Here is a 115,343-nt window from a genome sequence, read left to right as displayed (position 1 = left end):
TGCACTTAGATGCGAGATTATTGATAAAAGCAAAGACCTTTGGAAAAAGGAAGATGAGTGGAAAAATAGACATACTGTTTTTGAAATGATGAAAGCAAATTATGATATTAATTTGTATCATGAAAATAAATAAAAGAAGCAGATGACCATTTATCTGCTTCTTCAACAGTTAAAAAATTCTCTTTTTTCCTTGCTCTTCTTTCAAAATCTCGACTGCTTCCCTAAACCTTTGGGCATGTATGATTTCCCTTTCTCTTAAAAATCGCAGCCCATCATTCAAATCGACGTCATCACTCAAATTAATGATCCATTGGTATGTGGCTCTTGCTTTTTCTTCGGCAGCAATATCTTCATATAAATCCGCGATAGGATCACCTTTAGCTTGGATGTAAGTCGCTGTGAAAGGAACTCCGCCGGCATTTTCATAATAGAGGGCATTATCGTGATTTGCATAGTGAGCACCTAAGCCTGCTTCTTTCATTTGTTCAGGTGTCGCGTCCTTCGTAAGCTTATATACCATCGTTGCAATCATTTCTAGATGTGCAAACTCCTCAGTGCCAATATCCGTTAGAAGGCCAATAACTTTATCTGGAATCGTGTAACGCTGATTTAAATATCGCAATGCGGCTGCAAGCTCTCCATCCGCTCCGCCGTATTGTTCAATTAAGAATTTAGCAAGCCTTGGATTACATGTACTTACTCGAACAGGATATTGCAACTTTTTTTCATAAACCCACATCTCATTTCAGCCCCCTTTCGCTTTTAAACTTGCCATGGCCATGGTGAATCGTCCCAGTTCCACGGTTTTCCTGAATAGCTATGGCCAAATTGCATGAGTGGGCCAAATTGGCTTTCGAATAATCCTGCTATTTTTTTCCTTTCTTTAACATAATAATTAAATTGATTTATAGCTTCTTCATCCCCATTGTGGGTATCTAAATATAAATTAAGTTCGACTAAAACAAAATCGACTGTTTGCAGTTGTTCTAATAATTGGTAGTATTCGGCTGGCATTTGCTTCATGTTGAAGACCCCTCCCTCGCCCTTTCATATGGACTATAATAAGGATCGTAGAAAGCCTTCCATAATGTTCCTGCCCTTAATGCTTCCGATGGTGTAAATTGTGGGAGATTTGGCTGTTGGAATCCGATATATAGATGAGGGGGAGTAGAATACGTTTTAACTCGAATTGGCTTACAAGGATCAAAAGGACTCACATATGGTTCATATGCCTTTTTCGTGGTGAACATGCAATCCCTCCTTCAATATGCGTCATTTCATCATATGAGTAAAATTCTTCTTTCATGTTATATAAGGAAAGGTAATATAAATGAAACTATAGATTTAATCAATTAGAAAAGTAAACAAATCCATTGAGGTGATAGAAATGTTTGTAAAAAGCATTTTGATTCCTAGATTTTCTAGCTATACCATTGATCAAGAAGCATCCATTCAATCAGCCCTTGAAACATTAGAAAAGCATCTAATTGATGGCCTGCCAGTTTTAGATGGTGACCATTATGTTGGCTTGATAACTAGGTATACAATTTATGAAACTTTTTTTACCGCCGGCAAATCAAAGGAAGAGTATTTACAGAATACAAAAGTTAAGGATATTGCTACCCATAAGGAGAAATACCTCAAGGGAAATGAAATCTTTGAAAAAACCTTATTGAATTTAAAGGATTTTCCTTTATTAGCTGTTTTAGATGAGAAACAAAAGTTTCTAGGCATTGTTACACGATTTGATGTCCTTGCTCAATTTCAATCTGCATTCGGAATGAATAAGCCGGGAGTTAGAATAGCACTTACATCATCTGAAATAGAAGGAAGATTGGCTAAATTAGCCGAAATTGCTCATCAATTCCATGAACATATTATTTCTATTGTTACATTTGATGAAACTGATAAACTTGTACGAAGAATTGTTATGAAGGTAGAAAAGAAAAACAATATAAAAAAATTCATTCAAAAACTTGAAGATTCAGGCTTCCGTATCCTAAAAGTTGATGAAGACTGAACTATTCTCTGCCAGATTTTAAAACAAGCAATAAAGAAAAATCCCACTCATACAAATGTATGGGGAGGGATTTTTTTGTTCAAAAAAACGTGTCAGCTAGTTATTGGTTTTCTATGTGGATTATTATTTATTGAGTGGTTTCCGGCTGCAGATTTGATTAGTTTAACAGACGTATTTGCGGCTTGTATCATTAAACCATTTCATTTTTTTGCATCTGCCATTGTATTTATTTTTGGCTTTTTAACAAACGCGGATGTCATTAGCGAGGGAATCATTGTTTTTACAAAACTTCCTGTTGAACGCTATATAAACATGACTCAGTTATTATTTAGCTGTCTGTTTTTAGTAAGCTTTATTGCTTTATCCTATTTCGGGTTTTGGCAAACGCTTGTCTTTTTCTGTTTTTCGATTCTTTATGGTATTATTTCTATAGATTTTAAACAGCTAAAGACTAATAAAGCATAGAAAAAGATTGTGGGGCAGGAGACATGATTTTTGCGATATTTATCATTTTATTAACGGGGGTTGGGCTTATTGCTTATATGTATAAAGAGGCATTTGCCGACCGAGTCATTCAAAATAATCTTACCTTTACCGATTTTCCAGAAAGCTTAGGCGAGGTGAAAATATTTTTTATTTCTGATATTCATAAAAGAACCATCTCGGAGAAAATTATCAATGAGGCGCGAAATTCAAAACCGGATATTGTCATTATCGGCGGCGATTTAGTTGAAAAAGGAGTTTCCTTTGAAAGAGTAAAGGAAAATCTCCTAAAATTAAAAGCTCTCGGACCTGTTTATTTTGTATGGGGAAATAATGATTACGAAGTTAACTTCCGTGAATTAGATGCATTATTTTTAGACTGTGGAGTGAAGGTCCTAGATAATACAGCAGTTTCTTTTGAATCGACTGCAGGCGATCAGCTTATTTTATTAGGTGTTGACGATGTAAGTAGAAAGCGGGATCGAATCGATTTGGCTTTACAGGATGCCGGAGAGGCTGGCTTTCGGGTGTTAGTAAGTCATAGTCCCGAAATTATAAAAAAGATAAAAACAGAACACCGGATTCGCTTAGTGTTAAGCGGGCATACACATGGCGGACAAATACATATTTTGGGCTACAGTCCTTATGAAAAAGGAAGTATAAAAAAGGGGAAGGAAACGACATTATTAATAAGCAATGGTTATGGGACAACTGCTTTGCCATTAAGATTAGGGGCAAAAGCCGAAACACATATCATTACATTAAAAAAAGGAAACTAGAGGAGAGACATCTCTTCGGATTCAATCAATTTTATGTAGGAAACATAAGCGCATCGTATATATCAATTAGACGACTCACCATCCTTTGTTTCTAACATACACTAAATAAAAGAGTTGGTTCACGGCAGGGGGCATTAATATGCGCTTAGAACGTTTAAATTATAATAAAATAAAAATTTTTCTTACTCAAGATGATTTAACAGAAAGAGGCTTAACAAAAGATGATATTTGGAAGGACTCTTTGAAGTGGCATCAGCTTTTTCATGACATGCTGGAAGAGGCAAGTGAGGAGTTTGGCGTAGAAATTCACGGTTCTGTTGCTGTGGAAATCTTTTCGATGCAGGCACAAGGGATGATTATGATTGTGACGATGGAGGAGCAGGGCGAGGAAGATCTGCTCCAAGACGGATTTATCGAAATGCAGCTTTTGATGGATGGAAGCGAGGAAATATTATTTGAAATAAAGGATTTCGAGGTCGTCATTCAGCTTGCAAAACGTCTAAAATATTTAAACATAACAAATTCAAGCCTGTATGCTTACAAAGAAAGTTATTATTTTCACCTCTATAATCAAAATGCTGACGATGTAAATAAACTGATTGCTTTATTAGCTGAATATGGTAATCCGTCTTTACTAAGCATTCATATGCTGGAGGAATACGGAAAAGAAATCATTAAAGATCATGCTGTTGAAAAGCTAAATCATTTTTTTAGGTAAGTTAACCAGAAATCAGGGGACGATTTTTTTCCCTGATTTCTAATAAATTCTTGCCGAAGTTTAGCAGATATTTCCTTTAAGTGTTAAAGATGATGGCGGTTACATAAAATTATCAAAAAATGCGAAAAATAATTTCTTTCTATCTTGCATAAAAAAATCAAAGGTGTATACTATTGCATGGAAGCGGACAACAAATGATAGTGATTTCTAGGAGGTTTACTAATGGTAGCCCATAATGGTACTGATACAACTAAGGAAGACAAGCTTGATGTGCTAAAGTCAACGCAAACAGTTATTCATAAGGCTTTGGAAAAGTTAGGTTATTCTGATGAGGTGTACGAGCTTTTAAAAGAGCCTCTTAGAATGATGACAGTTAATATTCCTGTCCGGATGGATGATGGAACAGTGAAAGTCTTTACTGGCTACCGGGCGCAGCATAATGATGCAGTTGGGCCTACAAAAGGTGGAATTCGTTTCCATCCAAGTGTGACTGAAAAAGAAGTAAAAGCACTTTCTATTTGGATGAGCCTAAAATGTGGTATTGTAGATCTTCCATATGGCGGAGGGAAAGGCGGAATTATTTGTGACCCGCGCAATATGTCCTTCCGTGAATTAGAAGCACTAAGCCGTGGATATGTACGAGCAATAAGCCAAATTGTTGGACCAACTAAAGATATTCCAGCTCCAGACGTATTTACGAACTCACAAATTATGGCTTGGATGATGGATGAATATAGCAGAATAGATGAATTTAACTCGCCTGGATTTATTACAGGAAAACCATTAGTTTTAGGCGGTTCCCATGGCCGTGAAACAGCAACAGCTAAAGGGGTAACGATCTGTATTAGAGAAGCAGCTAAGAAACGCGGCATTGAGTTAGAAGGTGCACGTGTAGTTGTTCAAGGCTTTGGTAATGCAGGAAGCTTTTTATCAAAATTCCTTCATGATGCTGGTGCGAAAGTAATTGGTATTTCTGATGCTTATGGTGCATTACATGATCCGGATGGACTTGATATTGATTACTTACTAGATCGCCGCGATAGCTTTGGTACGGTAACGAATTTATTTAACGATACAATTACGAATAAAGAGCTATTGGAATTAGATTGTGATATTTTAGTTCCAGCAGCGATTGAAAATCAAATTACAGATGAGAACGCCTATAATATTAGAGCAAAAATCGTAGTTGAAGCAGCAAATGGGCCAACTACTTTAGAAGCTACGCAAATTTTAACTGAGCGTGGAATCCTCCTTGTTCCAGATGTATTAGCATCTGCAGGTGGTGTAACTGTTTCTTACTTCGAATGGGTTCAAAACAACCAAGGCTATTACTGGTCTGAAGAAGAAATTGAAGAAAAGCTTGAAAAGATTTTAGTACAATCTTTTGAAAATATTTATGAAACTGCACAATCTCGCCGAGTAGACATGCGTCTTGCTGCTTATATGGTCGGTGTTCGCAAAATGGCTGAAGCATCAAGATTCCGCGGCTGGGTTTAAGTTCAATATTTGAATGTTTTTCAAAAATCTCCTATCATATTTGGTGGGAGATTTTTTTGTCAGGATGTTTTCGAAAAGTTTGTTACATTAATAGTGTGATTTTAATTTATATATCTGAGTTGATTGGAGCGGAGGGCACTTGACTCCCGCGGAAAGCAAGTGCCCGCAGCGGAAATCAACGGGCAAAATTCGAAAGTGTGACTTATTTGAAGGGAGTACTAAATAAATGAATAACATAGATGCGATAATTGTCGGGGGAGGTCCTTGCGGATTGGCTGCTGCCATTTCACTCCAGGAAATAGGATTAAAACCGCTAGTCATTGAAAAAGGAAATATTGTTAATGCCATTTATAAATATCCAACACACCAAACCTTTTTCAGCACGAGTGAAAAACTGGAGATTGGCGGAGTGCCATTTATTACTGTTGAATATAAACCGAGAAGAAATGAGGCATTATCTTATTACCGAGAAGTCGTAAAACGAAAAAATATTAATATACATGCTTATGAAAAGGTATTGAAAGTGTCAAAGCAAGAAAAAGGCTTTATTGTCTTTACAGATAAAGATCAGTACGAGACAGGTCGTGTTATTATTGCGACAGGATATTATGATAATCCGAATTATATGGGCGTTCTAGGTGAGGACTTGCCTAAAGTTTTTCATTATTTTAAAGAAGCCCATCCGTATTTTCAAAAAGATGTTGTTGTTGTTGGCGGCAAAAATTCAAGTGTAGATGCTGCTATAGAATTAGTTAAGGCTGGTGCAAAAGTAACGGTAATATATAGAGGAAATGAATACTCACCAAGTATTAAGCCCTGGATATTGCCTGAATTTGATTCATTAGTCCGCAATGGTGTCATTAAGATGGAATTCAATGCGCATATCGAAAAGATTCTTGAAGATAAAGTCATTTATAAAGTAAATGAAGATCGATTTGAAATAAAAAATGATTTTGTTTTTGCCATGACGGGTTATCATCCTGATCATCGTTTTCTGCAAGAAATGGGTGTGAATATTGACGCTGAATCAGGAAGACCTATTTTAAATAGCGAAACAATGGAAACAAATGTGGAAGGGATCTTCATTGCTGGCGTGATTGCGGCAGGGAATAATGCAAATGAAATATTTATTGAAAATGGAAGATTTCATGGAGAATTAATTGCTAAAGCCATTTCAAATAAGGCATAAAGAATGAATAAAGAAATCGGCAATTTTGCCGATTTCTCTATATAACTTCTAGAACTACACTTTTAAACCATGAACATCTCTTCAATTTCTTTACGGCTTTGTGTGATCGTTAAGCCGACAAGCAGTTTTATACGGGCTTTTTGCCCGTTTAACCCATTGGAGAAAATTACCCCTAAATCTTTTAATTGTTTTCCTCCGCCGTCATAGCTATATATATCTTGGGCGATTCCATTAAAGCATCTAGACACGATAACAACAGCAATATTATTTTCTATTAATGCTTTAATTCCTTCTACTGTTGCAGGCGGTATATTACCTTGTCCTAAAGCCTCTATGACTACTCCTTGAAAGCCAAGATCTCTAATGGCAAAAAGAAGAGTAGAATCCATCCCAGCATGGGCTTTTATTAATGCTACTCGGATAGATACATCATGAATATTATAATATTCATGACTTGTTGGAAGGTGGTGGAAAAAAACCCCTCTCTTTGTCACGATCCCAATCGGTCCATATTGAGGACTTTGGAAAGTGGAAACATTGCTAGTATGTGTTTTTGTCACATTTTCTGCAGTATGTATTTCATCATTTAAGACAACAAGAACTCCTTTATTTCTTGCATCCTCACATAAAGCAACTCTGATTGATGAAATTAAATTATAGAGGCCATCTGCCCCAATTTCGTTGCTAGACCTCATTGCACCTGTAACGACAATTGGAAGACTTGTCTGAACGGTCAAGTGCAGGAAATAAGCTGTTTCTTCTAATGTATCTGTTCCATGTGTTATAACAACACCTGCAATTTCGCCCTTTTCTAAATGGTTCTGGATTAACTCCTTTAGCTTTAGCATTTCAACCGGCGTTATATGTGGGGACGGCAAGTGGAATGGTTCTTCAATAATAATATCCGCAAGTGAATATAATTCTTTCGTCTTCTCTGTCATTGGATTATTTTCCGATGGCTTAACCGCGCCTGTCGAAGCGTCCTCGCTCATTGAAATCGTTCCTCCAGTATGAACAACAAGAATTTTTTTCTTTTGCATAAATCATTCTCCTCCCAGTAAGTTTTTTATCTTTTATAGTGTAAAAAGTGTATAATTGAAGATAAGTTTACTATTTTAGCATTTTTACTTAATTGTTCATCCGAATATCGAAAATGCATTTCCATTCTTCTTACATCATGTTACGATATAGATGGTTTCGTTTTACAACTATCTTGTTAAAGAACAATGTTTAACAGCATATTAAAAAAAATGCTTTTGGGAAATGTGCCAAAATAAAACAGAAATGAGGACAGTACATGATTGGTATATTATCTGCGGGTATTGCCCCTGGACTAGCGTTATTAAGCTATTTTTATTTAAAAGATCAATATGAAACAGAACCAGTCTTTACTGTATTTAAGACTTTTTTATTTGGTGCGCTGCTTGTTTTCCCAATAGCGTTTATTCAGCATGTCCTAAAAACGGAGTACCAATTTGAATCGAGCTTTTTTAATGCCTTCCTTTCAGCTGGAATGTTAGAAGAATTTATTAAATGGTTTATTCTTTTTTATGCTGTTTATCAGCATGTAGATTTTGATGAACCATATGATGGAATCGTATATGGGGCATCTGTTTCATTAGGTTTTGCTTCATTGGAAAATATATTCTATCTCATATCTTATGGTTTGGAGCATGCTGTCGGTCGTGCTCTTCTACCCGTTTCTAGCCATGCTTTATTTGGTGTCATTATGGGCTATTATATAGGAAAAGGGAAATTTTCATCAACTGCAAAATGGAAATGGCTTGGACTTTCTTTCGCTTTTCCAGTCATTCTTCACGGAACTTACGATTTCATTCTTATCACCCAGGAAAATTGGCTGTTGCTCATGTTCCCGTTCATGATTTTCCTTTGGTGGCTAGGGTTGAGAAAAGTAAAGAAAGCACGGGAGTTGAGTGCAAGACATATAGAAAGTCAGCTATTCTACTAATGGAACTCTTCATATTAATGGAGAGTTTTTTTATTGTCTAGCTCCAGCGCCTAGCCCCAATGTACAGGACGTACTAGTGTCGACAATGCGACAGGACAAGGAAGGCTTCGGAAGCCTAATCAACGCACGATCAAAAGAGAAGCTTTTGGGAGGACGACGCGTTTTTTGTCTACCTTGAGGTCATAAGCCAAGCCGACAAGAAGGTTAAAGTACAACCTTCCTGCCGGCTTGTTTTATGCTATGCCTGGGGCTGAGCACTAAGGAAAGCTTCTTTGAATAATCATCGCAGGAACAATCTGTTGTTTGATTGTTCCGAAGTCGCTTGCGCTTTTCGAATTCTTTTGCATAAAAAACCAGCTACTACAAAATATAGAGATAATGTTATCAAGATTTACTTTGGAGGTTACTATCCATGAAAAAGACATTGTTGTTTACTAAAGTAATTCTTATTATCTCTCTTTGTATGATTGTCGTTCCGATGAGCGGAAATGAGCAAAGGGCGACAGCATTTACTAATCAAGTTGTTCAGCAAGGCGCAGTTGGAGATGACGTCATTGAACTGCAGGCAAGGCTGCAATATCTTGGTTTTTACAATGGGAAAATTGATGGGGTATTTGGATGGGGAACATATTGGGCTTTAAGAAATTTTCAATATGAATTTGGCTTGGATATTGATGGTCTAGCAGGAGCGACTACGAAAAATAAACTAGTTAAGGCTTCCAAATATAATCAGCAATTTGTAAAAGGGCAAATTGCTAAAGGAAATAAATTTACTTATTATGGCGGAGTAAGCCCTAAGTCACAAATAAAGGCAACTAAGAAGGCTCCTGCTCCTTCACCTGCTAAAACCGCTAAGCAAACTAAGCAAAAACCAACAGCGACTAATATGCCTAACGGGTTTTCGCAGAACGATATTCAGTTAATGGCTAATGCTGTGTACGGTGAGGCAAGAGGTGAGCCTTATACAGGGCAAGTGGCAGTTGCGGCTGTTATATTAAACCGTGTAAAAAGTGCATCCTTCCCAAACACAGTTTCAGGCGTTATTTTTGAACCCGGAGCGTTTACTGCAGTGGCAGACGGACAAATTTGGCTTACTCCCAATGAACGTGCGAAAGAGGCAGTAATTGATGCTATAAATGGCTGGGATCCAACTGGAAGCGCCATATACTACTTTAATCCAGATACGGCAACAAGTGCCTGGATTTGGTCACGCCCACAAATTAAGCGAATCGGGAAACATATTTTTTGTAAATAAAGAGGTGAGGAATGTTGATTAGAGGAATATTGATTACTGTACTCACATTAGGTGTAGCAGGAACAGCTTTTTGGGGGTATCAAGAACATCGCGAAAAAAATGCAATCTTAATCAATGCGGAAAATAATTATCAGAATGCTTTCCATAGTTTAGCGTATCAAATAGATTTACTGCACGATAAAATTGGAACGACATTGGCGATGAATTCCCGTAAATCTTTATCGCCTGCTCTCGCTGATGTTTGGCGGCTTACGTCCGAAGCTCATACGAATGTTGGGCAGCTGCCGCTTACATTATTGCCATTTAATAAAACAGAAGAGTTTCTTGCGAATATTGGAGATTTCAGTTATCGGACGGCGGTAAGAGATCTAGATAAAGAACCGCTAACAGACAAGGAATATGAAAATTTAAAAAAATTATATTCCAATTCTGCAGACATACAGAATGAATTACGCAAGGTCCAGCATTTAGTCCTAAAAAATAATCTTCGTTGGATGGATGTGGAAATGGCGCTGGCAACAGGGAAAGAAAATGCGGACAATACGATTATTGATGGGTTCAAAACTGTGGAAAAAACAGTAGAAGGCTATGGTGAGACTAATCTTGGTCCAACAAATGTTAGTAACCGTGAGAAAGATCAAGATTTCAGACGCTTAAAGGGTAGAGAAATTTCGGAAAAAGAAGCAGTAAATATAGCTCGAAAATATTCCGGTTTTAATAATAATGTGCAAATAAACGTAACGCAAAATGGGGAAGGATCCATTTACGGTTTTTACAGCGTTACACTATTAGATCCAAAAACAAAACAGGAAGCTAGTATGGATGTGACAAAAAAAGGCGGATATCCAATTTGGTTTATTTTATCAAGAGATATTAACAAGCAGAATCTCAGTTTAAATGAAGCGAGCAATAGAGCACTAAAATTTTTGAAAGATAATGATTTTAAGGAATTAGACTTGTTTGAAAGTGCGCAATACAATAATATTGGGGTCTTTAATTTTGTTTCGAAACAAGGTGACGTTAGAATATACCCAGATTCTATAAAGGTTAAGATTGCCTTAGATAATGGGAATATCGTTGGTTTTTCTGCGGGAGATTATTTGCAGGCCAACTATAAACGAAATATTTCAAAACCAAAAATAACACTTGAAGATGCTCGTTCAAAAATTAATCCGCAATTGAAAATTATGGAAAATAGACTGGCTGTTATTAATAATGATCTTAATCAAGAAGTTGTTTGCTATGAGTTTCTTGGTACCCTTCAAAATGATACGTACCGGATCTTTATTAATGTAGACAACGGACATGAAGAAAAAGTCGAAAAACTAAAAAATGCAGAACCCATTTACGAAAATGTGATTTAAGGAAAAGTCTAAGGCTTTTCCTTTTCTTTTTAAAGTATTGAAATTGCAAATTTGGTTGTTGTTTAGAGCGGAAATCAACAGAAACGTAAAACCATAGCCTTTGTAATAAATCTAATGTACAATACTAATTTTCCATGTCATAATAAAATGACAATAATATCCTCTATAGGAAATGGATAGTGAAAGTGTGGTCAACATGTTAAAAATTGGTGATGTACTTTTTTTAGAGCCCAGTTATTCGAATAAGATTGAAAAATACAAATGTAAAGTTGTAGAAATGGGAAACAAATATATATATATTGATTATCCAATCAATTTGAATACAGACAGAACAGTATTTCTTATAGATGGAACACTATTGAAGGGGACTTTTGTCACTGGTGATGGTACCGTTTATTTATTTGAATGTGAAGTGCTAAGGAAAGTTAAAGCAAATATTCCGATGATTATCATTTCCTATCCAGGTGATGAACAACTCGATAAAATTCAGCGTCGGCAATTTGTCCGCGTCGAGACAGCAGTGGATGTCGCTGTAAGGCCTATTAATGGGGAGTTTGTGCCCTTCGTAACGGTTACAGATGATATTAGTGCTGGGGGAGCAGCGCTTATAAGTGACAAAAGCAAGCGGTTAGCACAAAATATTATTATTCATAACTGGTTTGTTCTCCCAATGCAAAATGGGGAAACTCATTATTTAAAATTGAAAGGTAAAGTTGTCCGAATTGTCGAGCTGAATAAAACGAAATCTATTATTTCTATTCAATTCATCGACATTACTCCATTGGAAAGACAATTACTATTACGATTCTGCTTTGACAGGCAGCTTGCTTATAAGAAAAAAGGGATAGAAGTTTAATTTTTTAAAAATGCACGCATAATAAATATAAATTGAAACTTCATTCAGTGGAGTGTCTTTCTCCACTGAATGTTAGTTGAACTTATCGGGCCTTTACGGGCAGTTGATCTCCCTCCTAAACTTCTTCGATTAATCTTAAGTTTTGAGGTGGGAGTCTTACTGCCCGTTAATCTGCGATAAATTTATGGTGCGGAGCGTGAAGTATGAAATCAATTGAAAGAATTTTAATAAAAATAGTCTTGATCCAGTTTTTATTTTTATTTATTACTCAGTTGTTCTTTCATAAGCTTAATATATTCCCTGAATTAAAGCAGCTCACCGAATATGAAGGAGTAACAGATAATAACTATACAGAATTCCTTGAAACATTCCGAGGTCAATGAGGAAAGCAGGATTATTCCTGCTTTTTTTTGCGTCTAGCTTCACAAGGAATGCTTCGGCAGCATATTCATCGCACGAGTAAATGCGTCAGCATTTAGGAGGAGCGCCTATCCCCGACGTAAAGGACGTACTTGTGTCGACTTAGCGATCCGGCCGTCTCGTTTTTGTCGACCTCGAGGTCACAAGCCAAGCCACCCAGAAAGGTAGAGCTATCCTTTCTAGAAGGCTCGTCTTGTGCTATGCCTGAGGATGATCAAGGCGCAAACGCATTTGTAATTTTTATTCGGTTATTTACCCCATCATATGATAAAATAAAATGGACAAGTAAACAAAGAGATGTTTTGATACCAGGAGGCACTATGAACAAGAAGATTTCAATTGCTATCGATGGACCGGCTGCAGCTGGGAAAAGCACAGTCGCGAAAATTGTTGCAGAAAAATTATCATATATTTATATCGATACAGGGGCGATGTACAGAGCTTTAACGTACAAGGCTTTAAACGAGAACCTTGACTTAGAAAATGAACACGCCTTAATAAATATGTTAAACGACACTAAGATTGAATTGCTGCCTGGTGAGAATGGCCAGCTTATATATTTAGATAGTAATAATGTATCAGAAGTCATTAGAACAGCTGATGTAACGAATTCAGTTTCGATTGTTGCGAAACATAAGCTTGTGAGGGAAGAAATGACAGCAAGACAAAAAGCCTTTGCCGAAAATGGCGGTGTCGTCATGGATGGCAGAGATATTGGAACACACGTTCTCCCTTATGCTGAAGTAAAAGTCTTTTTATTGGCATCTGTCAGTGAGCGTGCAATACGCAGGCATAATGAAAATATTCAAAAAGGATTTTCGTCCGATTTGGAGAAATTAAAAGAGGAAATTGCTAGAAGAGACAAATTAGATTCTGAGCGGGAGATTGCACCATTAAAAAAAGCAGAAGATGCAGTTGAAATAGATACTACATCTTTAACCATTGATCAAGTGGTAGATAGAATCATGGGGCTGGCGTTAGAAAGGATTGGATGAAGGTGAATTTATATTCTTTTGCAAGATCATTTGTTAACGGTATATTGAATCCGATCTATCGCTTTGAAGTGAAGGGCAAGGAACATTTTCCTAAAGATGGCGGTGTTCTTCTTTGTACAAATCATATTCATAATTTTGATCCTCCAGTAGTAGGGATAAATGCACCAAGACCTGTACACTTCATGGCAAAGGCAGAATTATTTAAAGTTCCTTTATTAGGAAAGATTCTCCCTAATATAAATGCCTTTCCCGTCAAAAGAGGAATGAGTGATAGAGAAGCTTTACGAACAGGACTTTCCCTTTTGAAGGAAGGTAAGGTGCTAGGTCTATTTCCTGAAGGAACGAGAAGCAAAACGGGAGAATTAGGAAAAGGATTAGCGGGAGCGGGCTTTTTTGCTCTAAGAACAGATGCCGCGATTGTACCATGTGCAATAATTGGACCATATAAAGCTTTTAAAAGATTGAAAGTTGTTTATGGAAAACCGATAGACATGACAGCACTGCGTGAAAGACGCGCATCTGCAGAAGAAACAACTGAATTTATTATGGAAGAAATTCGCAAACTGATAAATGAAAATAAATAGATAAAGTGAAACTTCATTCAGTGGGACGTTCTTCCCCACTGAATGTTAGTCAAGCGGAGCCTGATTGACTTTTCTAAGGGCTGAAGCCCAAAGAAAAGTCTTATTTCACTAATCGGGCCTTTACGGGCTGTTGGATTTTCTACCTGTAAATATACGGTTCCCAAAGCTTCTAAAAGTGGAAATCTTACAGCCCGTTAATCTGCGATAAACCTTCTTGCTTGACAAAAGAACTTGTTTGTAAGAAGTTAGTAAAAAGGAATTTATTAATTTAGAGATCAAGGCACTTATGCATTTCAAATAAGGAGGAATACATATGTCTGAAGAGTTGAATCAAGTTCAAGTGAAAAGTTTTGAAGTTGGTGATAAGGTTAACGGCCAAGTGACAAAGGTTGAAGAAAAGCAAGTAATCATCAATATTAATGATAGTAAGCTTGATGGCATTATTCCGATTAGTGAATTATCAAGCTTGCATGTTGAAAAGGCAAGTGATGTCGTTGTTGAAGGAGATCATTTGGAGCTTGAAGTACTTAAAGTCGAAGAGGATGCATTAATTTTATCAAAACGTAAAGTAGATGCAGAAAAATCTTGGGAAGAATTAGAAAAGAAGTTTGATAATGGGGAAGTCTTTGAAGCTGAAATTAAAGATGTTGTCAAAGGTGGACTAGTTGTCGATCTAGGCGTTCGCGGATTTGTACCTGCATCTTTAGTTGAAGACTTTTTTGTAGAGGATTTTTCTGATTATAAAGGAAAAACAATGGCATTTAAGATTGTTGAGCTAGAAAAGGAAAAGAACCGCTTAATTTTATCTCATCGTGCGGTTGTTGAAGAGGAAAAAGGCAAGCAAAAGAATCAAATCCTTGATTCAATTGAGCAAGGTCAAGTGTTAGAAGGGACAGTACAGAGAATCACTGATTTTGGTGCTTTTGTAGATATTGGCGGAGTTGATGGGCTTGTTCACATCTCTCAGCTTTCACATGAACACATTGACAATCCATCAGACGTAGTAGAAAAAGGCCAAAAGGTTCAAGTAAAAGTGTTAAGTGTTGACCGTACAAATGAGAGAATTTCTTTATCAATTAAGGAAACTCTTCCTGGACCATGGGCAAATATTGCGGAAAAGGCTCCAAAGGGAAGCACGCTTACTGGTGTAGTTAAACGCCTTGTTTCATATGGTGCTTTCGTTGAGTTATTCCCTGGAGTAGAAGGACTTGTTCATATTTCACAAATTTCTCATAAGCATATTGCAACTCCACATGAGGTGTTAAAAGAAGGCCAAGAAATTCAAGTGAAAGTTCTTGACGTAAACGAGATTGAGCAACGTTTGTCTTTAAGCATTAAAGAGCTTCAAGAAAAAGAACCGGAATATGTAACTGATTATGAGCTACCTGAAGAATCGAAAGGCTTCCAGCTTGGTGAAATGATTGGCGATCAATTAAAGAAATTAAAATGATAATGGTGATAAATTGTGTCTAGATCGAAACGGAAATGGGATCATATTCAATTAGCCATGTCAACAGGACAAACACGGCTTGCTGGGTTTGAAGATATTAATTTTGTCCATCAAAGTATTCCTCATACTTCCTTAGATCAGGCAAATATTAACGTGGAAATTGGCGAACTTTCTTTAAGTTCGCCAATTTTCATCAATGGCATGACAGGTGGCGGGGGAGAGAGGACATGGCGAATAAATCGTGATTTGGCTATCGCAGCCAAAGCTTTAGGTTTGGCTGTTTCGGTCGGTTCGCAAATGTCCGCGCTTAAAGATCCTTCAGAAATAAGTTCATACAAAATCGTTCGCAAAGAATACCCAGAGGGCCTGATCATTGGGAATCTAGGCAGTGAAGCTACTGTTGACCAAGCGAAAGCAGCTATTGATATGATTGAAGCAAATGCTTTGCAAATCCATCTAAATGTTGTGCAAGAATTAACAATGCCTGAAGGGGATCGTGATTTTCGCTCTGCGCTTCAAAGAATTGAAGAGATTGTAAGATCTGTCAACGTTCCCATTATCGTAAAAGAAGTTGGCTTTGGCATGAGTAAAGAAACAGTTTCAATGTTAAAGTCAGTTGGTGTGGCCGCTGTCGATGTTGGCGGGTTTGGTGGAACTAATTTTGCGAGGATTGAAAATGAAAGGCGCAAAAGGGAGCTGCCATTCTTTAATGAATGGGGGATCCCGACAGCTGTATCCATCGCTGAGGCGAGAGAGGTTTCTGGCGGTATCACTATATTCGGTACTGGCGGAATTCAAACAAGTCTTGACGCAACAAAAGCGATTGCCCTTGGGGCGGATGCTGTGGGGATGGCAGGATTTATTCTTGGAATTCTCCTGAATGAAGGCATAGAAGCATTAATTGAAGAGCTGCACAATCTTCATGATGAAATAAAAATGATTATGACAGCTTTAGGTGCGAGTAATATTGCAGAGCTTCAAAAGGCTCCGCTCATTATTTCTGGTAAAACTCATCACTGGCTTACGGAAAGGGATATTAATACAAAGAAATATAGCCAGCGAAGTATATTGGGCTAAGTAAAAAGGCTCTTGCTATTTAAAATGGCAAGAGCTTTTTCGTCTTCATGTAGCTTTATAGTTTATTGTTATTTAATTCTCTAGCTTCCTCGGGGCTTTGCAATCTCGTAGCACCATCATAAGTGAGTGTCTGATCCCGATCCGATTCGACCCTTCTGCTCTTTTTCAGTTTTTTTTCTTGCCGATCTCTACCCATTCATCACACCCCCTCACATTTAACATGGACTTCCTTGTGTTTTTTATTCAGCAAAACAAGATGAATAAAGTGAAACGAATGAAATTCTATCGTTTGAACAAGATTAAACTCCTATTGTAAGAGACATAATGGGAATAAGAAAAGCGGAGGCGACTCGTTCGCAGAAGAACGCAGACTAAGGACGCAACGTCCGCATGACCCGCATCCTGCGGGCCACAAGCATAATACAAGCCGGCAGGAGGGTTGTTTTTTAACCTTCTTGTCGGATTGGCTTAGACCCAAGGGCCTCTAGGCGCCGTAGTAGACAATAAGAAATAGGAGGTGAGCATGAATGGAAGGATTGACCTTTTATTGGTTCTCATGGATGTTTTGGGTCATTACAACATTTTTTATGAAAATGAACAGTAAGCTTAGACTATTTTTATCGATTTGGGTATTAATACTAATAATCCTATCCCCATACTCCTTTTCATCTTTCGGTTTTGAAATTTCGTATGTCAGTATAATCCTATTAGGCACTTTATTTTATATGATTAGCAAAATAAAAAGATTAACAGCAGCTTATGTTTTGATAAGCTCGTTTATTACGATGATGGCTTATGTATGTTTCCAGTTATATGCTTTATTTGATCCTGTGTGGATCATTGTTTCACGCAATTGGATGTTGGCTTTACTTCTAGTTTCATTAACTTTAATTTTGCAGGCAAATAAATATTACCGTGTTATTATTATTCTATTAGGATCCATTCAAGGTGAATTTCTATACGCCCACATCCTTAAAAAATACTCATTTCCATACTTAATTGGCTCAGTTGCTTATTTAGATGTGGCTGCCCTTTCATCCGCACTTCTTTGTGTATGGACAGGATTTGAACTTTTGGCAAGCTTTTATGAAAGGTACTTTAACCAAGTGGAGAAAGAAAAACAAAAATTATCGTAAACATGCTGATTTACAAGCTATATTACATTTTTAATTGCTAGTAAGGTAGTGCTCTGATAATATTATGAGGTTAGACCCTTCTCCATATGTCAAGAAGGGTTTATCGCAGATTAACGGGCTATATGACTCCCACTTCAAAAAGTTGAGAAATAAAAAATATCTATGTGGGAGATTCAACAACCCGTAAAGGCCCGACGACGGACAGGATGTCCTAGTCAGGCGAAAGCCACAGGACAAGGAATACTGCGGCAGCTATACATCGCACGACCAAAAGCGGAGCTTTTGGGAGGACGTGGCGTTTTGAGCGTGATTGGTTCAACTAACAATTAGTGGGGGATGCAGGAAAACCCCCACTAATTGAAGTTTCACTTTATTTTTAGAAAGAAAGGGTGATGTTCATGGCAAAGCCAGTAATTGCCATAGTTGGACGTCCAAACGTTGGAAAATCGACAATTTTCAATAGAATTGTTGGAGAGCGTATATCTATTGTTGAAGATATCCCAGGTGTTACGAGGGATCGTATATACAGTTCAGCAGATTGGTTAAACTATGATTTTAATATTATCGATACAGGTGGAATTGATCTCGGTGACGAGCCTTTTCTAGAGCAAATCCGTCAGCAGGCAGAGATCGCTATTGATGAGGCAGATGTCATAATCTTCTTAGCAAATGGAAGAGAGGGCGTAACGGCCGCTGATGAAGAAGTTGCGAAAATCCTTTATCGAGCAAAAAAGCCTGTCGTACTCGGTGTGAATAAAATTGATAATCCTGAAATGCGTGAGCATATTTATGATTTTTACGCTTTAGGATTTGGCGAGCCTTTCCCGATTTCAGGTTCACATGGATTAGGATTAGGAGATTTGCTTGACGAGGCTGCCAAGCATTTTCCAAAAACCGGACAGAAGGATTATGATGAAGATGTTATTAAATTCTCTTTAATTGGACGCCCGAATGTAGGGAAATCCTCACTCGTAAACGCCATTTTAGGTGAAGACCGTGTAATTGTGAGCAATATTGCTGGAACGACTAGAGATGCAATCGACTCAGAGCTTACATATAATGGAGATAAGTATGTCATTATTGACACGGCGGGTATGCGGAAAAAAGGTAAGGTTTATGAAACGACCGAAAAATATAGTGTTCTTCGTGCCCTAAGAGCGATTGAACGATCAGATGTTGTTCTTATTGTATTAGATGGCGAGGAAGGAATTATAGAGCAGGACAAGCGTATTGCAGGATATGCACATGAGGCTGGCCGGGCGGTCGTTATTGTAGTTAATAAATGGGACGCAGTAGAAAAAGATGAGAAGACAATGAAGGAATTTGAGCAAAAAATTCGCGAGCATTTCCTTTTCCTTGATTATGCACCAATAGTCTTTTTATCAGCCAAAACGAAAAAACGGATACACACATTGATCCCCATGATTAATACTGCTAGTGAAAACCATGCGCTGCGTGTTGAAACTAGTGTCCTGAATGATGTCATTATGGATGCGGTTGCTATGAATCCGACGCCTACTGATAAAGGCAAACGTTTAAAGATTTTCTACACAACACAAGTAGCTGTGAAGCCGCCAACCTTTGTTGTGTTTGTAAATGAGCCGGAATTAATGCATTTTTCATATGAGCGCTTTTTAGAAAATAGAATTCGCGATGCATTTGGCTTTGAAGGAACACCGATAAAAATCTATGCAAGAGAAAGAAAGTAATATAAGAAATCTAATATAAAAAATCAAAGAGGAAGCGGCTTATTTACTAGTCGCTTTTTCGCTAGAAAAATATTTTTTTTAAAAGGCAGTGATTGAATGGAGCAAAGGAATGAACGAGTTGCTGTTATTGGAGCAGGAAGCTGGGGAACCGCATTAGCAATGGTTTTGGCAGATAATAGCTATGAAGTTCGCCTCTGGGGACATAAACTTGAGCAAATTAATGAAATCAATGAATACCATACAAATAAAAAATATTTACCGGAAATCGATCTTCCGCATGAAATTGTCGGTTATTTCAATTTAGAGGAAGCTTTAGCAGGTGTGAACACGATCATTCTTGCCGTCCCTACAAAAGCGATTCGCGAAGTAGTAGGTAAAATTAGTTCAATCAGCAAAGAACCTTTAACGATTGTCCATGTAAGTAAAGGAATTGAGCCTGATACATTGCTCCGAATATCTGAAATGATTGAACAGGAAATGTCGGCAGAGAAATTAGCTAGTATCGTTGTACTTTCTGGCCCAAGTCATGCGGAGGAAGTCGTTCTAAGACATCCGACAACAGTAACCGTTTCATCAAAAAATATGGAAGCAGCTGAAAGAATTCAAGATTTATTTATTAATCAAAATTTCCGAGTGTATACAAATCCCGATATCATTGGTGTGGAGATTGGCGGAGCATTAAAGAATATTATTGCTCTTGCAGCAGGGATTACAGATGGATTAGGCTACGGTGATAATGCGAAGGCAGCGTTAATGACAAGAGGGTTAGCCGAAATTGCCCGTTTAGGTATGAAGATGGGCGCGAGTCCGCTGACATTCTCTGGTTTAACGGGAATTGGCGATTTAATCGCAACCTGTACGAGTGTTCACTCTCGAAACTGGAAAGCGGGGAATTTGCTTGGGAAGGGGCATAAACTTCAAGAGGTTCTCGATAATATGGGAATGGTTGTTGAAGGAGTTCGGACGACAAAAGCTGCAAAGCAATTGGCGGAAAAATATGAAGTAAGTATGCCGATTACCGATGTCCTTTATGATGTTCTCTTTAATGATGTGAATGCAAAAGAGGCGGTAGATGTTTTGATGGCACGTGGAAAGAAGAATGAAATGGACGATTTAACAAATGTTCTTGAATGTGAATCGTAATAATTAACTAATCAACTCTAATATTTTATAAATATAGGCATTCGAGGATACGAGTTGGCTCTTTTGTGCATACAATGCAACGAAGCAAACTGGTGAAATGAACAGGGTGTTTGGGTTATTTAGTCGCTAAGCTTAAGTTAAAGAAGCGCCCCTTTCTTTAACTTAGCTTTTTTTCTGTGTCCAGCTCCAGCGCCTACCCCCTCGAGGTCACAAGCCAATCCTCCCAGAAAGGTAAAGTTCAACCTTTCCGGAAGGCTCGTCTTGTGCTTGTCGGGGGTGAACAAGGCGCTTCCGCATTTCTGTGCATACGATTCTTTTTCAAAAGGGACAAGCAGTGTGATATAATACATTCGGATAAAGGAGTTGAGATCATGTCACCATCATTAATGAAAATGTGGGTTTCCCTTGCTGCCATGGGATTCATGTTTATATCCATTTTGATGATTTATTTAAGCCGCTATAAGTTAGGTGGAATATTTAAAGCTTTAACTGCTATTATCGCTTATTTCTTAATGATTGTCTCAGGTATTATTATTGTCCTTGTCGTGTTTAGCGGTCCGACGAGTGATTAATAGCTTTCCTTCTTGATTTATACATAGACTTAAAGGATTGATTGCAATGAAAAAAAGAATGCAGCTATTAGTATCGTTGCTGCTTATTATCTCAATATTATCAGGATGCATGTATCCGCAAGAAAACTTAGCCCAAAATAAAATTCCTTATGAAGACCAGATTAAAATGGTCCAAACAGCTGTAAATTCTTATAAAGAAGCAAACGGCGGGCTTTTGCCAATTAAGACAAAGGATGAAACAACTCCGATTTATCAGAAGTATCCGATTGATTTTAAAAAGCTAGTGCCGCAATATTTAGCTGAGCCACCTGGAAATGCTTTTGAATCTGGCGGGATTTTTCAATATGTTTTAATTGATGCAGAAACTGAACCGATCGTAAAAATTTTCGATTTAAGAATGGCTGAAACGATTCGCGACATAAAGTTAAGAATAAAAACACAAAAATATCCGCCATATAAAGAGCAGCTTGCTGCAAATGTGTTTACATTAGATTTTAAAAAATTAGGGTATAAGGACGATCCCGTTGCTCTAAGCCCTTATAGCGGTAGGAATCTTTCATTTATCATAACAGGTGAAGCCGAAGTGTATGTCGATTACACAGGAGATCTTCATGAAGCGATTCAAAAGCAAGACGTTAAGTATAACGAAGGCGATGACATAAGGGGGATTCTAGTTGATGATTCATCTTTTGTTCCTGCTTATTCGCTTCCTTATACAATTGATGAAAAAACAAGAAATCCAATCTTTTTAGAGAAATAGGCATAACCCTTCTTCTGCAAAATATATTGTAGGAGAAGGGTTTTTTTATCGCAGATTAACGGGAGGTAAGCCTCCCGATCAAGAAGCCCGGTAAACAAAAATTTCTAAGTTGGAGATCCAACAGCCCGTAAAGGCCCGCCGACGGACAGGATGACCTAGTCGGGCGAAAGCCACAGGACAAGGAACACTGCGGCAAGCTATACATCGCACGACCAAAAGCGGAGCTTTTGGGAGGACGTGGCGCTCTGAGCGCGATAAGTTCAACAAACATTCAGTGGGAAAACCACCCACTAAATGAAGTTTCACTAATGCAATTTTCCACTTTTATATTAAACGTCTATGAAAAAAATCATAACATGATTGATTCTGGGGAAAAAATTAAGAAAAACTGTCATAACGAGATAGGACAACATCATAAATATATACTGTCCAAACGTAATTGATAGGATAATATTATCCCACAGATTCGGGAGGGGATCACTTGGAAAAGGTAGATATTTTTAAAGATATTGCCGAAAGAACAGGCGGCGATATCTATTTCGGAGTAGTAGGAGCTGTGCGTACAGGTAAATCAACTTTCATAAAAAAATTTATGGAATTAGTTGTTTTGCCAAATATGAGTAATGAAGCTGACCGTGCTCGCACCCAGGATGAACTCCCTCAAAGTGCAGCCGGGAAGACCATTATGACAACTGAACCAAAGTTTGTGCCTAATCAGGCAGCAACAGTCCATGTAGAAGAAGGCTTGGATGTAAATATTCGATTAGTTGATTGTGTTGGTTACACGGTACCAGGAGCAAAGGGCTATGAAGATGAAAATGGTCCTAGGATGATTAGTACACCGTGGTATGAGGAGCCAATTCCGTTCCATGAAGCGGCTGAAATTGGTACGCGAAAAGTCATTCAGGAGCATTCGACAATCGGTGTAGTTATAACTACTGATGGTACAATTGGTGAAATTCCACGCAGTAATTATTTAGAAGCTGAAGAAAGAGTCATTGATGAGCTTAAAGAAGTAGGAAAGCCGTTCATTATGATTATTAACAGTGTACAGCCTCATCATCCGAACACTGATTCACTTAGAAATCAGCTGACGGAAAAATATGATATTCCTGTTTTAGCGATGAGTGTTGAAAGCATGAGGGAATCAGATGTGTTAAATGTCATGCGTGAGGCACTTTATGAGTTCCCTGTACTTGAAGTAAACGTTAATTTACCAAGCTGGGTTATGATCCTTCATGAAGATCATTGGTTAAGAGAAAGTTATCAGGATGCTGTTAAAGACACAGTTAAAGATATTAAAAGATTAAGGGATGTTGACAGGGTTGTACATCAATTTAGCGATTTTGAATTCATCGATCGAGCAGGCTTGGCAGGCATTGAGATGGGGCAAGGTGTAGCTGAAATTGATTTATTTGCCCCAGATGACCTTTATGATGAAGTGCTAAAAGAGATTGTCGGTGTAGAGATTCGCGGAAAAGATCACTTATTAGAACTAATGCAAGATTTTGCCCATGCCAAAAGGGAGTTTGATCAAATTTCAGATGCATTGAAAATGGTCAAACAAACCGGGTATGGGATTGCCGCACCATCGCTTGCTGACATGAGCCTTGATGAACCAGAAATCACACGCCATGGATCAAGGTTTGGTGTCAGACTGAAGGCGGTAGCGCCATCCATTCATATGATTAAGGTTGATGTGGAATCAGAGTTCTCGCCAATCATTGGAACAGAAAAGCAAAGTGAGGAACTTGTTCGTTATTTAATGCAAGATTTCGAGGATGATCCATTATCAATCTGGAATTCCGATATTTTCGGACGCAGCTTAAGTTCAATCGTTAGGGAAGGAATTCAAGCAAAGCTTGCGATGATGCCTGAAAATGCCAGATATAAATTGAAAGAGACATTAGAAAGAATTATTAACGAAGGTTCAGGCGGTTTAATTGCCATCATTTTATAAGACTCCATAAGGGGTCTTTTTTGTATTACCCATTTAAATGGGTGAATAAACAATATTTAAGGCATAAATTTGGGTGATATAAGAAAACTTCCCATTAAATCACGATTTATTCTTGATAACAGGTTTTGATTATGATAATCTTTTAACAGAATTACCGTTGTAACTCGTCAAACCCTTAATAATAAAGGACTTTTCGTGAAAAATGGATTGAAAACTTACCCATTTTGATTTATTATGAGGCATGTTAAACAAAAATACGTTACAACGTTTAGAAATTAGTAATTTTGTTTACAAATGTAAGTAAGAATGCTTATTAAGTCTAACTTCTTAAGTTGTTTACTTTCTAGCTGCAGCGCCTAGCCCCTCGAGGTCACGAGCCAATCCGTCAAGAAGGTTAAAGAACAACCTTCCTGCCGGCTCGACTTGTGCTTGTCGGGGCTGACCAAGGCGCTTCCGCTTTTAATTTTTGGGAGGAGGTGAAAGGCATGAACAAAACAGAACTAATTAACGCAGTTGCTGAAATGAGCGAGCTTTCTAAAAAGGACGCTACTAAAGCAGTTGATGCAGTATTTGACGCAATCTTAGATGCTTTAAAAGCTGGTGATAAAGTTCAATTAATTGGTTTCGGAAACTTTGAAGTTCGTGAGCGTGCTGCACGTAAAGGGCGCAACCCACAAACAGGTGAGGAAATCGAAATCGCTGCAAGCAAGGTTCCTGCTTTCAAACCAGGTAAAGCATTGAAAGATGCTGTAAAATAAGTACATATAAGTGCTTTAAAATAAGTATCAAACTAAAACCGCGAATATTTCGCGGTTTTTTTTCTGTCCACAAAGAACGCTACGACAGGATAATCATCGCACCTCCTGAAAGCGTTAGCTTTTAGGAGGTGCGCCAAGGGGCACTAGGTCAAAAGTCAGTCCATCAAAAAGGTGAAGTGCGACCTTCCTGCCGGCTTGTCTTGTGCTTGTCGGGGGTGAACGAGTCGCTTCCGCTTTTCTATTTTGCACAATGAATTTATTATGCTAATATGGAAATATTGGAGTTTATTTTAGCTTAAGATTTTGAGGGGGAAGTTTTATGTCAAAAGTAAATCGTGCGCAGATTGAGGATGCGGTGCGTTTAATATTAGAAGCAGTTGGAGAAGACCCGAACCGTGAAGGTTTGCTGGATACACCGAAAAGGGTAGCGAAAATGTACGAAGAAGTATTTATGGGGCTAAACCAAGATCCTAAAGAATATTTCGATACTATTTTTAGCGAGGAACATGAAGAGCTCGTATTAGTTAAAGATATTCCGTTTTATTCAATGTGTGAGCACCATCTAGTACCTTTTTTCGGAAAGGCTCATGTAGCCTATATACCTAGAAATGGACGCGTAGCAGGCTTAAGTAAGTTAGCTAGAGCGGTTGAGGCAGTTGCAAAAAGACCACAGTTGCAAGAACGGATTACTTCGACTGTAGCAGATGCTATTATTGAAAAGCTTGAGCCACATGGTGTGATGGTCGTTGTTGAAGCCGAGCATATGTGTATGACAATGCGCGGAGTGAAAAAGCCAGGTTCGAAAACAGTGACAACGGCTGTAAGAGGAAAATTTGCTGAAGATGATAAAGCCCGTTCTGAAGTCTTATCTTTAATAAAGTTTTAAGCAGCTCTTTATGCGAGTCTCCTTCATGCATAAAGTGAAACTTCATTCAGTGGGGGGAGCCCTCCCCCCCACAGAATGTTAGTTGAACTTATCACGCTTAAGTCGCACCACGTCCTGTGGCTTTCGCCTATTGTTTTTATAACTTCTTGTAGTGGGAGTTTTACAGCCCGTTAATCTGCGATAAATAATCGGCAAAGGGTGTTAGTATGGATAAAAAAAATCCGAATGGAAATGAATATGTCGTTATTAAGGCACAGGAAGACGGTGTCAATGTCATTGGCTTAACAAGAGGAACAGATACAAGATTTCATCATTCAGAAAAGCTTGACCAAGGCGAGGTTATGATTGCGCAATTCACCGAGCATACTTCGGCAATTAAAATTAGAGGGAATGCAAAAATATTGACTTCCTTTGGAGAAATTGACAGCGAAGCTAAAAAATAATTGGTAGAAATAAGAGACGAACTTTAGTTTCATCAGCTTTTCGGGAAATACAGCTATCAAGGTGTACTAAGTTATGATATAATTGTCCTGCCTTATGGATAACGATATTTTTTATTTACAGATTTTTGCATTAAAATATGAAGAGTTGAAGAATTCTTAAGAAAAACAAGGGTGATCGCATGCTAGACACGAAGGATAAAGTGGCAGTTGTTAAGGAGCAAATCGAAGAGAAAATACGGCACCCTTATTTACTTAAATACATACAATCTCCATATATTGATGAAGACAAGGTTTTGCTTTTAGTTTCAATTTTAGATCACGTGAATCTTTCTGGGGATAAACTTAAAAACTATGCGATTACAACGATGCTTATTCAAATTGCCCTTGATACACATGAGCTGGTCACGAAAGAAAAATTAGATGCTGCTGAGCTGAAAAATAGACAGCTAACCGTTCTTGCTGGTGTCTATTATAGTGGTTTATACTATAAAATCCTTGCAGGTCTTGATGATATTCATATGATTCGTTTACTTGCTACGGGGATTAAAGAGGTCAATGAACATAAAATATCTGTTTATCAGCAAGCGTCTGAAGCCGTTGATATATTAATGGATAGTGTAAGAAGGATTGAATCGTCATTGTTTGAGAAAATAAGTGAATTATTAGATGATCCGAATTGGAGCGAATTTGTTTCCAATCTTTTATTTCATAAACGATTAATGAAAGAAAAGGTGTTATTTTTACAAGGCGGTTCATCTGTCGTCTTTGAAGCTCTAAAAAATTTGTTATTCCCCAACAGTGATTATTCCAACGCATGTACAGATCAGAGGCATGTTTTGATTCATACTTGTGATCGATATATTGAAAGCTCAAAGCGAATGCTTGAAAAATATATGAGTAAACTCCCGATGATGAATGAACTGCTTGCCCATAGAGTTCAAGCGATTATTAATCAGCATCATCCCGCAGGAAATATATTTGTGGAGGAAGGTTAAAAGCATGCAACAATCAAAAGAAGAGCGCGTCCATCATGTTTTTGAGAAGATCTATGATAATTATGACAAGATGAATTCAGTGATTAGCTTTCAACAGCATGTAAGATGGCGCAAGGACACGATGAAACGGATGAATGTCCAAAATGGTGCAAAAGCTTTAGACCTTTGCTGTGGGACGGCTGATTGGACGATTGCATTGGCTGAAGCGGTTGGCAAAGAAGGAGAAGTCGTTGGTCTTGATTTTAGCAAAAACATGCTTAAAATCGGTGAGGAAAAAGTAAAGGATCTTGGGTTAAAGCAAGTATCACTCGTGCATGGAAATGCGATGGAACTTCCTTTTCCCGACAACTCATTCGATCATGTGACAATTGGTTTCGGATTAAGAAATGTACCAGACTATATGCAAGTATTAAAAGAAATGCGGAGAGTGCTAAAGCCGGGAGGAATTGCCGTTTGCTTGGAAACTTCGCAGCCAACGATGTTTGGGTATAAGCAAGTGTATTATTTTTACTTCCGTTTCATTATGCCGTTGTTCGGGAAAGTTTTTGCTAAAAGCTTTAAAGAGTATTCTTGGCTGCAAGAATCTGCCCGAGATTTCCCGGGAATGAAAGACCTTGCAAGCATGTTTGAAGATGCAGGATTTCACAATGTAAGTTATAAACCGTACAGCGGTGGAGTTGCAGCGGTTCACATTGGCTATAAAGAAATATAATTTTTTCTGAATGCTTTTTTCATAGAAAATCATGTTCAATAATGAGATATGAGAGCATCATGCTCGAAATTTTGAACAACCTCTAATGTATGGAAGCTGCAGACAGGATTTTAAGCTGGGTGAGTATGAGAAATGAAATTAAAAATGATGTATTCATTTCTAAATTCAGATTTAAAAAATATAGAGCAAACACTTGAGGAGACAGTTAACGCAGAGTCCTCTTTATTACACGAGGCATCCTTGCATTTATTGAAAGCTGGGGGAAAAAGGATTCGCCCTGTTTTTGTTTTGCTTGCCGGCAAATTCGGTACTTATGACATCAATAAAATTAAAGATGTCGCCGTTGCTTTAGAACTCATACATATGGCCTCGCTTGTTCATGATGATGTCATTGATGATGCAGAGCTAAGGCGGGGAAAGCCGACGATTAAGGCAAAATGGGATAATAAAGTGGCTATGTATACTGGGGACTATATTTTTGCCCGTTCTCTAGAACTGATCACCAATATTGAAAAGCCATGTACACATCAAATTTTGTCTAACACATTAGTTGAACTTTGTATCGGTGAAATTGAACAGATTAAGGATAAATATAATTTTGAACAAAATATTCGAGATTATTTCCGCAGAATTAAGCGTAAGACAGCCATTTTGATCGCTGTCAGCTGCCAGTTGGGAGCAATTGCAGCCGATGTAGATGACAAGGTTCATCAAAAGCTTTATCGTTTCGGGTATTATGTTGGCATGTCGTATCAAATTATTGACGATGTTCTTGATTTTACAGGGACTGAGAAAGAGTTAGGGAAGCCTGCAGGAGATGATCTTCGTCAAGGAAATATTACATTGCCTGTCTTGTTTGCGATGGAAGATGCAGATATTCGTAAGGAAATTGTGAAAGTAAGAGAAACGACGCAGCAAGCTGAAATTGAGAGAATCATTACATTAATAAAAAGCTCTGGCGCAATTGAAAGATCTCTTAAAGTTAGTGATCAATACTTAAACAAAGCATTAGATAATTTAAAGGATCTTCCGCAAAATCGTGCGAAGAAAACCTTAATGGATATTGCAAAGGTCATTGGAAAAAGGAATTTTTAATCCTTTTTTAGCCCGTTTCCCCATTGAACTTGTATTCTTAGCAAAACAATGTTAATATTTTTTTCGTGGATGATCGAAAATAGATGATTCACTATACATAGCTTTTAGGAGTTGAATTTCATGGAAAAAACATTTTTAATGGTTAAGCCTGACGGCGTACAACGTAATTTAATCGGCGAGATTGTTGCTCGTTTTGAAAAGAAAGGTTTTCAGCTTGTTGGCGGAAAACTTATGAGCATTCCAAAGGAGCTTGCTGAACAGCATTATGGCGAGCATAAAGAGCGCCCTTTCTTTGGTGAATTAGTTGACTTCATCACTTCTGGTCCAGTTTTTGCAATGGTTTGGGAAGGTGAGAACGTAATCGCAACAGCTCGTCAAATGATGGGTGCTACTAACCCGAAAGATTCTGCACCGGGCACAATTCGTGGTGATTTCGCAGCTACTGTTGGAAAAAATATTATTCACGGATCTGATTCACCAGAAAGTGCAGAACGTGAAATTGGCTTATTCTTTAAACAAGATGAATTAGTTGAGTACACAAAATTAATGAATCAGTGGATTAACTAATAAGAAAAGCAGAAGCGCATTGCTTAAGCTCTGACAAGCATAAAGGCAAGTAGGCGGGAAGGCTGTAATTTAACCTTCTTGACTACTTGACTTATGACCTCGAGGGGCTATGCGCTTTAGCTGGACATAACAAAAAGCGTTCGCAAACTGCGAACGCTTTTTGTTATGCATAGCTTAAAAAAGTTATAAATAATTCACAGTGCATTTTGCAAAAAACACCAATTTATGATTCATTTCAGCTATACTTACATTATGTTAGAATAATGTAAAGAGGAGAAGGCCATATGTCTTGTGATTATCAAAACTTTGTTTTGAACATAAAGAGAAAAACAGGGATTGATCTTTCATTATATAAAGAAGCACAAATGAAAAGAAGGCTCTTATCTTTATATGAGAAAAAGGGTTTTCAAAGCTTTCATGATTTTTTTGAAGAAATGAGAAAAGACGATGAACTTTTAAATGAGTTTCTAGATCGGATGACGATTAATGTATCTGAATTTTACCGGAATTCAAAAAGATGGGAAGTGCTTGAAAAGAAAATACTCCCCAAGCTGCTAGCGAATAATAAACGTTTGAAAATATGGAGTGCAGCATGCTCAACTGGGGAAGAGCCATATACAATTGCGATGATTATGTCTAACTTTATGCCGTTATCGCAAGTACAAATATTAGCGACAGATATTGATGAAAATGTAATTGCCCGAGCAAAGATTGGTACATATCCTGAAAGATCACTGAATGAAGTGCCAGCCGAGATGAAAAAGAAGTATTTTGTCAAGGAAGGTAACTTTTATAAAGTTTCTGAAGAAATAAAGAAAACTGTTACATTCAAAAAGCAAAACCTGCTCTCTGATCCTTTTGGAGGACCATTCGATTTAATCGTCTGTCGAAATGTCCTTATTTATTTCACAGAAGAAGCGAAAGAGCAGCTTTATCACAAATTTAGCCGTGCCTTAAAGCCAGATGGCATATACTTCGTCGGCAGCACCGAACAAATCTTTAATCCAACTAAATATGACCTTGAAACGGAAGATACATTCTTTTACCGGAAAGCTAATAATAAATGATATTGTTAATATTGCTATTTGGTTGTTGATTGGAGCGGAAGGCGCGAGATCCTCAAAATGCATACGCATTTTTTCATTGAGGTGCTAATTCACGGATGTTTATTCAATGTCCTTCGGGAAAAGCGTGTACAGGGTAGACCCCGCAGGAGCGATAGCGACGAGGAGGCTCCCCGATCGCTAAGTGCCTGCAGCGGAAATCAACAGAACAAAATTGGAGTTTTATTAATTACAGGCTCCTTTCCATATTTCAAGTATTGCGTCTTAATCCGTAAAAAATAAAATGAATTTTCTTTTTTTACTATTCATATTTTGGTCGATATGTTATATTGGTACATAATTCTTTAATGAGTTGAAGGGGGAAAGAGTTTTGAGGTACTTAACTTCAGGGGAATCACATGGACCGCAGCTAACAGCTATTATTGAAGGGCTGCCTGCAGGTATGCCATTAGCAGCGATCGATATAAATTCAGAATTGGCTAGACGTCAAAAAGGGCATGGCCGCGGCAGAAGAATGCAAATTGAAAAGGATACCGTTCAAATTACTGGCGGAGTAAGGCACGGGTATACATTAGGCTCCCCAGTAGCATTAGTCGTTGAAAACAATGATTGGAAGCATTGGACAAAAATTATGGGGCAAGAGCCACTGTCACCTGACGAAGAAGATGAAATCAAAAGAAAAATTTCTCGCCCTCGTCCAGGACACGCCGATTTAAACGGAGCGCTCAAATATGGCCATCGGGATATGAGAAACGTGCTTGAACGTTCCTCAGCAAGAGAAACAACGGTTAGGGTTGCTGCTGGTGCCGTTGCAAAGAAGCTACTAGAAGAGTTAGGGATTAATATCGCCTGTCATGTAATAGAGATTGGCGGAGTGAAATCATCTGTTAGAGAATACAAATCCCTTGATCAATTAAAGGAGATTACAGAAAACTCCCCAGTTCGCTGTATTGATCCGGAGGCTGAGAAACAAATGATGAAGGCGATCGATGAAGCAAAGGAGCAAGGTGACTCTATCGGCGGGATCGTTGAAGTAATTGTTGAAGGCATGCCTCCTGGAGTAGGAAGCTATGTTCATTATGATCGGAAGCTTGACGCTAAACTAGCGAGTGGAATCATGAGTATTAATGCCTTTAAAGGAGTAGAGATTGGAATTGGATTTGAGGCTGCGAGCAAGCCTGGAAGTGAGGTACATGATGAAATTGCCTGGAGCGAGGAGCAAGGCTATTTCCGCAAAACAAATCGTTTAGGCGGCTTAGAAGGCGGCATGTCAACTGGTATGCCAATTGTCGTTAGAGGGGTAATGAAGCCGATTCCAACATTGTATAAGCCACTCCAAAGTGTAGATATTGAAACAAAGGAACCCTTTGCAGCCAGTATCGAACGGTCTGATAGCTGTGCAGTTCCAGCTGCAGCCGTTGTTGCTGAAAGTGTTGTTGCATGGGAATTAGCAGCTGCAATTGTCGACCAGTTTTACTCTGATCGCTTTGAAGCATTAAAGGAAAATATTGAACAGCAAAGAGTATTTGCGAGGGAATTTTAATGGACGTTCTTACCATTGAGACGGCCTCCAAAACATATCCCGTTTATGTAGGAACAAATATACTAGATCAATTAAGTGTATTTATTAAAGATTCAATTCCGGATTTAACAACGATTATGGTTATTACAGATGAAACGGTTGCCAAGCTATATTCAAATGACATTCGCGCAGCTCTGGAGAATTTTAATACAGAATTCTGTATCGTTCCAAGCGGAGAAAGAGCTAAGACTTTCGATGTTTATTATCAAGCGCTAAGCTTTGCGTTTGAAAAGAAGCTTGATCGGAAATCATTAGTGATCGCTTTTGGAGGAGGGGCTATTGGCGACTTAGGGGGATTCGTTGCTTCTACTTATATGAGAGGTATACCCTTTATCCAAGTCCCAACAACCATATTATCTCATGATAGTGCAGTTGGCGGTAAGGTTGCGATTAATCATCCGTTAGGAAAAAATATGATTGGTTCTTTTTACCAGCCTGAAGCTGTCCTATATGATTTAACATTTCTTCAATCTCTGCCGCAAAATGAAAAACTGTCTGGCTTTGCTGAAGTCATTAAGCACAGTTTGATTCACGATCCGTCATTTTATGATTGGTTAGTGACTAACATTAATTCGATTGAGGCACTTGATGGAGAAAAATTACACCATTCCTTAAAAAGAGGAATAGAAATAAAAAACCATTTTGTATCTAAAGATGAAAGAGAGACTGGCATTCGTGCTTATTTAAACTTTGGCCACACACTTGGCCATGCGATTGAAGCCGAAATGGGCTATGGCCAATGGACACATGGAGAATCAGTTATGGTCGGTATTCTTTTTGCTTTGCAATTAAGCAAGGATTTTGCAGGTCTTAACTTTCAAACAGAGCCTTTGAAAGAGTGGCTTCATCAGCTTGGCTATGAGACAGAAATACCTCAAGAGCTATCAGTACAAAATTTAGTCAGTCGAATGAAACAGGATAAAAAATCGATTGGCCAAAAAGTGAATTTTGTCCTGTTAGAAGAAATTGGCCGCCCTAAATTATATGAGGTTTCCGATGAGGAAATCGAGAAACAGCTTCTTATATTTCAACAATAAAGGAGGGATGCTTGTGATTCGCGGGGTTAGAGGAGCTACAACTGTAAATGAGAACGATGAATTAGAAATTGTCGAGGCAACTGAAATATTATTGAGAAAAATGATTGAAGAAAATTCCATTGAGGCAGAAATGGTAGCATCTGTCTTCATTTCAGTGACCGAGGATATTACAGCTGTATTTCCTGCAAAAGCAATGCGGTTTATTGATGGCTGGAAGTATGTTCCCGTCATGTGTATGAGAGAAATTCCAGTCACAGATTCATTAGATAAATGTATTCGTGTCATGATGCATGTGAACACAAATAGCCCCCAACAAAATATTCAGCATATTTATTTAGGGGATGCAGTTAAATTACGTCCTGATTTAAATACTGTCGACCAATCATAAAAAAAATTTAACTAAATAAAGAAAAGGTGAAAAAATAAATGAAGTGGAAAGAGCAGCTATTACAATTAACTCCTTACCAGCCTGGAAAACCAATTGAAGATGTTAAAAGGCAATATGGTTTAGAAAAAATCGTTAAACTTGCTTCAAATGAGAATCCATTTGGATGCTCCGAAAAAGTTGTTGCTTCCATCCAAAGTTCTGCAGCTTCAACTCCATTATATCCAGATGGCAACGCTACAAATTTAAGAGAAGCGTTAGCGAATCATTTCCATTTTAGTCCTTCCCAGTTCATATTTGGTAATGGTGCGGATAATTTAATTCAAATTATTTCACGGTCCTTGCTTAAACCAGGTATGAATACGGTAATGGCTGCTCAAACCTTTTCGCAGTATAAGCATAATGCCATCATTGATGGTGCGGAGATTAGGGAAGTCCCGCAAATAAACGGGGAGCATGACCTAAACGGAATGCTAGAAGCTATCGATGACGAGACTGCTGTCGTATGGGTTTGTAATCCAAATAATCCAACGGGAACGTATATTTCCGAAGATTCTTTAGTATCATTTTTGGAAAAAGTGCCTAATGATATTTTAGTTGTTATTGATGAGGCTTATGCTGACTATGTCGTGGCCAACGATTATTGTGATTCCATTAAACTGTTAGATCAATTTCCAAACATCATTATTTTACGGACTTTTTCCAAAATTTACGGGCTTGCTAGCCAGCGTGTTGGGTTTGGAATCAGTCAACCGGAAATTATTAAAGCATTGGAGCCTGCGAGAGAACCATTTAATGTGAATTCGATTGCTCAAAAAGCAGCCATTGTGGCACTAAAGGACCAAGATTATGTTCAATATTGTAAGCAAAAAAATCGTGAAGGACTGGAGCAATTCTATTTATTTTGTAAGGAAAAGGGCTTGAATTACTATCCTTCACAAGCAAACTTTATATTAATTGATTTTGATAAAGATGGAAATGAAGTGTTTCAATATTTACTGGAAAGAGGATATATTGTTCGTTCTGGTATGGCCCTTGGATTCCCAACTTGTGTAAGAGTCACCGTCGGCTCCAAAGAGCAAAATGAAGGTGTTATTCGCGTAATGGAAGAATTATTATCTGAAAACGCGGTCGTATCATAAAGTGAAACTTCATTCAGTGGGGGGGCGCCTTCCTACCTCCACTGAATGTTAGTTGAACTTATCGGGCCTTTACGGGCAGTTGATCTCTCACCTAACCTTCTCCGATTCATCTAAAGTTTTCAAGGTGGGAATCTTACTGCCCGTTAATCCGCGATAAAGTTTATTGTTCAGAGGCTGAAATAAGCCTCTGAACTTATTTCTAATGCTTCATAATAAATTTCTGGAAAATAAGGTGGTGAACCTCGTGCAAAGACGTGTTTTGATCATTGGATTAGGATTAATTGGCGGATCATTAGCATTATGTATAAAACGAGCGCATAAAGACGCTATTATTATTGGGTTTGATGTGAATGAGGAACAAACGAAACTAGGCAGGATGCTAGGAGTCATTGATGAAGTTGCCCCTTCGATTGAAGAAGGAGCAGAGCATGCTGATTTAATACTAATCGCAACCCCTGTGAAAGTCACCGAAATAGTAATTGAAAGATTAGAAAAGACCCCCCTTAAAAGTGATGTGATTATTTCTGATGCGGGCAGTACGAAAAAAGAAATTGTACAGTTAGCAAAAGGCCTAAAGCATAAGGGAATCACTTTTATTGGCGGCCATCCGATGGCTGGATCTCATAAAAGCGGCGTATCAGCCGCGAAATCGATTTTATTTGAAAATGCATTCTATATATTGACACCAGACGAACATTTATCTGAAGACCAATTGCACGAGCTGCAAAGTTGGCTTTCTGGGACACGGGCTAGATTTATTACACTTACACCAGATGAACATGACTACTTGACAGGGGTTATCAGCCATTTTCCTCATGTAATCGCCGCCTCTCTCGTTCATCAAGCAGAAAAAACAAGCACAAAGCAAAAGCTTGTGCCAAGTTTGGCTGCAGGAGGTTTTCGAGATGTGACAAGGATTGCATCAAGTAATCCAGAAATGTGGCGGGATATACTTTTACAAAATAAAGAAGTCATGTTAAATCTATTAGAGGATTGGCAATTAGAAATGCAAAAGGTTTCTGAAATGCTGGCAACTGAAAACAGTGAAGAAATATTTGACTATTTCCATCGGGCGAAGCAATTTCGTGATGAGCTGCCGCAAAAAGAAAGAGGGGCAATCCCTTCTTTTTATGATTTATTTGTTACTATTCCTGACTATCCAGGGGTCATTTCAGAAATTACCGGCTATTTGGCGAAAGAAGAAATAAGCATTACAAATATTCGTATATTAGAAACACGAGAAGATATTAATGGGATCCTTGTTATCAGTTTCCAGACGGAAGAGGACCGAACTCGTGCGGACCAGTGCATTCATTATTATACAAACTATGAAACCTCATTAGGACTTTAAAAAATACTGTAATAAGGGGTGTTTTATTTGAGGCCAATGCTATTAAAGACAAATATCCCTTCATTGAAGGGTACCATTGCTATTCCAGGGGATAAGTCGATCTCACATCGCTCAATTATGTTTGGCGCTATTGCAAAGGGCGAGACGACCGTTACAAACTTTTTACTTGGTGAGGATTGCTTAAGCACCATTTCATGCTTCCGTAAATTAGGCGTATCCATTGAGCAACTTGAGGATAAAGTGATTATCTATGGGAATGGAATCGATGGACTAAAGGAGCCATCTGACATATTAGATGTAGGCAATTCAGGAACAACGATCAGATTATTATTAGGGATCCTCGCTGGACGCCCTTTCCATTCCGTTTTAATTGGCGACGAGTCTATTGGGAAAAGACCGATGACAAGAGTAACAAAGCCATTACAAACGATGAGGGCCGTTATTCATGGAAGGAAGAACGGAGAATTTACGCCTATTTCAATAACGGGTGGAGACTTAAGTCCACTGGAATACGTATTACCGGTAGCAAGCGCCCAAGTTAAATCTGCTATTTTATTTGCTGGGCTGCAAGCAAATGGTACAACTACGATAATCGAGCCCGCGAAAACGAGAGATCATACCGAAAGAATGATTCAGAAATTTGGAGGATCCTTTGAAGTTGACGGTTGTACCGTGAAAATAAAAGGCGGTCAAGTTTTAACTGGCACAGAGATTCATGTCCCAGGAGATATTTCATCAGCAGCTTTTTTCCTAGCCGCTGGGGCTATTGTTCCTAATAGTGAAATTACTTTAAAAAATGTCGGCTTAAATCCAACAAGAACAGGGATCATTGATGTTTTGAAGGAAATGGGAGCCGATTTTACAATCCTCCCGTACGATAAAGATGCTTTTGAGCCAAGTGGAGATATCATTATCAAAACATCAAATCTGAAGGGAATAACGATTGAAGGCGAGTTAATACCAAGACTGATTGATGAAATTCCAATTATTGCTCTATTAGCTACACAAGCTGAAGGGGAAACGATTATTAAAGATGCCGAAGAGCTGAAGGTGAAAGAAACAAATCGAATTGATACCGTTGTCGGAGAACTCTCAAAGCTTGGAGCAAATATAAAGGCAACCGATGATGGTATGATTATTCAAGGGAAATCTGAGCTTATTGGCGGAACGGTTTCAAGTTATGGCGATCATAGAATTGGCATGATGCTCTCCATAGCTGCTGCAATCTGTAAAGATAAGGTATTTCTTGAAAATGAAGAATCTATTTATATCTCATACCCGGACTTTTTCAAGCATTTGCAAAGTCTAATAAAAGCAGATTAACCATTTTAGGGCTGTATCTTCAGCCCTTTTTACGTTTAAAAGAATGCTTTATCAATGTACTATGTTGATTGGAGAGGAAATCAACAACTACATCAAACACAGCAAAATAAAAAATAATCATAAATACAAATATTTTTCATAGCTTGTCATAAGACTGTAAAAAGGGTGGTTTTATGACGTATATAATTGAAAATGCCAATATTCTCAAAGAAAAGCAAATTATAAAAGCCTCCATTTTAGTTGATAATGGAATAATATTATCAATAAGACCAGCCTTTAAAAGGTATCGGTATATGAAAATGAATGCTGAACCTTTTATTATGACCCCCGCTCCAATCCTATATGAACAGGAATTTCCATCTGAAAAAACCTTTCAGGAATTGAAAGCTTACTTTATCGAGGAGTTTATTCTGAAAGGCTGTACAGCATTTTTAACAGTTGTAAAAATAAAGCATGAGTATGAATTATCGCATGAGCTGAAACGCCTTAAAACACAACTATTAAATAGCCCGATTGATTACATAATTGGAGTAAGAATCCCAGTCCGGCTATTAACACAATCTTTTGTGAGAAAATGCAAGAGGGAAAATATCCCAGCCATTTTTGTTGAAGTCGATCAAGTGGACGAGCTCAATCACATTCCTTGGGGCTGGCTTCGAGATGCCATGTTCCCATATAATAGTCCGCTAATCCCAATCTTCTTACATGCTAATGAAAGGGACAAGAGCCATGCAGAAAAAGAGTGGAATCGAGTGATGGAAACTGAAAAAATGCCGTATGTAAAAGACGAACTACTCGAAAAGGAACCAATTTCCCATTCCACATTATCAAAAATAGGAGTATATCCTTTTAAAGCAAGCATTCACCAAGGATGCGAATTGTCCTATAATCTTTATTTAAAGTCAAGGGAATTTAGAAAGATTGAAGAAGAGCAATTGTTTCACTATCATAGAAATAAGCTCGTTGTAACTGTTCATAAAGGAGATGTAATCCGGGCAGGGGAGAAGCTCTTTTTTAGACCAGGAAGTGGTGAGCATGTTAAAATAAATACACCATCTTTTTTTAAGATCGAGGTTTGATCGAAAGGAATCTATTATGGACAAAATTAATAAAATTATAAGTTTGTTAGAAAATGGTCATCAAGATGAAGCGTTAGAACAATATCGGAACATTTTAATAAATGGGACACATGAGGAAAGATTTATTCTTGGAGAGGAAATGCTTCAATATGGGTTCATGGAAGAAGCAAAGAATTTATTTGAAAGATTGCTTGAAGCTTATCCGGGGGAAGGAGAATTACTCGTTCTTTTAGCTGAAGCTCATATTGACCTTGGGGAAGAAGATGAGGCTATTCTTGTACTTGAGCAAATAAATGACGATGATCCAAGCTACCCGGAGTCTTTATTGCTCATAGCTGACCTTTACCAAATGCAAGGTTTATATGAAGTAAGTGAACAAAAACTAATAAAAGCGAAGTCGATTTTGCCGAACGAAGTGATCATTGATTTTGCACTCGGGGAGCTGTATGCTGAGCAGGGAAAATTTCTCGAGGCTGCCCGAGTTTATGAAAAGGTACTTGAAACGGACGATATGATTGCCGGTGTCAACGTAAATCAAAGAATGGCAGAAGTGCTTAGTGTCGGGGGAGCATTCGAACAAGCCTTGCCTTTCTATGAGAAGGCAATGGATGAAAAAGTAGAAATTCATACATTATTTGGCTATGCTTTCACTGCGTTGCAGGCAGGATACAATCGGACAGCCATTGAGAAGTTCAATGAATTAAAGGAGCTAGATCCTGAATACCATTCATTATATTTGAATCTGGCAAAAGCCTATGAGCGTGAAGAAGATTTAGAAAATAGTCTTCAAACAATTCAAATAGGAATTCAATATGATGAATTTAATAGAGAACTTTATTATTTTGGCGGAAAGCTTGCTCTAAAGCTAGGGAAAGAGGAAGTAGCTGAAAAATTACTGCGAGAAGCACTTGCATTAGATCCAGAATATGTTGCCGCGGCTTGTGACTTGAATAAATTGCTTCTTCACCAAGAAAGGTTTGAGGAAGTTATCGAAATCACCTCATTGTTAAAGGATTTCGAAGAAGAAGAGCCTCGCTTCATTTGGGATGCAGCAATTGCTTATAAACATCTCGAAGAATATTCATTGGCATTAAACAAATACAATGATGCATATACTTTCTTTAAAGAGGAGCCAGAATTCCTTTCGGATTATGGAAATTTCCTAATAGAAGAAGGAAAAACATCTGAAGCTGCCGAAGTGTTTAGTATATTAGTTAAAATGGAACCAGGAAGCATTGAATATCAGGATATATTGCAAAGAATTTTAGAAAGTTAATCTAGGCGCTTCCGCATTCTAAATAGCAGAGGAGGGAATCGAACATGTCAGCCCCTGTATCTGTCAACGAGAAAAAAGATTTTATACGCTGGTTTCTTAATCATTATCAATTAAAAAGACGGGAATGTGTCTGGATTCTAAACTATTTAATGAGTCATGATCAATTAATGGAAAAGGTTCATTTTGTTGATCATGCACAATATTGTCCGAAAGGTTTAGTCATGTCAACACATTGTGTAGACGAGGTTCCGTTTCGTTTTTACAAGGAAAATGTCATGACAACGGATGCTGAGAAGTCTTTTCATGACATCAGATTAAATCGTGAGGAAGATATTTTTATCCAATTAAATTTCCATGCAGCCAATAAGGCTCATCAATATGCGGCTGTCTTAGAAGAGAATCCGTATGTGCCGAACCGAATGGAAATTAGTGAAAAGGACAGAATGGTTGCCGAAAGATTCCTTTGTGATAGTATAAAGAATTTTCAGCGAGAGAGTCTATTAAGAAAAATTGACGAGGCACTAGATAATCAAGATGAAACTGCATTCTTACATTTAACTGAAGAGCTCAAAAAAATAAAGTATTAGATTTTTGCTTGCTATCATTAGCAGGCTTTTTTATTTTGGATGAATAATAACTTGAGATGAAAGCAATAACCTAAAACTTTTGTCGTAAAATATTAATAGTGTTAAAATAAATAGGATAAATTAGAAATATGGAGTGAATTGGATGAAGTGGATTTCCCAGGATATTGATATGTTCCAGCAGTCAAAAGAATATGTGGACACCGTAGTGCTGCCATTATTGCCTGTTTCTCTTAGCACCGATATGAAGCAAACGGCTTCGATGTCAGAATTTATTTCATTATTAAGTGTGCCTCTTGAGAGGCAATTTAGAGGCAGACTTCTCATGCTGCCAGGGTTTTCATATCTTAATTCCGTTTCAATGGACAAGCTTAAAGAGGAAGTACTTTCATGGGAATCTGAATTTTTAGCAAATGGTTTTAAGCATGTTTTCTATGTCACATCAGATAGCAATTGGAAAGCTATTGAAGGGGAACTAGAAGGAAATCTCCTTTGGCTGCCTTCATTGCCGCTTGAGAATATGGAGGAACAAAGCCGTAACTCCATTCTTGAGAATCAAGTAAAGCAGTTATTAAATTTATTCCTTCAAAAATGGCAAAAAGAAGATTGAATGATTATTTATTGATTCTGTCAAATTTTTAGCACAACTTTGCTAGAGGTGATAAATGGCGTAAATTGATGACGCTATTTCAATAAAACACTAAAAATTGTCCGAAAACTCAAATCTGTCACATATCTACATGTTTTTACCAAAGGATTATATTGACCTTCATTAGAGATTGATATATCATGATTATGTCCTAGTTTTATATTGTGTTGAATTGTGTCCGTTGGACTGAACTTCATAATAGAGGGGGGAAAAGTATGAGCAAGAATCGTGTATCTAGACGTCAATTCCTTAGCTATACTCTAACTGGTGTAGGCGGTTTCATGGCTGCTGGCATGTTAATGCCAATGGTTCGATTTGCTATTGATCCAGTATTACAAGCTAAAGCTGCAGGTGATTTCATTCCAACTAAACAAAAAGTTGCCGAAATTACCAATGTTCCAACTAGGGTTGACTATACATTTGAACAGCAGGATGCTTGGTATACTTCAGATGTAACTGGTACAGCATGGGTCTACAAAGATGAACAAGGGGAAATTGTTGCTTTATCACCTGTATGTAAACATTTGGGGTGTGTGGTTGACTGGAACACTGACAAAACGCATCCAGAGCATTTCTACTGCCCGTGTCATGGTGGTCTTTATACTAAAGACGGTACGAATGTTCCTGGAACTCCGCCAATTGCATCATTGGATGTGTTTCCTTACATTGAAAAAGACGGCTTCCTTTATTTAGGAAAAGCCGAGCCGCGAAAGGGGGCGTAATGATTGTTAAACAAAATTTATGATTGGGTAGATGAACGTTTAGATATTACGCCTTTATGGCGCGACATTGCAGATCACGAAGTGCCTGAGCACGTAAACCCAGCACATCACTTTTCTGCTTTTGTTTATTGTTTTGGTGGTTTAACGTTCTTCGTTACTGTTATTCAAATCTTATCTGGAATGTTCTTAACGATGTACTATGTTCCAGATATCAAAAATGCATGGGAATCAGTTTACTACTTGCAAAACCATGTTGCTTTTGGACAAATTGTTCGTGGAATGCATCACTGGGGAGCAAGTTTGGTCATTGTAATGATGTTCTTACATACACTTCGCGTTTTCTTCCAAGGAGCTTATAAAAAGCCCCGTGAATTAAACTGGGTGGTCGGCGTACTTATTTTCTTCGTTATGCTGGCGTTAGGTTTAACAGGATACCTACTGCCGTGGGATATGAAAGCGCTATTTGCAACAAAAGTTACAATGCAAATTATTGAGTCAACTCCACTTATCGGGATGCAATTAAAAACATTAATTGCCGGAGATCCGGATATTGTTGGTGCTCAAACGATTACTCGTTTCTTTGCGATTCACGTATTCTTCCTGCCGGCAGCATTATTTGCGTTAATGGCAGCACACTTTGTAATGATTCGTAAACAAGGAATTTCAGGTCCGTTGTAAAAAAAAACGATTACGATAATTTAGAAAAAGGAGGGGAATCGCCCAATGCATCGTGGTAAAGGTATGAAATTCGTAGGTGACTCTCGTGTTCCTGCTATGGATCACCGTAAGCCGAATATTCCGAAAGATTATTCGGAATACCCTGGAAAAACAGAGGCGTTCTGGCCTAACTTCCTTTTAAAGGAATGGATGGTTGGTGCCGTTTTCTTAATCGGATTTTTATGTTTAACTATCGCACACGAGCCACCGTTAGAAAAAATAGCTGATCCGAGTGATACAGCTTATATTCCGCTTCCAGACTGGTATTTCTTATTCTTATACCAATTACTAAAGTACACTTATGCATCTGGTCCATACAACGCAGTAGGAGCGTTCATCATTCCGGGACTAGCTTTCGGTGCATTATTATTAGCACCATTCCTTGATCGTGGACCTGAACGTCGCCCATCTAAGCGTCCTTTAGCAACAGGTTTTATGCTTTTAGCAGTAGCTGCGACTGTATTTTTAACTTGGCAGTCTGTAGCAACTCATGACTGGGAAGCTGCTGCAAACCAAGGGAAAATTGTCGCTGAAGTTGATATTGATACAAATGCTGAAGGGTATAAACTTCTTGAGGCTAACACTTGTACATCTTGTCATGGCGCTGAGCTTGCAGGTGGAGGGCCTAACCCAGCATTAATCGATACAGGATTAACTCCTGAAGAGATTGCTGACATTGCAAAACATGGTACGGGCAACATGCCTCCTGGAATGTTTAAAGGTACTGACGAAGAATTAAAAGTACTTGCTGAATTTATTTCAGGACTAACAAGTAAGTAATAACAAAAGCGGAAGCGCCTTGTTCACCCCCAACAAGCACAAGACAAGCCTTCTAGAAAGGTTGTACTTTACCTTTCTGGGAGGAATGGCTTGTGAACTCGAGGTCGACAAAAACGCGACGTCCTGTCGCATTGTCGACACTAGTACGTCCTGTACTTCGGGGGTAGGCGCTGGAGCTGGATGATAAAAAAGCTGACGTGTTTGCGTCAGCTTTTTTTGCTAATTAATTAAGGATGGGGGGAGAGAGTATATGAAGTGGGTATATCCGATTTTAGCTAATCGTGCAACCCTATGGCTGCTTTTAATCGTTAATATCGCTGGAACCATTTACGGATATATTTGGTATAAATGGCAGCTGGTAGACACACCGCCGATTTTTTTACCTTTCGTTCCGGATAGTCCAACAGCTAGTTTATTTTTTGTTTTTGTTTTGATCGCGTTCTTATTAGGAAAAAACTGGCCGCTATTCGAAGCATTGGCAATTGTTACACTCGTGAAATATGGTATTTGGGCCGTTGTGATGAACTTGCTAGTATTCAAAGTTACTGGAGAACTTGATCCAATTGCTCTCATGCTTATTTTTTCTCACGGTGCAATGGCCGTGCAGGGAGTACTGTATGCGCCATTTTATAGAATTAAGACTTGGCACTTAGCTGTTACAGCAATATGGACATTACATAATGATGTGATTGATTATGTGTTTTTTATGCTTCCGCGCTATCCTATCCTAGACTTATATATCCCGCAAATAGGGTATTTTACTTTTTGGTTAAGTATGTTCTCTATCGGTATCACATATTTCCTCTGTTTACGAAAAAAACGTTTTAACTTAAAGCTGAATTCGTATTGAATAGGTCTAACCTTGTCCCATCTCTCATAAATATTTAATAGTAATTTGAGGGGGGACAAGGATGAAAGCTAGATTGATCGTAACAGTTATCATTATTTTTCTATTATTGCCTATATCAGTAATCGCAGACGAAACCTCACCTGTTGATAGATTGGATCAATTATCAGATGAAGCCTTGCAGATGATAAAACTTCATCGATATGAAGATGCCAAAAAGCTGCTAGATTATTTTTCGGAACAATTTGTTGAATTTTCGGCTAAGGGCAGATCTTTTACTGCGGATGAGTTAAGGATTGTAACGATTTCTTATGATGAAGCAGTTCAAGCAGCTGCGAATGCCACAATAAAACATGAAGAAAAAATTAATCGGGTGACTAAATTTAGACTTGTTATGGATGCAATTACTTCGCCGTATGAGCCATTATGGACTGAAATGGAATCGCCAATTTTGACTGTTTTTGGGCAAGTAAAGGAAGCTGCTTATGAAGGGAATAAAGACCAATTTCATACATCATTAAATACATTTTTATCTTTATATGACATGATCTATCCTAGTATGAAGATTAATGTAGAGACGGAGCGTATTCAAAGGATAGATGCACGGGTTCAATTTCTTGATAAGTATCGCTCTCAAATTTTAACAGAGACAGCTAGTCACATGGAACTTGAAGCATTAGAAGCGGATTTGCAGATGTTATTTAATGATATGACAGAGGATGAAGCAGATCCATCATTATGGTGGGTGATCATCTCTACAGGAAGTATTATCATTCTGACTTTATCCTATGTTGGATGGAGAAAATATAAAGGAGCCCGAGAGAAAGAGAAGCCGCTTTCTAGAAGGCAAAAAGATTGACGCCATCCTTAAGCAAAAATACAATATAGATAAGCTGGACAATAGTAACTTAGCTTATTAGCATCTTAACTGATGCAGCTTCTGGAGACTGCTGAAAAGGGGGTATAGCATTGGGAGGATATTTAATATACTTCGCTATCATTATTTTAGTTCCGCTTTGGGCTCAAATGAGAGTAAAAGGGTCATTTCGTAAATATTCGAAAGTACCGGCTTCCTCACATATGAGAGGTGCTGAAGTGGCAAGACAAATTCTTGATTCAAACGGCTTATATCATGTTGGCATTGAAGAAGTAAGAGGTCATTTATCAGACCATTATGATCCGCGATCAAAAACGGTGAGATTATCATCTGATAATTTTCATGGTCATTCTGTAGCAGCAGCGGCAATTGCTGCCCATGAGGTTGGACATGCCATTCAGGATCAGCAAGACTATGCGTTTTTGCGTTTTCGCCATACACTTGTTCCAGTCGCAAATATCGGATCGAATTTCTCTTGGATCTTGATCATGATTGGCTTTTTTGCGGGAATAAGCGGTTTTGTATTGCTCGGAATTCTTTTCATGGCAGCTGCTGTTGTTTTCCAATTGGTTACTTTACCAGTGGAATTTAATGCTTCAAGCAGGGCGATGGACCAGGTCGTTTCACTTGGCATCATTCGTAATGATGAAGAGAGAGAAACAAGGAAAGTATTAAATGCGGCTGCGTTAACATATGTAGCTGCTGCTGCAGTTGCAGTACTTGAACTACTTCGCTTAGTTCTTATTTATACAGGAATGCAAAGAAACGATTAAAACCAGCCGCTTGGCTGGTTTTTCAGTTAATTAAGCAATGCAGCATTTAGATTAATGGTGAAGTGGCTTTTTATTTTCATCTAATGTGAAGCCTTCTCCTAAAACATCATGAACGACTGTTACTGACACAAAGGCATGAGGATCAACTGAAGTGATGACATTTTTCAAACGGACAATTTCATTCTTCCCGACAACACAATATAATACTTCGCGATCTATTTTTGTATATGATCCATATCCTCTAAGGACTGTTACTCCCCGGTCCATTTCTGTCATAATTTGTTCGGCAATTTTTTCATTTGAGTCGGAAATAATCATTGCCCCTCTTGCTGCATAGGCTCCTTCTTGCATAAAATCAATGACTCTCGCACCGACAAATACTGCAACAAGAGTATACATCGCTTCATGGTAAGTTAAATAGAAAATTAACGATAATGTAATAACAACAGCATCAAACATAAACATCGTTCGTCCCATGCTGGCGCCTGTATATTTGTTCACTAATCTTGCGATAATATCCACTCCGCCAGTCGTTCCGCCAAAACGGAAGATTATCCCGAGACCGACTCCGATCGAAACGCCGGCAAATAAGGCGGCAAGGGTTAAATCATCACTTAGAGGCATATGTATTTGATTGCGCTGAAAGATCCATAAAAAGATTGAAACACTTACTGTCCCGAGTATTGTATAATAAAATGAAGTTTTCCCTAGTAATTTCCACCCGAGAAAGAAAAGCGGGATATTTAACAGTAAATTTGTGTACGAAGGATCCCATTTAAAGAGAAAGTATAAAAGAAGTGTAATACCTGTAAATCCGCCTTCAGATAAATTATTTTGCATATTAAAATGAACAATTCCAAATGAAAAAATGGCAGAGCCAAGTAAAATAAATAATATATTTTTCAGTCTCATACATATCCTCCGCTTCCTGAATTCCACAATATTAATTGTGCCTGTTAAAAGACAATAAAGTCAAGGCTATACGAAAGGCTCAATTAATATACTTTGTTGATTGGAGTTGAAGGCACGAGACTCCTCCAAAATGCATATGCATTTTGGCGTGCGGTGTTTATTCAGAAATGACTATTCAATGTCCTGCGGGAAAAGCGTACCAGGGGAGACCCAGCAGGAGTGATAGCGTCGAGGAGTCTCCCTGACCGCCCGCGGATAGCTAGTGTCTGGAGCGGAATTCAACGGTTTGTATAACAAAGATATAAAAATAATTGTAAAAGCACTTTTGTTTAGCTAACATGGAAAGAAGGAAAAGTTTACTGCTATCTAAGAAGGGATGTTGTAAGACGTGCAAGACAAGACAATGAAAGAGCTTCAAGCAGAAGTGGATGCATACATAGGCCAATTTAAAGAAGGGTATTTTAGTCCACTAGCAATGCTAGCAAGATTAACAGAAGAACTAGGGGAGCTTGCGAGAGAAGTAAACCATCAATTTGGCGAGAAGCCGAAAAAAGCTTCCGAGGCTGAAAAAGCCATCGAAGAGGAATTAGGGGATATGTTGTTCGTCCTCATTTGCTTAGCTAACTCTTTAAATATTGATCTTGAAGATGCTCATAATATGATTATGAATAAATTTAATACTCGCGATAAAGATCGTTGGACAAGAATTGATCAAAATGGGGGAAAATAAAATGGAGAATATTAATATTGTCATTGCGGGAGCAAGAGGCAGAATGGGAAGGGAGGCCGTTCAACTCGTTCAGCGCACAGAAAATTTTCAATTAGCTGCAGTTGTTGATCATAAGAATGATGGTGGTCGTCTAAGTGATTTTGATGGCTTTACTGGAATTGATGTGCCGGTTTATACAAACATGGCCAATTGCTTCCAGGAAATAAAGGCCGATATCCTCATTGATTTAACTACTCCTGAATATGGTATGCTTCATACAAAAACAGCATTAGAGTATGGAGTTCGTCCAGTTGTTGGCACAACAGGCTTTTCAAAAGATAATCTTATCGAACTAGAAGCACTTTGCCGCGAAAAAGAACTTGGATGTATTATTGCACCTAACTTTGCAATTGGAGCTATTTTAATGATGAAATTTGCCCAAATGGCAGGCAAATACTTCCAAGATGTGGAGATTATTGAGCTGCATCATGATCAGAAACTTGATGCACCATCGGGTACAGCTGTTAAAACGGCTGAAATGATTGCCGATGTGCGAAAAACTAAGTTGCAAGGTCATCCAGATGAAAAGGAAACGATTTCTGGTGCAAGAGGGGCGCAGTTTGAAGGAATGCATATCCACTCAGTTCGATTGCCTGGATTAATCGCTCATCAGCAAGTTATGTTTGGCGCGGAAGGACAAACGTTAACAATACGTCACGACTCATATAATCGGGGCTCATTTATGTCAGGTGTAAAGCTTGCGGTTGATACAGTCCTAAAAATTGACACACTTGTTTACGGACTTGAAAACATTTTGGAATAGAATTGAGGGGTAAGATGAATATTGCATTAATTGCACACGATAAGAAAAAGGATTCACTCGTCGGCTTTGCAACGGCGTATAAAGACATTTTGGCAGAGCATCAGCTTTTCGCAACTGGAACGACTGGTTCGAGAATCATTCAAGAAACGGGTTTATCTATACATAGATTTCAATCTGGTCCTTACGGAGGCGATCAAGAAATTGGTGCCTATGTAGCGAATAATAAAATGGATATCGTCATTTTTTTCAGAGATCCATTAACCGCACAGCCTCATGAGCCAGATGTGTCTGCATTAATGCGCTTATGTGATGTTTATTCTGTTCCACTTGCAACAAATATGGGAACGGCTGAAATCCTTCTTAAAGGGCTAGAAAGAGGCGATTTATCCTGGAGAAATATTGTATATGGAAAAAGTGGTGATCAAGATGGCCGAGATAACTCTTGATATCCTTGCTTTTGGTGCCCATGCTGATGATGTCGAAATTGGCATGGGTGCTTCAATCGCAAAATACGCTAAATTAGGCAAAAAAATCGGCATTTGCGATTTATCAAATGCTGAACTATCTTCAAATGGTACGGTCGAAATAAGAAAAAAAGAAGCGCAAATAGCTGCAGACATATTAGGGGTCACTGTAAGAGAAACAATAGGTTTACCAGACAGAGGGCTATTTCCTAATCCGGAATACATAAGAAAAATAACAGAGGTCATCCGAAAATATCGCCCGAAGCTTGTCTTTGCCCCTTATTTCCAAGATCGGCATCCCGATCATGGACAATGTGCTCGGCTAGTAGAAGAGGCTGTTTTTTCAGCAGGAATAAAAAAATATGCCAGTGAAGATGGATTCGAACCTCATCGCGTTAAAAACCTTTATTTTTATATGATTAACGGCTTCCATGAGCCAGACTTTGTTATTGATGTTACAGGTTACATGGATAAAAAGATAGAAAGTCTCAATGCTTATGCTAGCCAGTTTATTAAAGATGAGAAAACATTTAATACCCCGCTTGTTAACGGGTATATTGAAACGATCGAGGCAAGGGAACGGCTATTTGGCAAAGAAGTAGAAGTGGCATATGCAGAAGGCTTTAAACGGAAAAAGCCAGTAATTATAAATCTAGATTTATTTGGTGAGCGTGAATGAAGACAAAATTAAAGATTGGTATCACTTGTTACCCAACTGTAGGCGGGTCAGGGGCCATAGCAACAGAATTAGGTAAACAGCTTGCAGAAAAAGGGCATGAAATTCATTTCATAACCTCTAGTCTGCCTTTTCGTTTAAATAGAATGCATCCGAATATTTATTACCATCAAGTGGAAGTCAATCAATATTCAGTTTTCCAATATCCTCCATACGATATTGCTCTTGCCAGTAAAATGGCCGAAATCATTAATCGAGAAAATCTTGATTTACTGCATGTGCATTATGCGATTCCACATGCTGTTTGTGCTATCCTTGCTAAACAAATGAGCAAAAGTGACGTTAAAATTGTTACAACATTACACGGAACAGATATTACCGTCCTTGGATATGACTCCACATTAACAGGTGCCATTCGTTTTGGTATTGAAAAATCGGATGCGGTCACCGCCGTTTCTAGTTCATTGACGGCTCAAACATATGATGTAATAAAACCAGAAAAAACAATTGAAGTGGTTTACAACTTTATTGATGAACGGGTCTATCGGCTAACTGATTCCTCCTACTTGCGCGAGGAATATGGAATTAAAAGGCATGAAAAGGTCGTCATTCATGTATCGAATTTCCGAGGTGTGAAAAGAGTGCAAGATGTCGTAAAGGCTTTTGCACGAATTTCGGAAGAGATTCCTTCTAAGCTGCTCCTCGTCGGCGATGGTCCAGAAATGACGGTCGTTTGTACTCTCGTTAAGCAACTAGGTATTGAAGATAAAGTATTATTACTCGGTAAGCAGGATAATTTAGAAGAACTTTATTCACTGAGTGATTTAATGCTATTACTATCAGAAAAAGAAAGCTTTGGACTTGTTGCACTAGAGGCAATGGCTTGCGGTGTCCCTTGCATTGGTACAAATATTGGTGGCATCCCGGAAGTGATTACAAATGGAATCAATGGCTATTTATGCAAGCTTGGTGACATTGAAACGATTGCCAAAAAAGGGATTAACTTACTCAGCGATCAAGAGCTGCATGCAAGATTTTCAAAAGAGGCAGTTAATTCGGCATACACAAACTTCCGTTCAGAAATTATCGTCACTCAATATGAGAATATATACTACGAGCTTTTAAAGAAGGTGCAATAATTGAAGGAGACTTTTCAAAAAGCTGCTCCCCTATTATTAAAAATTGAAGAAGCTGGCTTTGAAGCTTATTTTGTCGGCGGATCCGTGAGAGATCATATTTTAGGAAAGGCAATAGCAGATGTCGATATCGCGACCTCCGCCACTCCTGAGGAAATTAAGAGGATTTTTCCAAAAACAATTGATGTCGGCATCGAACACGGTACAATTATTGTGTTATTTAATGGCATTTCATATGAAGTGACGACCTTTCGAACGGAAGCGGAATATGTTGATTTCAGGAGGCCAACTGAAGTTCACTTTGTCCGCTCATTGGAAGAGGATTTACGGCGCAGAGATTTCACAATGAATGCCATTGCTATGGATAAAGATGGGGAATTTATTGACCCGTATGAAGGGGCCCTAGCAATTAAGAAACAAGTCATAAAGACGGTCGGACGAGCCGGAGACCGTTTTAATGAAGATGCTTTACGCATGATGCGAGCCGTTCGTTTCCATAGTCAGCTTGGCTTTCGAATTGAAGAGGCAACGCTTCAAGCTTTGGAGTCCTACGGATCTTTGCTTGAAAAGATTTCTGTTGAAAGAAAGCTAGCTGAATTTGAAAAACTACTTGGTGGAAAATATCGCAAGAATGCTTTACAGCTATTAGCTGATACAGGTATTTTAAACTTTTTGCCGGGCCTATCTCCATATAAGAAGCAAATTCAGCAAATGACTCAGCTTGATTGCATAGAGCTTTCTATCGTTGAAATGTGGGGGCTTATTCTTTTTCAAATTCAAATTAGTATGAACAAAGCTGCGGAATTTTTGAAAGAATGGAAGCTGCCAGTCAAAAAAATAAAAGCGATTCAGCAATTATTATTTTATCTGAATGATCGAATGAAAAATCCTTGGTTTACGAAAGCAATGTTTGATGCGGGAGAGGAAATTTTAATCGGCACAGAAAGAATTTTTAACGTTTTACATAACGATGAGATTAACTTAAATATTGAGAGTTTATTAACAAAATATCATTCACTCCCTATTAAGCAGCGGAGTGAGCTTCAAATAACAGGAACCGATGTGCAAAATTGGTTTCAGCGAACACCTGGCCCATGGATAAAAGAAATATTAGAAGAAGCCGAAATGGCTGTATTAAACGGTCATGTAGAAAACCACAATAATTCTTTAAAGGAGTGGCTGCTACGTTGCAATCAGAATTAAGGAAAAAACTACTTGATGCTTTTTCTAGAAGTGAAGATGAATATGTTTCTGGACAATTTTTAGCTGATACTCTCGGCTGTTCAAGAACTGCTATTTGGAAGCATATTGAGGATTTGCGTAAAGAAGGCTTTGAGCTTGAGGCAGTCAGAAAGAAAGGTTATCGCATTACAAAAGTTCCAGAAAGAATAACAGCGGATGAAATTAGGCTAGGGCTCTCAACAAAATTTTTAGGTACACAAATACATTATGAAGAAAGTGTTGGCTCTACCCAAAAAATTGCTCATCACCTAGCAAATGAAGATGCCCCGGAAGGAACAGTTATTATTGCGGAGGAGCAGCTTTCTGGAAGAGGAAGAATGGATCGTAAATGGCATTCTCCGAAATATACTGGTGTATGGATGAGTGTGATTTTGCGTCCAAATATTCCACCGCCGAAAGCGCCGCAGCTTACATTAATAACGGCGGTCGCTGTCGTTCAGGCTATTGAGGAATTGACCGGGCTTTCTCCGCAAATAAAATGGCCAAATGATATTTTAATTAATGGCAAAAAAGTGACTGGGATTTTAACGGAGCTACAGGCTGATGCTGACCGAATTATTTCAATCATTATTGGCATAGGCATTAATGTAAACCAACAAATTGAAGATTACCCAGATGAAATAAAAAATATCGCCACTTCATTATCCATTGAAAGTGGAAAAAAGCTACAAAGAGCTGAATTAGTAAAGCTACTCTTACATAAATTTGAGAATTTATATCTTTTATACTTAGAAAAAGGCTTTTATCCAATCAAGCTGCTTTGGGAAAGCTGCGCTATTAGCATCGGAAAAACGATTACCGCAAGAACAATTACAGGCAGTATTCATGGAAAAGCTTTAGGTATTACGGAAGACGGTGTACTTATGATCGAGGACGAAGCGGGAAAAGTACACCATGTTTACTCCGCAGATATTGAGCTTTCTTGAAAATAGATTTGTACAAAAGTTTATATAGTCAGACATTCCTCTGTTTTGGTATACTTAATTTGTCTAGCGTATATGCGCTATGCGATTGGGCAGTATCCTCTAGTTGAACTGCACCGTGTATGATTAGGTGGCTAATGAATCTATATTAATTTATTAGAATGATACCTAAAATTGAAGAAATTCTGCCTAGATCCGCTACGGGACCGGGACAGAGGGATGAGATGTTAACATGCAAAATTCGGAATCCTTCTGTAATCAGAAGGATTTTTTTTTCACCCTCTTCCTTACAAAATTTGAGGAGGAATTAGGATGAAGCAAACAACTGATTTTCTGAAAATGAAGCAGAATGGGGAAAAAATTGCTGTTTTAACAGCTTATGATTTTCCAGCTGCGAAGCACGCCGAAAAATCTGGAGTAGATATGATTTTAGTTGGCGACTCACTTGGAATGGTAGTGCTTGGCTATGATTCAACCATTCCTGTTACGCTAGCTGACATGATTCACCACACCAAAGCAGTTAAAAGAGGAGCCGAGCGTACATTTATTGTCGTCGATATGCCATTTTTGAGTTATCACTTATCGATTCGTGATACGCTTTTGAATGGAGCAAAGCTTATTCAAGAAACAGGTGCACACGCTGTAAAGGTTGAAGGTGCAGGAGAAGTCATTGCGAGTATTGAGGCATTAACAAATGCAGGTATTCCGGTAATGGCTCATCTCGGACTAACACCGCAATCTGTTGGAGTTTTAGGCGGCTATAAAGTACAGGGGAAAGATGCAGAGGCAGCAAGAAAACTAATTGAAGATGCCAAAAAATGTGAAGAAGCAGGTGCGTTTGCCGTTGTTTTAGAATGTGTGCCAAAACAATTGGCGAAAGAAGTTTCGGAAAGCATAAGTATTCCAACAATCGGAATTGGCGCAGGGATTCATGCCGATGGACAAGTCCTCGTCTATCATGATGTCCTTTCCTATGGGGTTGACCGTGTACCGAAATTTGTTAAAAAATATGCTCATATAAATGAAATGATCGAGCAGGGTATAGGTGCCTACGTTAATGAAGTGAAAAATGGGACATTTCCTGAAGAAGAGCATAGTTTTTCGATGAAAGAAACAGAGCTTTTAAGCTTATACGGGGGAAAAGCATGAAAGTAATTCCGACAATAAGAGAAATGCAGCAAACGATGATTCAAGCAAAATCTACCGGGAAATCGATCGGATATGTTCCAACGATGGGATTTTTGCATGAAGGTCATTTAACATTAATAGATAAAGCTCGTGAAGAGAATGATTTAGTTGCATTAAGTATTTTCGTTAACCCGCTGCAATTTGGGCCAACTGAGGATTTATCCTCTTATCCGAAGGATTTTGCGCGTGATCGCGCTCTAGCAGAAAAGCATGGAGTTGACATTATTTTTTACCCATCAGTTGAAGAAATGTACCCGGTTCCATTATCTGTAACCGTAAATGTAAAGGATCGAACGGATGTATTATGCGGAAAATCCCGTCCCGGCCATTTTGATGGGGTTGTTACTGTATTAACCAAGCTATTTCATATTGTACAGCCCAATAAAGCTTATTTCGGGACGAAGGATGCCCAGCAATTAGCAATTGTCGAAGGGCTAGTCAATGATTTTCATTTTCCAATTGAAATTGTCCCAGTTGAGACTGTTAGGGAAGAGGATGGCCTTGCAAAGAGCTCACGAAATGTAAACCTTATTCTTGAAGAAAGAGAACAAGCACCTGTTCTTTACGAAAGCTTGCAAGCAGCGAAGTCGATCATCGAAGAAGGCGAAAGAAATCCTGAAAAAGTAATTTCATTTATTCAAGGGTTGATTCGTGAAAAGTCGAACGGGGTCATTGACTATGTTCAAATATACTCCTACCCAAACTTAAAAGAGCTTGAGCGGCTAGAAGGCAGAATCATTATCGCCTTAGCAGTAAAGTTTTCGAAAGCTCGATTAATTGATAATTTGATTTTTACTATTGGCTAATTTAGTGAGTATGTTGACTATTAGCCATATGTGCATGTGAACGGGTTTTATTCGGTACGAATAACTTAGTGAACATTACGCATATGGCGGTTAGTGCGTCAACAATATGAATTTACAATGCCTAACTTATAAATAGGGGGAAACACCATGTTTCGCACCATGATGAATGGAAAAATTCATAGAGCAACAGTGACAGAAGCCAATTTAAACTATGTTGGAAGCATCACTATTGATACAGATATCCTTGATGCTGTTGGGATGATTCCTAATGAAAAAGTCCAAATTGTAAATAATAATAATGGCGCAAGATTCGAAACATATATTATTCCTGGTGAAAGAGGCAGTGGTGTAATCTGTGTAAACGGTGCAGCTGCCAGACTAGTGCAAGAAGGAGATATCATTATTATCATTTCATATGCATTAGTCGCTGAAGAAAAAATAAATATGCATCATCCAAAAGTGGCAATAATGAATAAAAATAATCAGATTAAAGAAATCTTAAACAAAGAACCAGAAAAAACGATCATTCAATAATATGGTAAAATCAAGGAGGCTGACAGTTATTAACGATGTCAGTCTTTTTGTATATATAGATAATCATGCTAAATATTGCCTAAAATATATATTAGGAGTCAATATTTCTTTTTCTTTTTCCGTTTTTATGATACCGTTTGATTGACTGAATGTTAGAGGTGTGTAGTATGTGTAATAAATTTGTTGTGATCGATTTAGAAACGACAGGTAACGCTCCTAAAAAGGGCGATAAAATAATTCAATTTGCCGCAGTAGTCATTGAAAACGGAAAAATTATTGAAGAATATTCTTCTTTAGTAGACCCTGCTCAGCCCATTCCGCCTTTTATTGAGGAATTAACGGGCCTAGATGATGAAGCGGTCAAAGATGCCCCTAGTTTTTCTGAAATTGCACCAAAAGTTCTGACTCTTTTAGAAGACGCATATTTCGTGGCGCATAATGTGCTTTTTGATTTATCGTTCTTGCAAGAAGAATTGCTTGAAGCAGGGCTCAATGGCTTTTATGGACCTGTTTTGGATACAGTCGAGCTGGCAAGGGTGCTAATGCCAACAGCTGATAGCTTTCAATTATCGGAGCTTGCGCTAAGAGAAGGATTGAAGCATGATCGCCCCCACCAGGCTGATAGTGACGCATATGTAACGGCAGAGCTTTTATTGCTGCTAATAGAACGGCTTAACCGATTGCCGCTTGCGACAATTAAGCAAATTCATAAGCTTTCTGGCGGGCTCAAAAGTGATTTAGATTTATTTATCGATACCATTATCATTAAAAAAGAAGCCGTAGTTGAAACGCTGCCAGCTGACTTAGAAATTCATCGGGGAATTGCCCTTAAAAAGCTTCAAGATGAGGAAGAAACTTCTTGGGAACAAGAAATAACTTACCCAATTGATCCTACTGTTAAATCTGGGCTTTTTGCGAAAGCATTCCTTAATTATGAAATTCGCTCAGGCCAATTTACAATGATGGATGCTGTTTATAAAGCTTTTACACATAAAAAGCATGCTTTAATTGAGGCTGGAACAGGCGTTGGTAAATCATTAGCCTATTTAATTCCGGCTGTTATTTATGGAATGGAAAACAGCAAAATAGTCATTATCAGTACATTTACAACACAGCTTCAGGAGCAGCTTCTTTCAAATGATATTCCTAAACTGCAGCGGATGCTTCCTTTTCCCATTCAGGCGGTCATACTTAAAGGAAGAAGCCATTATATAAGTTTGGCTAAATTTGAGCAGTCTTTATTGGATTTAGAAGATAATTACGATACCATATTAACAAAAATGCAAATCCTTGTTTGGCTGACAGAAACAATGACTGGTGATATCAATGAAATCAATTTATCGAGCGGAGGCTTCATTTTCTGGAATAAAATCAAAAATGATGAAACTGTCTTCCTCCAAAAGAAATCATGGCTTTCAAGAGATTTTTATTTAAGAGCAAGAAGCCAGGCTGCAAAATCTAATATTATCATTACGAATCATTCCTTGCTTCTAACTGATCTAGTTGCCAGTCAGTCTATTTTGCCGAAATATAGCCATGTTGTCATTGATGAAGGACACCATTTTGTTAAGGCAGCTAGTCAGCATTTTGGCTATTCCCTTGATTATTTAACGACAAGGTTTTTATTAAGCAGAATCGGACTGCTCGAGCAAAAACAAATGTTATTCAAGCTTGAAAACATCATAGAAAAAGCAGAGACAAAAAACAGTCAATTATTGCATTCGTTTGAAATCAATCAGATGGTTCAAGAGCTTGTTTTCGAAACGGACGAACTGTTTAAGATTATTGGGCTGTTTGCGAAAAAAAAATCAAAGTCAAGAAAAGGCTATCACCGAATTAACAGCCGTTTTCCATTAAATGATTCCAGTCAAGAGTGGAAGGCATTAAAAACGAATGCGGAAAGATGTTATTTTCATCTTAAAGATTTCATTCATGCATTAGAAAATAGATTAAATTTCATTAGTCTGTTTAAAGACAATTTATCTGCTCGTGACAAAGCATTTTTAGAAGAGCTTGTATCGATAAAAGAAAAATTTGAAGAATTAATAAAAGTGATCAAGCATATTTTTATCCTTCCATCTGAAGACTATGTTTCATGGATTGAAATGGATATAAGATCTATGCAAAATGCAACGACGGTTTATTCTCAGCCATTAAGCTCAGGACAATTTTTGAAAGATACGTTTTTCAGCAAAAAAGAATCAGCTGTTATTACTTCTGCAACATTATCAGTGAAAAATTCATTCAACTATATGTTAAATGAACTCGGATTAGCTAAGGAAAACTGTTCTTTGGAGCAAATTCCATCGCCATTTGATTATAAAGAGCAAGTAAAATTGATTGTTCCAGAGGATCTCCCTGAAGTGAATCATGTAACATTGGAAGAATATGTTTCTGCGATTAGTGAACATATTATTTCAATGGCAGAAGCAACAAAGGGGAGGATGCTCATATTATTTACTTCTCATGAAATGCTGAAAAAAACTTATGAGCTAATAAAGGAATCAGGATTTTTAACTGATTATGCAATTATTGCCCAAGGTGTGTCGAGTGGCAGCCGCTCAAGACTGACACGTAATTTTCAAAAATTTGAAAAGGCAATATTATTAGGGACGAACAGCTTCTGGGAAGGGGTTGATATTCCTGGGGAGGATCTTACATGTTTAATCATTGTCAGATTGCCTTTCTCACCTCCGGATGAACCGTATACAGAAGCGAAATCTGAATTAATTAAACAAAACGGCGGCAATCCTTTTTCGGATTATTCATTGCCTGAGGCAATTATTCGCTTTAAACAAGGATTTGGCAGATTGATTCGTACACAAATGGATAAAGGATTTATTATTATCTTTGATCGAAGAATAACAACGACTCAATATGGAAAGGCCTTTTTAGAATCCATTCCAAAGGTTCCTCTAATTAAAAGCAATATACAAGGGATTGTTGATTTAATTTACGATTCTCAAGAAAAATAAAAAGGCTGCGCTCTAACAAGCGCAGCTAAAACGTGAGTGGATTAGAAGAAATTTTAGATTTTTTATTCAAGCTTTTTTCTGTAGCTGTTATACTAAGATAAAATTAAACTTCAATTAGTAGGGGTTTTTCACTGATTATTAGTTGAACCAATCGGGCCATTACGGGCAGTTGAAACTCAACATTTTCTTTGTTTATACACGAATCCTTAAAGTGGGGTTCTTACTGCCCGTTAATCTGCGATAAAGTTGTTTCGTACATATAGTTTGTCCCAAATCTAGTTGTGTATTAATTACAAATTTTGTTGTACTTGAGGAGGAATTCCAGCATGGAAAGTAAAATTGAGGTTTTATCGACGGTGAAAATTCAGGCTAGCCCAGACCTCTATAAGGTTGTTGATGCATTAAACAGAACACTGAAAGAAAGCGATTTAATGTTTGGGCTTGCATTAGATAAAGAAGATAAAAATAAAGCTATATTTTCAATTTATCGTACATAAGAAGAGTGACAAATGTGAAAAAAGTAATTATTATAAGTTTATTGATATTTGTAATTTTTTTAGGGTCTGGGATTTTTGTGTATTTTAATGCTGTTGAGCCAGTGAAAGCAGCAGAAAAAAAAGCAGTTGAGATGGCAATGAAAGAAACGAGACTTATTCATGTTGAAGATTTTCAGCTTTATCATGGACAGGAAACGTATTACATTGTTAAAGGGAAAAATAGAGAAGGAAAGAGCATTTACGTCTGGATACCTGAAAAAGACGGAAAAATCATAGTTCGAAAGGTAGCAGATGGAGTTACAAAAAAGCAAGCTATTGATAAGCTGAGACAAGAAAAAAGTCCAAAAGAGATCATTTCCGTTCGTTTAGGTATGGAAAAGAATATCCCATTATGGGAAATATATTACCGGACAGATGGAGATTTAATAAATTATTATTATGTAGATTTCAAAACAGGTGAGTGGCTGAAAAAGATTGAGAATTTATAAAGTAAAACTTCATTCAGTGGGGGGCTTTATCCCCACTTAATGTTAGTTGAACTTATTGGGCCTATACGGGCTGTTGGATCTCCTACTTGAAAATCTTTGTTTTTCACAATTTCTTGATGTGGGATTCTTACAGCCCGTTAATCCGCGATAAACTGCTTCTCGAACCTTTAGGCTGCTTGAGAGTGAGTGGAGGAAAAGTAAATGAACGTTCAATTAGCTCAAAGAGTAAAAGCTTTAACCCCATCAACAACGCTTGCCATTACAGCAAAAGCAAAGGAATTAAAGGAACAGGGACATGATGTGATTGGTTTAGGAGCAGGTGAACCTGACTTCAATACCCCACAGCATATTATCGATGCAGCATTTGCATCCATGAATGAAGGACATACAAAATATACGCCTTCTGCAGGATTGCCTACATTAAAAAAAGAAATAATAAAAAAATTTAAAGCTGACCAAGGAATTGACTTTGATGTAAGTCAAATCATCGTTGCTAGCGGTGCAAAGCACGCTCTTTATACATTATTCCAGGCTATTCTAGATGAAGGGGATGAGGTCATCATTCCTATCCCTTATTGGGTAAGCTACCCTGAGCAAGTAAAATTAGCTGACGGTGTACCGGTATATGTAGAAGGTAAAGAGGAAAATGAATATAAAATTACGCCTGAACAATTGGCAGAAGCTATTACTGACCGAACAAAAGCAGTGATTTTTAATTCACCGAGCAATCCAACAGGGATGCTTTATACAGAAGACGAACTGAAAGAATTAGGTGAGATTTGCTTAAAGCACAATATTCTCATTGTTTCTGATGAGATTTATGAAAAGTTAATATATGGTGATCATGAGCATATTTCAATTGCACAGATTTCTCCAGAACTTAAAGAGCAGACGATTATTATTAATGGCGTATCGAAGTCTCATTCTATGACTGGCTGGAGAATTGGCTATGCGGCAGGAAATAAAGACATTATTAAAGCAATGACAAATCTTGCAAGCCATAGTACATCTAATCCGACTACGACTGCCCAATACGGGGCGATTGCAGCTTATGCGGGTCCGCAAGATATGTTAACCGAAATGCGCGAAGCCTTTGAACAAAGGCTAAATATTATTTATGACAAGCTGATTGCGATTCCAGGATTTACTTGTCTTAAACCACAGGGAGCATTCTATCTTTTCCCGAACGTAAAACAAGCTGCAGAAATAACAGGCTATGCAAATGTTGATGAGTTCTCTCAAGCCCTGCTTGCAGAAGCGATGGTAGCTGTTATACCGGGCTCAGGCTTTGGTGCCCCAAATAATATTCGTTTATCTTATGCAACATCATTAGAGCTTTTAGAAAAAGCAGTTGATAGAATCCATCGCTTTGTTGAGAAAAAAATGAAATAATATGAAAGCGGCAACTGAAGAGATCAGCTGCCGCTTTTCGGTGTTGCTTGTCTCTTGTATAAAAAGGTATAATATATAAGATGCAAAAGTGATTTGTTAGTTTTTGGAGGGAATTTAATTGTTAAAAACAACGATTTCTGAAGTATACAAATATGTTGATCAAGAAGTGAAAATTGGTGCTTGGGTCGCGAATAAACGTTCAAGCGGAAAGATTGCTTTCCTTCAGCTTCGTGATGGGACAGGCTTTATTCAAGGCGTAGTCGTTAAGTCAGATGTTCCGGAAGAAGTTTTCCAAGCGGCAAAAGCTGTAACCCAAGAATCATCTGTTTACATAACGGGAAAAATTCAAAAAGATGAGCGCTCCCCATTTGGATATGAAATGCTTGTTACTGGAATTGAAGTGATTCAAGCAGCGGTTGATTATCCAATTACACCGAAAGAGCACGGAACTGAATTTCTAATGGATCATCGCCATTTATGGTTGCGCTCTCGCCGCCAGCATGCGATTATGAAAATTAGAAATGAGATTATTCGGGCAACTTATGAATTCTTTAACGAGCAAGGATTCGTCAAAGTGGATCCTCCAATTTTAACAGGAAGCTCGGCTGAGGGCGGATCAGAATTATTTGCTACTAAATATTTCGATGAAGATGCCTATTTATCACAAAGTGGACAGTTGCATTTGGAAGCTGCTGCAATGGCTCTTGGAAAAGTGTTTTCATTCGGCCCGACATTCCGTGCAGAAAAGTCTAAAACTCGCCGCCACTTAATTGAGTTCTGGATGATTGAGCCTGAGATGGCTTTTTATGACCATGAAGATAACTTAAAGGTTCAAGAGGAATATGTATCTCATATTGTTCAATCTGTTCTCAAAAATTGCGAATTGGAATTGAAAACATTAGGCCGTGATACGTCTAAATTAGAGCAAATTAAAGCACCATTCCCTCGCATTACTTATGATGAAGCAATTAAGTTTTTGCATGAGAAGGGATTTGACGATGTTCAGTGGGGAGATGATCTCGGTGCTCCGCATGAAACAGCGATTGCTGAAAGCTATGACAAACCAGTTTTCATTACACATTATCCAACTTCTCTTAAAGCATTTTACATGCAGCCAGATCCGAACAGGGAAGAAGTTGTCCTTTGCGCAGACTTAATTGCTCCTGAAGGTTATGGAGAAATTATTGGCGGCTCAGAACGGATTCATGATTATGAACTTATGAAGCAGCGTATTGAAGAGAATAATTTAGATTTGGACACATACAAATGGTACTTAGAGCTGCGTAAATATGGTTCAGTCCCACATTCCGGCTTCGGACTTGGCCTAGAAAGAACAGTAGCTTGGATTAGCGGTGTAGAGCATGTTCGTGAAACGATCCCATTCCCACGTCTAATAAATCGACTTTATCCATAAGAAAAGCGATTTTTGTATTATTTAAAACATTTTTTGTTGTTGATTGAAGCGGTAATCAACCGCGCTACTTTCGATTAAATAGCAACGAAGTTATGAAAACGCCATTTGTAAAAAATATAGGTATACAGAGGAATCGTTCAAAAGACGATTCCTCTATTAATTAACAAGCAAGATTCAATGTCAATTAAATGAGCCAGGAAAAGTTACCTGTTTATTCTCCTAACAACAAGGTCTTTGTTCATGATATACTTATATGGAGGTGTCAGGAATGTCCAAAACAAGTATGTTGAAGTGGCTCCAGGAAGGAAATATTACAATCCCTGGGGTTTTATTATCTAACTACAAAGAAATGAATTTAAATGAACATGAACTAGTATTAATCCTGCATGTCATCTCCTTCATTGAAAAGGGGAATGCATTTCCTACTCCAGTTCAATTATCTTCTAGCATGACGATCTCCGTTTCAGAATGTACGGCAATACTCAGAAGATTAATCCAGAAAGGCTATATCGAGATTAAAGATAGCTACTCTACAGATGGAATACGCTATGAACAATATCATCTCGAACCTTTATGGGAAAAGCTCATCGATTATTTTCTTCTTAAAGAAAAGCAAGAAGCAGCTAGAGTGAACGGGCAGAGTGAAACTGATTTATATACATGCTTTGAACAAGAGTTCGGACGGCCATTATCTCCATTTGAATGTGAAACGCTTGCCTTATGGATGGATGACGATCATCATGATCCCCATATTATTAAAGCTGCATTAAGAGAATCCGTTATTTCCGGGAAATTAAATTTTCGCTATATCGATCGAATATTGTTCGAGTGGAAGAAAAATGGAATTAAAACGATTGAACAAGCAAAAAGCTATGGAAAGAAATTTAGGCAAAACCAACAGCAGCAAAGGCTGAAGCCAAATGAAAGCCAAGTACAGCAAACAAAGTCCATTCCGTTTTACAATTGGTTAGAGCAATAATTTTTTAATATATAATAAGTGGTGAAGAAAGTTGTTGAATAACAGTCAAATTAGATTTTGTCTTGATAAAATGGGTGAAATGTTTCCAGATGCCCATTGTGAATTAAATCATTCTAATCCGTTTGAACTTGTCATTGCTGTCGCGCTTTCTGCACAATGTACAGATGTTCTAGTAAACAAAGTAACGGCAAACTTATTTCAAAAGTATAAAAATCCACAAGATTATTTAAATGTTTCATTAGAAGAACTGCAAAATGATATTCGCTCCATTGGACTTTATAGAAATAAAGCAAAAAACATTCAAAAATTATGTCAATTACTAATAGAAGAGTATGATGGAAAAGTTCCCCGTGATCGTGATGAACTAACAAAATTGCCTGGAGTCGGCCGAAAAACGGCCAATGTTGTCGTGTCCGTTGCATATGATGTTCCAGCTATCGCGGTTGATACACATGTTGAGCGTGTCAGTAAACGATTAGGCATATGCCGTTGGAAAGACTCCGTATTAGAAGTTGAAAAAACGTTAATGAGAAAGGTTCCGATGGATGAATGGTCCGTTACCCATCATCGAATGATTTTCTTCGGTAGATATCATTGTAAAGCGCAAAATCCGCAATGTGAGACATGTCCATTACTTGATATTTGCCGTGAAGGGAAAAAACGCATGAAGAGGAAGATAGAAGAATGAGCGGGCAAGTCGTGATTCCGGTACCCAATGAATTAAAGAACCCGTTTTTCTTTTCTAATGAACATATTATCGTTAAGAGGGATGAGCTGATAGATTTAAATGTCTCTCATCCTTTTCTTTATGAGGCAGCTTTTTTTTCGCGTGTAGAAGCGGTTAAACCGTGGGAAATTCAAGATCAAAGCTTATTAGCAGTAATAAATGAATGGCAATTATTAAAAATCACGATCGAAAACTATTATAAGAATAAAGAACAAGCTAAAGTATTGGTACCAATGAAAAGAGGAATTTGCTTATTTCTTCAATATGTTTATTGGGCTAATGGTCTTCCAGTCACTCTTTCAAATGATCATGCATTCCAGCAATTAAAAATACAGCCAATCAACTTGTCAGAGCGGCTGCAATTCATTATGAAAAGACCAACATTATTTCAATCTTATAAACAATTAGTAGAACTTATGGTTGAGACAAATAAACAATATGTAAAGGAATTGGCAATCAAAAAGGCGTCTAAGCATAAAGCTTAGGACGCCTTTTTTTTGCATACATTTCTATTGCCCATCAGTACCTGGTGGATTGACAATAGGTGGGTTAGTCGGTTCGGAACCAGGTTCACCATCACCGTTACCATTGCCATTTCCCTGACCATGATCGTTGCCTTGACCGTGCCCATTACCGTGCCCATTACCTTGGCCATTACCTTGGCCATTACCTTGGCCATTTCCGTTTTCAGTATCCCCAGGATTTTCATTGTCAGAATCTCCAGGGCCACCAGGAACCCAAGGGTTTTCTTCATCAATGCCCTTATCGATCTCAGGAGCTGGTATTTCCACTCGAACTGTGGCTGCATCACTTCTTTGACCATCTTTTATCGCTGTTACTTTAAATTGATAAATGCCCCCAGGAACAGGGTTAGCAATTCTTATTCCTTTATCAGAAACTACCTGTAATGGCTGATCACCACCATCATTAATGGATACTGAAACTTCGTATTGAACATTTTCCATATTATCAGGATAATCCCATGTTAAAGTAATTTCATTTGCATTTTCATCATAATTAGCGTTTAAGTTTGTAGGTGATGCAAGTTTATCGTATTTCTCAGAAACCTCAGTAGGGGCATTGCCCTTAATTGCATATTCATAAATGATTTGATCTTTCGGTGTAAAGTGGCTCGCTAGCTTTGCCGGCTTGGAGCCTTTTTCAATCGCAATCTTTTCGACACTATTTGGAACAGGGAAGTCAGGTGTATTATCACCTTGAGAAACATGCTCCATTAAATTTTTGAAAAGGAGCTGGGCAAGCTTTTGATCCTTCGGTGCAATTGAGTTTCTACGATCTTTATATCCTGTCCAGACAGCTGCAGTATAGTTTGTTGTATATCCGGTAAACCATGCATCTGGTATACCGCCAGATTGAACATCCCACTTCTGAAGTTCATCGGCAGTATAATTTGTCGTCCCCGTTTTTCCAACAACATGCAGATTAGGAATATTGGCTAATTTTCCAGTTCCGTATGAATCTTTCATAACACTTTTTAGCATATCTGTAATCATGAATGCTGTATAATCTTTCATCACTGGCTTAGAATCAGGTGTCACATCAATCTTGGAACCGTCGCGCATGCCGATCGCTTTAACGGCATAAGGCTCTGTATAAATCCCGTTATTTCCAAATGCACTATAAGCTCCAGCCATTTGCATAGGCGAAACCTCGTATGCACCAATAGAATAGGATTCTAACACATCTTTTATTTGAAAACCTAGGTTATTAGCAAATTGTTTCGCATTTTCTGGGCCAACTTGCTGTAGGGCTTGCAGAGCCGGAATGTTTCTAGAGCGTGCTAGCGCTTCACGCATGGACATGAGTCCCATATGCCTACGATCCCAGTTATTAATTTTAGCACCGTTAGAGTATGTGTACGGTTTATCATCAAGCGTATAATACGTACCCCACTTTAAATACTCAATGGCTGGACCGTAATCCATGATTGGCTTAAAGGTGGAACCAGCTTGTCTTCTCGTATCCTGTGCAAAGTTAAAGCCCCGTTTAACAGTAAGATTTCTACCGCCGCCAATCGCTCTAATTTCCCCAGTCTTCGTATCAAGGAGGGTAATCCCTGCCTGGAAGGCATCATCTGGAAATTGAACAATCTCATTCGTATTTAACATTTTTTCCATATAATCTTGGGCTTTCGTATCTAAAGTTGTATAAATTGTTAAACCGTCTGACGATAGATCAAGATCCGGATATTTTTTATGCACTTCATCAATGACAATGTCAACAAAGGAATCATAAGGTGCATCGTTGTGCTTACGCTTATCTTCAGGTAAAAGACTGGATTCAACAGAAACCTTTTGCGCTGCTTCCATTTCCTCTTTTGATATAAATCCATGCTGATGCATTAAGGAGAGAACGATATTCCGTCTCTTTTCAGCACGATCCGGATGCTTGAAAGGATTATAATTAGCCGGACTTTGCGGCATTCCTGCAAGCATTGCGGCTTCAGGAAGAGTCAGTTCATCAAGGTTTTTCCCAAAATATGTTTGGGATGCAGTTAAAACCCCATGACTGCGATTTTCCATCCAAATTTTATTCACATACATCTCAAAAATCTCTTGCTTTGTATATTTACGCTCAAGCTGAAAGGCGAGCCATGCTTCTTGAGCTTTTCTGCTAATTGTTTTGTTATTGTTAAGGAAGGAATTTTTTACTACTTGCTGTGTAATCGTACTAGCTCCTTCAGAACCGAATCCGCGTGTAAAGTTTGCTAGAATAGCCCCACCTAAACGCTTAAGGTCCATACCATGATGCTTGTAAAAACGAACATCCTCCGTTGCAAGGAAGGCGTTTTCGACTAGCTTTGGAATATCCTGATACTCAACGTATTCCCGCCGCTCAGAGCCAATTTCAGTTATCAGATTATTGTCTTTATCTAATATTTTTGAAGGGATTGGATCCCTTAATTGCTTTTCATCCAGTTTAGGTGCATCCTTTACCATATAGGCAAAGGTGCCAGCACCGGCAAGCATGCCTATAATTCCAAGACCAATTAAAATGAAGAAGATCCGTTTAAAAATCCCTTTAGATGGCTTCTTGCTTTTTTTGTCTTGCTTTGCAGCTTGCTGTCTTCGGCGCTCCTCTCTTGATTGGTATTTTTCTGTCATTTATGTTCATCCTTTCTGACGATAAGAAGAGTTATAAAGTAAAATCGCTGGTCTGCCTTATGCTTGTAGCCCCTGATCAAGGCGCTTCCGCATTTCATTCAAGGTAATAAAGATAATCGATTTTATTAATATAGTCAATTCTGGGGTTATATCCTAAGGGGATTGAATGCCCGTGATTTTCAATCTCTTCCTTTGAAATTGACTTTCTTCCGCCATCGATCATCCTCTTCCAAAACATAAGTAAATGCTTGGCTTCAAGAAGGAATATTTCCTCTGAAGCTGAAAACCGCAATAGCACAAAGCATATTCCATCATGATGAAGAATTGTCTCCATATGCTTTATTTGATGATCATGGAAATTTTTTAATGGAAATGATGTAAGATTTTGCGTCTCCTTTGCTTCAAAGTCAATATATCTACCTTTGTATATCCCGTTATAGTCGGTTGTTGATGCCTGTTTAAAATAGGCTTCTTTAATGACAGCGGCACTTCTTTTCGGATAATCAACCTGAACAATTTGAACAGGTGTCGGCTTTTTATGAATGGAAGCAATTCCATTTGTTAAATAATACTCATTCGTCTCATTGATATCTTCCTCCAAAGTCATCCCGCGGTTGCTGTAAGACCACTTTTTTTCCTGCTTCGTACGAACAGTTTCCCGCTTAGCTGGAATATACTTTTTGCCGTTTGGATAATGGAACTTCATGAATCTCACCTCACAAGCTATTACCTATCATAACAAATCTGCGTGTTCTTTGGTTGAATAAAAAGCACCGATTTGCAAATGTTAAGCAATATGTCTTTTGGAGGCAGAACCAAGATGTTTTTTAAGAAAACAAATATACTCGAACAGTTGAATAAGGAAGAGCTTGAATTGGTCATAAAAATTAAAAATAAGACAAATGTATATAACGCCGATAATATTTCTCGAACAGATGCTTATTTCGATTTTTTTAACAAAAATCCAGAAATCATTTGGTCCTTCCTCGCCAGCATGGTGTCCCGAAATGCTGGTTGGAATATGTGTGATCTTGAAGGTGAATATTATCCGAAAATAATAAACGAAAAACTAAGGAAGAAATTATTCTTAACATATGAACGAGCAAACTGGCTTATTTTTCAAGATGCCTTTCCCCAATTGCTGCTCTATCAATATTCGACGAAAATAAATCGTCCAATGTTTCACTTATTAAGTAATTTCCATGTATCTACATTTATGGAAAGGGAGTGGCTGAGCTTTTGGGAAAGAAAAAACTTAAAAAAGCTAATGATTTCTCAAATTATTAATGAACAAAACATCATTCAGAAGCCAGTAATTAAGCATCCAGTCTCTAGGAAAAATGTCTTTCAAACACCTCAATTTTTTTTGCAAGATTGGTTTCATTACAGTTCAGTTCTTTTTCCAACATGTGAAGGTCAGTTGTATGGAGCAAGTGCTAATGGATTTAAATCACTATCAAAGAGAATTGATTTAGGGAAAAGGCTAGCGGATATTTTATTTAAAAACGAATTGTTCCCACAGTTTTACCAATTTGCGATTCGGACTACTCATACAGGATCGCGATATGATTATGAATATTATTTAATGAATAATCTTAGGAGATCAACTCCTTTTTTACGGTGTACATATCCAATCATTAAACATCACAGCTATAAAATGGAAGACTGGTCGAAAACGCGTCGCCTGAAGAAAAAATGGCTAGAAGAGAACGTAAATCATATTCACCCAATTGAAATGACAGAGTGGTATTTAAATAAGCAGGTTCAAATTGGGAAAATCATAAAAATATTGGAAGTGATAACAACATAAACGAGATACGAAAAATGGAAATCAAGCAAGCTGATTTCCACTTTGAATGGTTATGTCGAAGGCCGATTCGGTCCTTCTAGTTTTTTATTACCGTACCCGGTTTTTGTTTCTTCATGTGCAGCAGGCTTACTCTTCGTTTGTTTCGCATTTTTAGTCATCAGTCCACACCTCCATTCATTAGTCTGTACCGTACTTTATTTTTCCATGCTAAAAAGAAAATGTCGAAAGGAAGGAAAGGGGAATAAGAAAAACTACTTACTTTGACGAAACACTTCTAGTTTTGTCAACGGTGAAGGAATGTTAAATTGAAGAGCGAATAGAGAAAGCATAAGATTAACAATTCGGTTCCTAATTAGAGGGAGGGCTTAGAGAATGAATGAAAAAGTGAACGCAAAAGAGGACCTAATTAACATGCTGTCAGAAATTCACAACCAGCTTGAGAAATTAGAAACTGTACTTGATTCAAACTTTGCTAACATTCGAGAACAATGGAAAGATGATTATTCAGACCAATTATCAAGATGCTCTAACCAGCTTCATCTACTAGAAACTGAAAATGCTTTTCAAAATGTAAATAGCCAGATTGACGAACAAAAAGAAAGATTTCAGCGACCGACAAGCATTAAGCTTGAACTAGGGTTTTAATTACACTAAAATAAGATCGATATTTAGTAGCTGGAATTCTAAGCTACTTTTATTTTTGCCTTAAAAAGCTAAGAGCAAGTGAAATGGAGCTGGAATGAAAATGGGTAATATAGAATTATCAACATTAACGAAGGAACTAATAAATTATATTAATGTGATAACCGAAAGATTTGCAGAGGCTAAAGAAACAGGGGTTGCCGGTGATTTTTTCCTGGAAGTGAAGCCGTTTGCAGATGAGGTAAAAGGGGTTAATGATCAGTGGAAAAAAGAAGCGGGTAAGTGGGTCATACAAAATAAGCCAAAAAATTTATATTCCCAGCAGATCGACTCTGTTCACGAACATATTGAAACAATATCCGTACAAGCCTTTTTTCCGCAGACAAGCCGAGCGAGATTTAATCATTTAGTTGTCTCGTCGAACTACGTGTTAAATTATCTCCTCCAAATATTATTAGAAGAAATGGGCCCCCCTACCACTTGAATTCAAAAGGGGAGAGCCCAACTTTTCGATTGCCTGTAATTTTTTGTGTATTAAAGGGATTCTGGAACTTCTGCTCCTTGAGCCTCGAGTTCACGAACAAGATTACGATAAACAGAAATACAAATATCGTTGTGAATATACGCCTTTTTCGTAAAATCGAGTAATTCATTTACACTTTCAGGACTGTAATTCCTCAATTGTAGAAACTTCATAGTTAGTTCGTGAACATTCATGCTAAATTCCCTCCTCATATATTTTTTCGCTATTTTGCAAATCTACTTAAATATTTATTTAGCAAAAAAGCGAAAACTAGATGCACAACGGTGTTTTCTTTTTAATATCCTATCATAAAAATAGTGGTGTTCTTTATTTTTAAAAAATTGAGACTTCCGACATGATTCTTCACTGTTAGACAAAAAAAGTAAGCGTTTCCAATACATTCACACTTGGGCGAAATATTCATAAATTATAGTATTGATTTTTTATTTGGAGAGTCTTTATCTTTTCAGAAAAGGAGGATGTCTCTAATGTTTGGCAGAAGAGGAGGCAGAGCCAGCCATTATAATCATTACCTCAATCCAAATCACTTACACTATAATAATCCGTTTCAAAATAGTTGGAGACAGCAGCAGTTTCCTTACCATCCACCTACTTTAGGGAATTTCGGACCGTATAACAATCCGTATCATCAAAATGCTTATCCGTATATGTCTCAGCAAAATATGATGCATAATCCATACCCAGCAAATCCGTATTCCATGCAGCAAAATGGATTGAACATGCAACAAAATGGAATGAACATGCAGCAAAATGGAATGAACATGCAGCAAAATGGAATGAACATGCAGCAAAATGATTATTCGCAAAGTATTTTTCATAATCCATTAGATCCTGAAATGAACCAGAATATGCCTAATGGGAACAATTCTTATTTTGCTAATTCTTATATGAACCCTTACCCAAGTCAGTCCTTTATTCCGAAGCAGCCATCGGGAATGAAATCAATTATGAACTCATTTAAGACGCAAGACGGTTCAATCGATTTCACGAAGATGATGAACACTGCCGGACAAATGATGGGTGCTTTCAATCAAGTATCATCGCTTGTAAAAGGGTTAGGGGGCATCATAAAAGTTTAATAGTTACGGATTAGAAGGTATTTGCTAAATTTGATTTGAGCGAATACCTTCTAATCTTTTCTATTAACTATTAAATGATGAATATTAGGAAAATATGATTGACAGTAAATAGGAAATAGTGAAAAAATAAGGAGATGAAATACAAATGGGGGATGTATATGTTACGTTCATTACAGCAATTAGTGATTATATTCCTCTTAATACTCTCACTGGCAGCTTTACCTAAACTTATTACTATTCAGGAAGATGAGAATCGATTAGTTTGGAATTTTGAACAATTGCCCGTAATTTATGGGGATTTTATTTCTGAAATATCAAAGGGAAGTTTAGGTACATATCAATTAGGGACCCAGCGCCGTGAAATTTCGGAGGATATTGGAAGTAATTTTTTTACTAGTTTAAAAATTGTGTTAATCGGTGTCGGTGTATCAGTTGGAATTAGTCTATTTTTTGGCATTTTTATTAGCCGATTTCGCTTAACCAAATTATTTAATTTTATTTTAAATATCCTATCAGCAATACCTGACTTTATTCTGATTATTCTTTCAATGATGTTGGCTGTGAAAATTTATAAAGTAACAGGAGTTAGAATCATTTCTTTACGATCTGATGCCGGAGCATTAAATCTTTGGTTCCCAACCATCCTCGTTAGTTTGGCGCCAACTTTGTACATGTTTAAGCTTGTTTCCGTCAAATATTTTCAGACAAGCGGGGAAGATTTTATTAAAACAGCGGTTGCGAAGGGATTAAGTTTAAACTACATAAATTTTCAGCATGTATATAAAAATGTAGAGCCATTTATTAAGGCGGAGTTAATTAAAGTCATATCGTTAGCGATTGGAAATTTGTTTATTGTCGAGTACATCATGAATGTGTCGGGGATTACAAAATTTATCTTTCAGAGCAATGAAGTACAGCCGATTGCGATTGGGCTTTTCTCCATGCTAATTATTTCGGGTATCGTATATCTTTCTGTCAGATTATTACTTTATCTTTTTAAACGAGGATTTATTTATGAATAAAATATTAAACTTTAATTATTCTCTATATATTGGCATCTTATTTGTATCTATTATCCTTTTTCTTTGTTTTTTTGGACCGATGATGGCTCCTCATACGACGTTAGAAACATTGGAAACTCAATATAGAGATGGAAAAGTTCTTTCTCCCCCAATACAGCCGTTTATAAATGAAGAGTATCCGTTAGGCACAGATAAATGGGGATATGATTTAATGTCGATGGTTCTAAACGGTATTCGTTATACCGTATTCATTGGATTAGCGATCACATGTATTAAAATGCTTTTCGGAACAATCATCGGTTTATATGCAGGGACGTTGAAAAGGGTGCCAAGCTTTATAGTGGCCTTTGAAAATGCTTGGAGCTATGTTCCGTTATTTCTCATTCTTTATTTCTTTATGAGGCCAATAAGTTTTAATAGTCATCTAGAAACAAGTACTCTCGTAACTTATTTCATTTTGATTGCCTCGGCGATTAGTATTCCGAGTATTGTTTCATCTGTACGACTTAAATCTTCTGAACTATATAAATCAGTTTATATTGAAGCTGCCAGTATTCTAGGAGCGAGAAGGAATCGCCTCATTTGGAAACATATTTTCCCACAAATGAAGGAATCATTATTAGTCATGTTCCTTATGGAGATCGTCTATGTCATTACGATGATGGGGCAGCTTTCATTGATGAATATTTTTATTGGTGGAACAATTGTACGGTTTGATCCCGTTATTTTTCTTTCGGTGACGAAGGAGCTGTCGGGATTAGTCGGGCAAGCAAGGGGAAATATTTATGGAAATACACATATTCTAATGATCCCGTTAATCGTTCTCCTATTTACAACGATTTCCTTTAGTCTGCTTGCCAATGGCTTGAAGAATCGCTTTCAGGCAAATTATTCAAGAACTCCATGGATAAAAACGGGGCAAGAGCAGCGGATTAAGCCGAAACGCAAACAATTAAATCATACGAATAAAGGCTTCATCCCGAAAGGTGAAAAACTCGCATTTCTAATATTGCTAGTTGCTTTTGCTGGGGCAGGTACGTATGTATTCGTTACGAAGGATGCAGATGTAGGAGTTAAAAATTTTAATAAAGCAGCCTATAATATCCACTTAGAAATGGATCCGAACGGTGTCTTCAAAACAGAGGCAAATATTCAAATAAAGAATAAATCTAAAGAGGATTGGGACGAGCTAGTCTTTTATTTCATTCCGAATGTTTTTGAGAAAGGGCATTCATTTCACTCTGTTAAAGGACATTCACAAGTGGATATGAAAGAAGTGATCGTCAATGGGGAAAAAGTCGAATATAGTTTAGAAAAAGATACGCTAAAAATGATCCTCCCAAAGAAGATGAAGGGGAATAAAAAGCAACAAGTCAAGATTGTGTATGAATTTACGATTCCCGAGGAAGGAAATCGGCTGTCGAAAGAAAAAGACAATTACTATTTAGCCGGGTGGTATCCTATGCTTGCCACATATCAAAAAGGGAAATGGAATAAAGAAGAGTACAATGAAGGGATGGAAACATATCATACGGACTTTTCTAATTTTAAGATTTCATATAAGATTCCCAAAGGATATTCCATTGTCTCAACAGCCGATAAAGATCCAGAAATAAATAAAACTGAAGGCAAATTAAAAATAAAAAGAGTTAGAGACTTTTTTATTGCTGTTATGAAGGATATGGACCTATATGAAACAACGGCCAAAGACGGCGTTCAAATTCGATTGTTCACGAAAAGCGACCATCATAAAAGCATTGAGGAGACTTTAGATCTTGCTCAAGATGCGTTAAGTTTCTTCCAGGAAAACATCGGAAAATATCCACATCGGCAATTGGATATTATTCTTGATAACGGTCCGTTTATGGAATACTCCGGAGTTGTAACCATCAACCCTTATTATCCGGATACGTATTTTTATCGGAATGCGATTGTCCATGAAATCGCCCATCAATATTTCTACGGTGTGGTGGCAAATGATCAGTATAACGAAGCATGGGTAGACGAAGGAATAACAGAGTTTGCGACTTCGATGTATTTTTATGCCGGGAAAAATCAAAGTAAAGGACAAGCATTTAGTATCCCGAATCGCCGAATGGAAAGGATTGCAACATCGGATCCTCCAATCGGCAGACAATATTCTAATGTGCCATTGAATAAAGTGAAAAATACAGGCTTTGTTTATGGCCAGCCAGCATTGGAGCTGTTAAAAATGGTCGAGGATAAATACAGGTTGAAAGGGGATGATGTCAAAGACGTTAGTTTACAATTCCTTTCAAGCTATTATGACCATTTTCAATACAAGGAAGTGGATACACAACAATTTATTCGCTTTACGAGAAACTATTTCGCTGTACCGACGGGATATTTTAATAAATGGTTAGATACTTCTCATTAAAAAACAAGCAGTGTATGGACTGCTTGTTTTTTTAATCATTCCCTTCAATGAGAATCTTCTTTCCTTTTTGTTTAGGTACGCGAATTTGTAAAAGACCATTTTGATAAGAGGCCTTTACTTTATTTTCAGCGATTGGCTGCGGGAGAGGAATTGTTCTGCTTGATCTTTGCATTGATTGACGTCTTCTTACAGGACGCTGATGATCATCTTCCTCTGTAAATAACTCATGAGACTGAACAGTAATTGTTACATAATTATCGAGGATATCTAATTGAATTTGCTCTCGTTTTACCCCAGGAAGCTGGGCTGTAATGATATGCTCATCTTTAGATTCACGTACTTCTACAGGAAACGCCGATTGGAACGGAAAAGGAGCTCTAAAAAATTCGTCCATTGTTTGCAAAAAACCTTTTACAGGTTTGTCATGGAAAAATTGATTCATCGATTTTACCAATTCCCCAAACTGATCATTCTTCCCCTTTTTGTTTTCCTCACTCATGTTTTCAGCCCCTATCATTGAAAGTGTTGCTCAGCCACAATATCATATGATAATGATTGGGTATTTGTTCCGGTCAATTTACTGCGTTCAGGAAATGCGGAAGCGCCTTGATCGATGAACATCGACTAAAAACCGCCACGTCCTGTGGCGAACATCGATGTCAGCACATCCTGTGCAAGTCCGACAAGCACAAGACGAGCCTCTCGGAAAGATGCTCTTTACCTTTTTGGGAGGATTGGCTTGTGACCTCGAGGTCGACAAAATCGCGACGTCCTCCCAAAAGCTTCACTTTTGGTCGTGCGATGTATCGCTACCGAGGCCTTCCTTGTCCTATCGCATTGTCGACACTAGTACGTCCTGTACGTCGGGGGTAGGCGCTGAAGCTGGACATAAAAGTAAAAGGAATCACAAAGCTGTGATTCCTTTAAATGATTTCTTCTAATAAGCTTTCTGGATCGATAATGATATTACCAGATGAGTCTGTTTCAATCAGCTGAGTTTGGTTAATGTTCTGCTAACCGTTTCTCTTGTCGTGCCTATCATGTTGGCAAGATCTTTATTTGTAAATTCTGCTTTAAGGAGGTAAGTGCCTTCTTCCATTTTTTGTCCATGGGTTTTTGCTAGGCGCACAAGCAATTTGATGATTTGTTCATAAGTATTATTTAATATTTGTGATTCCAGCCGTTCTTGTAAGTCGACGATTTTTTCGCCAAGGACTTTAAATACTTTAATACATAGTTCGGGATTTTCTAAAAGCACCTTCTCAAATTGGTCAATAGGAACAACAACTAATGTGGCGTGTTCAAGCACCTCCGCAAAAGCGGGATACCCCCCTTTGCGAAAAAAACCGACATGGGGAAACATTTCTCCTTTTTTCGCGATAGCAACGATTTGTTCCCTTCCATTGATGTCACTTTTGTATATCTTTATTCTCCCGTCATGAATGAAATAGACATTTTCGAGCGAATCATCCTGCATAAAAACATGACTGCCTTTCTTCCATTCACGGGAGATGGATATGTTAACAATTTTATCAATTTCAGAATCGCTAAGTTCTTTAAAAAGAGTGAACTGAGAAAGCACCTTTTTAATATCTTTGTAATTCATTTTCCCACCTCTAATAATAAAACCATTGTTACCAATATTGTAACAAAAAAGACACTTGAATAATGTTTTTTGACCTAGAAGAGTGTGAACATTCAATGACTAAGAAGTTCCACTTTTCGCAGATTAACGGGCAGTAATGTCCCAAAATGAATGAGACGAAATCTTAAAGTGACAATGGGGGGACAAACTGCCCGTAAAGGCCCGACGACGGACAGGATGTCCTAGTCAGGCGAAAGCCATAGGACGTGGCGATTTGAGCGTGATAAGTTCAACTAACTATCAGTGGAAAACCACCACTGATAGAAGTTCCACTTTTAAAACGAACGCTTATTCGCTAGAATAATAGATATGAGGTGAATGACATGAACGTTCGGAGAGGCTTGCATGAGTTAATGAAAGAAATAAAAGAAACTGATCCGTTTAAACATAATATTGTACATTGGCATACGATTGAAGAAAAAGAAGCGAAAGTGGTGGAACTTCCTTTAAATATTAGCGTGAACCTTAAAGAGGCCTTGCAAAGAAGGGGAATCACGAGTCTTTATACACATCAAAAGTCAGCATACGAGACAGCAATGGAAGGAAAAAGCCTTGTTGCTGTTACCCCTACCGCTTCAGGAAAAACTTTAAGCTATAATCTTCCTGTTTTGCAGACAATAATTAATAATCCTAATGCAAGGGCTTTATATATGTTTCCAACTAAAGCCCTTGCTCAAGATCAAAAGTCGGAAATAAATGAGATTATTAATGATACAGGCTTAGAAATTAATAGCTATACGTATGATGGAGACACTCCCGCAAATATTCGCCAGAAGGTTCGCAGAGCCGGACATGTTGTTATCACAAATCCTGACATGCTGCATTCGGCAATCCTCCCTCACCATACAAAATGGGTTTCATTATTTGAAAACTTGAAATTTGTTGTAATTGATGAGCTTCATATATACCGGGGAGTCTTTGGCAGCCATGTCGCAAATGTCATTCGGCGTTTACGAAGAATTTGCCGTTTTTATGGCAGTGATCCAATTTTTATTTGTACTTCGGCAACGATTGCCAACCCATTGGATCTTGCGGAAAATTTAACAGAGAAACCGATGGAATTAATTGATAATAATGGCGCACCGAGCGGCAGGAAGAACTTTGTTTTTTATAATCCGCCAATTGTGAATAAACCATTGAATATTAGAAGAAGCGCAACTTTAGAAGCAAGAAAGCTCGCTTCAATCTTACTAAAAAATAAAATTCAAACAATTATATTTGCCCGCAGCCGAGTTAGAGTAGAAATACTACTCACTTATTTGCAGGAGCTCGTTAAACATAAATTAGGACCGAAAGCAATTCGCGGCTATCGTGGTGGTTATTTACCTACGGAAAGGCGAGAAATCGAGAAAGGCTTACGTTCAGGAGAAATATATGGTGTTGTGAGTACGAATGCTCTTGAGCTTGGTGTGGATATTGGTCAGCTGCAAGTGTGTATTATGAATGGCTTTCCTGGAACGATTGCAAGCACTTGGCAGCAAGCTGGCCGGGCTGGGCGACGTCATGATGAATCGCTTGTTATTATGGTGGCCTCAAGCAGCCCGATGGATCAATACGTTATTCAAAATCCAGATTATTTTTTTAAACGAAGCCCGGAAACAGCGAGGATTCAGCCAGATAATTTGATCATTTTAATTGATCATATGAAATGTGCCGCATTTGAACTTCCTTTGCAGGCTGGTGAGCAATTCGGAACATTTGCGACAGAGGAAGTGCTTGAATATCTTGTCGAGGAAAGAGTTCTTTATCAAAATGGGAGCAAATTTTATTGGATGAATGATTCTTTTCCCGCCCATAATATTAGCTTGCGCTCGGCATCCCAAGAAAATGTTGTTATCATTGATCAATCAGATATTGCGAATGTGAAAGTCATTGGAGAAATGGATCAGTTTTCGGCAATGACGCTCTTGCATGATGAGGCAATCTATTTGCATCAAGGAACACAATATCAAGTAGAGCTTCTCGACTGGGAAGAGAAAAAGGCCTTCGTTCGGGAGGTAGATGTTGATTATTTTACAGATGCGAATTTAGCTGTGCAGCTAAAAGTCCTTGAACAAGACAAGCAGCGGCTTTTAACTGCCGGGGAAATTGGCTTTGGAGACGTAAGCGTTGTTGCGATGGCAACTATTTTCAAAAAAATTAAATTTGAAACACATGAAAATATTGGCTCCGGACCAATCACACTCCCAGAGGCAGAGCTTCATACAAGCTCAACTTGGTTTTCGTTAAATACAGAGTGTGTAACTTTAAATCAAGAGCAATTGGAGCAAGGTCTGTTAGGAACAGCTCATGCATTAAGACATATCGCTCCTTTATTCGTCATGTGTGATCCACAAGATATCCATGTCGTTCCACAAATAAAAGCGGCCCATAATGAAAAGCCAACAATTTTCTTCTATGATCGCTATCCTGGCGGTGTCGGATTAAGTGAAAAGATTTATGAAGGATTTGAGAAGCTGTTAACTGAGGCGAAAGCAATGGTTGGGAAATGTCAATGTGAAGAAGGATGTCCATCTTGCATTGGGATAGAATCCACGCATAAAACGGCTAAAATGGATGTCCTAGACATATTAGAAAGCTTTACGATGACTAATAAGTGCATAGGTGAAAGCCATGTCCATTAAAGCGAAACTAAAAAGATTAAAGCCGCATCTTTCTCATGAAAGCACCCTAGTCGATATTGATCCCGATCATCAAGTACAGAATAAAAATGAAATTCCTTTTATAGAAATGTGGGAGAAGGAAGGTGTCTACCCATATTACTTTGAAGGCGACTTTTGCCTAATAAGGGAAAAGGAGTTTCCAATTGGACAAAAGCATGGAATTTATACATTTTCGCAATTTTATCAAGCAGTCGAAGCGTGGAATTCTTCAAATATGCATCATCCGTTGTCGGCGGCTGGTCATCAGCCTGAGCAATTCTTTTTCTTTGACACGGAAACGACAGGCCTAGGCGGTGGCACTGGAAATACGATCTTTATTCTCGGTCATGCTAGCATAGCCGGGGATAAGGTTCGTTTGAAGCAGCATATTCTTCCGCATCCCGGAGCTGAAGTTCCTTTATACAAAAGCTTCCTTGACAGTGTCAATTATAAAACGATGGCCACCTATAACGGAAAATCATTTGATTGGCCACAAGTAAAAACAAGACATACACTCATTAGAGATCAAGTACCTAAATTGCCTCCATTCGGTCATTTTGATTTATACCATGCTTCAAGAAGGCTGTGGAAGCATAAATTAGAGCGCTTAAAGCTGTCAATTGTCGAAAAAAAAGTATTAGGTGTAGAAAGAAAGGATGATCTGCCAGGCTTCCTTGCGCCAATGATTTACTTTGATTTCATAGATACGAAAAATCCAGAAGGAATGCTAGCGGTTTTAAAGCATAATGAAACTGATATTTTATCTTTAATTAGCCTTTATACACATCTTTCTTTTCAAATTCTAGGCATAGATAAAGGGCAGTCAGCTCGTGAGATTTATGAAGTAGGCAGATGGTTTTCGCAATTAGGAGAAGCTTCTTCAGCGAAAAAGGCATTTACGAGTATTTCACACGGTAAAACAATAGATGCCCTACAGGCAAAGCATGCTCTCGCCTATGAATATAAGAAACAAAAGAATTGGACGGAAGCCTCTAAAGCTTGGAGAGAGGTAGTGTCCCATAACAATTTTGAATTAAAAATAGAAGCGTGTATTGAACTGGCCAAAATATATGAGCACCGGACGAAAAACATAGTAGAAGCACTTGAGTTTACAAAAATGGCCGAACTGTATTATGAGGAAAAATTACATTCTTCCGTAAAATATGATGAAATTCTTATAAGGCTACAAAGGTTAAATAGGAAATTAAACACACGAAATTAATTTCGCCAAATATTTGTGAAAATCCACAAAATTCCTAGTTGTAAGCGCCATCTAAAAGCTGTAAAATGAGTAATTGTGAAGGCGATGTCCCAGATTTTTTTGCAAAAGGGATTTACAGGCAAAAAGTCTAGGTGAAAGTACGCCAGGGCGAATTTGATTAGGAATTGAGTGAGGCAGATAACATGTATAGAGCAATTTTATTTCTGTTTTTTTTCGTCGTTTTATTTGTAGCGGTTATTTTCTCTAACCTAAAGGAAAGTATATATGGTCTTTTTTAATATGCATTTAGGTATTAGTACAATATAAAAAAATAGGTATAAATTAGGTTTTTTCCTTAGTACAAGATTCCACTCTTCGACATAGGCTATTAATGTAAATAATAACTCGAAGAAAGGGGATCTTCATATGTTTTGTGGACCAAGACCTACATGTGTTACACCACCTATTGTTTCACCAACTCAATGTTGTGTGAATCATACTTTCCAAAACACAATCGTGCCACATATTCATCCAAGTCACACTACTACTGTAAACCATATTAATTTCGACCATGTGCATTCTTTCCCACATACTCATTCAGTAGTAAATGAAGTAACAAATCAACAATTTGTTGCCGCTCCAGGACCAGGAGTAGGATTCGGAGGACCAGGATTCGGAGGACCAGGATTTGGGGCACCAGGATTTGGGGCACCAGGTGTAGGTGTTCCAGGACCAGGATTCGGAGGACCAGGATTCGGAGGACCAGGACCATTTTTTAGAAAATAATTAAAACAAGGGCATATTCATATGCCCTTGTTTATATTGAGAGGCAAAATTTAATGGCTAAAGTTGCGATTATATCCGGCTATAAACCGTTTGAAATTGGCGTTTTTAAAATGGACGATCCAGCCGTTCAATTTATTAAAAAAGCAATAAAAAACCAATTAATTTCCCTCCTAGAAGAAGGCCTAGAATGGGTGATCATTAGCGGCCAGCTGGGGACGGAGTTATGGGCGGCGGAGGTCGTCTTTGAGCTGCAGCTCGAGGATTATCCTGAGCTGCAGCTAGCCGTTATTACCCCTTTTTTAAATCAGGAAGAATCGTGGAAGGAAGCGAATAAAGAATGGTATGAATCGGTTTTGGCGCAAGCAGACTTTATTGATGCTGTTTCAAAAAAACCGTATGAAAAACCATGGCAATTTCGTATGAAAAATCAATTTTTTGTGGAAAAAAGCGATACACTGCTTTTGTTTTATGATACTGAAAAGGAAGGCAGTCCTAAATATTTATATGAAGAAGCAAAAAGGAAGCAGGATTATGATATAAGACTCATCAGTTTTGATGATCTGCAAGCTTTAGTTGAGGAAGAGCAGATGAAATCAGCATTTGAATGATATAGTGAAACTTCATACAGTAGGGGGCTTCATCCCACTGTATGTTAGTTGAACTTATCGGGCTTTTACGGGCTGTTAGATCTCCCGCTCAAAAGCTTTTGTTTTCACAAATTTTTGAAGTGGGAGTCATACAGCCCGTTAATCTTCGGGAAATTAATTCAAAAGAAAATTGACAAATATACGTATCTCTGAAAAAATAGATATGATGATGGTGAACTTTGAGGTGATATCATGCTATCTGATAAAGTGAAATTAACAGCCAAAGATATTTTGGAGAAAGAATTCAAGACTGCTATGCGCGGCTATAAACCAGAGGATGTAGATAAATTTCTGGACTGGGTTATAAAAGATTACGAGACATTTCATCAGGAAATTGAAGATTTACAACAAGAAAATTTGCGTTTAAGGAAGCAGCTTGAAGATGCATCCAGACGTCCAGCTGCACAAACAGCTGGCACAACAAATTTTGACATTCTTAAAAGATTATCCAACTTAGAAAAACATGTATTTGGAAGTAAATTGTACGAATAACATCTTTTCCCTGTATTTCAAATGAAATACCATTGCTATTCACATGAAAGTTACATATAATAATCATGTTATCATTAATAGCGTTCGGGTAATCGCTGCAATGAGCATAAGCGAATTGTAGAGGAAAGTCCATGCTCGCACGGGCTGAGATGCCCGTAGTGTTCGTGCCTAGTGAATTCATAAGCTAGGGCAGTTAGGCAAATTTGCTTGGCTGACGGCAGGGAAAATGCCTAAGTCCCTTGGATATGGCATGAATACCTTGAAAGTGCCACAGTGACGGAGCCTTTTCAGAAATGAAAAGGGTGGAACGAGGTAAACCCCACGAGCGAGAAACCCAAATTATGGTAGGGGCGCTTTCTCTTAGGAAATGAACGAGGAGAAGGACAGGTATAACCTGTAGATAGATGATTACCACCTGAGTACGAGACTATAGTCGCATGCAGTACAAAGGAACAAAACATGGCTTACAGAACGTTATTAATGAGATGAATAAGAAGAAATAGCTGCTCTCCTCCTGTAGGGGAGCTTTTCTTTTGCATAGAAAATCTTGTCCTTTTTTTGACATTGTGTAAAATGTGGATAATTGAGCTGTAATCTATCTTGTTTATCGAAAAAAATACTTATATGATAAAAAAGAATATAATTTGTGAAAATCATAGTAAATAGGGACGAGAACAATAATGTTAACTGATATCTTAGTTACTCAAAAAGTTAAACTTGTAGAGAAGATTCTTCAAAATACGAGTGAAGGTGTAATGATTACAGACGGCAAGTCTAGAATTATTTCTGTTAATCCAGCCTTTGAAGTTGTAACCGGCTACAATAATGATGAAGTCATTGGTAAAAATCCTAACATTCTTCAATCAGGTATTCATGATGAACAGTTTTATCAAAAGATGTGGACAGAATTATATGAACAAGGGCAATGGAAAGGAGAGATATGGAATAAACGCAAAAATGGCGATGTTTTTCTAGAATGGATAACGATCAGCGCCATTAAAGATGAAGAAGGTTACATAACAAACTTTGTTGCGGTTTTTTCTGATATTACAGACCGAAAGCACGCTGAGGAGCAGCTAAGATACTTAGCACATTTTGACACGTTAACAGGTGTAGCGAACCGTTATAGCCTAAATCAGCGGCTTGAAAGCTTAATCGAAACGGCGGAGAAATATAATCAAATCCTTGCCGTGCTTTTTCTTGACTTAGATCGATTTAAGCAAATCAATGATACACTTGGACATAATTATGGAGACTTGCTGCTGAAAAAGGTTTCTACTAGATTGAAGGGGCTCTTAAAGAACAAAGATATGATCGCAAGGCTTGGTGGCGATGAATTTGTTATCGTCCTGCCCAATCTAAAACATCCAAAAGAAGCTGTCCATATTGCTGAAATGATTATTGATTCGTTTTCAAGCTCCTTTCAGCTTCAAACGCAAGAGGTGTTCACATCCACAAGTATAGGAATTAGTTTATATCCATTTGATGGAACGGATATGGAAACTTTATTGCGAACAGCTGACAAAGCAATGTATGAAGCGAAAAATGGCGGCAGAAATCAACTTGAGCTTTATCATGAAAAGATGCATCATAATGGATCACGACAGATGAAATTGGCAACTTTTTTAAGAAAGGCAATCGAAAAAAATGAATTGTTTCTTGTCTATCATCCGATCGTAGATGTTCAAACAAATAAAATTATTAGTGTTGAGGCATTAGTTAGGTGGAAGCAAGATCAATTTGGCTTAATCCCTCCTTCTGAATTTATTCCGATTGCAGAGGAATCTGGCCTGATTATACCAATTAGTGAATGGATTATCCAAAAAGCTTGCGAAGACTTACAGACCATCCATTTGCAGGGATATAGTAATTTACGTATGAGCATAAATATTTCGGCCCTTCATTTCAGCCAAGAATATTTCGTTAAATCGATCAATGACATTTTCCAAAAAACAAATGCCAACACAAATTATATTGATTTTGAATTAACGGAAAGCATGATCATGCCAAATGCGCATGAAACGGTAAATAAGCTTGTAAAACTTAAGAAGCTCGGTGTAAAATTATTAATTGATGATTTTGGAACTGGCTATTCATCATTAAGTTATTTAAATCGTTTTCCACTCGATATTTTGAAAATAGATCAGAGCTTTATTAATGGACTTTCCTCTTATGAGGACGATTGCTCGATCGTAGAGGCTATTATTACAATGGCCCACCGCCTGCATTTAAAGGTTGTGGCTGAAGGTGTAGAAAATAAAAAACAATTAAATTTTCTTCAAAATGAAAAATGCGACTATATTCAAGGGTATTATATATCTAAACCGCTCCCTATACATGAGCTATTATCATTCTTTACTAGCTGGGAAACGGAAATAATAAAGTAAGGTGAAAATATGACGAAATATGATATTATCGCAACCTCGGCAATGGGGTTGGAAGCGCTAGTGGCGAAGGAAGTGCGTGAGCTAGGCTATGAATGTGAAGTTGAGAACGGCAGGATTTCTTATAAAGGGGACGCTCTGGCCATTGCCAGATCGAATATGTGGCTGAGAACGGCTGACCGCATAAAGATTAAGGTCGGCGAGTTTAAGGCAACCACATTCGATGAACTTTTCGAGAAAACGAAGGCACTCCCTTGGGAACAATATTTATCTGAGGATGCAGAGTTTCCTGTCATCGGGAAATCTGTTAAGTCAAAGCTTTTTAGTGTATCCGATTGCCAAGCAATCGTAAAAAAAGCAGTTGTTGAAAGAATGAGATCCCATTACAAAAAAACTGGCTGGTTTGAAGAAAATGGACCGCTTTTCAAAATAGAAATAGCTCTTCATAAGGATATTGCCTTGTTAACCATTGATGCGAGCGGAAGTGGATTGCATAAGCGAGGATACCGGGCGGAGCAGGGGGAAGCGCCATTGAAGGAAACATTGGCGGCAGCCCTTGTCATGTTAACGAATTGGACAGCTGATAAACCGTTTGTCGATCCTTTTTGCGGTTCTGGCACGATTCCAATCGAAGCGGCATTAATTGGCCAAAATATTGCTCCAGGATTTAATCGTGAATTTATTTCGGAATCATGGTCCTGGATTCCAGAAAAAGTTTGGGACGAGGCAAGAATGGAAACAGAAGATCTTGCGAAATATGATCAGCCATTAGACATCACAGGCACGGATATCGATCATCGTATGGTAAAGATTGCACAAGATAATGCTTTTGAGGCCGGTTTCGGCGAATTAATTAGTTTTAAACAAATGCAAGTTAGCGATTTTACAACGACGAAAGAATATGGAGTTATCGCCTGTAACCCGCCTTATGGAGAGAGATTAGGCGAAAAGGAAGCCGTTCAACGAATGTATGAAGACATGGGAAGGGCATTATCTTCACTTGATACTTGGTCCATCTATGTTCTCACATCGAATGAAGACTTCGAAAAGTATTACGGAAAGCAAGCAACGAAAAAGCGAAAATTATTTAATGGCTTTATTAAGACCGATTATTATCAATACTGGGGTAAAAGACCGCCAAGAATATAGTGAAACTTCATTCAGTGGGGGTTCCTTTCATCCCCCACTGAATGTTAGCTGAACTTATCACGCTCAGAGCGCCACGTCCTCCCAAAAGCTCCGCTTTTGGTCGTGCGATGTATAGCTGCCGTAGTGTTCCCTGTCCTGTGGCTTTCGCCTGACTAGGACATTCTGTCCGTCGTCGGGCCTTTTCGGGCAGTTGATCTCCCGCCTAAACCTCTTCGAATTATCTGAAATTTAAAGTGGGAGTCTTACTGCCCGTTAATCTGCGATTAAATAATCTGGTTGTGTAGCATAGTTCCTCCTTACCTTGAATACAATACATATATTATTAGAAAGGTCTGGAGGAACAAAAGATGATGAATTCTAATCTCGATTTTTATAAGATCTCCCAAGTCTTAACCAATACGATTGAAACGATGAAGGAAGAGCATAATCTATCCACTTCAGCTCTTGAACAATTGCAACATGCACAAAATGAATTGCAGCAAGCAATGAGCTTGTCGTTCTCTTCTGTACATAAAAAAATCGGCTATTAATGGTTGCCTGACTTAAAAAGTCAGGTCTTTTTTTTACTTGACTCTTTTTTTCATTTTACGATAAAATGGTTGTTGGCTTTTGTTTAATTATGAAGTAAGTTTGAGATAATGATAATGATACATGTGTGAAAATAAGCGTCTATTGATGGACGCTTAAATTTTTTTATGTCGGAGGGGTAATATGCAAAGCAGAATGCCTTTTGCATTGTCCAAAAGCGAATCTTTTTTTGATAAATTAAGTGAATGGATCGGTGACGTTTTTTACGATATTCTTCCTGAAGCGGGCTTTGAGCTAAGGGATGAGCAAGTGTTTATGGCCTTTCAGCTAGAAAAAGCCTTTAAAGATAAAAAAGTGATTTTTGCAGAAGCTGGTGTCGGTACGGGAAAGACAATCGTCTATTTACTATACTGTATAGCATATGCAAGATATACGAACAAACCAGCAATTATTGCCTGCGCAGATGAAACGCTAATTGAACAGCTCGTTAAAAAAGAAGGCGATATTGCCAAGCTTGAAAGAGCTCTAAATTTAAATATTGATGTTCGGTTAGCGAAATCAAGAGATCAATATTTATGCCTAAATAAACTTGATCAAGTGATCGCAAGCGATGATTTTGATATATATAATTCGATTTATGATCAGTTGCCGGAATTTGTTCATTCTGGTTCTTCGATGCAAAGCTTTGAACGATACGGAGATCGCAAGGAATACCCGAATCTAACTGATGAACATTGGGGACATATGGCTTGGGATCCTTTTCAAGACTGCTTTACTTGTGAAAAGCGCCATCGTTGTGGACAAACCCTCAATCGTGATTATTACCGGAATGCCAAGGATATTATTATTTGTTCCCACGATTTCTATATGGAGCATATTTGGACGAAGGAGTCGCGAAAACGGGAAGGGCAGCTTCCACTTTTGCCAGAAGGATCATGTGTCGTATTTGATGAAGGGCATTTATTAGAATATGCCTCACAAAAAGCCTTAACATATCGATTTACTGAGCAAATTTTAGAATCATTATTAACGAGATTAATGGCTAATGATGTAAGAGAAAAAACATTACACATCATCGAGGAAACGCTCGTTCAAAATGAACAATTTTTCTACACATTAGAAAAAAACTCCTTTGTCTCTGAAGGCTCAGATAAAAAAACAATAAAAAAATCTCCAGAAATAATTAATCAAGGTAATAAGCTGCTTCAACATATTAGCGCGCTTGAGGATGAGCTTGTGTTTGAAAGCGAAATGTACATCATAAATGAATATGATTTAAAAATTGTTGAGGAATACTTAGAGCAAATATCGTATTCTCTTTCTCTGTTTTTAAAAGATTTAAAGGGAATTACATGGTTTGAGGAAAATGCCGGGGAGAGAACGTTAGTCATTATGCCACGGCTGGTAGAGGACATTATGAGAGAAGAGGTCTTCTCACAAAAGAAACCGTTTATTTTCTCCTCAGCTACTTTATCAGAAAATCAATCATTCGATTATATTGCTAAAAGCTTAGGAATTGATAGCTATTTATCGTTTTCTGTTTCCTCACCATTTGATTATGATGAAAATATGATGATTAAAATGCCGAAATTCGTAGGGCACACCAATAAGGAAAAAATGCAGTACGTCGAAGAACAGCTGGAAAAAACGAATGGACGAGCACTAGTCCTTTTTTCAACTAAGGATGAGCTTGCTAGTTTTAAAAATCAAATGGCAGGCAAGACGAATTTTCCGATTTATTTTGAAGGCGATGCTGAGATCAGTACACTCGTATCAAACTTTCAAAATGAAGAGCTATCTGTTCTTTGCTCTGTTCACTTATGGGAAGGTCTTGACGTTCCGGGTAGATCATTAGAAAATGTCTTTATTTTTTCATTGCCATTCCCGCCAACAGACCCAGTCTTTACGGCAAAGCGCGAGGGGGCGGCTGATCCTTACAGAGAAGTTGATTTACCATATATGCTGTTGCGATTAAGACAAGGAATTGGGAGATTAATTAGGACTCATGAGGATAAAGGGACCGTTCATGTTTTAATGAATGAAAACGAAAATCCGCTAGTCATTGAACAAATTAAGAACGTCTTGCCGACTGAAGCAGCTGCCAATTAATTTCATATCCCCACAGCGGATACCCGCCGTGGGGATAAATTTTAATATTATTTGATTATCATTCTCAAATAAATAACAAAAAAAGAAACCTGCATTTAATCTGCAGATTTCTTCGTTTTTTCGGCGCATTCGAAGCATAATGTTTTCCTGTTTTCTGTATGTACCCCATTAAAAAATCCGTCCATACAATACAGCTTTTTGCCACAACTTGAGCATTTGCCTATAAGCTCATTCATGTTGATTACTCCAAGCTTTCAGTTACTTCCGTCTTATTTTTAAAATAAAGCAGCATCCATAATGAATTGACTAATAAAATACAAGCAGAGATCACAAAGCCTGCTGCAAAAGATACAGCTAATAATCCTGTAATAAAGGAGCCGGCTACCGATCCTATTGAGAAAAACGCGTAAAATAACCCAAAGGCTTTTCCTCTCGTTTGTAAATCTGTATGCTTTACAAGCATAGCGGTCATAGATGGGAAGAGTAATGCAAAACCTGTTCCATAAATAACCATACAGATAAAAAGGAAAGGCAATGTGGCAGTAATACTAAGCAAAATAAGAGCGAATGCAATAATACACATGCCAATCATCATGATATTTTGGGACTGAAAGCGGTCAAATAGACGATTAGAAGGCAGCCCAAAAATTAAGATGGCCGTTAATCCAAATGTGCTTAATAAAACACCGCTATAATGCGTTCCAAATTGCAGTGATTCAACTTGTAGTGGGAGCATATACGCTAGAACACCTTGAGCAAACATTAAAGAAAACGCACCGATAAAACTAATTGTCAGCATAGGTGATTTGATCAGTGAAAGTAATGTTTTTTCAGGCGGTTCAATTTTTCGGGTTATTTCTGTAGGACGATTAGGAATAAACAAGCCAGTAAGAACAACAATCAAAAACATGATGATCGCTATGCTGATAAATACCCAGTTTACACCGAATTTTGAGGCGACAATCCCTCCAAAGGCTGGACCAATGATGGCCGAAATGCCAACAGCTACTCCCGAAATAGCCATTGATTTACCTTCTTTTCCTTCCTTCCCAATATTGGCAATAACCGTAAAGGCAGCTGGAACGAGAAAGCCGCTAAATAATCCGTGCAAAAATCTGACTGCCATTAACTGAAGAGGGGTGTTTACGATCGCATAAAGAAGAAGCGAGAGACCAGTCAGTAAAAAACCAATATACAGGACTTTTTTGGCCCCTTGTTTATCAATCCAATAACCTGCAAAAATATTGCCAAACATATTTGAGCAGGAGTACATGCCAACAGTTAAACCAATAAGGGCTGGGTCTGCGCCGAGGCTTTTTGCAAAAGGGCTCATGATTGGCAATTGCGAAAACATATCAATAAATGAAATTAATACGATAAAAAATAAAAATTGTTTCATCTGATCTCTTCCTATTTTAATAATCTGTCCACTTCATTATAACTGTTTATTTATAATTAGACGAACAATCTGCTAGGACGAATTGACTTTTGCTATGACGAAAATCATATGTGACGAGTGACTGTTCTCACTTAATGAGGAGGCTCCCCGACCGCCCGCGATCGCTGAGTGCCTGGAGTGGAAATCAACAACATCGTTTAACACAGTTTTTTGTATAGTAAACTTTTTATCTCCTGTTTTTTCAGAAGAATATGATAAAATAGAAAGCGAAATGAATAAAATGGGAGGTATTTGCATGAGTCGCCAAATTGAAACTGAATTTTTACAATATGTTAAGAAAATCGAGGCTTATAAGGAAGCACTTTCGTTAATATATTGGGACTTGCGAACGGGGGCGCCAAAGCAAGGAGTTGAACAACGTTCAGAGGTTATTGGAATGTTATCCTCAGACGTCTTTAATATGTCAACATCAAAAGAAATGGCCATATACATAGAAGCATTAGAGCAAGCGAATGACTTAACAGAAATTACGAAGAAAACTTTAGAAGAATGTAAAAAGGACTATGACCGTAATAATAAAATTCCTGCAGAGGAGTATAAAGAGTTCGTTATTTTGCGAGCGAAGGCAGAAAGCATTTGGGAAGAGGCAAAGGCAGGGGCCGATTTCGCTTTATTTCAGCCATATTTAGAAAAGCTAGTTGGAATGACGAAACGATTTATCGGTTATTGGGGCTATGAAGGAAATAAATATAATACGCTGCTAGATATGTATGAGCCTGGAATTACTGTAGAAGTACTGGATCGGGTTTTCGGAGAGCTAAGAGAGAAAATCGTTGCACTTGTGCAAAAAATCTCTGAATCTCCGAATAAACCAAATACGAGCTTTCTTTATAAGCACTTTCCTAAAGAAAAGCAGCGTCAATTTAGTTTAGATATATTAGAACAGATGGGCTATAACTTTCAAGCAGGCCGTTTAGATGAGACTGTTCATCCTTTTGCGACTGGCTTAAATCCTGGGGATGTGCGCGTAACTACTAAATATAATGAAAATGATTTCCGTACAGCCGTGTTTGGCACGATCCATGAGGGAGGTCATGCATTATATGAGCAAAATATTTCCGCTGAATTAATTGGTACTCCTTTATGTGATGGGACATCAATGGGAATTCATGAATCACAGTCATTATTTTATGAAAAATTTGTCGGACGCCATCCATCTTTCTGGCAAAATAATTATGATTTATTAAAAAAATACTCTTCGGGCCAATTTGATCAAGTTGAACATGATGATTTTTACCGCGCTATCAATGAATCGAAGCCATCCCTTATTCGGATTGAAGCGGATGAATTAACATATCCACTTCACATTATTATTCGCTATGAAATCGAAAAAGGGCTATTTAATGATGAAATCGAGGTCAAAGATCTTCCGCAAGTATGGAATGAAAAATATGAGGAGTATTTAGGAATAAAGCCTGATCATGACGGGAATGGCGTTCTTCAAGATGTTCATTGGTCTGGGGGGATGTTTGGCTATTTCCCTTCCTATGCGCTTGGGTATATGTACGCTGCGCAATTTAAAAATGCCTTGCTGAAAGATTTACCAAATTATGACCAGCTTTTAGAAGAAGGCGATTTGCTGCCAATTAAAGAATGGTTTACAGAAAAAGTTCATAAGTTTGGAAAGCTAAAACAACCACTAGAAATTTTACAAGATGTGACTGGGGAAGGGTTAGATGCCCAGTACTTAGTAGACTATTTATATGAAAAGTACAATAAAGTTTATCAGCTAGTATAAAAGCAAGTAAAGGGGATGCCTATTGTAAGGGGGTCCCCCTTCCTTTAAGGAGAGAATAGTATGAAAAGACTTCTTCCTTATTTAATGATCGCAGCTGGGGCTAGTCTTTGGGGGATTATCGCAGTTTTTGTCAAAGAATTAGCAGATTACGGGTTTGCTGCTATGGAAATTGTGGCTATTCGGGTTATATACGCAGCTTTATTTTTACTGACAATTGGTCTTCTAAAATACCGTAAACAGATGAAATTAAAGCAAGCATTGGATATTAGACTGTTTATTGGTACAGGTATTTTAAGTGTCGTGTTTTTTAATTATTGTTACTTTACAACGATTAGCCAGATGAACATTTCAATTGCTGTTATTTTATTATATACGTCGCCTGCGTTTGTAACTGTCTTATCATTGATCTTTTTAAAGGAAAAATTAAATATAAACAAAATTCTTGCTGTTTTAGGAACAATCATTGGCTGTATTTTAATTGCCGGTGTTTCAGCTGGTGATAGTAATATTACTTTACTGGGAATATTGACAGGTTTAGGCTCTGGTCTTGGTTATGCTTTGTATACGATCTTTGGAAAATTTGCTTTAAAAAAATATCAGCCATTTACCATTACGTTATATACTTTTATTGTAGCGGCTTTATTTCTTTTGCCAATTACTCAGCTTTGGCAAAAGCTTGATCTATTAATGAATACAAATGTCCTATTATATAGTATCGGCTTAGGATTTATTCCGACGGTATTAGCCTATTTTATTTACACTTGGGGCCTTGAAAAGATAGAGGGGAGCAAAGCAGCTGTCATTGCAACGGTAGAACCGGTTGTGGCGACTTTATTAGGGGTCATGCTTTATGGAGAGCGGCTTGGCTTGATTCAAATCGCAGGCGCATTCTTGATTTTTTGTTCAGTTATTATTGTTAATATTACTTTTCGAAAAAAGGGTGTTAAACGGGTAGAACAAAAAATATCGTAAATGAAAAGGCACTCCAAATTCGGAGTGCTTTTCTAATTACCAGAACTTATATCCTTTCGCTCCAGGAGGTGCATTTTGAATTAAATCGATAAATGGCAATGTGTAAGCAAAAAGGATTAAGGCAGCTGTAATACCGAGCCATAGTTTCCAGTTGTCGAAAACCATTGGCGTCTTTTCTGCATGCTCTGCTACTTCCCCAACTGGGAATTCCTGTTCTCCTTTAGGAGCAAAGAAAGCAAGGTTAACAAAAATATAAAGCATTAAGATAATCGATAGGAATAGAATCGATCCGCCGACTGCTTGGGCAATTTGATAAGGAATCCATTCAGCCGCTTGTGCAGCACCGCCATATTCAGAGAAGGCTGAGCGGCGTGGTGCTCCTAGTAAACCAGCTGCATGCATCGCACCTGACATAAAAGTCATCCCGATTGTCCATGTAATTCCTTGAATCATCGCTATTTTATTCAATTTCTTCGTGAACACTCTGCCAGTTAAATGCGGAATGAGCCAATAAGCAATCCCGAAGAACGTCAATACAACTGTTGTAGCCGCTGTTAAATGGAAGTGACCTGTAATCCAAATTGTATTATGAACAACTTGGTTCATTTGGTGGGAAGCGTTAACGATACCGCCAGCACCACCCGGAATAAAAGCAAGCATTCCGATAAATGGTATAGTAAAGCGTGCGTCTCCCCACGGCAGCTTCTTGACCCAGCCAAAAAGTCCTTTTGCTCCTTTAGATCGGCCAAAGCTTTCGAAAGTAGCAAATAAAGAGAAGGCAGTCATCATTGAAGGAATCACAACTAAAAACGTTAAGACAACTTGTAAGAACTTCCATGCTGGATCAATGCCAGGCTCCATCAGCTGATGGTGGAAACCTACAGGAATTGAGAACAGCAGCAATAAAATAAATGACATCCGTGCTAAAGCATCAGAGAAGATTTTTCCGCCAATTATTTTTGGGATAATGACATACCAAGCCATATAAGCAGGCAATAGCCAGAAATAAACGAGCGGGTGACCAAAATACCAGAATAGTGTACGGCTGACGCCAATATTAATTGTATCAATAATACCGAGAGACCATGGTAATAATTGGAATAAAACGGTAGTTGCTACACCAATTGTCGCAACGTCCCACATTATAAATGTTATTACCGTCATGAAAGTTAAGAGCGGACTTGGCTGACCAGGATTTGCTTTTTTCCACTGGCCATATTTCATATACAACATAGCACTATCAAACCAAGTTCCAACAATCACTAGCGTTAAACCAAGGTAAAAAAGAAAATGTGCTTGGAGTGGTGCATAAAAAGTGAACAATACAGTTGCTTCATTTAATAAAATCATGACCGCAGCAATGATAGTACCAATAATTTTTAACCAATAGCCGATCCAACCAAACGTACGTTGACGACTAGTAAATGTTCCTGATGTTCTGCTAACTGAAGAAACCATAAATCCTATAATAAAGAATATAGTTAAAACCAGCCCTAGTAAAACACCATGGACAGTTAAGATTTGGTAATATCCAATTCCGGCTGGCAAAACAAATTTTCCTGAACGAACTAATACTTGTAATAAACCTGCAAGTCCGCCAAGGGCTAAAGCAATGAAAGCCATGTAAAAATGGGCCATTGCTAATTTACTGTCACGGCGGTCAACCTTTTCTTCAGCTTTCTGTTTAAGTGTTATATTTGCGTTTATTAGTTTCCCGTCTCGGCGGTCAACTTTTATATTTGCTTGTTCTTTCAGCATTATTCAACCACCTCAATTTTAGAAGTCATCATATGGTGACCAACCCCGCAATATTCATTACATAGAACTAAAAATTCACCAGTTTTGTTAAAAGAATAAACATTTTCGCTTATGTAACCCGGCTCGAGCATCATGTTTACGTTTGTGCCCGCTACTTCAAATCCATGGATGACATCCTTCGTAGTTGCAATAACTTTTACTTTCGCCCCTTTTGGAATTTGAACTTCTCCTGGTTCGTAATTGAATGCAGAAGCAACAAAAATTAATTCATAATCCCATTCCTTGCCTTCTACTTTTTTAAGGCCAGGCTCATCAAAAGGTGCAGTTGTATCAACTTTTTCCGGATCAACGACTGCTAAACAGCTTGGCGGTTGATTTCCGAGATAGAAGGCACTGACTCCTAATACGGTAAGGAATACAAGTAGCGATCCAATCCCAAAGATAAGCCAAATTTTTTCGAATTTATGCATATGCATGGCTTTTTCCCCTTTCTATAATTACGAACGATCTAAAAATAACGCGTATACGCCAGCCCAAATTACGATTAAGAAAAGTCCTAATATAAAAACGGATGCTAGTGTCCCTTTTAAAGAGGAACTGTCTTCAATTTCAGGTTCGGGTTGTCTGCTTAATTCTGGTTTCGCCATTCTCTTTCACTCCTTTTCGGATATTTGGAAAAAGTAAATGATTACAATTTCATAATACTCCACTATTTATAGGAATCTAGGTAGTATCTTTCATTTCACAAATTGTTCATTCGTTACTTTCTTACTATGGCAATAGTGTAAAATTGGTATTTCAGTGATATAAATCACAAATAATAAAAGAGAAATGTGAAGAAATTGTGAAGAGGAAAATTTAGTGGCCTACTCATTGGTACTAATAAAGGGGATGATGTATAAAGACAGAAATATTATTGTCGCAAAAATGCGAACGTTTTAAAAAATAAATCAAAAATAATTCGGATAATTACCAATCTCCTTGTTGATTTCATGAAAAATGGTGCTATAATAATCTTATTGCAAAATAATTTTATATAGTTATGCCTCACTCATATAATGGCAGGGATATGGCTTGCAAGTTTCTACCGGACTACCGTAAATAATCCGACTATGAGTAGCAATGATATTGATACTTTTCGTATCTTATATATTCAGCTTTATTTTTACTAGAAAGCCTGTAAATCATTGCTTCACTCGTTATTATGATGTGAAGTCTTGGATTTGCAGGCTTTATTCTTTTATATTGGCAGTTTTATAAATTTAAGGGGGAAAAACGATGAATTTATTAATGAAAAAAATAAAAGAAGATGGAGAGGTTTTATCAGACTCTGTTTTAAAAGTGGATTCTTTTCTGAATCACCAGATCGATCCAGAGCTAATGAGTGAAATCGGAAAAGAGTTTGCTCGACGTTTCCAAGATGAAGGGATTACAAAAATCCTGACGATTGAATCATCTGGGATTGCTCCATCCGTCATGACGGGCTTGCAGCTAAACGTCCCAGTTATTTTTGCTAGAAAGCGCAAATCTTTAACATTAATCAATGAGCTTTATTCTTCAACGGTTTATTCATTTACGAAGCAAGAATCTAATGAAATTTCTGTTTCGAAAAAATTTATAAACGACGATGATTGTGTATTAATTATCGATGATTTCCTTGCCAATGGCCAGGCTGCAATCGGGCTTGCTGAGATTGTCAAGAAATCAAAAGCAAAAATTGCCGGGATTGGAATCGTGATCGAAAAGGGATTCCAAGAAGGGGGCAAAAATCTTCGTGAGCAAGGCTTTAGAGTAGAGTCGCTAGCAAGAATTAGTTCACTGAATAATGGGGAAGTTTCCTTTTATTAAGTTTGCTCTGTTAAATCATTTTGAAGAACAACCCGCCATATGCTTATATGTTCTCTTACGTTTCCTCTCGAAGTAAACTTAAACCTGCAAGCATATGGCCAAAATCAGCAGCATTCACTAATTTAGCCTAGATCAAGCGGAGGAGTTTGGCAGATGAAACAAAAACCGTATAAAATAGCTTCTTTAGGTATTCAACATGTATTGGCCATGTACGCTGGGGCGGTCATCGTGCCGCTAATAATTGGCGGGGCATTAGGTCTAACAGGCGAACAGCTTACTTATCTCGTTTCGATTGACATTATGACGAGTGGGATCGCAACTATCTTTCAAGTTTGGAAAAATAAATATTTTGGCATCGGTCTCCCAATTGTGCTTGGATGTACATTTACAGCAGTCAGTCCAATTATTGCCATTGGTAATGACTACGGAATTTCAGCGATATATGGAGCGATCATCGTATCAGGAATAATAGTCGTTTTCATCGGAAAATATTTTGGCAAACTCATTAAGTTTTTTCCCCCTGTCGTAACAGGTTCAGTAGTAACTATTATTGGTATCACACTTGTTCCTGTTGCCATGAATAACATGGCTGGCGGTCAAGGAAGCGCAGATTTTGGCGCACTTTCAAATATTACTCTCGCATTTGGAACTTTATTATTTATTATTCTTTTATTTAGATTTTCAAAAGGGTTTGTACGATCTATTTCCATTTTAATCGGATTAATGGCAGGAACAGTTGCCGGCTTCTTTATGGGGAAAGTTGATTTCACTGCTGTAGCAGAGGCATCATGGTTTCATATGGCTAAGCCATTCTATTTTGGTCTGCCAACATTTGAGATTATACCGATCTTAACGATGACTTTAGTTGCAATAGTAAGCCTAGTGGAGTCTACAGGTGTTTATTTTGCGCTTGCCGATATTTGCGATAAGAACATTGGAGAGAAGGACTTAGTTAAAGGTTATCGTGCTGAAGGACTTGCGAGTATACTAGGTGGAATTCTTAACTCATTTCCATATACTACATATTCACAAAATGTCGGGCTTGTCCAAATTTCTGGTGTAAAAAAGAATATTGTCATTTATGTAGCTGCATCTATGCTTATTCTCATTGGGTTTGTACCCAAAATTGGTGCAATCACAACGGTTGTTCCAAACCCTGTATTGGGTGGTGCGATGGTAGCGATGTTCGGAATGGTAGTTGCTGCTGGCATTAAAATGCTCAGCCAAGTGGAATTTGCCTCACAGGAAAATTTACTAATTATTGCTTGTTCTGTTGGGATGGGGCTTGGTGTCACAGTTGTTCCAGGCCTTTTTGCTGAATTGCCTAAAAGTATCCGTATTTTAACAGAAAATGGGATTGTCGCAGGCAGTCTAACGGCCATTTTATTAAATCTTTTATTTAATGAATTGAAATTTAATCAAAAACAATCAATTAACATAAAGGAAACAAAAGCATCATAAGGTGGAACCGTCTAAAGGGCGGTTCCTTTTTTGTCTACCCCCAGCGCCTCCCCCGACGTACAGGACGTGGCGGTTTTTAGTCGATGCTCCTTTGCGAGGCGTTTACGCTTTTCTAATTTTTTTGATTTCCATTCACGAATTGTTCTCCTTGAAAATATAATGGTTAAACTGAGTATAACGGGATGTGGAAAGTGATGGAGAAATATTATTGCGATTATTGCAAGCATTTTTATAAAGAAGTACAAATTTGTTCAGTTTGCGGCTCTTCAGAAATGAAAAAAATAATTATTGAAGTGCACCACCAGAATGAAGCTAAAAATTATACATCACCAGAGTGATAAAAAAACAAAAACGGTACTGATTTGTACTATTTAAATATGTGATTAGTCTATCATTCTACCATTAACACAATCATTAAATTCCCTATATTTTGAACGGTTACCGGCAGGCGATACGCTTTCGAGAAGCCATAAACTTTTGTTTGGCCAACCAAAACAGTCGGTGGTGTAATATCCATTTCAAACCCTTTTTCTGAAACATAGGTTGAAATACTTCCAGCAATCATATTGCCGAGCTCTCCAGCAAATGATTCGAGCATTTCACCTTCAAGCTCAATACCGAACATGGCCTCACCAATTTTGCCGAATACCCATCCATCCCCATCAATAATAATGCGGCCTCTTGCATCGCCTGTCATCCCGATTAGGACCCCAAATGAATGCTGGTTAAATGGCTGTGTAAAAAGAGCTGGTTTCTCAACATGAATTTCTAACGGCACTACAGCTTTAACAGCTTCAATCGTCCCGTTCAAAATATCGGTCACACTTTTTGTTAGCGACACAAGGCATTCCTCCAGGAAATTAACTAGAACTATTCTACCATGAAAAACGTAGGGTTAAATCAAAATATATCAAAAGTTGTTATTTTAATAAGGGACAATTTATTACTGTTATGGACTGGAAAAGATTTGGTGATGTAACTTGTTATAAAACATTTTATAATAATAGTGCACAGCAACTCCTTCAAAACGTTGGCTTCCTCAAAAAGAGGGAGCTTTTTTTGTATGCTAGTTTAGCAAAAAAAATTCCTGATACTAACAATAAGTAAATGTAGTTTGTTTTCAAAAATGAACAATTTTTAGGGGAGAGGAAAGCTTGGAAACATATTTAGAAACTGGAAAGTTATTTATTGATAATAATGACCAAAAAAATCATGCAAATGATTCCTATTCCTACATGCCTGGGGAAGATAATTAATGATAAAACTAATCTCTTATGAGGTTGGTTTTTTTCTTATGCTAGAGATGTCTTGAATAAGAACTCACTTTTGGGAAAAATTATCAAAAAGGATGAAAGAAGGAGAGAGCAATTATGCCATCAATTGTTTCGGTTGCGGAAGCCATACCCTCGTATATTTTAAAGCAGGATGAGGCGATGGATTTTGCAAGGGATTTATTTTCCGATAGTTTTCAAGATATTGAGCGGCTGCTAAGAGCGTTCCATAATGGGCAAATTGAAAAACGCCATTTTGTGAAAGGACTTGAATGGTTTAAAACAGAGAAAACTTTCGCCGAGCGGAATGATGCTTATATTGAAAATGCAGTAGAACTAGGGGCTGAAGCAATCGAAAGCTGTTTAAGAAGTGAAGTGTTCCTAAAGAGGGGAATTTCGTACGAAGAAATTGATGCCATCTTTTTCATTTCAAGCTCCGGAATTTCAACTCCTAGTATTGAAGCAAGAATAATGAATAAACTTGCCTTTAGTCCGCATACGAAGCGAATTCCAATTTGGGGACTAGGCTGTGCAGGCGGAGCCTCTGGCTTGTCACGCGCGTACGAGTACTGTCTAGCTTTTCCGAGCGCCAAAGCCATAGTGCTTGCGATTGAATTATGCAGTTTAACATTTCAAAGGAATGATCGTTCAAAAAGTAATTTAATCGGAACCTCCCTTTTTGCCGATGGTGTGGCCTGTGCCCTCATCACTGGGGATCAAGTCGATCGGAAGTCCTTTCAGAGGCTAGAATCCGTTCCTGCGATCATAGCTACACAGTCATCCTTCATGCCTGATTCATTGGATGTAATGGGCTGGGAAATGAGGAATGAAGGTCTTTATGTCGTTTTTTCTAAGGATATACCGACGATAATCGAAGGATGGTTAAAGCCAAACGTTAACAATTTCTTATTGCAAGAGAAAATGGCTATAGGGGATATTCATCATTTCATTGCTCATCCAGGAGGAAAAAAAGTAATCGATGCATATATTCGAACGTTAGGCATTGACTCTGAAATGACGAATATTTCACTTGACGTTCTTAAGGAATACGGAAATATGTCTTCAGTAACCATTTTGTACGTTTTAAAACGCTTTATGGAAATAGGGAAATCAGGTGAATTTGGTTTGGCGACAGCTTTAGGACCGGGGTTTTCCTCAGAAATGCTGCTGCTGAGATGGGAGTCATAATGTATGCTTTTTACTTTTTTTATTGCTTTAGTCATCTTCCAAAGAGTAGCAGAATTATGCATTGCTAAGAAAAATGAGCGCTGGATGAAAAATCAAGGAGCACTGGAATTTGGAGAAGGGCACTACATCTTTATTGTTATCGTACATAGCTTGTTTTTCGTTTCCTATATAATTGAGGTGTTTCATTACGATAAAATAATATCACCCATATGGCCAATCCTTTTATCGTTATTTTTATTAACACAAGCTGGGAGATTTTGGGCGTTAGCATCTTTAGGGCGTTATTGGAATACAAAAATTATCGTATTGCCGAAAGCGGAGATTGTGAAAAAAGGACCATATCGATTCATTAAGCATCCAAATTATACAATCGTTTCCGCTGAATTTATTATTATCCCGCTTCTGTTCCAAGCATATATAACAGCTATGCTTTTTACTATTTTAAATGTGATTATCCTTGCTATCCGCATTCCAGCGGAGGAGAAAGCATTAAAGGAACTCACTTCTTATAAAGAAGCTTTTCCTGAAGTGTTAGGCTTGTCCAAAAGATTAAAAAAAGTATGAAATGGATGTAAGTGCTATTGAAAATGATTATCGTTAATGATAAAATTCTAATTGAATTTGAAAATTATTCTCATTAATACTAACAGGAAGGTGTTGTTACAGATGGTGACGATATTTATTGCGGTTACAGTAACAGCATATGCAGTAACAATGAAATATGTTTTAAATCATGTTGCTAAACCACATACAAGATCATAACTTTTATACTACATAACCAGGTGCGAGCCTGGTTTTTATTTTTTCTCTAACCAAAATGCGCAGTTCCATATTCTAAATATAGGAATTATATGAAAAATCATTTAGAATATAGGTGAATGATTACTTCACAAACAAGGGGATACGCACTTATGGTTCAAACGGTACTGCAACAGGATACTGCTGCATTAATACAAAGAATTACAGCTTTATATGAATACTTCAATAAAAATCAAGATCAACAAACTGCAGATAGAGCGAAGGAATTAGCTTTAAAGCTAGACAGGCAAGAATATTCGATTGCTTTTTGCGGGCATTTTTCTGCTGGGAAATCTAGTATGGTTAATAAAATCATTGGAGAGGACCTTTTGCCTTCCAGCCCAATTCCAACGAGTGCGAACTTAGTGAAAATTAAAGCGGGAGAGGACTATGCGAAGGTTATTTTCAAAGAGGGAATCCCGAGATTATACCCTGCTCCTTATGATTACGAGAAAGTAAAATCGTATTGCAAGGATGGGGATCAAATCCATTCAATAGAAATTAGCTATTCGCAAACAAGCTTGCCTGAAAATGCCATTATTATGGATACACCGGGCATCGATTCAACCGATGATGCCCATAGAATTGCAACTGAATCGGCATTGCATCTTGCTGATTTAGTATTTTATGTGATGGATTATAATCATGTCCAGTCAGAATTGAATTTTTTATTCACGAAGGAGCTAGCAGCTGCTGGGAAGCAAGTGTATTTAATTATTAATCAAATTGATAAACATCGTGATGAAGAATTGAGCTTTGCACAGTTTAAACAGAGTGTAAAGGATTCATTTGCTTCATGGGGTGTTATTCCGGAAAGAATATTCTATACGTCGTTAAAGCAGGAAACACACAAGGAAAATGAATTCGATTCTCTGCAAAAATTTATCTCAGAAAAAATCGCAAATAGGAAAACATTGCTGCCAGAATCAGTTTACCATTCACTAAAAAAACTAACTAGTGACCATGCAGTTTTCCTAGAAGAAAAAAGCTGGGAAGAGATTGAAAAAAATAAGAATAAGCTAGAGCAGCTGTCGCAAAGTGAAAGGGAAGCACTTCCTGAAAAGGTTGCAGAGCTTGAAAATAAATTAACAAATATTCGTAAATCAATTGAAAAAGCTGAAATCGAATTTAATAAAAAAGTAGATGATGTGTTAAAAAATGCTTACTTAATGCCATTTCAAACGAGAGACCTTGCTGAGAGTTATATTGAATCTTGTCAAGCTAGTTTTAAAGTGGGCCTCTTCTTTTCGCGGCAAAAAACTGAGCAAGAGAGAATGAATCGGTTAGAGAATTTCTATCGTGATTTTTCCGAAAAGGTTCAATCCCAGCTTGATTGGCATTTAAAAGAATTATTGGTTAAAGAATTAAATCAATATGATATACATGATTCAAACATTTTGGCGAAAGCACAAAATCACCAAGTCGTTTTCAGCAAAGAACTGCTCGCAAACACAGTGAAGGAAGGAGCGCTTCTTTCTGGTGATTATGTCCTTCAATATACGAATGAATTAGCAGAATCCGTAAAAAAAATAGCGAAAAATAGTTTATTAGAAATAAAAGAACTGTTATTGCAAGCGTTAGCTTTGAAAAGTCAAAAAGAAGAGAACGCTATAGAAAGTGAATGGAAACAAGTTAAGCAATATGAAGAAGCATGGCAACAATTATTATTGCTAAAGGAAAGCTTACGAACAGCTAATGAGAAAATGAATGATTTCCTAATTGGACATTTCCCTCATCAGCTTTATGAAGAAGCAAGCAAACAATTAATTGCCGGCCAGCAAGAGGAAGTTGAAATCATCACCGAAACGAATGATTTTGCTAGTGTTTCAAATGAATTAGGAGCTAAGCATGAGGCAGTCAAAGAGAGTGAAGAGCCTGAAGTACAAAGGGTTGAGGAACACACGATTGATGCATTAGTTGCTAAATTATCCTTCACAGCCAATGCCATTCAAGATGTTCCTGGATTTAAAAAGATGGCGGCTGAATTAATGCAAAAGGCGGACCGTCTGAAAGATAAACAATTTACGGTTGCCCTTTTTGGCGCATTTAGTGCGGGGAAATCTTCCTTTGCCAATGCTTTAATTGGTCATAAATTACTGCCTGTATCACCGAACCCAACGACAGCTGCCATTAATAAAATTATGCCGGTTAATGAGCAAAATAGTCATGGGACGGTGCTTGTAAAGGTAAAGGCGTCGCAAATATTATTCGATGATGTTAACCGGTCATTAAAGGTATTTAATTTATCAGCTGCTAATTTTGACGATGCGATTAGTAAGATCAAAAAGGTCATGAATGAACTTGCGGAGATTGATGCCAATGAAAAAACTCATCTTGCTTTCTTAAACGCATTTTTAAAAGGGTTTGACTCCTTCAGAGACGTTTTAGGTTCAACGATTAAGACTGATTTAGAAGAGTTTAAAAGCTATGTCGCTGTTGAAGAAAAGTCTTGTTTTGTTGAAATGATTGAAGTTTTTTACGATTGTGAGCTAACACAAAAGGGCATTACGCTCGTTGATACGCCAGGAGCTGACTCTATTAATGCCCGTCATACTGGAGTAGCCTTTGATTATATTAAAAATTCAGATGCTATTCTTTTTGTTACGTATTATAATCACGCATTTTCGAAAGCAGACCGTGAATTCCTTATTCAATTAGGCCGTGTAAAGGATTCATTTGAACTTGATAAAATGTTTTTTATTGTAAATGCAATTGATCTTGCCAACAGCGAAGAAGAGAAAGAAGCGGTATTAGAGTATGTTGGGGAACAGCTCGTTCAATATGGAATTCGCAAACCAAGCATTTTCGGGCTTTCAAGCCTTGAAGCTCTTGCTGATAAGCTTGAGAACCGACAAGATGTAAAGTCGCATATTAAGCGTTTTGAAGACAGTTTTTATTCGTTCATTACGAGTGAGCTCATGGAAATTTCGGTTACTGCAGCCGAAATGGAGTGGAAGCGAGTTTTAGATCAGCTTCGTACTTTTATTAAATCTTCACATGAAAATAAAGAATTAAAAGTGCAGAAGCGAGCTCAGCTTGAAAAAGAGCAAAGCTCGATAATAGAACTGATCGAAAAACAAGATGACGCGATTTTTATACAAAGACTGGAGCAAGAGGCTGGGGAATTAGTTTTCTATATTAAACAAAGAGTATTTTTGCGCTTTAATGATTTCGTAAAAGAAGCCTTTAATCCAGCCGCTCTGAAGGATGATGGCCGCAATTTAAAGAAGGCGCTGCAAAACGCACTTGAAGAATTCCTGCAAAGCTTTGGATTCGATTTTGCCCAAGAATTACGGGCGACAACTTTACGATTAGAAAGCTATATTCATAAATTATGTAAGCAAGCATTAGAGATGCTTTCACTAAGTACAGCCGATATTAATAAAGAATTAAAGTTTAGTCCTTTTGAGGCAAGAACCCTCGAGGGAATGGATTTTGAGACTGCATTTGCCAATGAGGATCCAATGAAATTCAAAAAGGCACTTGTCCATTTCAAAAACCCGAAGTCATTTTTCGAAAAGAATGAAAGAAAACATTTAAGTGATGAATTAGAGCAAATAATGGGAGAGCCAGCAGAACAATATTTACAAGTTCATGGCAAAAGGCTGCAGGAGCATTATGATGGTCTTTTTGTACAGGAGTATAAATATTTGCTTTCCATTGTAATTGAACAAGTGAATGAATATTATGATGGACTATTAGCTGTTCTCCGAGATGATTTTCCGATTGAGAAGCTGGAGAAAACTGAAAAAGAAATTGCCAATTTTTCAGGCTACAAGGAGCTTTAATGAACATACAAGCCTTTCATGCATGTGCGACCTGTATCCATTTCGAGGCAAGTAAGTGCGAAAAAGGGATGACCTATCGATGCAAACGTCTAGGCTATGAAACGAAACCCAATTATCAATTTCAATGCTGGACACCGAAAGAGCATGTAAAAAAGCTGATGGAAAAAAGAAAAGCGTAAGTGCCTTCGGAACAATCAAAGACCAGATTGTTCCTGCGATGCCAATTCTAAGGGGATTTCCTTAGTGTTCACCCCCGACAAGCACAAGCCAATCTTTTCGAAAAGGTTGCTTTTTACCTTTTTGGGAAGATTGGCTTGTGACCTCGAGGTCGACAAAACCGCGACGTCCTCCCAAAAGCTACACTTTTGGTCGTGCGATGTGTCGCTGTCGAAGTCTTCCTTGTCCTGTCGCATTGTCGACACTAGTACATCCTGTACGTCGGGGGTAGGAACTGGAGCTAGACAGAAAAGAATGAGGGAGATGAAGGAATGAGTTTCGTTGTTGAACAGGACTGGCTGAAGGAACGGTTGGAGCAAGAAGATATTCGAATCGCGGATTGCCGCTATAATCTCGGCTTAGCAGATGAAGGATACGAATTATATAAAAAGAATCATATTCCTGGAGCAGTTTATTTCCATGTTAGTAATGATTTATCACAACCAGTTTCAACACATGGCGGTAGACATCCATTGCCAAATATTGAGGAATTTAAACAAACTTTGCAAAATGCCGGCATCAGCAATGAAACGACCGTCATTGCCTATGATGGAGGAGAAGGCTCTTTTGCAGGACGTCTCTGGTGGCTATTAAAATATGTTGGCCATGAGAAGGTATATGTATTAAATGGAGGATATAAAGCTTGGACGGAAGCTGGGTATCCAGTAAATAGTGCTGTTCCTGAATATCAGAAAACCAATTTTGCCATCAAAATAAATAATGAAATTTACGCATCTTATGAAGATGTGAAAAAAATCGTCGCAGAGAAAAATCATGAAACGATATTAATTGATTCGAGAGAGAACAAGCGTTATTTAGGGTTAGTGGAGCCGATTGATAAAAAAGCGGGACATATCCCAGGTGCCATTAATAAAGTATGGTCGGAAGGCTATGAAAACGGGCTGTTCAAAAGTGGAGAAGATCAGGCAAAGCGATTCACCGACATAGATAAAGATAAGCAAATTATCGTTTATTGCGGTTCTGGGATTACAGCAACACCTAATTTTATGGCCCTGAAAGAAGCTGGCTACGAACATGTCAAACTATATGCCGGCAGCTTCAGTGACTGGATATCGTACGAAGAAAATGAAATTGAAACAGGAGAATAGCTGAAAGAAATAGCTCTTTAAAAGGGCTATTTTTTCGTTTTGGCTGTTTTCATAAAGTTCGTTGCTTTATTAGTGTGATTTATATATAACTATATGACGGGCAAACTTCGAGGGGCTTATAACAATATATGCAAAAAGAGCGTTCTTCTGTATATCATGTAAAACTTAACAGCCACTTTTAATTGGGCGCCATGTTATAATGAACAGTATGATTACAAAGAATGGGGCGAAGAAATTGATAAATGAACAAAAGCCTACGATTATGCTAGTAGATGGAATGGCATTATTATTTAGAGCCTATTTTGCCACTGCGGTCCACGGACAATTCATGAGAAATTCTAACGGTGTGCCAACAAATGGTGTATATGGCTTTGTGAAGCATTTTTTAACAGCTGTTTCACATTTCAATCCTTCTCATATTGCTGTGTGCTGGGATATGGGGAGCAAAACATTCAGGACGGACATGTATGATGGCTATAAAGCAAATCGCCCAGAGGCACCAGCTGAGCTCATTCCCCAATTTGATCTTGTTAAAGAAGTTGTAGACGCTTTTGATGTACCGAATATAGGATTGAAGGGCTATGAAGCGGATGACTGTATCGGAACAATTGCCACTCAAGTAAAAGAAGATAGCCATGTGAAAATTTTGACGGGGGACCAAGATATATTACAGCTGCTCGATGAGCGAATTTCCGTCGTCCTTTTACAAAAAGGATATGGCAACTATTTAGTTCATACGAAGGATACTTTTTACGAAGAAAAAGGCATTCATCCTAGACAAATGATTGATTTAAAAGCATTTATGGGTGATACAAGTGATAATTATCCTGGAGTAAAAGGGATAGGCGAAAAAACAGCCTTAAAGCTGTTACAGCAATTCGGACATATTGAAGGTGTCCTTGAAAACATAGATCAATTAACGAAGGGGCAAAGAACAAAAATCGAACAAGATTTAGATATGCTCCATTTAAGCAGGCAGCTTGCGGAAATTAAATGTGATGTTCCTGTTGAATGTCCGTTAGATCTTGCTGTTTTCCGCTACAACCGAGAGAAAGTGTTAGATAAATTTGCCGAAGTCGAGTTTCGTGGTCTTCATCAATTACTTGACGAAAAACAATATGCCTAATGTTTAAGCTGTCCCAATAAATGGGACAGCTATATTTATTTTGTATTTTTCTTTTTCGCGGCATTTTCAAGCTTACTTTTTGGATCTCTTGTGATATCTTGCCCATAGCCTTGCGGGTTAACGCCTGATGCGACTTTTCCTCTATTATTTTCTTTTTGCCCCACTGCTCACACCTCCTTACCTCGATTGCCTTTCTAGTATTACCGAAAAGAATAATTACACTCATCTTTCTTCACACTAGAAGCAAGAGGTGAGTTGATTATGAATAAAGGTGTGTATATTGCTTTATTAAGTATCGGTTTAGCGCAAGGGTTAAAAATCCCGATTCATTTTTTTCGCAAAAAAGAATTTCGCCCAGAATTATTTTTTCATACTGGCGGAATGCCAAGCTCCCACTCTGCTGGTGTGTCGTCATTAACGACCTATATTGCTCTAAAAAGAGGTATCCCGACCATTGATTTTGCTCTTTCGCTTATTTATGGACTCATTGTTATGTATGATGCTCAAGGGATCCGAAGACAAACGGGAGAACTAACATTAAAAGTGAATAGTATGGGAGAATTGATTGATAAAATCAAGAAAGAAGAGTCGGTAGCCTTTGAACAGAAGGAAACTCCAAAAAAATTAAAGGAAATGCTCGGTCACCAGCCCATCGAAGTCATCGGCGGAGCCTTGCTGGGCGTCGCAACAGGAACAATTGGGTATTTTTTAACAGAAAAAGATAGATAATTGTCCAAATGTAAGGTAAAATTTAAATAGTTTGGGATAAGGTGAAACTTCCATCAGTGGTGGTTTTTTCCACTGATGGTTAGTTGAACCAATCGGGCCTTTACGGGCAGTTATCCCCCAACTTATAATCATTTGAATTTCGCAGAGTTATGAAGTGGGGGTTACTGCCCGTTAATCTGCGATTAAGGGGAAAGGGTTGACTAAGTCCTTGAAGACAGTGGAGGATTATTTGAGTTTCTTACAAAGTAAAGGCTTTCAGTTTCAAGAGGATGCGATTGGTTTTATTTATTTTGGCAAGCACTATACGAATGCGTCGGATGAATTAATAAATACAGCGATTGAATTAACGTTAAAAGCACAAAAAACCTTTGATGGCAGTTTTTATGTCTCTTTGCTGGAAATGTTAATATCCAATGGGATTAAAACAAAGCATGAGGCCATTCAATTTGTAAAGGAAAAAGAGTTAATTTCGATTTGAAAAAAACTGGACGAACTGGGGGAAATTTGAGTTCGTCCAGTTTTCTTTTTAGCACATACGGATTGCCGTTCTCGCTAATTCATCTGCAACCTTATTTTCTGAGCTTGGAATCCATTTCATGAAAAAAAGCTCAAGCTGCTTGCTTAAAAGCAATGCTCTCTCAAGAAGAGGTGCATATGCTTTATTTTTGGCATATTCTTTTTCAATTGCCCGATCGACTGCTTGAGAATCCGTTCGAAAGGAAACGATTGTATACCCTTTTTCAATGCATATTTCTAATGCTTTAATTAATGCATTGAATTCTGCTTCATGATTCTCCATAACGCCGAGGGGGATCGCATACTTTTCGACAGTCCCATTTCCTTTAATAAAAATACCAGCGCCACTCGGTCCAGGGTTACCCGCACTTGCACCATCAATATACACTTCAATCAAAATTCTTCCTCCAAAACAAATTGAAATTTTTATTCAAACACACTCTAGGGTAAGATAAAATAAGTGTACCAATAAAGTTGAGCTTAAGAAAGGCTGAAAAAAATGAAATATAAATTGGAATGGACTTATAAAATAAAAGGGATAGATCGTGTCGTTTTTCAATCTGATTGGCTAGAAGGTGAATTAGTATTACAAGTTGGAGAAGATATTGAGAAGAGCGGCAAAGGTTTCAATTTGATCTACCATGATGAAAGGGGAACAGAATGGTCGACGAAAGAAATGCGAAAGCTTCTTGCGGAAATTGAAGAGGATCCCCATGACTTGACTGTTTATTTTGATGGCGGATTTAATAAAGCGACACATCAAGCGGGGCTAGGAGCGGTTATTTATTATAAGCAAGGGAAGAAGAAATATCGTATTCGGGCGAATGAGCTATTTGATGATATTGACAATAATAATGAAGCTGAATATGCAGCTATTTATTTTACTCTCAACCTGCTTGAAGAAATGGATGTCCATCATATGATATGCGAATTTAAAGGGGATGCTCAAGGCATTTTAATGCAGCTTAAAGGTGAATGGCCATGCTATGAGGAAAATCTAAATCACTGGTTAGACCGTATTGAAGCAAAAATGAAAAAGCTATCGATTGACGGAAGGTTTACACCGATTCCGAGAAATGAAAACAAAGAAGCTGATAAGCTTGCAAGCCAAGCACTAGATGGAAAAGTTATTAATAGTAAGATGCAGGTCATTTAGCGCTTGATGAAAGGTGAGGAAGCGAATGAAAAGAAAGCAAATATTTGATGAAGTAGAAGCAATACTTGCCACCTATTGTCAAGGCTGTTTATTGCATAAGCATCATAAAGAGGAAAAGGGACGGAGATACGCTCACAGATTTTGCATTACTGAATGTACAGTTGGGGAAAAAATAAAAAATATTGGCAGAAAGCTTTCTCAATCTTAAAAGGGTAATTTGAACTCCGAAAATAAAATAAATAAAGGCTGGCAAAAAAATTGCCAGCCTGATTATTTATAAGATTATAGTTTTACAACGTTTGAAGCTTGAGGTCCGCGGTTTCCTTCAACGATTTCAAAAGAAACTTCTTGGCCTTCTTCTAAAGATTTGAAGCCGTCACCTTGGATAGCTGTGAAGTGAACGAATACATCGTCTCCGCCTTCAACTTCGATAAATCCGAAACCTTTTTCATTGTTGAACCATTTTACTTTACCGTTTTGCATGTTAACTTTTCCTCCTAAGCCTTTCAAGACACAATTCAGTGTCCAAGATAAATATTACCACCCAACAAAATACAAAGCAGATATTATTAGTAATAAAGGAAATATATTCTGTTAAATGATGATTTAAATATACATGAATGTACAGATACAGTCAAGGAATTTAGGGATTATTTCATAAAAACTATCAAAAACTTAAAATATTTCCGAAATAATAAAATATTCATATTTTAACTAATTTATTTTTGCGGTTTTTTCAGCAATTACCATTATTGGTTATAGATGGAACTCGTTCATATAATCGTCATTTTATCATATTAATAATAAGCAAGGCAAAAATTCCGTATGACTTTTTTGAAATTATTCCATTCCATAAGAGGGTGAGATAATGTACCGATTTTCGATTGATCAAGATAATTGGATATTAAGATTCTCTCCTCATGTCCAAATTGAGGCAGATATTAAAAAAATCATTGTTAGTTCGATCACTCAATTAGGAAAAGAGCTGCCATCCTTCTCACACGGAGAGTCATTTATCATTATGAGTGATGATATCGGATTAATCGTATTTAATGTAGAGAAAATTCCAGCTTTAATTTTAACAGTTTCAAATATTGTCAGTAAAGATAAATGGTATATTCAAGAAAATTTGACAATCAAACCATATTTGTAAAGTGTAAAATCGGCGAAAGCCGTTTTTTTTTGTTTTGTACAAAAAATAAATAATTGAAAAAAACTTTGCTAACGTTTAAAATGTTGTACTAAGGAAACTTTTATAATTAAGGTAAAAATAGATGTGTGCGACAAAAATAAATGCACTTATTTAAAAAAAGTGCATACACTCAATTAAAGAGGTGGCAAATAGTGAAAAAAATCTTATGTATGCTCATTGTTTTATCATTATTTATTCTTGGTTCTTGCTCTAGCGAATCAGCAAATGATAAACAAAAGAGTGACAAACTAGTCGTAACAACAACAATTGGCCAAATTGCTGATGCGGTAAAAAATATTGGCGGTGATAAAGTGGAGGTCCAAAGTTTAATGGGATCTGGCACTGACCCTCATCTTTATAAAGCTACACAAGGAGACATTGCCAAACTGCAAAAAGCAGATGTTATTTTTTATAACGGCTTACACCTAGAAGGAAAAATGCTTAGTGTATTAGAGAAAATGAATAAAGAAAAACCTACTTACGCGATTGGCGAAGCCATTAAGAAAAATAATTTATTATTAAATGCAGATGATCGTACGGCTATTGATCCCCATATTTGGTTTGATATTGATTTATGGCTGGCGGCATTAAAGGAAGTAGAAGCAGGTTTAATTAAAGCTGATCCTGACAATAAAGCTTACTACGAAAAAAATGCAGAAGAGTATTTTAATAAACTTAAGGAATTAAAAGAGTTTGCAATAGAGGAAATGGAAAAAATTCCGGCTGAACAAAGAGTTCTAGTTACTGCTCATGATGCATTTCGGTATTTTGGCGCAGCATTCAATATGGAAGTTGAAGGCTTGCAAGGATTAAGTACGGATTCGGAATATGGACTTGGCGATGTTCAGAAAATAGTAGATTTATTAGTTACTAGAAACATTAAAGCAGTATTTATTGAGTCAAGTATCTCCGAACGATCGATCAATGCAGTCATTGAAGGTGCGAAGAAAAAAGGGCATGAAGTGAAAATAGGGGGAGAACTCTTTTCAGATGCAATGGGTGAAGAGAAGACAGAAGAAGGTACTTATATAGGAATGTATAAACATAACGTGGAGATAATTGTAAATTCATTAAAGTAGGTGGGATTGATGAATCCGGTCAAAGTAGAAAATTTAACGGTTGCATATCAAAAGAAACCCGTATTGTCAGATGTTAATTTTATCGTGCCTGAAGGAAAACTAATAGGCATTATTGGACCGAACGGGGCTGGAAAATCAACTTTAATCAAGGCGGTTTTAGGGCTTATTCCAAAAGCATCAGGTGATGTTGAAATTTACGGGAAGTCATACAAGCCCAAAGATAAGGTAGTAGGCTATGTCCCACAGCGCGGGTCTGTTGACTGGGATTTTCCCACGAATGCACTTGATGTTGTGTTAATGGGGCGCTATGGACATATTGGCTGGTTTAGAAGGCCGAGTAAAAAGGATATTGACTTTGCTAAAGAAAGTTTGCGGAAGGTAGGCATGGAAGATTTTGCGGACAGACAAATAAGTCAATTATCTGGTGGACAGCAGCAAAGAGTTTTTTTAGCAAGGGCATTAGCTCAAGATGCGAAGGTTTATTTTATGGATGAACCGTTTGTCGGTGTAGATGCAGCTACAGAAAGGGCCATTATTGAATTGCTAAATGATTTGAAAAATCAAGGGAAAACTGTTCTTGTTGTTCATCATGATTTACAAACAGTGAAAGATTATTTTGATCATGTCATTTTATTGAATGAAAAAGTCATTGCTACAGGGCCGACAGAAGAAACATTTACAATTGAAAATCTTCATCGAACATATGGCGGAAAGCTGGCGTTCTTAGAGAAAGATCAAATAATGGTGGAAACGAAACGGAGGTGAGCAAATGAATGACATGCTAAGACTAGTCCTATTTGATGCGAATACACAATGGGTTTTACTCGGTACGATGCTTTTAGGTATCGCGAGTGGAGTCCTCGGGAGCATTGCTCTTTTAAGAAAACAAAGCTTAATAGGGGATGCGGTTGCACATGCCGCATTGCCAGGAATATGTATTGCGTTTTTATTGATTGGGGAGAAATCTCTTGTCGCTTTATTAATTGGGGCAACAATTACAGGCCTCCTAGCTGCTTATTGCATCCAGTTCATTACATCTTCCTCTATATTGAAAGAAGATGCCGCCATTTGCTTAGTTTTATCCGTGTTTTTCGGATTTGGGGTTGTATTATTAACAAAGGTGTCCCAATCTCCATCCGGCAATAAAAGCGGGCTCAATGATTTTATTTTCGGCCAAGCGGCTTCACTCGTTGGCAATGATGTTAAGCTTATGGCGGGAACGGCTGCTGTCTTAATTACAATAACTGCCTTACTTTTTAAAGAATTGAAAGTCCTAACATTCGATCCGGAGTTTGCAAAAGGGTTAGGGCTTCCTTCCGGATTCTTAAATTTTTTGTTTTTGACATTGTTAGTGGCTGCAGTAGTGATTGGCATTCAGGCAGTAGGTGTAATATTAATGGCGGCGCTATTAATCACACCAGCTGTTGCCGCCCGTTATTGGACTGATTCATTAGGGAAAATGGTTGTTATATCGGGAGTCTTTGGAGCAGTCTCAGGTATGACCGGAACCTTAATTAGCACACTTAGAGTAGGTTTGGCTACAGGGCCATTTATTGTAGTAACTGCGACAGCATTATTTATCGTTTCCATGCTTTTTGCTCCACAAAGGGGTATTATCCCAAAATGGGTTAAAATGATCCTCCGTGATAAACAAATTAGACAACAACAGATTTTGCAACAGCAAAAAGGAAGTGGCTTGTCATGAGCTATGATGGCTGGATTTTAATTGTTGCCTCATTGGCAGGCATTACATGCGGAATTACAGGCTGTTTTCTCATTTTACGAAAGCTATCTATGCTTGCTGATGCGATTAGCCATACCGTTTTACTTGGAATTGTCCTCGCGTATATTATTAGTCAAAGCATGAATGGATTGTATATGCTAATTGGAGCGGCGATAGTGGGATTATTGACGGCATTCTTCGTTCAGGTTTTTTACAGTTCAGGGATTCAAGAGGATGCATCAATCGGGGTTGTTTTCACCTTTCTATTTGCAGTAGGTGTTATCCTCATTACCCTTTACGCTGGGGATGTTCATTTAGATGTAGAGCATGCCTTAATGGGTGAAATCACCTTTGTTCCGTGGGATCTCGTGACATTGGGTCCCTTGCTTGAATTGCCGAAAGCATTTCTCATGCTCTCAACTGTGCTTCTCATTGATTTGATTATTATTTTCTTGTTTTATAAAGAGTTAAAAATCACTTCGTTTGATCCAAGTATGGCTGTTGCTATTGGCATTCCTGTTATGCTTATCCACTATTTATTAATGGGTATGGTATCCATTACAACTGTAGCATCCTTTGATAGTGTTGGAGCGATTTTAGTAGTTGCAATGCTAATTGCTCCAGGTGCGTCTGCCTACTTACTAACTGAGCGATTAAGTGTCATGTTAGTATTAAGTGCTTTATTGGGTGTGGCAGCCGCTATCACTGGGTATTATGTGGCAAGCTGGCAGGACGTGTCGATAGCGGGAACGATGGCTACAATGAACGGAGTTATCTTTGCCCTTGTATTTTTATTCTCGCCTACGAAGGGACTCATTGCGAAAAAACTGCATATTCGGAAGTTAAAAACTGATTAAATGGAGGCTCTTCCTTTTGGGAAGGGCTTCTTTTATCTTCTAAAAAATTGACAAAACAGCAAGAACATTATACTATTATCTCGAATTGAAAATATATTAATTAAATGCAAATGAATATCGAAATGGTACACTATAAATAATAGAGCTAGAAGGGAGAAATATAATGAAACATATATTTCAAAAAGGAAAAAATCCATCAAAACCGACTTTGCTATTGCTTCATGGAACAGGGGGAAATGAGTTAGATTTATTGCCACTTGCAGAAAGAATAGATGGAGAAGCATCTGTTCTAAGTGTACGCGGGAATGTCCTTGAAAATGGAATGCCCCGTTTTTTCAGAAGATTAGCAGAAGGAGTGTTTGATGAAGAGGATCTTATTTTTCGTACGAAGGAATTAAATGAGTTCCTAAACGAGGCAGCTGAGAAGTATGGGTTTGACAGAGATAATATTATTGCTGTTGGCTACTCTAATGGGGCAAATATCGCAGCTAGCCTAATGTTCCATTATCAGGACGCATTGAAAGGGGCAATTTTGCATCATCCGATGGTACCAAGAAGGGGGATTGACTTACCTGACCTATCAGGTAAATCTGTATTCATAGGTGCCGGTACGAATGATCCTATATGCACGCCGCAGGAATCGGAAGAGCTTAAATCTTTATTTGAAAGTGTAAATGCCAAGGTAGAATTACATTGGGAAAATAGAGGGCACCAACTGACATTTGACGAAGTGAATGCGGCCGCTCATTGGTATCGAAATAACTAGAATTAAATATGAATATCGCTTAGTTAAAACATGACCTTAAAAGTCGATTTCCTGTAAAAATAAAGGAAATCGACTTTTTCATCTTTTCCTGAACAATTCCTGTAGGTATATTAATTTGGCCTCGATAATAAGAATAGAGTGAATAAATGCATTAATTAGGAGGTATTGGTATGAATGGAAATGAAGGATTGCATGCTGATACAGGTGTTACATCTGTAAATTTTGTTGAGCGATCTTTAAATGAAATTCGTTTTTGGTCTAGAATTATGAAGGAGCACTCTTTATTTCTTCGATTAGGTTTTAGAGCAGAGGATACTCAATTAATTCAAGAAGCCAATCAATTTTACCGACTGTTTGAACGCATCGAACAAACTGCACATACCCTTACCAATCAAACAGACCCTGAACAAATTAGAAAATTTAATTCAGAAGTACAACAAGCTGCAACTAATATTTTTGCATTTAAACGAAAGGTACTAGGACTCATTCTTACGTGTCAATTACCAGGGGCAAACAATTTTCCACTATTAGTTGATCATACAAGTAGAGAAGCTAATTATTTTAGAAAAAGATTAATTGAATTAAATGAAGGAAAACTGCAGCCACTTCCTGAAGCCATAATTAAAGAAAATGTTTTCTTCTTAAGGATTATGGCTGACCATGCTAAATTTATTGGCCATCTACTGGATCCATCTGAAAGGAAGTTGGTTGATATGGCGCAGAACTTTAGTAATGATTTTGATCAATTGATGTATCAAGCAAGGGATTTAGAATCTATGAGGCCACAATCTCAAACAGTTCCTATGTTAGATCAATTTCTGGATCAAAATCGTGTATCAGTCGCATCTCTTCGCAGCTTCAAGAAAACGGCACGTGATTTAATTGAACAATGTAAAATAAAAAGTATCATTCACCCATTATTAGC

The 115,343-nt window shown here is 37.8% G+C and carries 118 protein-coding genes, 1 other RNA gene, 1 pseudogene and 1 riboswitch (2 of these 121 only partly in view); of the genes and pseudogenes, 101 read left to right on the top strand and 19 right to left on the bottom strand.

Translation table 11 applies throughout. The features are described from left to right. Window positions 1–133: the end of a YpbF family protein gene (locus F7731_RS01960; RefSeq protein WP_151533092.1), read on the top strand. The gene continues 326 nt to the left of window position 1, outside the view; only the last 133 of its 459 coding nucleotides appear in the window; the start codon falls outside the window, past its left edge; the stop codon is at window positions 131–133. Window positions 134–169: 36 nt separating this feature from the next. Here F7731_RS01960 and F7731_RS01955 read toward each other — a convergent pair whose 3' ends face one another. From F7731_RS01955 to F7731_RS01945, 3 genes are read right to left on the bottom strand one after another with little or no spacing between them, the layout of a single operon-like run. After that, window positions 170–739, bottom strand: a complete 570-nt coding sequence (locus F7731_RS01955) for a manganese catalase family protein (RefSeq protein WP_151533091.1) — start codon at window positions 737–739, stop codon at window positions 170–172. Window positions 740–762: 23 nt separating this feature from the next. Continuing rightward, on the bottom strand, window positions 763–1,023 hold the full coding sequence (locus F7731_RS01950) for a spore coat protein CotJB (protein WP_151533090.1): 261 nt from the start codon (window positions 1,021–1,023) through the stop codon (window positions 763–765). Further along, entirely contained in the window at window positions 1,020–1,250 is a 231-nt protein-coding gene (locus F7731_RS01945; protein WP_151533089.1) for a spore coat associated protein CotJA, read from the bottom strand. Before F7731_RS01945 ends, F7731_RS01950 begins: the two co-directional genes overlap by 4 nt. Window positions 1,251–1,387: 137 nt before the next feature. Here F7731_RS01945 and F7731_RS01940 point away from each other — a divergent pair, with 137 nt between their 5' ends. From F7731_RS01940 to F7731_RS01915, 6 genes are all read left to right on the top strand, one after another. Then, on the top strand, window positions 1,388–2,020 hold the full coding sequence (locus tag F7731_RS01940) for a CBS domain-containing protein (protein ID WP_151533088.1): 633 nt from the start codon (window positions 1,388–1,390) through the stop codon (window positions 2,018–2,020). A 75-nt stretch (window positions 2,021–2,095) separates the two neighbouring features. Beyond that, window positions 2,096–2,485, top strand: coding sequence for a hypothetical protein (locus F7731_RS01935; RefSeq protein ID WP_151533087.1), 390 nt, complete (start codon window positions 2,096–2,098; stop codon window positions 2,483–2,485). Window positions 2,486–2,508: 23 nt separating this feature from the next. Further along, a complete protein-coding gene (locus F7731_RS01930) occupies window positions 2,509–3,282 on the top strand; it encodes a metallophosphoesterase (protein ID WP_151533086.1) in 774 nt (257 codons plus the stop codon). A gap of 139 nt (window positions 3,283–3,421) precedes the next feature. Continuing rightward, window positions 3,422–4,000: a genetic competence negative regulator gene (locus F7731_RS01925; protein WP_151533085.1), complete on the top strand. Its 579-nt coding sequence runs from the start codon at window positions 3,422–3,424 to the stop codon at window positions 3,998–4,000. A 222-nt stretch (window positions 4,001–4,222) separates the two neighbouring features. Next, a complete protein-coding gene (locus F7731_RS01920; RefSeq protein ID WP_151533084.1) occupies window positions 4,223–5,497 on the top strand; it encodes a Glu/Leu/Phe/Val family dehydrogenase in 1,275 nt (424 codons plus the stop codon). A 226-nt stretch (window positions 5,498–5,723) separates the two neighbouring features. Then, on the top strand, window positions 5,724–6,686 hold the full coding sequence (locus F7731_RS01915) for a YpdA family putative bacillithiol disulfide reductase (RefSeq protein ID WP_151533083.1): 963 nt from the start codon (window positions 5,724–5,726) through the stop codon (window positions 6,684–6,686). 62 nt (window positions 6,687–6,748) lie between these two features. Here the strand turns inward: F7731_RS01915 and F7731_RS01910 are convergent, their stop codons facing one another. Beyond that, a complete protein-coding gene (locus F7731_RS01910) occupies window positions 6,749–7,726 on the bottom strand; it encodes an asparaginase (protein WP_151533082.1) in 978 nt (325 codons plus the stop codon). Window positions 7,727–7,983: 257 nt separating this feature from the next. On the opposite strand from F7731_RS01910, the gene prsW reads away from it, so the two are divergent. The 9 genes from prsW to fni all read left to right on the top strand — a co-directional run bounded on the left by prsW (window position 7,984) and on the right by fni (window position 16,656). Then, window positions 7,984–8,655 (top strand): glutamic-type intramembrane protease PrsW, encoded by a 672-nt coding sequence (prsW, locus tag F7731_RS01905; RefSeq protein WP_151533081.1) that lies wholly within the window; start codon window positions 7,984–7,986, stop codon window positions 8,653–8,655. A 412-nt stretch (window positions 8,656–9,067) separates the two neighbouring features. After that, complete coding sequence (gene sleB, locus F7731_RS01900; RefSeq protein ID WP_151533080.1) at window positions 9,068–9,910, top strand: spore cortex-lytic enzyme; 843 nt, start codon at window positions 9,068–9,070, stop codon at window positions 9,908–9,910. Between the two features lie 14 nt (window positions 9,911–9,924). Then, window positions 9,925–11,274 carry a germination protein YpeB gene (ypeB, locus tag F7731_RS01895; RefSeq protein ID WP_151533703.1) on the top strand — a complete coding sequence of 450 codons (1,350 nt, stop codon included), beginning with the start codon at window positions 9,925–9,927 and terminating at the stop codon, window positions 11,272–11,274. 196 nt (window positions 11,275–11,470) lie between these two features. Then, window positions 11,471–12,130: a flagellar brake protein gene (locus F7731_RS01890; protein ID WP_151533079.1), complete on the top strand. Its 660-nt coding sequence runs from the start codon at window positions 11,471–11,473 to the stop codon at window positions 12,128–12,130. 203 nt (window positions 12,131–12,333) lie between these two features. Next, the gene (locus F7731_RS01885) at window positions 12,334–12,513 is read left to right on the top strand and encodes a YpfB family protein (protein WP_151533078.1); all 180 of its coding nucleotides are present in this window, start codon (window positions 12,334–12,336) and stop codon (window positions 12,511–12,513) included. 357 nt (window positions 12,514–12,870) lie between these two features. Next, window positions 12,871–13,545 (top strand): (d)CMP kinase, encoded by a 675-nt coding sequence (gene cmk, locus F7731_RS01880; protein ID WP_151533077.1) that lies wholly within the window; start codon window positions 12,871–12,873, stop codon window positions 13,543–13,545. A gap of 2 nt (window positions 13,546–13,547) precedes the next feature. Continuing rightward, window positions 13,548–14,129, top strand: coding sequence for a lysophospholipid acyltransferase family protein (locus tag F7731_RS01875; RefSeq protein ID WP_151533076.1), 582 nt, complete (start codon window positions 13,548–13,550; stop codon window positions 14,127–14,129). Between the two features lie 313 nt (window positions 14,130–14,442). Next, on the top strand, window positions 14,443–15,579 hold the full coding sequence (gene rpsA / locus F7731_RS01870) for a 30S ribosomal protein S1 (RefSeq protein ID WP_151533074.1): 1,137 nt from the start codon (window positions 14,443–14,445) through the stop codon (window positions 15,577–15,579). A 15-nt stretch (window positions 15,580–15,594) separates the two neighbouring features. Further along, window positions 15,595–16,656: a type 2 isopentenyl-diphosphate Delta-isomerase gene (gene fni / locus F7731_RS01865; RefSeq protein WP_151533073.1), complete on the top strand. Its 1,062-nt coding sequence runs from the start codon at window positions 15,595–15,597 to the stop codon at window positions 16,654–16,656. Between the two features lie 55 nt (window positions 16,657–16,711). On the opposite strand, the gene F7731_RS01860 is transcribed toward fni, so the two are convergent. Next, complete coding sequence (locus F7731_RS01860) at window positions 16,712–16,852, bottom strand: YpzI family protein (RefSeq protein ID WP_151533071.1); 141 nt, start codon at window positions 16,850–16,852, stop codon at window positions 16,712–16,714. A gap of 331 nt (window positions 16,853–17,183) precedes the next feature. Between F7731_RS01860 and F7731_RS01855 the strand changes: the two genes are divergently transcribed. From F7731_RS01855 to F7731_RS01710, 30 genes are all read left to right on the top strand, one after another. Next, window positions 17,184–17,792 (top strand): YphA family membrane protein, encoded by a 609-nt coding sequence (locus tag F7731_RS01855; protein WP_151533070.1) that lies wholly within the window; start codon window positions 17,184–17,186, stop codon window positions 17,790–17,792. A 398-nt stretch (window positions 17,793–18,190) separates the two neighbouring features. Beyond that, complete coding sequence (der, locus tag F7731_RS01850) at window positions 18,191–19,501, top strand: ribosome biogenesis GTPase Der (protein ID WP_151533068.1); 1,311 nt, start codon at window positions 18,191–18,193, stop codon at window positions 19,499–19,501. Window positions 19,502–19,597: 96 nt separating this feature from the next. Next, on the top strand, window positions 19,598–20,644 hold the full coding sequence (locus F7731_RS01845; RefSeq protein WP_151533067.1) for an NAD(P)H-dependent glycerol-3-phosphate dehydrogenase: 1,047 nt from the start codon (window positions 19,598–19,600) through the stop codon (window positions 20,642–20,644). A gap of 371 nt (window positions 20,645–21,015) precedes the next feature. Continuing rightward, on the top strand, window positions 21,016–21,216 hold the full coding sequence (locus tag F7731_RS01840) for a DUF2768 domain-containing protein (RefSeq protein ID WP_151533065.1): 201 nt from the start codon (window positions 21,016–21,018) through the stop codon (window positions 21,214–21,216). Window positions 21,217–21,262: 46 nt separating this feature from the next. After that, the gene (locus tag F7731_RS01835) at window positions 21,263–21,976 is read left to right on the top strand and encodes a hypothetical protein (RefSeq protein ID WP_151533063.1); all 714 of its coding nucleotides are present in this window, start codon (window positions 21,263–21,265) and stop codon (window positions 21,974–21,976) included. Window positions 21,977–22,457: 481 nt separating this feature from the next. Next, complete coding sequence (spoIVA, locus tag F7731_RS01830) at window positions 22,458–23,936, top strand: stage IV sporulation protein A (RefSeq protein ID WP_151533061.1); 1,479 nt, start codon at window positions 22,458–22,460, stop codon at window positions 23,934–23,936. 485 nt (window positions 23,937–24,421) lie between these two features. Continuing rightward, window positions 24,422–24,694: an HU family DNA-binding protein gene (locus F7731_RS01825; RefSeq protein WP_151533060.1), complete on the top strand. Its 273-nt coding sequence runs from the start codon at window positions 24,422–24,424 to the stop codon at window positions 24,692–24,694. 319 nt (window positions 24,695–25,013) lie between these two features. Beyond that, complete coding sequence (gene folE / locus F7731_RS01820) at window positions 25,014–25,580, top strand: GTP cyclohydrolase I FolE (RefSeq protein ID WP_151533058.1); 567 nt, start codon at window positions 25,014–25,016, stop codon at window positions 25,578–25,580. 206 nt (window positions 25,581–25,786) lie between these two features. Beyond that, window positions 25,787–26,023 (top strand): trp RNA-binding attenuation protein MtrB, encoded by a 237-nt coding sequence (mtrB, locus tag F7731_RS01815; RefSeq protein WP_151533057.1) that lies wholly within the window; start codon window positions 25,787–25,789, stop codon window positions 26,021–26,023. Window positions 26,024–26,202: 179 nt separating this feature from the next. Continuing rightward, window positions 26,203–27,018, top strand: coding sequence for a heptaprenyl diphosphate synthase component 1 (locus F7731_RS01810; protein ID WP_151533055.1), 816 nt, complete (start codon window positions 26,203–26,205; stop codon window positions 27,016–27,018). Window positions 27,019–27,022: 4 nt separating this feature from the next. Continuing rightward, window positions 27,023–27,730, top strand: a complete 708-nt coding sequence (locus tag F7731_RS01805) for a demethylmenaquinone methyltransferase (protein WP_151533054.1) — start codon at window positions 27,023–27,025, stop codon at window positions 27,728–27,730. 132 nt (window positions 27,731–27,862) lie between these two features. After that, window positions 27,863–28,825 (top strand): heptaprenyl diphosphate synthase component II, encoded by a 963-nt coding sequence (gene hepT, locus F7731_RS01800; protein ID WP_151533052.1) that lies wholly within the window; start codon window positions 27,863–27,865, stop codon window positions 28,823–28,825. A 120-nt stretch (window positions 28,826–28,945) separates the two neighbouring features. Further along, window positions 28,946–29,392 (top strand): nucleoside-diphosphate kinase, encoded by a 447-nt coding sequence (gene ndk, locus F7731_RS01795; protein ID WP_151533051.1) that lies wholly within the window; start codon window positions 28,946–28,948, stop codon window positions 29,390–29,392. Window positions 29,393–29,676: 284 nt separating this feature from the next. Beyond that, on the top strand, window positions 29,677–30,459 hold the full coding sequence (locus tag F7731_RS01790) for a CheR family methyltransferase (protein WP_151533050.1): 783 nt from the start codon (window positions 29,677–29,679) through the stop codon (window positions 30,457–30,459). Window positions 30,460–30,826: 367 nt separating this feature from the next. After that, complete coding sequence (gene aroC, locus F7731_RS01785) at window positions 30,827–31,999, top strand: chorismate synthase (RefSeq protein WP_151533048.1); 1,173 nt, start codon at window positions 30,827–30,829, stop codon at window positions 31,997–31,999. Then, window positions 31,999–33,075 carry a 3-dehydroquinate synthase gene (gene aroB, locus F7731_RS01780; RefSeq protein ID WP_151533047.1) on the top strand — a complete coding sequence of 359 codons (1,077 nt, stop codon included), beginning with the start codon at window positions 31,999–32,001 and terminating at the stop codon, window positions 33,073–33,075. Before aroC ends, aroB begins: the two co-directional genes overlap by 1 nt. Window positions 33,076–33,088: 13 nt before the next feature. Further along, window positions 33,089–33,463 (top strand): chorismate mutase, encoded by a 375-nt coding sequence (gene aroH, locus F7731_RS01775; protein WP_151533045.1) that lies wholly within the window; start codon window positions 33,089–33,091, stop codon window positions 33,461–33,463. Between the two features lie 38 nt (window positions 33,464–33,501). Then, window positions 33,502–34,602: a histidinol-phosphate transaminase gene (gene hisC / locus F7731_RS01770; RefSeq protein WP_151533043.1), complete on the top strand. Its 1,101-nt coding sequence runs from the start codon at window positions 33,502–33,504 to the stop codon at window positions 34,600–34,602. Between the two features lie 244 nt (window positions 34,603–34,846). Next, a complete protein-coding gene (locus tag F7731_RS01765) occupies window positions 34,847–35,953 on the top strand; it encodes a prephenate dehydrogenase (RefSeq protein ID WP_151533042.1) in 1,107 nt (368 codons plus the stop codon). Window positions 35,954–35,989: 36 nt separating this feature from the next. Beyond that, window positions 35,990–37,276, top strand: a complete 1,287-nt coding sequence (aroA, locus tag F7731_RS01760) for a 3-phosphoshikimate 1-carboxyvinyltransferase (RefSeq protein WP_425481978.1) — start codon at window positions 35,990–35,992, stop codon at window positions 37,274–37,276. A gap of 173 nt (window positions 37,277–37,449) precedes the next feature. Further along, window positions 37,450–38,355, top strand: a complete 906-nt coding sequence (locus F7731_RS01755; protein WP_151533040.1) for a hypothetical protein — start codon at window positions 37,450–37,452, stop codon at window positions 38,353–38,355. Window positions 38,356–38,371: 16 nt separating this feature from the next. Beyond that, window positions 38,372–39,631, top strand: coding sequence for a tetratricopeptide repeat protein (locus tag F7731_RS01750; protein WP_151533039.1), 1,260 nt, complete (start codon window positions 38,372–38,374; stop codon window positions 39,629–39,631). Between the two features lie 44 nt (window positions 39,632–39,675). Continuing rightward, a complete protein-coding gene (locus F7731_RS01745; RefSeq protein ID WP_151533037.1) occupies window positions 39,676–40,218 on the top strand; it encodes a ReoY family proteolytic degradation factor in 543 nt (180 codons plus the stop codon). Between the two features lie 142 nt (window positions 40,219–40,360). After that, the gene (locus F7731_RS01740; RefSeq protein ID WP_151533036.1) at window positions 40,361–40,825 is read left to right on the top strand and encodes a YpiF family protein; all 465 of its coding nucleotides are present in this window, start codon (window positions 40,361–40,363) and stop codon (window positions 40,823–40,825) included. 254 nt (window positions 40,826–41,079) lie between these two features. Then, on the top strand, window positions 41,080–41,586 hold the full coding sequence (locus F7731_RS01735) for a Rieske (2Fe-2S) protein (RefSeq protein WP_151533035.1): 507 nt from the start codon (window positions 41,080–41,082) through the stop codon (window positions 41,584–41,586). 3 nt (window positions 41,587–41,589) lie between these two features. Next, window positions 41,590–42,264: a menaquinol-cytochrome c reductase cytochrome b subunit gene (qcrB, locus tag F7731_RS01730; RefSeq protein ID WP_151533034.1), complete on the top strand. Its 675-nt coding sequence runs from the start codon at window positions 41,590–41,592 to the stop codon at window positions 42,262–42,264. Between the two features lie 45 nt (window positions 42,265–42,309). Next, window positions 42,310–43,083, top strand: a complete 774-nt coding sequence (locus tag F7731_RS01725; protein WP_151533033.1) for a menaquinol-cytochrome c reductase cytochrome b/c subunit — start codon at window positions 42,310–42,312, stop codon at window positions 43,081–43,083. Between the two features lie 250 nt (window positions 43,084–43,333). Continuing rightward, window positions 43,334–43,933, top strand: coding sequence for a lipoprotein heptaprenylglyceryl N-acetyltransferase LhaT (gene lhaT / locus F7731_RS01720; protein ID WP_151533032.1), 600 nt, complete (start codon window positions 43,334–43,336; stop codon window positions 43,931–43,933). A 61-nt stretch (window positions 43,934–43,994) separates the two neighbouring features. After that, a complete protein-coding gene (ypjB, locus tag F7731_RS01715) occupies window positions 43,995–44,789 on the top strand; it encodes a sporulation protein YpjB (RefSeq protein ID WP_151533031.1) in 795 nt (264 codons plus the stop codon). Between the two features lie 110 nt (window positions 44,790–44,899). After that, complete coding sequence (locus F7731_RS01710) at window positions 44,900–45,580, top strand: zinc metallopeptidase (protein WP_151533030.1); 681 nt, start codon at window positions 44,900–44,902, stop codon at window positions 45,578–45,580. A gap of 51 nt (window positions 45,581–45,631) precedes the next feature. On the opposite strand, the gene F7731_RS01705 is transcribed toward F7731_RS01710, so the two are convergent. Beyond that, window positions 45,632–46,492 carry a YitT family protein gene (locus F7731_RS01705; protein WP_151533029.1) on the bottom strand — a complete coding sequence of 287 codons (861 nt, stop codon included), beginning with the start codon at window positions 46,490–46,492 and terminating at the stop codon, window positions 45,632–45,634. Between the two features lie 388 nt (window positions 46,493–46,880). Here F7731_RS01705 and F7731_RS01700 point away from each other — a divergent pair, with 388 nt between their 5' ends. The 18 genes from F7731_RS01700 to F7731_RS01615 all read left to right on the top strand — a co-directional run bounded on the left by F7731_RS01700 (window position 46,881) and on the right by F7731_RS01615 (window position 63,950). Further along, the gene (locus F7731_RS01700; RefSeq protein ID WP_170289623.1) at window positions 46,881–47,222 is read left to right on the top strand and encodes a nucleotide pyrophosphohydrolase; all 342 of its coding nucleotides are present in this window, start codon (window positions 46,881–46,883) and stop codon (window positions 47,220–47,222) included. Window position 47,223: 1 nt separating this feature from the next. Further along, the gene (gene dapB / locus F7731_RS01695) at window positions 47,224–48,024 is read left to right on the top strand and encodes a 4-hydroxy-tetrahydrodipicolinate reductase (RefSeq protein WP_151533028.1); all 801 of its coding nucleotides are present in this window, start codon (window positions 47,224–47,226) and stop codon (window positions 48,022–48,024) included. A gap of 14 nt (window positions 48,025–48,038) precedes the next feature. Further along, window positions 48,039–48,470: a methylglyoxal synthase gene (gene mgsA / locus F7731_RS01690; RefSeq protein WP_151533027.1), complete on the top strand. Its 432-nt coding sequence runs from the start codon at window positions 48,039–48,041 to the stop codon at window positions 48,468–48,470. Continuing rightward, entirely contained in the window at window positions 48,430–49,167 is a 738-nt protein-coding gene (bshB1, locus tag F7731_RS01685; protein WP_425481971.1) for a bacillithiol biosynthesis deacetylase BshB1, read from the top strand. The genes mgsA and bshB1 overlap by 41 nt, the downstream gene beginning before the upstream one ends. Then, a complete protein-coding gene (bshA, locus tag F7731_RS01680; RefSeq protein WP_151533025.1) occupies window positions 49,164–50,303 on the top strand; it encodes an N-acetyl-alpha-D-glucosaminyl L-malate synthase BshA in 1,140 nt (379 codons plus the stop codon). Before bshB1 ends, bshA begins: the two co-directional genes overlap by 4 nt. Continuing rightward, window positions 50,304–51,503 (top strand): CCA tRNA nucleotidyltransferase, encoded by a 1,200-nt coding sequence (locus F7731_RS01675; RefSeq protein ID WP_151533024.1) that lies wholly within the window; start codon window positions 50,304–50,306, stop codon window positions 51,501–51,503. Next, a complete protein-coding gene (locus tag F7731_RS01670; RefSeq protein WP_151533023.1) occupies window positions 51,488–52,468 on the top strand; it encodes a biotin--[acetyl-CoA-carboxylase] ligase in 981 nt (326 codons plus the stop codon). The genes F7731_RS01675 and F7731_RS01670 overlap by 16 nt, the downstream gene beginning before the upstream one ends. 309 nt (window positions 52,469–52,777) lie before the next feature. Next, window positions 52,778–53,614 carry a 3-methyl-2-oxobutanoate hydroxymethyltransferase gene (panB, locus tag F7731_RS01665; protein ID WP_151533022.1) on the top strand — a complete coding sequence of 279 codons (837 nt, stop codon included), beginning with the start codon at window positions 52,778–52,780 and terminating at the stop codon, window positions 53,612–53,614. Further along, a complete protein-coding gene (gene panC / locus F7731_RS01660; protein ID WP_151533021.1) occupies window positions 53,611–54,459 on the top strand; it encodes a pantoate--beta-alanine ligase in 849 nt (282 codons plus the stop codon). The genes panB and panC overlap by 4 nt, the downstream gene beginning before the upstream one ends. A gap of 147 nt (window positions 54,460–54,606) precedes the next feature. Then, on the top strand, window positions 54,607–54,993 hold the full coding sequence (gene panD / locus F7731_RS01655; RefSeq protein ID WP_151533020.1) for an aspartate 1-decarboxylase: 387 nt from the start codon (window positions 54,607–54,609) through the stop codon (window positions 54,991–54,993). A gap of 167 nt (window positions 54,994–55,160) precedes the next feature. Continuing rightward, a complete protein-coding gene (gene dinG, locus F7731_RS01650) occupies window positions 55,161–57,968 on the top strand; it encodes an ATP-dependent DNA helicase DinG (protein WP_151533019.1) in 2,808 nt (935 codons plus the stop codon). Between the two features lie 326 nt (window positions 57,969–58,294). Next, window positions 58,295–58,465, top strand: a complete 171-nt coding sequence (locus F7731_RS01645) for a YpmA family protein (protein ID WP_151533018.1) — start codon at window positions 58,295–58,297, stop codon at window positions 58,463–58,465. A 14-nt stretch (window positions 58,466–58,479) separates the two neighbouring features. Further along, window positions 58,480–58,953, top strand: coding sequence for a cell wall elongation regulator TseB-like domain-containing protein (locus tag F7731_RS01640; RefSeq protein WP_151533017.1), 474 nt, complete (start codon window positions 58,480–58,482; stop codon window positions 58,951–58,953). A gap of 201 nt (window positions 58,954–59,154) precedes the next feature. Next, window positions 59,155–60,345, top strand: a complete 1,191-nt coding sequence (locus F7731_RS01635; RefSeq protein ID WP_151533016.1) for a pyridoxal phosphate-dependent aminotransferase — start codon at window positions 59,155–59,157, stop codon at window positions 60,343–60,345. 118 nt (window positions 60,346–60,463) lie between these two features. After that, window positions 60,464–61,759 (top strand): asparagine--tRNA ligase, encoded by a 1,296-nt coding sequence (gene asnS / locus F7731_RS01630; protein ID WP_151533015.1) that lies wholly within the window; start codon window positions 60,464–60,466, stop codon window positions 61,757–61,759. A 268-nt stretch (window positions 61,760–62,027) separates the two neighbouring features. Continuing rightward, complete coding sequence (locus F7731_RS01625) at window positions 62,028–62,738, top strand: DnaD domain-containing protein (RefSeq protein WP_151533014.1); 711 nt, start codon at window positions 62,028–62,030, stop codon at window positions 62,736–62,738. Between the two features lie 31 nt (window positions 62,739–62,769). Beyond that, on the top strand, window positions 62,770–63,426 hold the full coding sequence (gene nth / locus F7731_RS01620; protein ID WP_151533013.1) for an endonuclease III: 657 nt from the start codon (window positions 62,770–62,772) through the stop codon (window positions 63,424–63,426). After that, window positions 63,423–63,950, top strand: a complete 528-nt coding sequence (locus F7731_RS01615) for a YpoC family protein (protein WP_151533012.1) — start codon at window positions 63,423–63,425, stop codon at window positions 63,948–63,950. The genes nth and F7731_RS01615 overlap by 4 nt, the downstream gene beginning before the upstream one ends. Window positions 63,951–63,974: 24 nt before the next feature. On the opposite strand, the gene F7731_RS01610 is transcribed toward F7731_RS01615, so the two are convergent. Next, window positions 63,975–66,590: a penicillin-binding protein 1A gene (locus F7731_RS01610; protein WP_151533011.1), complete on the bottom strand. Its 2,616-nt coding sequence runs from the start codon at window positions 66,588–66,590 to the stop codon at window positions 63,975–63,977. 94 nt (window positions 66,591–66,684) lie between these two features. After that, window positions 66,685–67,296: a Holliday junction resolvase RecU gene (recU, locus tag F7731_RS01605; RefSeq protein WP_151533010.1), complete on the bottom strand. Its 612-nt coding sequence runs from the start codon at window positions 67,294–67,296 to the stop codon at window positions 66,685–66,687. 114 nt (window positions 67,297–67,410) lie between these two features. Here recU and F7731_RS01600 point away from each other — a divergent pair, with 114 nt between their 5' ends. The 3 genes from F7731_RS01600 to F7731_RS01590 all read left to right on the top strand — a co-directional run bounded on the left by F7731_RS01600 (window position 67,411) and on the right by F7731_RS01590 (window position 69,526). Then, a complete protein-coding gene (locus F7731_RS01600) occupies window positions 67,411–68,400 on the top strand; it encodes a DUF2515 domain-containing protein (RefSeq protein WP_151533009.1) in 990 nt (329 codons plus the stop codon). 372 nt (window positions 68,401–68,772) lie between these two features. Further along, entirely contained in the window at window positions 68,773–69,045 is a 273-nt protein-coding gene (locus F7731_RS01595) for a hypothetical protein (RefSeq protein ID WP_151533008.1), read from the top strand. 100 nt (window positions 69,046–69,145) lie between these two features. Beyond that, window positions 69,146–69,526 carry a YppE family protein gene (locus F7731_RS01590; RefSeq protein ID WP_151533007.1) on the top strand — a complete coding sequence of 127 codons (381 nt, stop codon included), beginning with the start codon at window positions 69,146–69,148 and terminating at the stop codon, window positions 69,524–69,526. A gap of 50 nt (window positions 69,527–69,576) precedes the next feature. On the opposite strand, the gene F7731_RS01585 is transcribed toward F7731_RS01590, so the two are convergent. Beyond that, the gene (locus tag F7731_RS01585; RefSeq protein ID WP_151533006.1) at window positions 69,577–69,759 is read right to left on the bottom strand and encodes a YppF family protein; all 183 of its coding nucleotides are present in this window, start codon (window positions 69,757–69,759) and stop codon (window positions 69,577–69,579) included. 294 nt (window positions 69,760–70,053) lie between these two features. Here F7731_RS01585 and F7731_RS01580 point away from each other — a divergent pair, with 294 nt between their 5' ends. The 3 genes from F7731_RS01580 to F7731_RS01570 all read left to right on the top strand — a co-directional run bounded on the left by F7731_RS01580 (window position 70,054) and on the right by F7731_RS01570 (window position 74,085). Further along, window positions 70,054–70,665: a YppG family protein gene (locus F7731_RS01580; RefSeq protein WP_246197114.1), complete on the top strand. Its 612-nt coding sequence runs from the start codon at window positions 70,054–70,056 to the stop codon at window positions 70,663–70,665. A gap of 158 nt (window positions 70,666–70,823) precedes the next feature. Next, entirely contained in the window at window positions 70,824–71,687 is an 864-nt protein-coding gene (locus F7731_RS01575; RefSeq protein ID WP_151533005.1) for an ABC transporter permease subunit, read from the top strand. Further along, on the top strand, window positions 71,680–74,085 hold the full coding sequence (locus F7731_RS01570) for an ABC transporter permease subunit (RefSeq protein ID WP_151533004.1): 2,406 nt from the start codon (window positions 71,680–71,682) through the stop codon (window positions 74,083–74,085). The genes F7731_RS01575 and F7731_RS01570 overlap by 8 nt, the downstream gene beginning before the upstream one ends. Before the next feature lie 31 nt (window positions 74,086–74,116). Here F7731_RS01570 and F7731_RS01565 read toward each other — a convergent pair whose 3' ends face one another. Continuing rightward, window positions 74,117–74,584: an Hsp20/alpha crystallin family protein gene (locus F7731_RS01565; protein WP_151533003.1), complete on the bottom strand. Its 468-nt coding sequence runs from the start codon at window positions 74,582–74,584 to the stop codon at window positions 74,117–74,119. Between the two features lie 424 nt (window positions 74,585–75,008). Then, window positions 75,009–75,691: pseudogene (locus F7731_RS01560) on the bottom strand (Crp/Fnr family transcriptional regulator). A gap of 362 nt (window positions 75,692–76,053) precedes the next feature. On the opposite strand from F7731_RS01560, the gene F7731_RS01555 reads away from it, so the two are divergent. The 10 genes from F7731_RS01555 (at window position 76,054) to F7731_RS01510 (ending at window position 87,668) form a co-directional block, all read left to right on the top strand. Continuing rightward, window positions 76,054–78,354, top strand: a complete 2,301-nt coding sequence (locus F7731_RS01555) for a DEAD/DEAH box helicase (protein WP_151533002.1) — start codon at window positions 76,054–76,056, stop codon at window positions 78,352–78,354. Continuing rightward, window positions 78,344–79,594, top strand: coding sequence for a ribonuclease H-like domain-containing protein (locus tag F7731_RS01550; protein ID WP_151533001.1), 1,251 nt, complete (start codon window positions 78,344–78,346; stop codon window positions 79,592–79,594). Before F7731_RS01555 ends, F7731_RS01550 begins: the two co-directional genes overlap by 11 nt. Window positions 79,595–79,999: 405 nt before the next feature. Then, window positions 80,000–80,359 carry a CotD family spore coat protein gene (locus F7731_RS01545; RefSeq protein ID WP_151533000.1) on the top strand — a complete coding sequence of 120 codons (360 nt, stop codon included), beginning with the start codon at window positions 80,000–80,002 and terminating at the stop codon, window positions 80,357–80,359. Between the two features lie 53 nt (window positions 80,360–80,412). Beyond that, on the top strand, window positions 80,413–80,967 hold the full coding sequence (locus tag F7731_RS01540; RefSeq protein ID WP_151532999.1) for an SLOG family protein: 555 nt from the start codon (window positions 80,413–80,415) through the stop codon (window positions 80,965–80,967). A 231-nt stretch (window positions 80,968–81,198) separates the two neighbouring features. Next, window positions 81,199–81,498, top strand: coding sequence for a cell division regulator GpsB (gpsB, locus tag F7731_RS01535; protein ID WP_151532998.1), 300 nt, complete (start codon window positions 81,199–81,201; stop codon window positions 81,496–81,498). 80 nt (window positions 81,499–81,578) lie between these two features. Continuing rightward, an RNA gene (gene rnpB / locus F7731_RS01530) (RNase P RNA component class B) lies at window positions 81,579–81,970 on the top strand. A gap of 208 nt (window positions 81,971–82,178) precedes the next feature. Beyond that, a complete protein-coding gene (locus F7731_RS01525) occupies window positions 82,179–83,885 on the top strand; it encodes a putative bifunctional diguanylate cyclase/phosphodiesterase (RefSeq protein WP_151532997.1) in 1,707 nt (568 codons plus the stop codon). A 9-nt stretch (window positions 83,886–83,894) separates the two neighbouring features. Further along, window positions 83,895–85,031 (top strand): THUMP domain-containing class I SAM-dependent RNA methyltransferase, encoded by a 1,137-nt coding sequence (locus F7731_RS01520; RefSeq protein ID WP_151532996.1) that lies wholly within the window; start codon window positions 83,895–83,897, stop codon window positions 85,029–85,031. A 347-nt stretch (window positions 85,032–85,378) separates the two neighbouring features. Continuing rightward, window positions 85,379–85,561 (top strand): hypothetical protein, encoded by a 183-nt coding sequence (locus F7731_RS01515; RefSeq protein WP_151532995.1) that lies wholly within the window; start codon window positions 85,379–85,381, stop codon window positions 85,559–85,561. Between the two features lie 181 nt (window positions 85,562–85,742). Continuing rightward, window positions 85,743–87,668 (top strand): ATP-dependent DNA helicase, encoded by a 1,926-nt coding sequence (locus F7731_RS01510; RefSeq protein ID WP_151532994.1) that lies wholly within the window; start codon window positions 85,743–85,745, stop codon window positions 87,666–87,668. A 241-nt stretch (window positions 87,669–87,909) separates the two neighbouring features. Here the strand turns inward: F7731_RS01510 and F7731_RS01505 are convergent, their stop codons facing one another. Further along, window positions 87,910–89,067, bottom strand: coding sequence for an MFS transporter (locus tag F7731_RS01505; RefSeq protein ID WP_151532993.1), 1,158 nt, complete (start codon window positions 89,065–89,067; stop codon window positions 87,910–87,912). 295 nt (window positions 89,068–89,362) lie between these two features. On the opposite strand from F7731_RS01505, the gene F7731_RS01500 reads away from it, so the two are divergent. Further along, window positions 89,363–90,865: a carboxypeptidase M32 gene (locus tag F7731_RS01500; RefSeq protein WP_151532992.1), complete on the top strand. Its 1,503-nt coding sequence runs from the start codon at window positions 89,363–89,365 to the stop codon at window positions 90,863–90,865. A 60-nt stretch (window positions 90,866–90,925) separates the two neighbouring features. Next, on the top strand, window positions 90,926–91,837 hold the full coding sequence (locus tag F7731_RS01495; protein WP_151532991.1) for a DMT family transporter: 912 nt from the start codon (window positions 90,926–90,928) through the stop codon (window positions 91,835–91,837). 36 nt (window positions 91,838–91,873) lie between these two features. Here the strand turns inward: F7731_RS01495 and F7731_RS01490 are convergent, their stop codons facing one another. The 3 genes from F7731_RS01490 to F7731_RS01480 all read right to left on the bottom strand — a co-directional run bounded on the left by F7731_RS01490 (window position 91,874) and on the right by F7731_RS01480 (window position 94,242). Then, on the bottom strand, window positions 91,874–93,475 hold the full coding sequence (locus F7731_RS01490; RefSeq protein WP_246197133.1) for a b(o/a)3-type cytochrome-c oxidase subunit 1: 1,602 nt from the start codon (window positions 93,473–93,475) through the stop codon (window positions 91,874–91,876). A 119-nt stretch (window positions 93,476–93,594) separates the two neighbouring features. Then, complete coding sequence (locus F7731_RS01485) at window positions 93,595–94,071, bottom strand: cytochrome c oxidase subunit II (protein WP_151532989.1); 477 nt, start codon at window positions 94,069–94,071, stop codon at window positions 93,595–93,597. A gap of 21 nt (window positions 94,072–94,092) precedes the next feature. Beyond that, on the bottom strand, window positions 94,093–94,242 hold the full coding sequence (locus F7731_RS01480) for a cytochrome c oxidase subunit 2A (protein ID WP_151532988.1): 150 nt from the start codon (window positions 94,240–94,242) through the stop codon (window positions 94,093–94,095). A gap of 384 nt (window positions 94,243–94,626) precedes the next feature. Beyond that, window positions 94,627–94,728: riboswitch (purine riboswitch) on the top strand. 145 nt (window positions 94,729–94,873) lie between these two features. On the opposite strand from F7731_RS01480, the gene F7731_RS01475 reads away from it, so the two are divergent. Continuing rightward, the gene (locus tag F7731_RS01475) at window positions 94,874–95,443 is read left to right on the top strand and encodes a xanthine phosphoribosyltransferase (protein WP_151532987.1); all 570 of its coding nucleotides are present in this window, start codon (window positions 94,874–94,876) and stop codon (window positions 95,441–95,443) included. Window positions 95,444–95,596: 153 nt separating this feature from the next. Beyond that, window positions 95,597–96,904, top strand: a complete 1,308-nt coding sequence (locus F7731_RS01470) for a nucleobase:cation symporter-2 family protein (RefSeq protein WP_151532986.1) — start codon at window positions 95,597–95,599, stop codon at window positions 96,902–96,904. A 391-nt stretch (window positions 96,905–97,295) separates the two neighbouring features. Here F7731_RS01470 and F7731_RS01465 read toward each other — a convergent pair whose 3' ends face one another. After that, window positions 97,296–97,745 carry a chemotaxis protein CheX gene (locus tag F7731_RS01465; RefSeq protein WP_151532985.1) on the bottom strand — a complete coding sequence of 150 codons (450 nt, stop codon included), beginning with the start codon at window positions 97,743–97,745 and terminating at the stop codon, window positions 97,296–97,298. 529 nt (window positions 97,746–98,274) lie between these two features. Here F7731_RS01465 and F7731_RS01460 point away from each other — a divergent pair. From F7731_RS01460 to F7731_RS01435, 6 genes are all read left to right on the top strand, one after another. Next, window positions 98,275–99,363 (top strand): type III polyketide synthase, encoded by a 1,089-nt coding sequence (locus F7731_RS01460; protein ID WP_151532984.1) that lies wholly within the window; start codon window positions 98,275–98,277, stop codon window positions 99,361–99,363. Window positions 99,364–99,366: 3 nt separating this feature from the next. Continuing rightward, window positions 99,367–99,927 carry an isoprenylcysteine carboxyl methyltransferase family protein gene (locus tag F7731_RS01455; RefSeq protein WP_151532983.1) on the top strand — a complete coding sequence of 187 codons (561 nt, stop codon included), beginning with the start codon at window positions 99,367–99,369 and terminating at the stop codon, window positions 99,925–99,927. 347 nt (window positions 99,928–100,274) lie between these two features. Further along, a complete protein-coding gene (locus F7731_RS01450; RefSeq protein ID WP_151532982.1) occupies window positions 100,275–103,949 on the top strand; it encodes a dynamin family protein in 3,675 nt (1,224 codons plus the stop codon). Beyond that, window positions 103,949–104,128 carry a hypothetical protein gene (locus F7731_RS01445; protein WP_151532981.1) on the top strand — a complete coding sequence of 60 codons (180 nt, stop codon included), beginning with the start codon at window positions 103,949–103,951 and terminating at the stop codon, window positions 104,126–104,128. The genes F7731_RS01450 and F7731_RS01445 overlap by 1 nt, the downstream gene beginning before the upstream one ends. Before the next feature lie 309 nt (window positions 104,129–104,437). After that, window positions 104,438–105,274: a sulfurtransferase gene (locus F7731_RS01440; RefSeq protein ID WP_151532980.1), complete on the top strand. Its 837-nt coding sequence runs from the start codon at window positions 104,438–104,440 to the stop codon at window positions 105,272–105,274. A 199-nt stretch (window positions 105,275–105,473) separates the two neighbouring features. Then, window positions 105,474–106,400: a 5'-3' exonuclease gene (locus tag F7731_RS01435; RefSeq protein WP_246197113.1), complete on the top strand. Its 927-nt coding sequence runs from the start codon at window positions 105,474–105,476 to the stop codon at window positions 106,398–106,400. 35 nt (window positions 106,401–106,435) lie between these two features. Here the strand turns inward: F7731_RS01435 and sspL are convergent, their stop codons facing one another. Then, a complete protein-coding gene (sspL, locus tag F7731_RS01430; protein WP_151532979.1) occupies window positions 106,436–106,564 on the bottom strand; it encodes a small, acid-soluble spore protein L in 129 nt (42 codons plus the stop codon). A gap of 97 nt (window positions 106,565–106,661) precedes the next feature. On the opposite strand from sspL, the gene F7731_RS01425 reads away from it, so the two are divergent. Both F7731_RS01425 and F7731_RS01420 read left to right on the top strand, forming a co-directional pair. Beyond that, window positions 106,662–107,129 (top strand): divergent PAP2 family protein, encoded by a 468-nt coding sequence (locus tag F7731_RS01425; protein ID WP_151532978.1) that lies wholly within the window; start codon window positions 106,662–106,664, stop codon window positions 107,127–107,129. A 208-nt stretch (window positions 107,130–107,337) separates the two neighbouring features. Then, entirely contained in the window at window positions 107,338–107,607 is a 270-nt protein-coding gene (locus tag F7731_RS01420) for a DUF6123 family protein (RefSeq protein ID WP_151533699.1), read from the top strand. Between the two features lie 48 nt (window positions 107,608–107,655). Here the strand turns inward: F7731_RS01420 and F7731_RS01415 are convergent, their stop codons facing one another. Then, window positions 107,656–108,042 carry a reverse transcriptase-like protein gene (locus tag F7731_RS01415; RefSeq protein ID WP_151532977.1) on the bottom strand — a complete coding sequence of 129 codons (387 nt, stop codon included), beginning with the start codon at window positions 108,040–108,042 and terminating at the stop codon, window positions 107,656–107,658. Window positions 108,043–108,144: 102 nt separating this feature from the next. Here F7731_RS01415 and F7731_RS01410 point away from each other — a divergent pair, with 102 nt between their 5' ends. Together F7731_RS01410 and F7731_RS01405 are read left to right on the top strand one after the other, a co-directional pair. After that, the gene (locus F7731_RS01410; protein ID WP_151532976.1) at window positions 108,145–108,801 is read left to right on the top strand and encodes a reverse transcriptase-like protein; all 657 of its coding nucleotides are present in this window, start codon (window positions 108,145–108,147) and stop codon (window positions 108,799–108,801) included. Between the two features lie 25 nt (window positions 108,802–108,826). Continuing rightward, the gene (locus F7731_RS01405; protein ID WP_151532975.1) at window positions 108,827–109,009 is read left to right on the top strand and encodes a zinc-finger domain-containing protein; all 183 of its coding nucleotides are present in this window, start codon (window positions 108,827–108,829) and stop codon (window positions 109,007–109,009) included. Between the two features lie 74 nt (window positions 109,010–109,083). On the opposite strand, the gene cspD is transcribed toward F7731_RS01405, so the two are convergent. Beyond that, the gene (gene cspD / locus F7731_RS01400; RefSeq protein ID WP_019155915.1) at window positions 109,084–109,284 is read right to left on the bottom strand and encodes a cold-shock protein CspD; all 201 of its coding nucleotides are present in this window, start codon (window positions 109,282–109,284) and stop codon (window positions 109,084–109,086) included. A 385-nt stretch (window positions 109,285–109,669) separates the two neighbouring features. Here cspD and F7731_RS01395 point away from each other — a divergent pair, with 385 nt between their 5' ends. The 7 genes from F7731_RS01395 to F7731_RS01365 form a co-directional block, all read left to right on the top strand. After that, the gene (locus F7731_RS01395) at window positions 109,670–109,954 is read left to right on the top strand and encodes a hypothetical protein (protein ID WP_151532974.1); all 285 of its coding nucleotides are present in this window, start codon (window positions 109,670–109,672) and stop codon (window positions 109,952–109,954) included. Window positions 109,955–110,145: 191 nt separating this feature from the next. Next, complete coding sequence (locus tag F7731_RS01390) at window positions 110,146–111,072, top strand: metal ABC transporter solute-binding protein, Zn/Mn family (protein ID WP_246197112.1); 927 nt, start codon at window positions 110,146–110,148, stop codon at window positions 111,070–111,072. Window positions 111,073–111,081: 9 nt separating this feature from the next. Further along, window positions 111,082–111,837 (top strand): metal ABC transporter ATP-binding protein, encoded by a 756-nt coding sequence (locus F7731_RS01385; RefSeq protein WP_151532973.1) that lies wholly within the window; start codon window positions 111,082–111,084, stop codon window positions 111,835–111,837. A 4-nt stretch (window positions 111,838–111,841) separates the two neighbouring features. Next, on the top strand, window positions 111,842–112,777 hold the full coding sequence (locus F7731_RS01380) for a metal ABC transporter permease (RefSeq protein WP_151532972.1): 936 nt from the start codon (window positions 111,842–111,844) through the stop codon (window positions 112,775–112,777). Next, complete coding sequence (locus F7731_RS01375) at window positions 112,774–113,652, top strand: metal ABC transporter permease (RefSeq protein WP_151532971.1); 879 nt, start codon at window positions 112,774–112,776, stop codon at window positions 113,650–113,652. Before F7731_RS01380 ends, F7731_RS01375 begins: the two co-directional genes overlap by 4 nt. 163 nt (window positions 113,653–113,815) lie before the next feature. Continuing rightward, window positions 113,816–114,418: an alpha/beta hydrolase gene (locus F7731_RS01370; RefSeq protein ID WP_151532970.1), complete on the top strand. Its 603-nt coding sequence runs from the start codon at window positions 113,816–113,818 to the stop codon at window positions 114,416–114,418. A gap of 170 nt (window positions 114,419–114,588) precedes the next feature. Then, window positions 114,589–115,343, top strand: partial view of a DUF2935 domain-containing protein gene (locus F7731_RS01365; protein WP_151532969.1) — the 5' portion only. The gene runs 91 nt beyond the window's last position; the window shows 755 of its 846 coding nt (coding positions 1–755); the start codon lies at window positions 114,589–114,591; the stop codon falls past the right edge of the window.

The sequence above is a fragment of the Cytobacillus depressus genome (genome assembly GCF_008923245.1).
GTDB classification, from domain to species: domain Bacteria; phylum Bacillota; class Bacilli; order Bacillales; family Cytobacillaceae; genus Cytobacillus; species Cytobacillus depressus.
The sequence above is the reverse complement of the archived record's forward strand: the minus strand, read 5'-3'. Positions and strand labels throughout refer to the sequence as shown.

Excerpts from the sequence above, each read along its gene's own strand:
- F7731_RS01955 (WP_151533091.1), bottom strand. The coding sequence starts at position 739 with ATGTGGGTTTATGAAAAAAAGTTGCAATATCCTGTTCGAGTAAGTACA.
- F7731_RS01950 (WP_151533090.1), bottom strand. The coding sequence starts at position 1,023 with ATGAAGCAAATGCCAGCCGAATACTACCAATTATTAGAACAACTGCAA.
- F7731_RS01945 (WP_151533089.1), bottom strand. The coding sequence starts at position 1,250 with ATGTTCACCACGAAAAAGGCATATGAACCATATGTGAGTCCTTTTGAT.
- F7731_RS01940 (WP_151533088.1), top strand. The coding sequence starts at position 1,388 with ATGTTTGTAAAAAGCATTTTGATTCCTAGATTTTCTAGCTATACCATT.
- F7731_RS01930 (WP_151533086.1), top strand. The coding sequence starts at position 2,509 with ATGATTTTTGCGATATTTATCATTTTATTAACGGGGGTTGGGCTTATT.
- F7731_RS01925 (WP_151533085.1), top strand. The coding sequence starts at position 3,422 with ATGCGCTTAGAACGTTTAAATTATAATAAAATAAAAATTTTTCTTACT.
- F7731_RS01920 (WP_151533084.1), top strand. The coding sequence starts at position 4,223 with ATGGTAGCCCATAATGGTACTGATACAACTAAGGAAGACAAGCTTGAT.
- F7731_RS01915 (WP_151533083.1), top strand. The coding sequence starts at position 5,724 with ATGAATAACATAGATGCGATAATTGTCGGGGGAGGTCCTTGCGGATTG.
- F7731_RS01910 (WP_151533082.1), bottom strand. The coding sequence starts at position 7,726 with ATGCAAAAGAAAAAAATTCTTGTTGTTCATACTGGAGGAACGATTTCA.
- prsW (WP_151533081.1), top strand. The coding sequence starts at position 7,984 with ATGATTGGTATATTATCTGCGGGTATTGCCCCTGGACTAGCGTTATTA.
- sleB (WP_151533080.1), top strand. The coding sequence starts at position 9,068 with ATGAAAAAGACATTGTTGTTTACTAAAGTAATTCTTATTATCTCTCTT.
- F7731_RS01890 (WP_151533079.1), top strand. The coding sequence starts at position 11,471 with ATGTTAAAAATTGGTGATGTACTTTTTTTAGAGCCCAGTTATTCGAAT.
- F7731_RS01885 (WP_151533078.1), top strand. The coding sequence starts at position 12,334 with ATGAAATCAATTGAAAGAATTTTAATAAAAATAGTCTTGATCCAGTTT.
- cmk (WP_151533077.1), top strand. The coding sequence starts at position 12,871 with ATGAACAAGAAGATTTCAATTGCTATCGATGGACCGGCTGCAGCTGGG.
- rpsA (WP_151533074.1), top strand. The coding sequence starts at position 14,443 with ATGTCTGAAGAGTTGAATCAAGTTCAAGTGAAAAGTTTTGAAGTTGGT.
- F7731_RS01860 (WP_151533071.1), bottom strand. The coding sequence starts at position 16,852 with ATGGGTAGAGATCGGCAAGAAAAAAAACTGAAAAAGAGCAGAAGGGTC.
- F7731_RS01855 (WP_151533070.1), top strand. The coding sequence starts at position 17,184 with ATGGAAGGATTGACCTTTTATTGGTTCTCATGGATGTTTTGGGTCATT.
- der (WP_151533068.1), top strand. The coding sequence starts at position 18,191 with ATGGCAAAGCCAGTAATTGCCATAGTTGGACGTCCAAACGTTGGAAAA.
- F7731_RS01845 (WP_151533067.1), top strand. The coding sequence starts at position 19,598 with ATGGAGCAAAGGAATGAACGAGTTGCTGTTATTGGAGCAGGAAGCTGG.
- F7731_RS01840 (WP_151533065.1), top strand. The coding sequence starts at position 21,016 with ATGTCACCATCATTAATGAAAATGTGGGTTTCCCTTGCTGCCATGGGA.
- F7731_RS01835 (WP_151533063.1), top strand. The coding sequence starts at position 21,263 with ATGAAAAAAAGAATGCAGCTATTAGTATCGTTGCTGCTTATTATCTCA.
- F7731_RS01825 (WP_151533060.1), top strand. The coding sequence starts at position 24,422 with ATGAACAAAACAGAACTAATTAACGCAGTTGCTGAAATGAGCGAGCTT.
- folE (WP_151533058.1), top strand. The coding sequence starts at position 25,014 with ATGTCAAAAGTAAATCGTGCGCAGATTGAGGATGCGGTGCGTTTAATA.
- mtrB (WP_151533057.1), top strand. The coding sequence starts at position 25,787 with ATGGATAAAAAAAATCCGAATGGAAATGAATATGTCGTTATTAAGGCA.
- F7731_RS01810 (WP_151533055.1), top strand. The coding sequence starts at position 26,203 with ATGCTAGACACGAAGGATAAAGTGGCAGTTGTTAAGGAGCAAATCGAA.
- F7731_RS01805 (WP_151533054.1), top strand. The coding sequence starts at position 27,023 with ATGCAACAATCAAAAGAAGAGCGCGTCCATCATGTTTTTGAGAAGATC.
- hepT (WP_151533052.1), top strand. The coding sequence starts at position 27,863 with ATGAAATTAAAAATGATGTATTCATTTCTAAATTCAGATTTAAAAAAT.
- ndk (WP_151533051.1), top strand. The coding sequence starts at position 28,946 with ATGGAAAAAACATTTTTAATGGTTAAGCCTGACGGCGTACAACGTAAT.
- F7731_RS01790 (WP_151533050.1), top strand. The coding sequence starts at position 29,677 with ATGTCTTGTGATTATCAAAACTTTGTTTTGAACATAAAGAGAAAAACA.
- aroB (WP_151533047.1), top strand. The coding sequence starts at position 31,999 with ATGGACGTTCTTACCATTGAGACGGCCTCCAAAACATATCCCGTTTAT.
- hisC (WP_151533043.1), top strand. The coding sequence starts at position 33,502 with ATGAAGTGGAAAGAGCAGCTATTACAATTAACTCCTTACCAGCCTGGA.
- aroA (WP_425481978.1), top strand. The coding sequence starts at position 35,990 with ATGCTATTAAAGACAAATATCCCTTCATTGAAGGGTACCATTGCTATT.
- F7731_RS01755 (WP_151533040.1), top strand. The coding sequence starts at position 37,450 with ATGACGTATATAATTGAAAATGCCAATATTCTCAAAGAAAAGCAAATT.
- F7731_RS01750 (WP_151533039.1), top strand. The coding sequence starts at position 38,372 with ATGGACAAAATTAATAAAATTATAAGTTTGTTAGAAAATGGTCATCAA.
- F7731_RS01745 (WP_151533037.1), top strand. The coding sequence starts at position 39,676 with ATGTCAGCCCCTGTATCTGTCAACGAGAAAAAAGATTTTATACGCTGG.
- F7731_RS01740 (WP_151533036.1), top strand. The coding sequence starts at position 40,361 with ATGAAGTGGATTTCCCAGGATATTGATATGTTCCAGCAGTCAAAAGAA.
- F7731_RS01735 (WP_151533035.1), top strand. The coding sequence starts at position 41,080 with ATGAGCAAGAATCGTGTATCTAGACGTCAATTCCTTAGCTATACTCTA.
- F7731_RS01725 (WP_151533033.1), top strand. The coding sequence starts at position 42,310 with ATGCATCGTGGTAAAGGTATGAAATTCGTAGGTGACTCTCGTGTTCCT.
- lhaT (WP_151533032.1), top strand. The coding sequence starts at position 43,334 with ATGAAGTGGGTATATCCGATTTTAGCTAATCGTGCAACCCTATGGCTG.
- ypjB (WP_151533031.1), top strand. The coding sequence starts at position 43,995 with ATGAAAGCTAGATTGATCGTAACAGTTATCATTATTTTTCTATTATTG.
- F7731_RS01705 (WP_151533029.1), bottom strand. The coding sequence starts at position 46,492 with ATGAGACTGAAAAATATATTATTTATTTTACTTGGCTCTGCCATTTTT.
- dapB (WP_151533028.1), top strand. The coding sequence starts at position 47,224 with ATGGAGAATATTAATATTGTCATTGCGGGAGCAAGAGGCAGAATGGGA.
- mgsA (WP_151533027.1), top strand. The coding sequence starts at position 48,039 with ATGAATATTGCATTAATTGCACACGATAAGAAAAAGGATTCACTCGTC.
- bshB1 (WP_425481971.1), top strand. The coding sequence starts at position 48,430 with ATGGAAAAAGTGGTGATCAAGATGGCCGAGATAACTCTTGATATCCTT.
- bshA (WP_151533025.1), top strand. The coding sequence starts at position 49,164 with ATGAAGACAAAATTAAAGATTGGTATCACTTGTTACCCAACTGTAGGC.
- panB (WP_151533022.1), top strand. The coding sequence starts at position 52,778 with ATGAAGCAAACAACTGATTTTCTGAAAATGAAGCAGAATGGGGAAAAA.
- panC (WP_151533021.1), top strand. The coding sequence starts at position 53,611 with ATGAAAGTAATTCCGACAATAAGAGAAATGCAGCAAACGATGATTCAA.
- panD (WP_151533020.1), top strand. The coding sequence starts at position 54,607 with ATGTTTCGCACCATGATGAATGGAAAAATTCATAGAGCAACAGTGACA.
- dinG (WP_151533019.1), top strand. The coding sequence starts at position 55,161 with ATGTGTAATAAATTTGTTGTGATCGATTTAGAAACGACAGGTAACGCT.
- F7731_RS01645 (WP_151533018.1), top strand. The coding sequence starts at position 58,295 with ATGGAAAGTAAAATTGAGGTTTTATCGACGGTGAAAATTCAGGCTAGC.
- F7731_RS01635 (WP_151533016.1), top strand. The coding sequence starts at position 59,155 with ATGAACGTTCAATTAGCTCAAAGAGTAAAAGCTTTAACCCCATCAACA.
- F7731_RS01625 (WP_151533014.1), top strand. The coding sequence starts at position 62,028 with ATGTCCAAAACAAGTATGTTGAAGTGGCTCCAGGAAGGAAATATTACA.
- F7731_RS01615 (WP_151533012.1), top strand. The coding sequence starts at position 63,423 with ATGAGCGGGCAAGTCGTGATTCCGGTACCCAATGAATTAAAGAACCCG.
- F7731_RS01610 (WP_151533011.1), bottom strand. The coding sequence starts at position 66,590 with ATGACAGAAAAATACCAATCAAGAGAGGAGCGCCGAAGACAGCAAGCT.
- recU (WP_151533010.1), bottom strand. The coding sequence starts at position 67,296 with ATGAAGTTCCATTATCCAAACGGCAAAAAGTATATTCCAGCTAAGCGG.
- F7731_RS01600 (WP_151533009.1), top strand. The coding sequence starts at position 67,411 with ATGTTTTTTAAGAAAACAAATATACTCGAACAGTTGAATAAGGAAGAG.
- F7731_RS01595 (WP_151533008.1), top strand. The coding sequence starts at position 68,773 with ATGAATGAAAAAGTGAACGCAAAAGAGGACCTAATTAACATGCTGTCA.
- F7731_RS01590 (WP_151533007.1), top strand. The coding sequence starts at position 69,146 with ATGGGTAATATAGAATTATCAACATTAACGAAGGAACTAATAAATTAT.
- F7731_RS01585 (WP_151533006.1), bottom strand. The coding sequence starts at position 69,759 with ATGAATGTTCACGAACTAACTATGAAGTTTCTACAATTGAGGAATTAC.
- F7731_RS01580 (WP_246197114.1), top strand. The coding sequence starts at position 70,054 with ATGTTTGGCAGAAGAGGAGGCAGAGCCAGCCATTATAATCATTACCTC.
- F7731_RS01575 (WP_151533005.1), top strand. The coding sequence starts at position 70,824 with ATGTTACGTTCATTACAGCAATTAGTGATTATATTCCTCTTAATACTC.
- F7731_RS01570 (WP_151533004.1), top strand. The coding sequence starts at position 71,680 with ATGAATAAAATATTAAACTTTAATTATTCTCTATATATTGGCATCTTA.
- F7731_RS01565 (WP_151533003.1), bottom strand. The coding sequence starts at position 74,584 with ATGAGTGAGGAAAACAAAAAGGGGAAGAATGATCAGTTTGGGGAATTG.
- F7731_RS01555 (WP_151533002.1), top strand. The coding sequence starts at position 76,054 with ATGAACGTTCGGAGAGGCTTGCATGAGTTAATGAAAGAAATAAAAGAA.
- F7731_RS01550 (WP_151533001.1), top strand. The coding sequence starts at position 78,344 with ATGTCCATTAAAGCGAAACTAAAAAGATTAAAGCCGCATCTTTCTCAT.
- F7731_RS01545 (WP_151533000.1), top strand. The coding sequence starts at position 80,000 with ATGTTTTGTGGACCAAGACCTACATGTGTTACACCACCTATTGTTTCA.
- F7731_RS01540 (WP_151532999.1), top strand. The coding sequence starts at position 80,413 with ATGGCTAAAGTTGCGATTATATCCGGCTATAAACCGTTTGAAATTGGC.
- gpsB (WP_151532998.1), top strand. The coding sequence starts at position 81,199 with ATGCTATCTGATAAAGTGAAATTAACAGCCAAAGATATTTTGGAGAAA.
- F7731_RS01525 (WP_151532997.1), top strand. The coding sequence starts at position 82,179 with ATGTTAACTGATATCTTAGTTACTCAAAAAGTTAAACTTGTAGAGAAG.
- F7731_RS01520 (WP_151532996.1), top strand. The coding sequence starts at position 83,895 with ATGACGAAATATGATATTATCGCAACCTCGGCAATGGGGTTGGAAGCG.
- F7731_RS01515 (WP_151532995.1), top strand. The coding sequence starts at position 85,379 with ATGATGAATTCTAATCTCGATTTTTATAAGATCTCCCAAGTCTTAACC.
- F7731_RS01510 (WP_151532994.1), top strand. The coding sequence starts at position 85,743 with ATGCAAAGCAGAATGCCTTTTGCATTGTCCAAAAGCGAATCTTTTTTT.
- F7731_RS01505 (WP_151532993.1), bottom strand. The coding sequence starts at position 89,067 with ATGAAACAATTTTTATTTTTTATCGTATTAATTTCATTTATTGATATG.
- F7731_RS01500 (WP_151532992.1), top strand. The coding sequence starts at position 89,363 with ATGAGTCGCCAAATTGAAACTGAATTTTTACAATATGTTAAGAAAATC.
- F7731_RS01495 (WP_151532991.1), top strand. The coding sequence starts at position 90,926 with ATGAAAAGACTTCTTCCTTATTTAATGATCGCAGCTGGGGCTAGTCTT.
- F7731_RS01490 (WP_246197133.1), bottom strand. The coding sequence starts at position 93,475 with ATGGCCCATTTTTACATGGCTTTCATTGCTTTAGCCCTTGGCGGACTT.
- F7731_RS01485 (WP_151532989.1), bottom strand. The coding sequence starts at position 94,071 with ATGCATATGCATAAATTCGAAAAAATTTGGCTTATCTTTGGGATTGGA.
- F7731_RS01480 (WP_151532988.1), bottom strand. The coding sequence starts at position 94,242 with ATGGCGAAACCAGAATTAAGCAGACAACCCGAACCTGAAATTGAAGAC.
- F7731_RS01475 (WP_151532987.1), top strand. The coding sequence starts at position 94,874 with ATGAATTTATTAATGAAAAAAATAAAAGAAGATGGAGAGGTTTTATCA.
- F7731_RS01470 (WP_151532986.1), top strand. The coding sequence starts at position 95,597 with ATGAAACAAAAACCGTATAAAATAGCTTCTTTAGGTATTCAACATGTA.
- F7731_RS01460 (WP_151532984.1), top strand. The coding sequence starts at position 98,275 with ATGCCATCAATTGTTTCGGTTGCGGAAGCCATACCCTCGTATATTTTA.
- F7731_RS01455 (WP_151532983.1), top strand. The coding sequence starts at position 99,367 with ATGCTTTTTACTTTTTTTATTGCTTTAGTCATCTTCCAAAGAGTAGCA.
- F7731_RS01450 (WP_151532982.1), top strand. The coding sequence starts at position 100,275 with ATGGTTCAAACGGTACTGCAACAGGATACTGCTGCATTAATACAAAGA.
- F7731_RS01445 (WP_151532981.1), top strand. The coding sequence starts at position 103,949 with ATGAACATACAAGCCTTTCATGCATGTGCGACCTGTATCCATTTCGAG.
- F7731_RS01440 (WP_151532980.1), top strand. The coding sequence starts at position 104,438 with ATGAGTTTCGTTGTTGAACAGGACTGGCTGAAGGAACGGTTGGAGCAA.
- F7731_RS01435 (WP_246197113.1), top strand. The coding sequence starts at position 105,474 with ATGAACAGTATGATTACAAAGAATGGGGCGAAGAAATTGATAAATGAA.
- F7731_RS01425 (WP_151532978.1), top strand. The coding sequence starts at position 106,662 with ATGAATAAAGGTGTGTATATTGCTTTATTAAGTATCGGTTTAGCGCAA.
- F7731_RS01410 (WP_151532976.1), top strand. The coding sequence starts at position 108,145 with ATGAAATATAAATTGGAATGGACTTATAAAATAAAAGGGATAGATCGT.
- F7731_RS01405 (WP_151532975.1), top strand. The coding sequence starts at position 108,827 with ATGAAAAGAAAGCAAATATTTGATGAAGTAGAAGCAATACTTGCCACC.
- cspD (WP_019155915.1), bottom strand. The coding sequence starts at position 109,284 with ATGCAAAACGGTAAAGTAAAATGGTTCAACAATGAAAAAGGTTTCGGA.
- F7731_RS01395 (WP_151532974.1), top strand. The coding sequence starts at position 109,670 with ATGTACCGATTTTCGATTGATCAAGATAATTGGATATTAAGATTCTCT.
- F7731_RS01385 (WP_151532973.1), top strand. The coding sequence starts at position 111,082 with ATGAATCCGGTCAAAGTAGAAAATTTAACGGTTGCATATCAAAAGAAA.
- F7731_RS01380 (WP_151532972.1), top strand. The coding sequence starts at position 111,842 with ATGAATGACATGCTAAGACTAGTCCTATTTGATGCGAATACACAATGG.
- F7731_RS01375 (WP_151532971.1), top strand. The coding sequence starts at position 112,774 with ATGAGCTATGATGGCTGGATTTTAATTGTTGCCTCATTGGCAGGCATT.
- F7731_RS01370 (WP_151532970.1), top strand. The coding sequence starts at position 113,816 with ATGAAACATATATTTCAAAAAGGAAAAAATCCATCAAAACCGACTTTG.